Origin of the sequence: Erythrobacter sp. WG (assembly GCF_026586795.1) — a bacterium.
Lineage (GTDB): Bacteria > Pseudomonadota > Alphaproteobacteria > Sphingomonadales > Sphingomonadaceae > Erythrobacter.
In genome coordinates this window covers 1-84,705 of the sequence record NZ_JAPFGY010000015.1, presented here as the reverse complement: position 1 = coordinate 84,705, position 84,705 = coordinate 1, and the positions used below count along the sequence as shown (strand labels likewise).

The following is an 84,705-nucleotide window of genomic DNA, read 5'->3' as shown; positions in this document are numbered from 1 at the left end:
GCTCGCGGCCGAGCTCGACCGGGCGGTACACCGCGCGGCGCTGGCGCGAGGCGAGGTCGGCGAGGGTGAAGGCGAGGTCGGCGCGCACCGGCACCGCCATCTCGGCGGCCGCCGTGGGTGTGGGCGCGCGGCGATCGGCGGCGAAATCGGCGAGTGTCGTGTCGGTCTCGTGCCCGACGGCGCTGATCACTGGGATGGTGCATTCGGCAATCGCGCGGACCACGATCTCCTCGTTGAAGCTCCACAGGTCCTCGATCGAGCCGCCTCCGCGGGCGACGATCACCACGTCGGGGCGCGGCACCGGCCCGCCTGGCGCGAGCGCGGAGAAACCCCGCACCGCCGCTGCCACCTGCTCCGCCGCGCCTTGGCCCTGGACCAGCACCGGCCAGACGAGGACGTGGCTGGGGAAGCGGTCGGCGAGGCGGTGGAGGATATCGCGGATCACCGCGCCGGTGGGCGAGGTGACGACGCCGATCACCTGCGGCAGGAACGGCAGGCGGCGCTTGCGCTCGGGCGCGAAGAGCCCCTCGGCCGCCAGCCGCGCGCGGGTCTTCTCCAGCAGCGCCAGCAGCGCGCCCTCGCCCGCGAGCTCCAGCCCCTCGATCACGATCTGGTACTTGGAGCGCCCCGGATAGGTGGTGAGCTTGCCGGTGGCGATCACCTCCAGTCCGTCCTCCGGGCGGAAGGCGAGGCGCTGCGCCCCGCCCTTCCACATCACCCCGTCGAGCACTGCGCCTTCGTCCTTGAGGCAGCAATAGAGATGCCCCGAGGCGGCACGCTTCACCCCCGACAGCTCGCCGCGCAGGCGGACGAAGCCGAAGCGGTCCTCGACGCTGCGCTTGAGCAGCTGGGAGATCTCGCTGATGGTCAGCGGCTGGGCGTTGTCGCCGGGGCGGGTGTTGGCGATCAGGTCTGACATTTGCGCACGACGCTCAGTTGTGTCCAAAACAGGACGGCCCTTCGACAGGCTCGGGGCGAACGGGTAAGGGCCACCCTCGATACCCGTTCGCGCCGAGCTTGTCGAAGCGCCGTTCGTCCTTTCTTGTGCGAGGTTTCGCCCGTGAACATCCTTCTCCTCGGCTCCGGCGGTCGCGAGCACGCGCTGGCGTGGAAGCTGCGGCAATCGCCGCAATGCGACCGGCTCTACGCCGCGCCGGGCAATCCGGGCATCGCCGAGGAGGCCGAACTGGTCGCGCTGGAGGTGACCGACCATGCGGCGGTGATCGCCTTCTGCCGCGAGCAGGCCATCGGCCTCGTGGTGATCGGCCCCGAGGCGCCGCTGGTCGACGGACTGTCGGATTCGCTGCGGGCGGCGGGGGTGCCGGTGTTCGGCCCCTCGAAGGCCGCCGCGCAGCTCGAAGGCTCCAAGGGCTTCACCAAGGACCTGTGCGCCCGGGCAGGCATCCCCACGGCAGGCTATGTGCGCACCGCCAGCCTCGAGGAAGCCCGCGCCGCCCTCGCCCGCTTCGCCGCGCCCTACGTGCTCAAGGCCGATGGGCTTGCGGCCGGCAAGGGCGTGGTGATCGCCGAGACCCTTGCAGAAGCGGAAGCCGCGCTTGCCGATATGTTTGGCGGGGCCTTCGGCGCGGCAGGGGCGGAAGTGGTGATCGAGGAGTTCATGCAAGGCGAGGAAGCGAGCTTCTTCGCGCTGACCGACGGCACGCACATCGTTCCCTTCGGCTCCGCCCAGGACCACAAGCGGGTGGGTGACGGCGACACGGGGCCGAACACCGGCGGCATGGGCGCCTATTCGCCCGCGCCCGTGCTGACCGAGGCGCTTCAAGCCGAGGTGATGGCGCGGATCATCGCCCCGACGGTCGCCGCCATGGCCGATGCCGGCACGCCCTATCAGGGCGTGCTCTACGCCGGGCTGATGCTCACGCTCGAGGGCCCCAAGCTGATCGAATACAACGCCCGATTCGGCGATCCCGAATGCCAGGTGCTGATGATGCGTTTCGCGGGCGATCTGGTGGCGCTGATGCGCGCCTGCGCGACAGGGACGCTCGCGCCCGGCGTCGCGATGGGCTGGAGCGACGAGGTCGCGCTCACCGTCGTGATGGCGGCGCGGGGCTATCCCGGCACGCCGGAGAAAGGCGGCGCGATCGACCTCGGCGATGCCGAGGCCCACGGAGCGAAGGTCTTCCACGCCGGCACCGCCCGCGACAGCGGCGGCGCGCTGGTGGCAAGCGGGGGCCGCGTGCTCAACGTGACCGCCATGGGCAGCAACGTCGCGCAGGCGCAGGCCCGCGCCTATGCGGCGGTCGATGCCATCGCCTTCCCCACCGGCTTCTGCCGCCGCGACATCGGCTGGCGCGAAGTCGCCCGCGAAGCCGAAGGCGAGCGCCCGCTCGGGGGCTGATGCTGGAGTGGCCACTGCGCCTGCGCGTGCTATCCTGCGCCGATGAATGGCGGCGGTAACTCCGGTCGTCCGGCTCCGCAGCTGCGGGCGATCGGCGGGCATTTCTTCCGATCGGTTCCCGCTGACCGGGTGGGCGAGGTGCTCGCCCCGCCCCTGCCGCACAGCGCGGGCCGATATCATCGGCCGGGGCAGGCGACGCTCTACATGAGCCCGCGCCTCGACTGGGCGATGATCGCGGTCTCGGGCTACATCCGCGAGGACGGTCAGCGCCGGGTGGTCATCCCGCTCCGGGTCGGCGCGGCCCATGTTCTCGATCAGCACGACGCGGAGGCGTGCCGGGCTTTGGGCATCGACCCCGCTTTGTCCAACGCCCCGTGGCGCGCCGCGCTTGAAGCCGGCGAGGAGCCGCCATCGTGGCGCAATGCCGACGCGGCGCGGGCGAGCGGCGCGGACGGGATCATCGACCGCTCGCGGATGATCCCGGGCGGGTGGCACCTCAATCTGTTCCGCTGGAACGATCTCGGCGGGCCGCAAGAGGAGATCTGCGGGGACCCGGTTGCGATCCGGCTTACCGCTGACGGGCCGAAGTGGGGCCTGTAGAGACTCCGGACCCGCTCCAATCGGGCGTCACAGCCGCCAATCGATCGTCCCGCGCCCCGCGTTGTCCAGAAAGGCATTCGCCCGGCTGAACGGGCGCGAGCCGAAGAAGCCGTTGTGCGCCGAGAGCGGACTGGGGTGCGCGGAGGTGAGGGCGAGGTGGTGGCCGAACCCGTCGAGTGCGCGGCCGAGCGCCGGGATACGACTCGCCTTCTTGCGCGCGTGGCTGCCCCACAGGATGAACACCGTGGGCTCCGCACGTGCCGCCACCGCCGCGACGCAGGCATCGGTGATCGCGTCCCAGCCGCGTGCTGCATGACTCCCGGCCTGCCCGGCCTCGACCGTCAGCGTGTTGTTGAGCAGCAGCACCCCCTGCCGCGCCCAGGGGGTGAGATCGCCGTGCGCCGGGCGGGGCAGGCCGCAATCGGCCTCCAGCTCCTTGAAGATGTTGACGAGGCTGGGCGGGGGCCGGACGCCGCCCTGCACCGAGAAGGCGAGCCCGTGCGCCTGCCCCTCCCCGTGGTAGGGGTCCTGCCCGAGGATCACGCAGCGCACCGCCTCGAGCGGCGTCAGTGCCAGCGCCGCAAGCCTTGTCCCGCGCGGTGGGTAGATGCGCTTGCCCGCCGCCTCCTCGGCCTTGAGCCATCCGCCGAGCTTGCGCGCTGCGGGGCTCGCCAAGACCGGCTCGAGCACCGGGCGCCAGCTTTCGGGGATCGTCTCGGACAAGCAGGAACTCCGTTCGCCTCGAGCGAAGTCGAGAGGCCTCGCGAAGGTGTGTCGCCTTCGCTCGACACGAACGGATAGGGGACTGCCGCAAGCCGGACCACCGCCCCCTTCCCCTCTTTCCCCAATGCGCGTAGGGCGATGGCCATGGCAGTGCATTTTCACGAGGAAGACCTCCCCGCAGGCGTGCTCACCGGAACCGGAGCGCTTGCGGTCGATACCGAGACCATGGGTCTCGCCACCCTGCGCGACCGGCTGTGCGTGGTGCAGATCGCGGACGGCAGCGGGGACGAGCACCTGGTGCGCTTCGGCCCCGGCAGCCGCTACGAGGCGCCGAACCTCAAGGCGGTGCTCGCCGATCCCGCGCGCGAGAAGATCTACCACTTCGCCCGCTTCGATCTCGCCGCGATCCACCACTATCTCGGGGTCATGGCGGGGCCGGTGTTCTGCACCAAGATCGCTTCCAAGCTGGTGCGCACCTATACCGACCGGCACGGGCTCAAGAACCTCGTCGAGGAGCTGCTCGGCGAGAGCATTTCCAAGCAGCAGCAGAGCTCGGACTGGGGCGGCCCGGTGATCAGCGACGCGCAGCGCGACTATGCGGCTTCCGATGTGCGCTATCTCCACCGCCTGAAGGACGAGCTGACCGTCCGGCTCGAGCGCGAGGGGCGCACCCACCTCGCCCAGGCCTGCTTCGCCTTCCTGCCGGCGCGCGCGCTGCTCGACGTCGCCGGCTGGGCCGAGCACGACATCTTCAGCCATATGTAAGGCGGCCCCCGGCAAAGCGCGCAGATGATGGCCCACGAGCAAAGCATCGAGACCAGCGAGGCGCAGGCGCTGCGCAGCCGGCGGCAGCACACCGCCGCGCCCGGCGGTTCGCATGACCGGCTGGTGCGCTTCCTCGCCCGCGCCCTGCCGATGGGGGTGGGCGTGGTCGCGGCGCTGATGATCATCACCCCCTTCAGCCAGCGCGGCGAGGTGAGCTTCCTGCTCGATCGCAACAAGGTCGCCCAGATCGACGAGCGGCTCAGCGTCGACAAGGCGATGTATCGCGGGCGCGACAACGAGGGGCGGCCCTTCTCGCTGCTCGCCGGCGCGGCCGTGCAGCGCTCGCAGGCCGAGGGGCTGGTGCGGATGCGCGAGCTGGTGGCGCAGATTCTCCTCACCGACGGCCCGGCGCGCCTTGGTGCCGGCGGCGGGGTTTACGATACCCGCTCCGAGGTCGTCGCGGTCGAGGGACCGGTGCGCTTCACCGCCGCCGATGGCTACGCGATGACCGCGAGCGGCGTGTCGGTCGACCTGAAGGCGCGCACCATGAAGGGCGATGCGGGGGTGACGGGCGAGGTGCCGGCCGGGTCCTTCTCCGCCGACACGCTGCGCGCCGATCTCGACGCGCGCACCATCACGCTCGAGGGCAATGCCCGCTTCACCATGATCCCCGGACAGCTGAGGATGCCGCGATGATCCCTGCCGCCACCCCCCGTGCGCCGTTCAAGCGCCTTGCCCTCGTGTGGAGCGCCGGGGGCTTTGCCCTGACCTGCGCGCTCGCCAGCGGCATGAACCTCGCGGCGCAAGGCATCGCCCGTCACGATTCGCGCGCGCCCGTCACCTACGACGCGGGCAAGTTCGTGCTCGACGACCGCGCCAATCAGGCGATCTTCAGCGGCGGGGTGATCGTCAACCAGGCCGATCTCAGGATCACCTCGGACCGGATGCTGGTCAACTTTACCCAGGCCGGGCAGCTCGAGATCCAGCGCATCACCGCGACCGGCGGCGTCGTCGTCACCCGCGGCGAGGAACGGGCGAGCGGCGACAACGCGGTTTACGATTTCAACCGCCGGATCATCACCATGGCAGGCAATGTCCGCCTGCGCCGCGGGGCCGATACCCTCAATGGCGGGCGGCTGACGATCGACCTCGACAGCGGCGTCTCGACGGTGGATGGCAGCGCGTCGGGCGGCGGCAGCGCGGCACCGGGTGCGCCGGCAGGCCGCGGCCGGGTGACCGGCAGCTTCAACGTGCCCCAGAACCGCGACTGACCGGCAGCAAGGCCGGCGGCGATCCGGGCGGGGCGTCTTCCGCCCTTAGAACGCGTTCTCGTGGACCAGCACCCGCGCCGTGCGCAGGACGATGCCGATGTCGCGGCGCAGCGACCAGCCGTCGATGTATTCGAGATCCGACTGCAACCGGTCGGTGAGGTCCTTCTCCACCTCCGTCGCCCCGCGATGGCCGCGCACCTGGGCGAGCCCGGTGAGGCCGGGCTTCAGGCAATGGCGCTGCCAGTACTGGCGGTCGACCTCCCAGAAGAACTTGTTGTTGGCGCGGCTGCCGAGCGCGTGCGGGCGCGGGCCGACGATCGACATATCCCCCTTGATCACGTTGATGAGCTGCGGCAGCTCGTCGATGCTGGTGCGGCGGATGAAAGCGCCGATGCGGGTGATCCGGTCATCGTCGCGCGCGGCCGAGCGGTTGCCGTCGGGGTCGAGCTTCTCTTCGCGCATCGAGCGGAACTTGAACATATCGAAGAACTGGTTGCCGCGCCCGAGACGCCGCTGGACGAACAGCACCGGGCCGCCGTCCTCGAGCTTGATCAGCACGGCCACCACGATCAGCACGGGCGACAGCGCCGCCAGCGCGGCCCCGGCCACGAACAGATCGAAAAGCCGCTTGAGGATGCGCGCGCGCAGGGCCAGCGGGCCGGTCGACACCACCAGCGTGGTGCGGTCGAGATCGGCATAGTGGTGGACGCCGACGACGCCCAGATCGTGTGCGGTCTCGCTGACGATCTCGCCATAGACCCCGGCGGCCTTGAGCAGGAAGGCCCAGTCCGCGCGCCGCTCCGGCCGGCAGGAGATCACCACCTGGTCCTGGTTGCGCAGCAACTTGCCGAGCCGGTCGAGCATGAAGGGATCGTGGCTGGTCGGGTCGAGGCCGAAATCGGCCGCCGCGATCCGGTCGGCCTGAGCGAAGGGGAAGGCCGTCCCGCCGTCGTCGATCACCAGCCGGTTGGCGACCCGCCCGCCCCAGCGGTGGGCGATCACCATCGCCATGATCCGGCGCATGGCGACCAGCGCGATCGCGGTGAACAGCAGGCCGAGCGTCATGACGACGCGCGAGAAGTCCTCGTTGGACTTGGCGTAGAAGGCGACGAAGTTGAACAGCCCCGCCGAAATCAGCAGCGCCACCAGCGTCTTGCGTGACGCAAACAGCCAGTCGGCAAGAGCGGTGACGCCGTAGGTGCCGTTATAGAGCGCGATGGTGAAGTAGATCGGCAGCATCGCCTGCGCCGCGAACAGCGCGCGGGTGCCGCCCCAGCGGCCTTCCCACAGGAGCCCGGCGAGCGCGAAGCACAGCACGAACAGCGCGCCATCGGTGAGCATCGTCACGATATAGGCGCGCAGCCTGCGCCGCTCGAGCGAGGGCGCAAGGCGGCCTTCGACGCTCTCGCGCCTGACGGCATCGAGCCTATCCAACGTTGCGCGATTCATCCCAGCGGGCCCCTTTGCGGCGCGACCGAGCGCTTTCTAGCAAGTATTATGGTCAACGCTTGTATAAAATGGTGTGACAGGTTCCGACGTTTGTCGCGCGCTAGGCGCGCCTTGCGGCAAATCGCGCGATCTCGGAAAGTTCCTGCGCCAGCAGCAATTCGGCGGCCTGGCTGTTGGCGAGCAGATTGCGGTGCAGGGCGACGAGGCGCGGGATCAGCCGATCGAGACGGGATTCGCGGGCGCCGCGCCCGGCGGGCAGGGTCCAGCGCTTGTACTGGTTGATGATGTCGCGCTTCTCCTTGAAGAAGATGCCGAGCCGCATCTCGGCCCCCTTGTCGATCTGCTCCACCGCACCGCGCGGGCCGAGATGTGCGGCGATCTGGGCCAGCTGCGCCGCGCGCCGCTCGAGCGCGAGCGCCACTCCTACCGGGTTGAGGCCGAGTTCGCGCATCCGCCGGATCTCGCCCGCGAGCCTCGCCGTCTCGCCGCCGAGCACCGCGTTCACCAGCGGGGCAAAACCGTCGTCCTCGGTGGCCGCGCCGATCGCGGCGTGATCCTCGGGGGTGGCGGGGCGCGGCGCCTGGGGATCGGCACCCACATAGAGCGCGAGCTTGTCGACCTCGGACTGGGCGAGCCGCACGTCGAGCCCGGCGGCGCGCGCGATGCGTTCGGCCAAGTCGCCGCCGAGCCTGAGGCCCGCCGCGTCCGCCATGCCGCGCACCGCCTGGGCGACGGCGGCGAGGTCCGGCGGGTGGAACATCGCGACGAGCGCGTCCTTGCGCTTTTCCAAGAGCTTGGCGGTGCGCGACTTGTCGGTGGCGCTGGTGGCGACGACGAACACCGGCGCCGCCTCGCCCGCGCCGGCCTCTGCGGTCTCGATCAGGAACTGGAGGGCGTCATGTGCCTCGTCGCCGCTGGCGCGCACCCAGATGTGGCGCTTGTCCCCGAACAGCGAGGTCGAGCGCGCCTCGTCGCCGAGCAGAGCCGGATCGCGCCGGATGTCCGCGCCCGCCAGCTCGACCCGCTCGCCCGCATCGGGGAGCGCGGCGGCAAGCCGGGCGGCGGCGGCGCTGGCGCCGGCTTCGTCGGGGCCGCAGAAAAAGAAGATCCGGCACTGGAGCGCGCCCGCCGGGAAGCCGCGCAGGAAGTCGCTGTTCTTCGCCTTCACGGCTGGCGCGAGGCCTCGGCCCGCAGGGTCAGCGCGATCTGCGTCGCCATCCGGTCGGCAATGTCGAGCGCGAGGTTTTCCAGGGCCTTCTGCTCGGCGGCGATGGTCGCGTATTCGCTGGAGACCACGTCGATCCCCGCGTCCGAGCCTGCCGTCGCATCGAGCATGATCGATCCGGTGGCGATGTCGACCAGCTGGTAGCGCGCGCGCAGGATGCGGCGCTCGCGGCTGATCGTGTCGTCGTTGAGGACGCCCAAAGCCTCGAGCGAATCGTCGAGCCGCACGTCGAGCCGGTAGCGCGGCGCGGCGTCCCCGGCCACGCCGAGGCGCTGCTGGAGCGCGTTCTTGACCAGCCAGCCGCCGCGGCCCTGGATCGCGGGGATGTCGATCGCGGCCATGTCCTGCGCGACGGGGGCGCCCGCCCCGCCCGCATACATCGGCGAAAGGCCGCAGGCGGCGAGGGCCAGCGAGGCCGCGAGGAGGAGAAGGTGCCGCATCAGGTGACGATATTCACCAATCGGTCGGGCACCACAATCACCTTGCGGATCGGCGCGCCGTTGATCGAGCGCTGGAGGTTGGCGGACGACATGGCGAGCGCCTCGAGATCCTCCTTGGAGGCCCCCTTGGGCGCGGTCAGCGTGTCGCGCAGCTTGCCCATGTGCTGGATGGCGATGGTCACCTCGTCGTCGACCAGCAGGGCAGGGTCGACCTCGGGCCAGGGCGCGTCGGCGATGAGGGTCGTGTTGCCCATCGCCGCCCAGGCTTCCTCGGCGAGGTGCGGCATCATGGGCGCGGCGAGGTGGACGAGCGCGCGGATCGCGGCGGAGCGACTGGCGGAGGGCGCGGCCTTCTCGACCGCGCCGGTCAGCTCGTAGATGCGCGCCACGGCCTTGTTGAAGCCCAATGCCTCGATATCGGCAGCGACGGCGGCGATGGTCTGGTGGGTCTTGCGGTCAAGCGCCCTGTCCTCGCCGGTCGCGTCCGCGTCATAGGCGGAGAACAGCCGCCACAAGCGCTGGACGAAGCGCGCGCAGCCTTCGATCCCGGCATCGGACCAGGGGAGGTCACGCTCGGGCGGGGAGTCGGACAGCATGAACCAGCGCACCGCATCCGCGCCGTGGCGGGCGATGATCGCATCGGGGTCGACGACGTTCTTCTTTGACTTCGACATCTTGATGACGCGGCCGACCTCGACCGGCGCGCCGTCCGCCAGCAGGGTCGCGCCTTCGGAGGTGCGGTTCACATCCTCGGGGCCGAAGAACACCGGCACCCCGCGCGCCTCGTCGATGCGGCTATATGTCTCGTGCGTCACCATTCCTTGCGTGAACAGCGCCGCAAACGGCTCCTTCACGTCGATCTTGCCGATGTGGGCGAGCGCGCGGGTCCAGAAGCGGGCGTAGAGCAGGTGCAGAATCGCGTGCTCGATCCCGCCGATATAGTGCTGCACCGGCATCCACTTGGCGACCTCTTCCGGGTCGAAGGGCTTGTCGGCGGGCTGGCTCGCAAAGCGCAGGAAATACCACGAGCTGTCGACAAAGGTGTCGAGCGTATCGGTCTCGCGCAGCGCGGGCTTGCCGCTGATCGGGCAGGTGGTGTGCTTCCAGGTGGGGTGGCGGTCGAGCGGGTTGCCCGGTTCGCTGAAATCGATGTCCTCAGGCAGCACCACCGGCAGCTGGTCGCGGGGCACGGGGACGGGGCCGTGATCGGGGCTGTGAATGATCGGGATCGGCGTGCCCCAATAGCGCTGCCGCGAAACGCCCCAGTCGCGCAGGCGCCATACGGTCTTGCCAGTGCCCCAGCCTTCGCTTTCGGCGCGGGCGATGACCGCCTGCTTGGCCTCTTCCACGGTCATGCCATTAAGGAAATCGGAGTTGACGATTACCCCGTCCCCCGCCTCGGCCGCGCCCTTGAAGGGCGCGTCGGCCTGTGCCGGATCGGCGGCGACGACGCGCGCGATCGGCAGGCCATATTTGGTGGCGAATTCGAAGTCGCGCTGGTCATGGCCCGGCACGCCCATCACCGCGCCCGTGCCATATTCCATCAGCACGAAGTTTGCGATGAACACCGGCAGGTCCGCGCCCGTGAAGGGGTGCTTCGCGGTGATCGGGGTGCGGAAGCCCAGCTTCTCCGCCGTCTCGAGCGCCGCCGCGGTGGTCGCGCCCTTCTTGCACTGGTCGATGAAGGCTGCGACCGCCGGATCGCCCGCCAGCCCCTGCGCAATCGGGTGATCGGCCGCGATGGCGCAGAAACTCGCGCCGAAGATCGTGTCGGGGCGGGTGGTGTAGACGGCGAGGCGCTGAAGACTCCCCTCCCCTTGGGGAGGGGCCGGGGGTGGGGGTACGGCATCAGCGGGAGTCGAGCCCCCATCCCCAACCCCTTCCCCCAAGGGAAGGGGCTTTGACAGCTCGAACGAGAACTCCAGCCCCTGCGACTTGCCGATCCAGTTCTCCTGCATCAGGCGCACCTTCTCGGGCCAGTCCTCGAGGCTCCCAAGGCCCTCCAGCAGATCATCGGCAAAGTCGGTGATCTTCAGGAACCACTGGTTCAGCTTGCGCTTCTCGACCTCCGCGCCCGAGCGCCAGCCCTTGCCGTCGATCACCTGCTCGTTGGCGAGCACGGTCATGTCGACCGGGTCCCAGTTGACGGTCGATTCCTTGCGATAGACCAGCCCCGCCTCATACAGGTCGAGGAACAGCGCCTGTTCGTGGCTGTAATACTCGGGATCGCAGGTGGCGAATTCGCGCGTCCAGTCGAGCGCGAAGCCGATGCGCTGGAGCTGCGCCTTCATCTGCGCGATGTTCGCCCGCGTCCAGCCGCCGGGGTGCACGCCCTTTTCCATCGCGGCGTTCTCGGCCGGCATCCCGAAGGCGTCCCAGCCCATCGGGTGCAGCACCTCGAACCCGCGCATCTTCTGATAGCGCGCCAGCACGTCGCCCATGGTGTAGTTGCGCACATGGCCCATGTGGATGCGCCCCGAGGGGTAGGGGAACATCTCGAGGATGTAGCTCTTGGGCTTGGGGCTCGCCGAATCGGCGGTGAAGGTGCCCGCCTCGGCCCAGGCACGCTGCCATCGCCCGTCGGCCACGGACGGATCGAATCTCGTGTCGCTCATGCGGAAGGTTCCGGTGTGGCGGGGCTCAGGACTTCAGCGACTGGCGGCGCAGGTCGCGGGCCTTGGTGAGGATGATGTCCTCGAGCTTCTGCACCGTCGCCGCCTGCACCGGGGCCTCGGTCCACGCGCCGTTCGCGCTGACCTGGCGGCTGGCGGTGACGCGCAGCGCATCGGCGCGCAGGTCCTGGTCGAGGATGGTGACGGTCAGCTTGACCCGCTCGGTCGGGTTCGCGGGGTTGGCGTACCAGTCGGTGACGATCACCCCGCCATTGCTGTCCGCCTGCACCAGCGGCGCGAAGCTCACCGTCTCGAGCGCGGCGCGCCACAGGTAGGAGTTCACCCCGATGGTGTTGATCTGCGCCGCCTGGAGATCGGTCTTGGGGCGATCGCCCCCGCCGCAGGCCGGGAGCACCGCCAGCGCCCCGCCGAGCAGGACGATACCGCAGGCGCGGGCGCCGATCGAGCCGATGCGGGCCGGGCGGAAAGGGGCGAAGGTGGCGCGTGTCACAGCCGGATCATCCTCGTTATGTGTTGCGGGCCCGCTCTATAGTGGCAAGGCCCCTCGCGGCAAGCACAACCGCGCCGGGGCCGGGGACGGCGCGTCGGAGCGGAGGCGTGCCGCTTGTGGAGCGGCCCGGGGCTTTACCCAGGCTGAATTCAGGATTGTGCAGCATTTCTGTGTGCATGCTGCCACAGGTTAAGGCGAATCCGCGCAACATGGGCACAGGCCATTGCAACGGCTCACCGCGTGCCTATTGCATGGACTTGCAGAAGCGCGACTCATTCGCGGTTCAGGTTGGATAGGCCAGGGCAACGGCCCTGTATTGGACAAAGGCGACAGGGAAGAAGCATGACAGGCTTGCGCAACAGGATGGCAGGGGGGCGGTATCCGCTTCCGCTCGTCGCCCTGAACGCGGCGGCCTGCGGTGCGCTGGCACTGTCCATGCCGACCGCGGGGCTGGCGCTGGCCGGCGATGCGCCTGCCCGCGCGGCGGCCTCGATGCAGGCGCTGGGCATCGGCCGCTTCACCCCGGCCTCGGTCGACCCCGCGCTCGCCGCGCGCGTCGCCGACAAGGCGCGGGAACGCGGCATCCACTTCACCCCCGCCAGCGCGCCGCCGGTCACCGGCCTGCGCACGGTGACGGTCGCGGTGCGCGTCGATGACGATGCGGCGCGGATCGTCGCGGTGCGCAAGGCGCCCGAAGCGGTGTCGGGCCGCGTCACCAGCCTCGCCGCGCTCGATGGCAGCAAGTTCCAGCTCGGCGCCGCGCGCGGCGTGCAGAGCTTCGCGCGCAGCGTCGATCTCTCGGCGAGCGTGCGCACCATCGACGTGCCGGACCTCGCCCGCCTCGAACCCTCGAAGCCTGTCGCCGCCGACAAGCCCTCGCGCCTCCAGCCCCGCATTGAGCTCGAGGATCGCGAGATCGCCGGACGTTCGCCGAACACGCTCGATTCGGTCGGGCAGGAGAATGTCGGCGTGGGCGGCAGCTACAGCCTGTCGCGCAACCTCAACGTGATGGCCGGCGTGCGCTATTCCAAGGAGCGCGATCGGCTCAACCCGCTGACCAATGCGGTCAAGGACAGCCAGGCGGTCTACGTCGGCACGCAGATCAAGTTCTGATCTGAGCCCAGCCTCCCTGTAGGCATTTCTCTTGTTCTGGCGGGTGGTTTGCGCAGCGGCCCCATTGCGCGCCCTTGCGCCTGCCTTGACCCCTGCTTGCCCCCTCCCAGACCCCGCCTTGCCCTCGCTCGCACCCGCTTTGCGGCATAGCTATTCGCGGCTTCCCCTTCCCCTACGGCACGCTATGGTGCTCCCTTCGGAACGGATTGAAGGAAGGGGAGAAATGCCATGGGCCGAGTAGCCATCGTCACCGGAGGAACGCGCGGGATCGGGGAGGCGATCTGCAAGCGGCTCCAGCGGCAGGGGCATATCGTCATCGCCAATTACGCCGGCAATGAGGAAAAGGCGCGGGCCTTCACGGCGGAAACGGGGATCCGGGCCTACAAATGGGACGTGGGCGACCACGAGGCGACGCTCGAAGGCTGCGCCCGGGTCGAGGCCGAGTTCGGCCCGATCGACATCGTCGTCAACAACGCCGGCGTGACCCGCGACGGGACGCTCCACAAGATGAGCTATGACGACTGGAATGAGGTGCTGCGCATCAACCTCGGCGGGTGCTTCAACATGGCCAAGGCGACCTTCCCCGGGATGCGCGAGAGGGGCTGGGGGCGGATCGTCAACATCGGCTCGATCAACGGCCAGGCGGGGCAATACGGGCAGGTCAACTACGCCGCGGCGAAGAGTGGAATTCACGGCTTTACCAAGGCCTTGGCGCAGGAGGGCGCGAAGTTCGGGGTGACGGTGAACGCGATCGCGCCGGGCTATATCGATACCGACATGGTCGCCGCCGTGCCGCCTGCGGTGCTGGAAAAGATCGTCGCCAAGATCCCCGTCGGCCGGCTCGGCATGGCCGAGGAAATCGCCCGCGGCGTCGCCTTCCTCACGAGCGAGAACGGCGGATTCATGACCGGCTCGACCATGAGCATCAACGGCGGGCAGCATATGTATTGAGGCGGGCAGCCGCGCAGCCCCGCTGCAAGGCGGTGGCGCGCAGCGCCAGCCCGCCTCGCGGCCAGCGGGTCGGCGGCGCTAGCCCGCCGAACCCGTCTGACGTCAGCCTGCGGCTCTGCCGCAGGCCCTGCCCTCAATTGAAGACGATCCCCGACACCTTCCAAGCACCCTCCTCGCGCAGCCGCTCGTTGATGGTGTGCACCGAGAGGGCGAGCTCGAGCGCAGCCGATTTCGCGTCGTGCCCGCGCAGAATCAGCCGCAGGGTCTGCTTTTCCCGCCCGGTGAGGGCGTCGATCCCGGTGGTCATGGCGAGGGTCCAGGCCGCCCGTCTCCGAGCGGGGGTCGTGCGCGCGGCGCGGGTCGCCGATTTGTGACAAGCTTTCGCCGCCGCTTGCCGCTAGCGTGGCGCGCGAAGGAGATTGCCGATGGCCGACCGCATCCTCGTGTTCTACGGGTCCTACCGCCGTGACCGGCAGGGCATCCGCCTTGCCGAGTATTGCGTCCGCAAACTTGCCGCGCGCGGGGCCGATGTGGAGCTGATCGACGCCAGGGCGGTGGACCTCCCGATGCTCGACCGGATGTACAAGGAATACCCGCAGGGCGAGGCTCCGCAAGCGATGGCGACGCTCGCAGGCAAGATCCGCGCGGCGGACGCCTTCCTGTTCGTGGTCGGCGAATACAACTGGAGCGTGCAGCCGGGCCTCAAGAACCTCACCGACCACTTCCTCGAGGAATGGTTCTGGCGCCCCGCCGCCATCGTCAGTTACTCGGCGGGGCGGCTCGGCGGGGTGCGCGCAGGCCTGGCATGGCGCGACATCCTCGGCGAGATGGGCATGGTTGTCGTCTCAAGCACCATCGCGGTGGGGCCGATCGGCGATGCGCTCGGCGAGGGCGGCGAGCCGACAGGTGACGGCGGAAAGGCGCTCGAGAAGCAGTTCCCGCGCTTCGCTGACGATCTCGCGTGGTGGACCGCCGCGGCGAGAGCGCAGCGGGAGAAGGCGAAGCCGCCTTACTGAGGGCAGAGGTCGGTCACGAAGGTTTAAGTGCTTACATCATAGACCCACCAGATGTCCGAGCAGCTTCCCGTTGCTGCGACGGAGGGACACTCCGCCGCGCTCGAACCTTTTGAATGGCTGGGCCGAGTGCTTGCCCAGTTTGCTCAGGGCGAGCGGGCGATAGGACAGTTTTGCATCGCTCTCGACTTGCCGGTCGACAAGGGGCCGCTCTCGAGCCTCCAGCTGATCTGCAACCGGCTTGAGCGGGCCACGGACAAGCGATGCCACACCCTTCTGCGAAGGATCGAGCGGTGGCGTTCCTTTCGTCCGCTACGTCACCTCTTGGCGCATGCAACCATCATGGTTGTTCACGATAGTACCGGGAACCGCTTCTTCCTGACCCGCCACCTCCCGCTGAACCGTCATGACGTCACGCCGGATCGCCTATGGACCGAGGATGAGTGCCGCGAGCTCCTGCGGGTAGCGACGAACGATGGACGGTCGATCACGGATCAGGTCCGCAATCTGATGCAGAACGCAGCAGTCATCGCCGAACTGAAAAAGCCGGACCCCGGATCAAGCCCGGGGTGACAGGATAGGGCTAACCCCTCACCCCCGGTACAGCCCGTCGATCCGCTCCTGATACCGCTCGCGGATCTTGTGGCGGCGGATCTTCATCGAGGGGGTCATCTCCTCGTTCTCGATGGTGAAGGCCTCGTCCGCGAAGGCGAACTGGCGGACCTTTTCGATCACCGAAAGATCGGCGTTGGTGCGGTCGACCGCTGCGCGCACCGCGTTCTTGAAGGCGGGGAGCTCCTGGAGCGCCTTCAGGTCGAACCTCTCGCCGTTGGCGCGCGCCCATTCGACCGCCCATTCGGCATCGGGGACGATCAGGCCGACCACATAGGGACGCTTGTCGCCGCTCACCATCGCCTGCGCGATCTCGGGCTGGAGCGTCAGCATCCCCTCGACCTTCTGCGGGGCGATGTTGTCGCCCTTGTCGTTGACAATCATGTCCTTCTTGCGGTCGGTGATGACGATCCGGCCCTTGGCGTCGAGGTGCCCGATGTCGCCGGTGTGGAGCCACGGCAGGCCCATGGGATCGGCGGGATCGACCTTCAAGGTGCGCGCGGTCTCGGCCTCGTTGCGCCAGTAGCCGTGCATCACAAGTTCGCCGCGCACGAGGATCTCGCCGTCGTCGGCGATCCGCACGTCGACGCCGCGCAGGGGCGGGCCGACGGTGTCCATCTTGAGGCCGACCTTCGGCCGGTTGCAGCTGATCACCGGCCCCGCTTCGGTCTGGCCGTAGCCCTGGAGCATGGTGAGGCCCATCGCGTCGAAGAAGTTGCCGACTTCGGGATTGAGCGGCGCGCCGCCTGAAACCATCGCCTTGATCCGCCCGCCGAACTTCTGGCGGATTTTGGGCCGCAGGGTCTTCTCGACGAGGAAGTCCATCGGCCGGTCACGCAGGCGCTTCTTGCCGTCGCGCGCATTGCCGGCGATCTTGAGGGCGTTGTCCATCATGAAGTTGGCGACCTTGCCCTGCTTTTCGACCTGCTTCATGATCCGGGTGCGCAGCACTTCGAACAGGCGGGGCACGACCACCATCAGCGTGGGGCGCGTTTCCTCAATGTTGCTGGCGAGCTTCTCGAGGCCTTCGGAATAGAAGATCTCCGCACCGACGCCGATGGGCAAGTATTGCCCGCCCGAATGCTCGTAGGCGTGGGAGAGCGGAAGGAAGGACAGGAAGCGTTCGTCGTGAATGCCGAAATCCTCGATCAGCACTTCGGCCGCACCCGCGACGTTGCACAGGATCGCGCCGTGATGCTGCATCACCCCGCGCGGCGCGCCGCCGGTGCCGCTGGTGTAGATGAGGCAGGCGGTCTCGGATCGCTCGATGCGCGCGATGCGCTCGTCCACCGCCGCGCGCGCGGCCGCGACGTCGCCGGTAACGAGGCTTTCCCAGCCGTGATAGGTAAAGCTCCCCGCCTGGCGCGGCTTCAGCGCGTCGATGCCGATGACATGCTCGACAAGCCCGGTCTGGCTGATCGCGCCGACCAGCGGGGCGAGCAGCTTCTCGTTCGAGACGAACACCGCGCGCGCGCCCGAATTGTCGAGGATGTGCGCGTGATCGCGGCGGGTGTTGGTGGTGTAGGTGGGCACCGTGATGCACCCGGCCGCCATGATCGCGAGGTCGGCGATGCACCATTCGGGGCGGTTTTCCGAGACCAGCGCGACGCGGTCGCCGTCCTCGAGGCCGAGGCGGCGCAGGCTCTCGGCGAGCAGGCACACCTTCTCTGCGGCTTCGCGCCACGACTGCGTGACCCACTGTCCGCCGCTCTTGTGGCCGAGGAAGGGCGCGTCACCCTTCTCGTCCGCGCGCTTCAGGAACAGCTGGACGAGGTTCTGCGCGTTGTCGATGTCCTGCAGCATCTGCGGGTCGGCGGGGTTGGCGACGGCGCGCGATGCATGGGGCAGCGTGGGGGAATGCACTGGCAAAGGCTCCTGGTCCCTTCAGGTTATGGTTCGCAAGGCTCGGTGCGGCCCGCGTGCGGGGCCCTGATTATAAGGTCATTGCCGTAGCGGCAAGCACCCGCAGCGGTGCGATGCTCAGGGGGTGACAGCGGCGGCCATGCGCGGCTCGGTCGCCACCTCCCAGGTGCCGTCTGCCCTGAGGCCGAGCGCATTGCCCTTGATCGGCGCAGCGCCGGCGCGAATGCCCTTGTGGCCGAGCCGCTCGAGCTCCGCCCGCATCCCCACCAGCGCCGTGCCGTCCTCGATCAGCAGCGCCTCGCCGAAGGACATCGCGAAGGGCAGGGCGAGCGCCTCCTGCGCGCCGAGCTTGAAGTCGAGCACCCCGATGATGCCGCGCGCGACGGTGACCGGGATGGTCGGGCCGCCCGCCGCGCCGATCACCAGCACCGGCTTGCCCGCCGCGTCGAAGATAATGGTCGGCGCCATCGAGGAGCGCGGGCGCTTGCCGCCCTCCACCCGGTTGGCGACCGGCTTCCCCTGCGCCTCGGGGGTCAGGGTGAAATCGGTCAGCTCGTTGTTGAGGTAGAAGCCCTTGAAATGCAGGCCCGAACCGAAGGCGCCCTCGATCGTCGAGGTGTAGCTGACGGCATGGCCCTGCGCATCGACCACCGCGAAGTGGGTGGTGCCGTGCTCCGGCTCCTCGGGCCCGTCGCCGCGCGCGAGCGGGGCGCCGGGGGGAACCCCGGCCTCGACCTTGGCGAGCGTGCTATCGACCGAGATCAGCGCCGAGCGGCTGGCGATGTAGGCGGGATCGACCAGCCCGGCGACGGGCACCGCGACGAAATCGGAATCCCCGGTGTAGAGCTCGCGGTCGGCATAGGCGAGGCGCTGGCTCTCGATGAACAAGTGCCAGAAGACGGGGCTGTCCGGGCCCATCGCGGCCAGATCGAAGCGTTCGAGCTGCCCGAGCATCTGCGCGACCGCGATGCCGCCCGAGGACGGCGGGCCCATGCCGCAGATCCGGTAGACCCGGTAGCGGGTGCAGACGGGCGGTCGCTCCTTGGCGGTGTAGCCGGTGACGTCGGCGGCGGTCATGCGCCCGTCCTGCGGCGTGGCGGCGGCGACATGGGCGGCAAGCTCGGCGGCGGGCTTGCTGGAATAGAACGCCTGCGGCCCCTCCTTGGCGAGTGCGCGGAAGGTCGCGGCGAGGGCGGGAATCCGGACGGTGGCGCCCACGGCAAGCGGATTGCCGCCCTCTCCGAAGAACACCGCACGGGCAGTCTCCGACTTGTCGGCGCGGCCCTTGTTCTGGGCGAGCGAATCGTGGAGCCGCCGGTTCATCGCAAAGCCGTTCTCGGCGAGTGCGATGGCGGGGGCGAACAGTTTCTCCCAGGGCAGCTTGCCGTGCTCGGCATGGGCCTTGGCGGCGAGCGCGAGGTTCCCCGGCACGCCCACGCTGAGGCCCGAGAACACCCGTGTCTCACGGTTCAGAAGCTTGCCTTGCGCGTCGAGGAAGCGGGTCGGCGTTGCCGCGGCAGGCGCGGTCTCGCGCCCGTCGTAAGTGACGATCCGGCCGGTCTTCGCGTCGCCGCGCACCATGAAGCCGCCGCCGCCGATGCCCGAGCTCTGCGGCTCGACCACGGTCAGCGCCAGCATCACCGCGATCGCCGCATCGACCGCCGAGCCGCCTTGCGCGAGGATCGCCTCGCCGGCCGCCGAGGCGCGCGGATCGGCGCTGCTCACCGCTCCGGCAGAGGCGCTGACCGGCTTTGCGGTGGCAAGGGTCGGGGCGGTGGCGCAGCCCGTCAGAGCGAGGGCCAGCGGGGCGAGGAGGGCGGGAAACAGGCGCATCGCGACGGTGCTATTCGCTTCCCACCGCTTCGGCAATGCTGGCGAACCCGTCGCGGCGCATCAACGTCTCGAGCCCCCGCGCGATTCGCGCCCCGAGGCCGGGGCCTTCGTAGACCATCGCCGAATAGAGCTGCACGAGACTGGCGCCCGCGCGGATCCGCTCCCATGCGTGCTCTGCGGTCGCGATCCCGCCGACGCCGACGAGCGGGATCGCCCCGCCGGTGGCCTTGCGGAAATCGCGCAGGCGCTGCGTGGCTAGCGCGCGCAAGGGCGCGCCCGATAGCCCGCCGGACTCGCCCGCATGGTGCGAGCGCAACGCGGGCCGCGAGATCGTGGTGTTCGAGACCACCAGCGCGCCCAGCTGCTTGTCCAGGGCGATGCGGGCGATGGCGTCGATATCGGCAGGCTCGAGATCGGGCGCGACCTTGAGGAAGATCGGGGGAGTGCTGCCGGTCTCGCCGCGGGCCGCAATCACGGCATCGATAAGGCCGGTGAGCGCGCTCTCGTCCTGAAGCGCGCGCAGGCCCGGGGTGTTGGGGCTGGAGATGTTGACGCAAAGGTAGCTGGCCACCGGGGCCATCATCCGCGCCATTACCGCGTAATCGGCGATGCGATCGGCCGAATCCTTGTTCGCGCCGATGTTGACCCCGACGATTCCGGGCCGCCCGGCGCGCTGCCGGAGCCGCGCCAGCGCCGCCGCGCCCCCGCCATTGTTGAACCCCATACGATTGATGACGCCCTCGTCCTCGACCAGCCGGAAAAGGCGCGGACTGGGATTGCCCGTCTGCGGGAGCGGGGTGATCGAGCCAACCTCGGTGCAGCCGAAGCCGAGGCCCAGCAGCGCGTCGGGCACCTCGGCGTCCTTGTCGAACCCTGCCGCAACGCCGACCGGGTTGGGAAAGGCGAGCCCCGCGACATCGACCGCCAGCGGTCCCGCCCGCGCAGGGGCCTGCGTCGGCAAGGCCGCGAGTGCCCGCAGGGCGAGGCGGTGCCCGGTCTCGGGACCGAGGGCGAACAGCGCGGGGCGGACGAGGCGGAACAGCATGGCCTTGCCGCCTATGCCAGCCCGTGGGCCATGTCGAGCCGCTCTCGGTGCAGCGATGGCCCGCCGTGTCGCTTGCATACAATCCACCCGGCGAATCGAAGCGTATGCCTCTCTTGCGACCCGAAGGGCTCGGAGCAGCAATGCAAAGAGTTCCTTGACTTGCAAAGGCGGCGTCCCTCGTGGGCGCCGCCCTTTTTTCGTAAGTTCGTGGACTCTCGACAAATGCTCCGCGTCTGCGCAGTATGTTGACCGTTAGGTCGCAGAAGCCAGTTGGAGGGCCCGCGAGGGTTCGCTCGAGGTTGGAGTTTCATACGAAGATGATCCCGCCTCCGGCCGATGCTGGCGGTCTGATCAACACCTTTTACATCATCGAAACCGGAAGCGTTCCCATCGAGGAGCCGGTTCCGGCCTATTCGGCGCAGCTGATGGTGATGGTGCGCGGCCAGGTCCGTTTCACCTTCGCCGACGGAAGCGTGGGCGAATCGGGCTCTATCGTGATCAAGGCGCCGCAGATGCGCAGCGCGCGCGGCCTGCTCGAAGGTTCGGCGCTGCAGATCGGCGCCTCCCTGACCCACGTGGCCTGGCAGCGGCTCGCGAATCTTCCGGCCGACGAGGTGCACGACCGGCTGATCCCCCCGGAAGCCGTGTTCGCACCAGACCAGATCGCCGCGCTCGAAGCCGCCGCTGCGGCCTGCCGTGACGGGCTGATCGCGCCGGAGGCGGTCTGCGCGACACTCACCGAGGTCGTCGCTGCGGGCTCCCACCGGCTGCGCGCCGATCACGTGGCGGTCGTGGAGGCGATCTTGCGGTGGCTGGGGAGCGGCTTCGATCCGGACCTCGCCGAGCTCTATGGCAGCGTCACCGTCTCGCCGCGCCAGGTGCAGCGCATCTGCCGCCGCTTCTTCGGAGTCGCTCCCGCGCAGGTGCTCAAGCGGTTCCGCGCGCTGCGGGCGGCGATGCTGCTCTCGCAGACGGGGATCAGCGAGGAAGTGCATGACCAGCTGATGGCGACCTACTTCGATCAGGCGCACCTGATCCGCGACATCCGCCGCTACACCGGCCGCACGCCCTCGCAGTTCCGGCGCCAGTCGCTCGTGGAGAAGCTGCTCGACCCGGCCGCGCACGGCGATGCGGGCACGCCGCTGCGGTCCGCCGCCGAGTAACGCCGCCGGGCATGCCTCGGCGGTTGTAATGCGAACGAATTGATCCTAATTCAATTCGGACTGATTCGGTCCGAATTGAGAATCACTCGCAATGCGCCTGTCGAACCTTGCCGACTATGCCGTCATCACGATGTGCCAGGCCGCGCTCCATTGCGGCAACGGCCGGGTCAGCGCGGCCGAGCTTGCGACCGAGACCGGGCTGCCGGTGCCGACGGTGCAGAAGCTGGTATCGAGACTGACGGCGGCAGGCCTGCTGCGCAGCGTGCGGGGCGCCCACGGCGGCCTCCAGCTCGGGCGTCCGGCGGCGGCGATCACGGTTGCCGACATCGTCGAGGCGATCGAAGGGCGCATCGCGCTCACCGCCTGCATTGATCACACCCCCTGCGACTTCGAGAGCGGGTGCAACATGAAGCCGCACTGGCCGATCATCAACGACGCGCTGCGCAGCGCGCTGGCGGGGATCACCCTCGCCCAGCTGCGCGGCCCCGTCGCGTCCCCCACTCCCGCCGAGGACCATCTGGCATGAGCGAAGACATCGACATTCAGGACCGCGAGGCGCGAGAAGCCGCCGCCAAGGTCGCCGATTACGAGCATGGCTGGTCGGCCGACATCGACACCGAGTTCGCGCCCAAGGGCCTGAACGAGGACACCGTGCGCTTCATCAGCGCCAAGAAGAACGAGCCCGAATGGATGCTCGAATGGCGCCTCAAGGCCTTCCGCCTGTGGCAGACCATGGAGGAGCCCGAGTGGGCCAAGCTCGGCTATCCGCCGATCGACTATCAGGACGCCTATTACTACGCCGCGCCCAAGAAGAAGGCGACCATCGCTTCGCTCGATGAACTCGATCCCGAGATCAAGGCGGTCTACGACAAGCTCGGCATTCCCGTGGCGGAGCAGGAAGTGCTCGCCGGGGTCGAGGGCGCGCGCAAGGTCGCGGTGGACGCGGTGTTCGATTCCGTCAGCGTCGCCACCACCTTCCGCGAGGAGCTGAAGCGCGCGGGCGTGATCTTCCTTTCGATCTCCGAGGCGATCCGCGAATATCCCGAGCTGGTGAAGCAGTGGCTGGGGCGCGTCGTGCCGGTGCGCGACAATTATTTCGCGGCATTGAATTGCGCGGTCTTCTCCGACGGCACCTTCGTCTACGTGCCCGAAGGCGTGCGCTGCCCGATGGAGCTTTCCACCTATTTCCGCATCAACGCCGAGAACACCGGCCAGTTCGAGCGTACTCTGATCATCGCCGACAAGGGCGCCTATGTCAGCTACCTCGAAGGCTGCACCGCCCCGATGAGGGACGAGAACCAGCTCCACGCCGCTGTGGTCGAACTGGTCGCGCTCGACGATGCCGAGATCAAGTATTCGACCGTGCAGAACTGGTACCCCGGCAATGCCGAGGGCAAGGGCGGGATCTACAACTTCGTCACCAAGCGCGCGCTGTGCCAGGGGGACCGTTCGAAGGTCAGCTGGACGCAGGTGGAGACGGGTTCAGCGGTGACGTGGAAGTACCCCTCCTGCGTCCTCAACGGCGAGGATAGCGTGGGCGAGTTCTACTCGGTTGCGGTCACCAACAACTTCCAGCAGGCCGATACCGGCACCAAGATGATCCACAACGGCAAGAACAGCCGCTCGACGATCATCTCCAAGGGGATATCGGCCGGCAAGTCGAACAACACCTATCGCGGGCTGGTGCGCGTCGGCCCGACCGCGAGCGGCGTGCGCAACTTCACCCAGTGCGACAGCCTGCTCTTGGGCGATCAATGCGGCGCACACACCGTGCCCTATATCGAGGTCAAGAACCCCAGCGCGCAGATCGAGCACGAGGCGACCACCAGCAAGATCAGCGACGAACAGCTGTTCTACGCGATGCAGCGCGGGCTTGGGGAAGAGGAAGCCGTCGCGCTGATCGTCAACGGCTTTGCCAAGGACGTTCTGAAAGAGCTGCCGATGGAGTTTGCCGTCGAGGCGCAGAAGCTGCTGGCGATTTCGCTTGAGGGGAGCGTGGGGTGAACATCGCGGAGCGCGTCAAGGAACTTAGCGCCGAAGGGATCGGGCACGCCCGTGAGGAAGCCTTCGTCCGCTTCATCGATTGGTTCCATGACAAGCCTCAGACCTATTGGTTGTTCGCAGCCGCTCATTACAACTGGGGGTATGGGCCGCTGCCGCTCTATTTCATGGTGCGGGAGCCGCAGTGCAGCATTGCTGTGGCAAAGCAGATCTTCTGGCTTGGTGCTCCAGATGACATTTGGCTTTGGGAAGGCTGCTGGGCGGCTGATTACGAGATGGATCTGGAAAAGAAGCTATTGCTCGAAATCAACGAACGGGCCTGTGCTGGCGGGTTTGTGCACGATGGGCTGGAACCGACAAGAAATTGCTTCGATGAACGTATCGCCGCACGGATTGCCAGTCAGCCCTGTGCAAAGGCACCTCAAATTGCCGCCGTTCTGTTGGCTGGCTTCGAGCCGTGCGACCCGCCAATCCCGGAAGTTGATCATCCGGAATGGAATCAGGACGTCGCAGATATCTTTGCCGATCTCGGAACAGGTTTCTGATTTGAAATGACCAACCGCAAAACCCTCGCCCTCAACCCCGAGGCCGCCACTGCCGAAGCCCCCGCGCTCAAGAAGAAGGGGCGCGGGTGGGAGATTTCGGAGAAGCGGCTCGATGCGCTGCACGAACAGGCGCGCGAGCTGCGCCGCCATTCGTCCGAGGCGCACAAGGCGCTCGCCGCCAAATTCGCCGCCGCGGACATGGGCCGCTACACCTTCAAGCGGCACGCGGTGGTCGGCAGCGCGATTGTCGATTTCAACTGCCACAACCTCGGCCTCGCGCTGGCGATCGACGAGGAGGGGCAGAACGACACGCTCGCCAAGCGCCGCGACAAGAGCCTCGAGAGCGTCGGCATTCAGGTGATGCGCATCGCGGCCAAGGACATCCTCGAGGATATCGACGCGGTGCTCCAGCGCCTCACCCTCGCCATCCGCGAGCGGATCGCGGCCAAGAAGGAAGCCGCCCGCGCGCACAAGGCGGCCAACCCCAAGCAGACTTATTCGCGCCCCAAGCCGAAAGGCGATGATCGCAAGCCCAGACCCCTTTCGTCTTCCCGGGCTTGACCCGGGACCCCGCTTTCTTCCCGCCTCAAGACAGCGGGACCCCGGCTCAAGGCCGGGGAGACGATGAAACAGAGAACTGAACCGATGCTCGAAATCACCAATCTCCACGCCTCCGTCGGCGATAAGCCGATCCTCAAGGGCCTCACGCTCGAAGTCCCCGCGGGCGAGGTCCATGCGATCATGGGCCCCAATGGCGCGGGCAAGTCGACGCTGACCAATGTGCTGGGCGGCAAGCCCGGTTACGAAGTGACCGAGGGCAGCGTGACCTTCCGGGGCGAGGACCTGCTGGCGCTGGAACCGCACGAGCGCGCGGCGAAGGGCCTGTTCCTCGGCTTCCAATATCCGGTCGAGATCCCCGGCGTCTCCAACGTCCAGTTCCTGCGCGAGGCGCTCAACGCGCAGCGCAAGGCGCGTGGGGAAGAACCGCTGTCGGGGGGCGAGTTCCTGAAGCTCGCCAAGGACAAGGCCGCGCTGCTCAGGATGGACATGGAAATGCTGAAAAGGCAGGTCAATGTCGGCTTCTCCGGCGGCGAGAAGAAGCGCGCCGAGATGGTGCAGATGGGCATCCTCGACCCCGCCTTCGCGGTGCTGGACGAGACCGATTCCGGCCTCGATATTGATGCGCTCAGGATCGTCGGCGCGGGGATCAACGCGATCATGCGCAGCCCCGACAAGGCGGTGCTGCTGATCACCCACTACCAGCGCCTGCTCGACGTGGTGAAGCCCGACAAGGTCAGCATCCTTGCAGGCGGCCGCATCGTCGAGACCGGCGGTCCGGAACTTGCGCTGCGGCTCGAGGCCGAGGGCTACGACGCGGTGATGGCGTGATGCTGCTCGCCGCCCTTGCGCTCGCTGCCGCGCAGCCGGTCGCCGAAGCACCAGCCGACAACGAAATCACCGTCGTAGCCAACCGCCTGCGCAACTGGCGCGGGACGTGGCGGATGAACAAGGGCGCCGCGACTTGCAAGACCAAGCGCTCGACCGGGGACAAGGCGATCGATGGGATCGGCTGCGACGCGATGATCCAATGCATGGTGCCCTTGGCGCCGCGGTTCTCGACCATCGAGAACGCCAAGCTTCCGAAAGCCGAGAAGGAGCAGCGGATCAACGCGTTGCTCGCAGCCGAGAAGGTCTACGACTGCCTTTTCGCCAAGCGCGAGGCAGGCATCGCCGCACTCGTCGCCGAGCGCAGGAGCAAGCGGTCATGACCACCGCAACCCTCCCCACCCGGCGTGACGAGGCGTGGCGCTATGCCGACATGGACGGCGTGGCGCGGCTCGGCGCGGCGGCGCTCGACCAGTGGCAAGAGATCACCCTCGCCCCCTGTGAGACGCGGCGGCACGCGATGACGGTCGGCTCCGAAGCGCCCGAGCTGCACCGCATCCGCCTGAACCTCGGCGAAGGCGCGCGGGCCGAGCTGTTCGTGGTCAACCGCGGTGCGGACTACACCCGCGTCGAGGTCGAGGTGCGGCTCGCGAAGGGTGCCCATTTCGAATTCGGCGGCGTCACCATCGGCGGGGCAGGCGTGACCCGCGAATTCGTCACGCAGGTCGTCCATGCCGAGCCCGAGGCGACCTCCAACCAGACGGTTCGCGCGGTGCACTGGGCGGGGGCGACAGGCAATTTCCTCGGCGAAATCAAGGTCGCTCGCCACGCGCAGAGGGCCGACGCGGCGCAGGACTTCAAGGGCCTGCTGCTGGAGGCAGGGGCGAGCGCCAATGCCGTCCCGCAGCTCGAAATCTTCGCCGATGACGTCAAATGCGCCCACGGCGCCACCGTCGGCGCGCTCGACGAGGCCGCGCGCTTCTACATGATGGCGCGGGGGCTCGACCCGGCGACGGCGCAGCGCCTGCTGGTGCAGGCCTTCATCGGCGACGCCTTCGTGGCGCTGGAGGACGAGGCCGAGCGCGAGGGGCTGCTCGAAGCGGCGCTGGCGGCGCTGGAGGGGGCGAGGCTGTGAGCACCACTCAACCTCCGTTTGTGTCGAGCCCTTCGGCAGGCTCAGGACAGGCTGCCGACCTTCGGTCGTCAGTCGAGACACCTGCGACCGGCCTCTCGACTGCGCTCGAGGCGAACGGGTTCAGGGCCGACTTCCCCGGCATGGTCACCCATGATGGCAAGCCCTGGCATTACCTCGACACCGCCGCCACTGCGCAGAAGCCGCGCAGCGTTATCGACGCCATGGCGCGCGCGCTGGGGGAGGATTACGCGACCGTCCACCGCGGGGTCTACACCCGCTCGGCCGAGATGACGCTCGCCTACGAGGCCGCGCGGCGCACCGTCGCCAAGTTCATCGGCGGGCTCGAGGACGAGCTGGTCTTCACCCGCGGCGCGACCGAGGCGATCAACCTCGTCGCGCAGACCTGGGGCCGCGCGAACCTCGAGCCGGGCGACCGCATCCTCCTCTCGCAGGCCGAGCACCATTCGAACATCGTGCCGTGGCAGATGGTCGCGGAAGAGGTGGGCGCCCACATCGATGTCTGCCCGCTGACGGACGATCACCGGATCGACCTCGATGCGGCCGAAGCCATGCTGACCGAGCGGCACAAGCTGGTCGCGCTCGGCCATGTCTCAAACGTCACCGGCGCGCTGCTCGATGCCCGGCGCGCCGCCGCACTGGCGCACAAGGTCGGCGCGAAGCTGCTGCTCGACGGGTGCCAGTCGGCGCCGCACATGGGCGTGGACGTGGCGACGCTCGATTGCGATTTCTACGTCTTCTCGGCGCACAAGCTCTACGGCCCGACCGGGATCGGGGCGCTGTGGGCGCGCAAGGAGCTGCTGGCCGAGATGCGCCCCTATCAGGGCGGCGGGGCGATGATCGACCGCGTGACCTTTTCCAAGACCACCTATGCCAGCGGGCCGCAAAGGTTCGAGGCCGGGACGCCCGCGATCACCGAAGCAGTCGCCTTCGCAGCTGCGGTGGACTACATCGCCGCAATCGGCCCGGAGCGCATTCACGCCCACGAACAACAGCTCGTCGCCAAGCTCCGCCGCGAACTCGGGGCGATGAACGACGTGCGCCTGTTCGGCCCCGCCGACAGCGCCGGGATCGTCAGCTTTGCGGTGGGTGACATCCACCCCCACGACCTCGGCACGATCCTCGACGAGAGCAATGTCGCGATCCGCGCCGGGCATCACTGCGCCCAGCCGCTGATGGATTACCTCGGCGTCCCGGCCACCGCGCGCGCCAGCTTCGGCTTGTATTCGACCGAGGCTGACGTCGACGCGCTGCTCGCCGGGATCGCCCGCACCCGCAAGATCTTTGGAAGAGGATGAGAGCGATGGACAGCTCGACCGAAAAGCCCCCACGCGCCCGCGTGTCGGATGCCGTGGACACCGAGACCGAAGCGCCCAAGGACCAGGGCCGCACCCGCGACTATCTCGACGGCTTCCTCGCCGCCAAGCCCGCCGATGCGCCGGTGGGCGGCGCGGGGAGCGACCTGCAAGCCGCCGTGATCGAGGCGTTGCGCGAAATCTACGACCCGGAAATTCCGGTCAATATCTACGATCTCGGCCTGATCTACGGGGTCGAGGTCGACGAGAATGCCGACGCCACCGTCACCATGACGCTCACGACACCGCATTGCCCGGTCGCCGAATCCATGCCCGGCGAGGTCGAGCTGCGCGTCTCGAGCGTCCCCGGTATCCGCGATGCGGAGGTCAATCTTGTCTGGGAGCCCGCCTGGGGCCCGCACAAGATGAGCGATGAGGCGCGGCTCGAGCTGGGGATGCTGTGACCCTCGCACCGGCCCTGACGATCACACTCGCGGACTACCGCGACGCTCGCGATGCCGCTGACGTCGTGGCGCTGCTCGATGCCTATGCCCGCGATCCGATGGGCGGCGGCGAGCGCTTGCGCGACGACGTCAAGGCGCGCCTCGTAGGCGATCTGGCGGCCGATCCGCAGGCCTTCTCGCTGCTGGCTCGGCTCGAGGACAAGGCCGTGGGCCTCGCCAATTGCTTCATGGGCTATTCGACCTTCGCCGCCGCGCCGCTCGTCAATATCCACGATCTCGCGGTGCTGCCCGAGGCGCGCGGGCGCGGGATCGGCAAGGCGCTCCTCCAGGCTGTCGAGGCTGAGGCCTTGAAGCGCGGGGCCTGCAAGATCACATTGGAAGTGCTGAGCGGCAATCCGGCGCGGCATCTCTACGCCCGCGAAGGCTATGGCGACTACCAGCTCGATCCCGCCGCCGGGCACGCGCTGTTCTGGCAGAAGAGGCTGACATGACCGAGACCACCTCCGCACGTCCTGCTCCCAAGGCCGCCGTCACCCTGACGCCAAGCGCCGAGGCGCGCATCGCCGAGCTGATGAGCAAGGCCCCGGAAGGTGCCATCGGCGTCAAGCTCTCGACCCCGCGCCGGGGCTGTTCGGGCCTCGCCTATTCGGTCGACTACGTCACCACCGAGGCCAAGTTCGACGAAAAGATCGCCACCCCCGGCGGCACCTTCTACATCGACGGCGCCTCGGTGCTCTACCTCGTCGGCAGCACCATGGACTGGCGCGAGGACGATTTCACCGCGGGCTTCGTGTTCGAAAACCCCAACGCCAAGGGCGCCTGTGGGTGCGGCGAAAGTTTCATGGTATAAGCAGAGCCATGGCCCATCCCGACTCACCACAAGGCAATATCCTCGCAGGGCTCGGCCGGATTCTGGTCGGGGTCGGGATGCTGGCCATTGCCGCCGGTGAGACCTTTGCGGGGCGCCGCCAGGGCCCGAGGCCGGACGTGGAGCCCGGCGCGAGGTCGTTGGCGGACCTCATGCGCAGCCAGCCGCAGCGGCGTCGCAAGCCGCCCGAGTCCGGGCTGCCCGTCCCCGCCGTCCCGCCGCGCGGACCTGCACCGCACCGGGGCGGAGCCGCTGTCGCGATGGACCCGGCGCGCGATTGAAGGCATTGCGGCGTGACCCGCCATGACGCGTGGCACGGACCTTCCCCCCGATCGCGACGCCCAGCGCATCGACCAGCGCGGGCGTGAGGTGCGGGCCATCATCGCGCGGATAGAAGGCGAGCGCGCCGTTCTGGAAGCGCAGCTGGCCGAGGGGCCCGCGCCCGAAGACCGGGCCCGGATCGAGACCGATATTCTCCACCTGGCGCTCGCGCTCGGCGAGCTGCGCGGCGGCCATTACGTCGCCGGTTAGTCCGCTGCGGCGAGCCGCGCGATCAGCCGGCTTTCGAGCTCGTCGACTTCGCCATCGGCGTCGATCATGCCCTCGAGCCATGCGCTCTCGTAGTCAGTGACTGTCTCGCCCTCGGCGGCCAGTGCTTCATAGTCCGGGCCCGCGGGCTGCTTCTTGCCGAACACCTTGCCGAAGTGGTTGGCGACCTTGGGTGCCTCGCGCAGAACGCGGCCCATGAAGCGGCCGACGTTGGCACGGTTGTCGGCCATAAAGGCTTCGAGCTCGCGCCTGCGCTCGTGGCTGAGCTGGGCGTTCTGGTGCGTGAACCCCTTGAGGAAGTTCGCCACCCCGTCGATGAACAGATCGTCCCACTCGGCCGCGTTCTCCTCGGGAAGCGTCGCGTCCTTCAGCCGGAACAGCATTTCGGCCTCGAAGCGCGAGACCGCCGCCGGGGCGCAGCCGCCGCTGGCGAAGATCACCCGGCGGATGATCCGGCACTCGGCGGCGCTGATGTGGGTCGCCGACAGATGCCCGCCGCAGCGGGTCGGGCCGGTGCCGGTGAGCACCGCGCGCTCGATCTGATCGAGCACGTAGGTCTTCAGCCGTTCGGGCACGTTCTCGGCGCGTTCGATGATCCGCACCATGGTCTCGAGCTCCACCACGCTGTCGACCACGCCGTCATGATCGATCTGGCCGATCAGCCACTCGGCCTCCTCGAGCGAGCATTGCAAGCGCGGCGGCGTGGCGTTGAGCACGAATTCGCCGATCGCCTCGACGAAGAAGTCGCACCATTCGGGGCTGCGCTCGGCGAGCGCATTGTTCAACGCGAACAGCGCCTCGGCCTCGGCGCGGGTGATGATCCCGTCGCCCCAGCCCTCGCGGCGCAGCGCGAGGATGCCCTCGGCGGTGATCTGCCCGTCCGCGGCGGCGGCCTCGGCGATGGCGATGAATTGCGTGGTCATGCTTGCGTCTGGTCCCGTCGGCTTGCTCGGGAGCGGACATGGCACGAACAGGCTTAAGGCTGCGTTACCGCTTCTCGACCTCGCGGATGCAGGCGCCCGGATCGGCGGGCGCGCCGCCCTGCCGCAGCCGCGCCGCGACATGGGTGGCGGTCGGCTGGGAACCGGCGCTGAGCGGATAGAGGAAGATATCGAGCACGCAGGCCTTGCCGGTGAATTGCAGCTTGCGCGCGTCGCCCTCGGCAAGGTCGATGCGCGGACTGCCGAAACGCCGGGTGAGCGCATCGGCCGGCGAGCCGATCACCCCGCCGAGACCCTGGCCCGACATGACCTCCGGCACGACGACGATGGTGCTGTGCGGCCGGGCGCCGCCCCCGATCGAAGGGCGCGGCGCGGCGGCGACGCGCGGCTTGGCGGGACCCTTGCCCGCCCCGCCGCCGGCACACCCCGCCAGCGCGACGCCAAGCAGCGCCAGAACCGCGATGCCCGTATTCCTCATGCCTGCGTGCGTCCCTCCAGCCGGCGCAGGACCAGATGCGTGCCTGCCGCAGCGCCGATAAGCGGTGCGGCAAGGTTCGCCAAGGGGACGAGCATCAACCCGGCGATGGCAGCGCCCAGCAGGGCGCGTTCGCCGCGCGGCACCGGGTTTGCGTCCTCTGCGCCGGCGCAATGCCGCAGCCACGCCATGTCGGTGAGCTCGCGCCCCAGCAGCACCGCGTTGACCGCCAGCAGCACCAGCGCCGGGCCGATGGCGGTGAAGGCGAGCAGGGCCGCGACCGGCAGCGCCAGCAGGTTGTAGCCGATCGCCCGCAGCACGCCCCGCGCCGCGTTGGCAATCTCGCGGCGCAGCGGCAGGGGCCGCGCGCGCGCTGCCGCGCCGGGATAGTGCCGCGCCTCGACCGCCACCACCACCGCATCGGCGAAGAACTGCATCACCGCCACTGCCACTACCCGGAACAGCAGCCAGAAGGCGACGACGGCGGTCACGAGCCAGACCAGCACCGCTGCCGTCTCTGCGTAGTCCTGCGGCAGGATCGCGGCCAGCCATGCGCTGCGGAACAGCCATGCCAGGCCTGCATAGAGCCCCGCGCCCGCGAGCGCGAAGATCATGAGCGTGATCGCGACGCTCTTCACCGCGACCGCCACGAAGGCGCGGTCGCCGAGCTGGCGACAGGCCTTGAGCAGGGCGGCGAGGACGGCGGGCATGGGCGATCCGATGCGGGGCGCGGGCGCGCGAGTCAACGCGTGCCGCCGCGCTCGCACACAGAAGCTTGGCGCGCGGGCCGAAGGCGGCTAGGCGGCGGCGCAACGATCCACAACCGAGGAACCCGCCCGTGCCCGAAACCACCGAGCCCCGCTACGACGTCATCGCCATCGGCAATGCCGTGGTCGACGTGATCGCCTCCTGTTCGGAGGAGCTGATCGAGGAGCTCCAGCTCAATCGCGGCGGCATGACCCTGATCGACGAGGCGCGCGCCGAGGAGCTCTACGCCGCGATGCCCCCGGCGCGCGAGGTGTCGGGCGGGTCGGCGGCGAACACGCTGGCGGGGCTGGCGACGCTCGGCCTGCAATGCGCCTTCATCGGCCAGGTCGCCGAGGACCAGCTCGGCAAGGTGTTCCGCCACGACATGCGCGCGACCGGCATCGACTTCGACACGCCGGGCCGTGAAGGCGAGCCCGCCACCGGGCGCGTGCTGATCTTCGTCACCCCCGATGGCGAGCGCACCATGAACACCTTCCTCGGCGCAGGGCAGTTCCTGCCCGCCGCCGCGCTCGACGAGAGCCTGATCGCGAGCGGGGCGATCCTCTATCTCGAAGGCTACCTGTGGGACCCGGAAGAGCCGCGCCGCGCCATGCGCCGCGCCATCGCGGTGGCGCGCGAGGCGGGGCGCAAGATCGCCTTCACCGCCAGCGAAAGCTTCGTCATCGAACGGCACGGCGACGATTTCCGCGCCATGATCGAGGACGGGGTGATCGACATCCTGTTCGTCAACGAGACCGAGCTGGCGACGCTGACCGGGGAGGACGATTTCGAGGCGGGCCTCGCCGCTCTCGCCGACAAGGTGCCGGTGCTGGTCGCGACGCGATCGGAGAAGGGCGCGGTCGCCATCGCCCACGGCGAGCGGGCCGAGGTCGCCGCCGTGCCGGTCATCAAGGTGGTCGACACCACCGGCGCGGGCGACCAGTTCGCGGCCGGCTTCCTGTCGGGCTACGTCAAGGGTGAGCCGCTGACCCGCTGCCTCAAGCGCGGGGCGATCTGTGCGTCGGAAGTGATCTCACACTACGGCCCGCGACCGGAAGCGGATATGCAGGCGCTGATGGCGGAGCGGCTCTAGGCGCGCGCACGCGGACGGCGAGCGCGCGCGGGCTGAGCTTGCCCGCGCGCCAGCCGAACCACGCCGCCGCCGCGCCCGCCGCCGCGCCGAGCGCGCCGGTGACGGCCGAAGGGACGCTTCCAGGGGCTGCGACGGCCTGGCCGAGTGCGGGCACTTTCGGTGCGGCCCACATCACCGCCGTCTGGAGGCCGATGAACCCCGCTCCGACCAGCCATGGCGCGGCGTATTTGCGGTTTGCGGCGCAAAGCCCGAGCGCGAACAGCATCGCGAGGCCGCCGGTGGCAAGCATCATGTCGAGCGCGTCGCGCGGCCCCTCGCCGCCGATCACGGTCAGCCACGGCGTCACCTGCGCGATGACCTCGCCGCACAGGCTGACGAACAGGATCAGCGGGGCCGCGAGCATATAGCCGGCGTGTAGCATGATGTTCCGGCGGTGCTTGAGCGCGAGATAGAACAGCGTGAGGTGGGCGGGGATCGCCGCCGCCATGCCGAGACCCGCAGCCGGACCGGGCGCGGGCATGGTAGGCTCCACGCCCGCTACGATGTCGATGCCCATCGCGAAGCCGGCGATCAGGACGGGGAACAGCCCGAAGCTCGCCCGGCCCAAGATGCTGTGCAGCACGTGGGCGCGCCGCCCGACCGCGATGTGCTGGCCGATCAGCAGCGCAAGCCAGGCGATGACCGAAATTGCATGAAGGTGAAAGGCGAGCGGCAACGGGCCCGCAGCCCTGAAATAGCTGCTCCCGAAGCCTGCCGCGATGACGAGCAGCAGGGCGCCCACAAACCAAGGCGCATGGCGGTACGGCATCCTGGACCCCTGTTGCCGGATTATGTTCTGGCAAGGGGCCTAGCATGGGCGGGGGCCTCGACAAAGCCCCCGTGCACGGATCGGTTCAATCCCCCGGGACGTAGCCTGCGCGGCGCAGGGTCACCATGTAGCGCGCGATCTGGTCGATCTGCGGGCGGGTGAGGGTGAAGTCCATGTCCTCGGGATAGTTGTGCGCCTCCGCCAGCCAGGCGGCGAGCGATGTTTCGGACAGGCCGGGGCGATTGGCGATCGCCGCGAAGCTGGGCGAGCGCGGGTTGGGCGACAGGAACGGCGGCTCGACCGCGTGGCACCCGCCGCAGGCGCCCTCGACGAAGGCGGGCGCGCGGGTGTCCGCCGAGCGCGCGGTGGCCTTGCCGACCATCGGCGGCGCGTTGTCGGAGGCGGGCGCGGTCACGCAGGCGGCAAGACAGGCGAGCGCGGCGGGCAGGATCAGGCGGTGGATCATGGACGCCTTATCCCTCGTGCCCGGCCCGCTTTCCTTGATCGGGATCAATTTATCGCTGGCGCGGGGGGTCAACCGGCGTGGGCGGCGATCCATTCCTCGACGACCGGCGCGACCTTGGTGCGCCAGCGCGAGCCGTTGAAGATGCCGTAGTGCCCGGCGCCCTCGGCCATGTAGTAGCGCTTCTTCGCTTCCGGCAGGTTGGGCGTCAGCTTCAGCGCCGCGCGGGTCTGGCCGAGGCCGGAGATATCGTCGCGCTCGCCCTCGATGGCGAGTAGCGCGGTGTCGGTGATCGCGGTCAGATCGACGATCTCGCCCTTGTGGCGGAACTCGCCCTTGGGGATCGAGTGCTTCTGGAACACCTCCTCCACGGTCTGGAGGTAGAACTCGGCGGTCATGTCGCACACCGAGCGATATTCGTCGTAGAAATCCTTGGTCGCCTGCGCGCTTTCCTCGTCGCCGATGGTGAGGTGTTTGAACATCTCATAGTGGCTCATCATGTGGCTCGAGAGGTTCATGCTCATGAAGGCGGAGAGCTGCATGAAGCCGGGATAGACCCGCCGACCCGCGCCGGGATACTTGAGCGGAACGGTGGCGATCACCGATTGCCGGAACCACGCGATCGGGCGCTGCATCGCCATGTTGTTGACGACCGTCGGGCATTCGCGCGTGTCGATCGGGCCGCCCATCATGGTGAGGGTGGCGGGCGCGGCAGGCGACTTGTGCAGGTTGAGGAGCGCGGTCGCGGCGAAAGCCGGCACCGAGGGCTGGCACACCGCCATCATGTGGACGCGCTGCCCGCCCGCTTCCGCGTGGACGTGCTCGGCGAAGGCGATCAGGTAATCGATGTAGTCGTCGAGATCGAACTTGCCCGCGCCCTGCGGCACCATCTTGGCGTCGGCCCAGTCGGTGATGAACACCTCCGCGCTCTCGAGCATCCGCTCCACCGTGCCGCGCAGCAGCGTCGCGTAATGGCCGCTCATCGGCGCGACGATCAGCAGGCGGGGGCGATCCGCGGGGGCGCCCTCGACCCGGAAGCGCAGCAGGTCGCCGAAGGGGCGCTTCATCACCGTCGATTGCACCACCGGATGGGCGACGCCGCCGATCTGCACCGTCTCGATCCCGAATTCGGGCTTCCCGTAATGCGCGGTCGCATGGGAGAAGACGTCGAGCGCGCTCGCGGCGAGCGGGCCCATCCCGAAACCGGCGAGCGGATTGGCGGGGTTCGACAGCATCCCCGCGCCGATCGAGGCGAGCGCGCTGGCGCTGTTCATCCAGCTGCGCTGGAGCTCATAGGCATGATAAAGCATCGGTTTCCTTCATGCGGACGAACATATCCGGCGCCTTATCCCGTGGCACCCTGCAACCAAGATGCGCCTTCGCAGGGTGTTGTGCAATGCACAATCGCATCGGCCGCGCCGCCACAGGGCCGGAGCCCTTACGGTTTTTACACGTGATCTTCCCGCGCCGAAGGGCTAGAGGGCTGCGGTCATGCACGGCGATACCCCCACGCGCGATCCCCTCGGCAGCCCCGACGACGACACCCCGGACACCGGCCCCGCCGTGCTGTCGGAGACCGCCAGCGAGCCCGCGCCCAAGTCGCGCAGCCTCGCGCCCTTGCGCATGGTGTTCGGCATGGCGGTGCAATACCCGCGCGAGATCGCGCTGGCGCTCGTCGCGCTGGTCATCACCTCTGCGGCGACGCTGGCGATCCCCTATCGCTTCAAGGTCATCATCGACGAGGCCTTCTCCGGCCGCGCCAATCCCGAACAGATCGGCCACGCCTTCGAATACCTGCTGATGATCGTGCTGATCCTCGGCCTCGGCACGGCGCTGCGCTTCTATTTCGTCAGCTGGCTCGGCGAACGGGTGGTCGCCGACATCCGCCTTGCCGTGCAGCAGAACCTGCTGCGCCTTTCGCCCGGCTTCTACGAGGTGAACTCCCCCAAGGAAATCTCGAGCCGCATGACCAGCGACACCGCGGTGATCGAGAACGTGGTGGGCACCACGGTCTCGGTGGCGCTGCGCAATATGCTGACCGGGATCGGCGGGATCGGCTTCCTTGTCTATCTCGCGCCGCAGCTGACGCTCGGCCTGCTGATCGGCATCCCGCTGGTGATCCTCCCGATCGTCTTCTTCGGGCGAAAGATCCGCGCGGTCTCGCGCACCAGCCAGGACCGCATCGCCGACGTCGGCGCCTATGTCACCGAGGTGCTCTCGGCGATGAAGATCGTGCAGAGCTTCGGGCAGGAGCGCCGCGAGGGCGAGCGCTTTGCGGCGGTGGTCGAGAACACCTTCGCGACCGCCAAGCGTCGCATCCTCCTGCGCGCGGCGATGACGACGCTGGTGATCCTGCTGGTGTTCGGCGGCATCGTGCTCGTCATGTGGCGCGGCGCGCTTGCGGTGGCGGCAGGCGAGATCAGCGGCGGCACCATCGCCGCCTTCGTGCTCACCGGCGGGCTGGTGGCGGGCGCGCTGGGCGCGCTCACCGAAGTCTATGGGGATCTGCTGCGCGGCGCGGGCGCGGCGAGCCGGCTGGCCGAGCTCCTCCAGGCCAAGCCCGAGATCGCGCCGCCTGCCCGGCCCGAGCGGTTGCCGGTCCCGGCGCGCGGCAGCCTCAGCTTCCGCAATGTCTCCTTCCGCTACCCCGCCCGGCCCGAGACCGCCGCATTGAAGGACTTCACCCTCGAGATCGAGCCGGGCGAGACCGTCGCCATCGTCGGCCCCTCGGGCGCAGGCAAGTCGACCATCTTCCAGCTGGTCGAACGCTTCTACGATCCGCAGGCCGGCACCATCCGCCTCGACGGGGTGCCGCTGACCAGCGCCGATCCGGCCGAGATCCGCGCCCGCATCGCCTTCGTGCCGCAGGTCGGGGTGCTGTTCAGCGCCAACGCCCGCGACAACCTGCGCTACGGCAAGTGGGACGCCACCGACGAGGATATCTGGCAGGCCGCCCGCGCCGCCAATGCCGAAAGTTTCCTGCGCGCCCTGCCGCAGGGGCTCGACACGCACCTCGGCGAAGGCGGCACGCAGCTTTCGGGCGGGCAGCAGCAGCGCGTCGCCATCGCCCGCGCGCTGCTGCGCGATGCGCCGATCCTGCTGCTCGACGAGGCGACGAGCGCGCTGGACGCCGAGAGCGAGCAGCTCGTCCAGCAAGCTCTCGAGGGCCTGATGCAGGACCGCACCACGCTGGTCATCGCCCACCGCCTCGCAACGGTGCGCGCCGCTGACCGGATCGTGGTGCTCGATGACGGGCGGATCGTCGAACAGGGCACGCACGAGGCGCTGACCAAGGCGGGCGGGCTCTACGCACGCCTCGCCCGGCTGCAATTCGCCGCCGACGCGGCGTGATGTCTCGGACGCGCTAGCACGCGACGCAAACCACCCGCCCCGCCTCCCCGCCCGGCCACCAATGGTACACCATGCTATGGTGGCCGGGCGGGAAGGCGGGGCGGGCGGTCTGCGCCACCGGAGGTGGCCGGCAATAAAATCGACGAAGCGCAACCACCGCCGGACGAACCGCAACCCGGCGCGGCCCACGGCGTTAGTGTGACACCTTGCCGACATCCTGTCGCAACTCTCAGGGACTCGAGACGCACATGATCCACAAGACCGCCGCCCTTGTCGGGGCGAGCCTGCTCGCGCTGGCGACCCCCGCCTTCGCCCACGACGGCGATGACCACGATCTGCTCGCGCAGGCCGGGACCGAGACCGCCGCCGCGCCCCTGCCGACCATGAGCTTCGGCAAGTGGGGCTTCGATCCGGCCTACCTCGCCGCCGACGTCAAGCCGGGCGATGATTTCAACGCCTATGCCAACAAGAAGTGGATCGACGCCAACCCGCTGCCGGCCGACTTCAGCCGGATCGGCGCCTTCACCCTGCTCGGCGAGAAGAGCACCGCCGACGTCAAGGCGCTGATGGACGAACTCGCCGCGAAGGACCCCGCCAGCCTGTCGGGCGACGAGCGCCGGATCCTCGACACCTACCGCACCTTCCTCGATACCGCCGCGATCGAGAAGGCGGGCCTTGCCCCGGCGCAGCCCTATCTCCAGCGGATCAAGGGCGCCAAGACGCTGAACGATCTCGCCATGCTGTGGGCCGAGCCGGGCTTTTCCAGCCCGCTCGGCGCGGCGGTCACCATCGATGCCAAGCAGCCCGATCGTTACATCGCCAGCGTGGGCTTCGGCGGGCTGGGGCTGCCCGACCGCGACTATTACCTCGACACCAGCGAAAAGGGCGAGGCGATCAAGGCCAAGTACAAGGCCTACCTTACCTTCCTGCTCGGCGAGGCAGGCTACAAGGATGCCGCCGCGATGGCCGAGAAGGTCTATGCCTTCGAGGACGCCAACGCCCGCACCGTGCAGTGGGACCGCGCGGTGCGCCGCAACCGCGACCTCACCTACAACCTGCTGACCGAGGAAGAGCTGGCCGCGATCGGGGGCAAGGTGCCGGTCAAGGCGATGCTGGCGAAGATCGGGATCGAAAAGAGCCCCGGTTTCGTCGTCAGCCTGATGCCGCCCACCCCTGAGGAGATCGCGCAGTACAAGCTCGACGCCGCGACGCTCGGCAAGATCGGCACCGGGATGCCCGGGATGTTCGCGCTGGTCTCGCAAACGCCGGTGGACGTCCTCCAGGCGTGGATGGTCAAGGAGTTCCTGTCGGCCCATGCCCCGGTGCTGCCGCAGCGCTTCGACGACGCGCGCTTTGCTTTCTACGGCCAGACGCTGACCGGCACCCCGCAGCAGCGCCCGCGCTGGAAGCGCGCGATCGGCGAGGCCGAGAGCCTGATCGGCGAGCTGGTCGGCAAGGAATATGTCGCCCGCCACTTCCCGCCCGAGAACAAGGCGGCGATGGACACGCTGGTGGCCAACCTGCGCTTGGCGCTGGACGAATCCATCGGCCAGCTCAAATGGATGAGCGAGGAGACCAAGGTCCAGGCCCGCGCCAAGCTCGCGACCTTCGATCCCAAGATCGGCTACCGCCCCAATCTCGAAACCTATGAAGGCCTCGCGATCACCGCCGGCAACCCGATCGCCAACCGCATGGCGGCGGCAAGCTGGCAGCGGGCGGACAACGTCAAGAAGCTGTTCGCGCCGATCGACCGCACCGAATGGGGGATGCTCCCGCAGACGGTGAACGCCTATTACAACTCGGTGAAGAACGAGATCGTCTTCCCCGCCGGGATCCTCCAGCAGCCGTTCTTCGCGCTGACCAACGACATCGCGGTCAATTACGGCGCCATCGGCGGGGTGATCGGCCACGAGATCGGCCACGGCTTCGACGACCAGGGTTCCAAGTCCGACGCCAGCGGCGCGCTCAGGAACTGGTGGACCGATGCCGACCGCGCCGCCTTCGACACGCTCGGCAACCGGCTGGTGGCGCAGTACAACAGCTATTGCCCGCTCGACGACGGCAAGACCTGCGTCAACGGCCGCCTGACGCTGGGCGAGAACATCGGCGATGTCGGCGGGATCAGCATGGCCTACCGCGCCTACAAGCTCGCCACCAAGGGGCAGGAGGTGCCGGTGATCGACGGCCTGACCGGCGACCAGCGCTTCTTCCTCGCCTGGGCGCAGGTGTGGCGTTCGACCCAACGCGAGGACAACTACAGGAACCGCCTGCGCACCGACAGCCACAGCCCCGAAGAATTCCGGGTCAACGGCGTCGTGCGCAACATCGACGAGTGGTACGAGGCCTTCGGCGTGAAGCCCGGCGACGCGCTCTACCTGCCGCCCGAACAGCGCGTGCGCATCTGGTGAGCGTTTCTGTGTGCGTGCCCGCCTCCGCGGGCACGTCCTCGGCGAGCTTCAGGCCCTGGCGGGCCTGATCGCCTGCGGCTCGCGCGCGTGCGCTCGCGGCCCGTCCTAGGCGGGCCGGGCCGTCCAAGTCAGAGAGGCCCGCCCCGCAATCGGGGCGGGCCTTTTCGGTTTGACTTGGGGCAGCCCCTCGTCGAAGCACCGCGCCCATGAACGATTACCTCGCCGCCATCCTCCTCGGCATTCTCGAGGGGCTGACCGAGTTCCTGCCCGTCTCCTCGACCGGGCACCTGATCCTCGGCACCGAACTGCTCGGCTTCGACCAGGCCGACTGGGAGGTGTTCAACATCGCCATCCAGCCCGCCGCGATCCTTGCCATCGTGGTGCTCTACTGGCGGACCTTCTGGGACGTCGCCAAGGGCCTGCTGGGTTTCGAGCGGGGCGCGATCGCCTTCGTGCGCAACCTGCTCGTCGCCTTCTTCCCGGCGGTGATCCTCGGCCTCGTGTTCGGCGACTATATCGAGACCCTGCTCGGCAACGCGGTGATCGTGTGCTGGGCGCTGATTATCGGCGGCGTCGCGATCCTCGCCATCGAGCGCTGGGCGAACCCGCCCGCGACCGGGCCGGGCGTATCGGGCGTGCCGCTGAAGACCGCGATCCTCGTCGGCATCGTCCAGTGCCTTGCGATGATCCCCGGGGTGAGCCGCTCGGGCGCGACCATCCTCGGCGCGATGGCCTTCGGGGTCGACCGCAAGACCGCCGCCGAATTCAGCTTCTTCCTCGCCGTGCCGACCTTGACGGGCGCGACCGTGTACCAGCTCGCCAAGTACGGCGGCGGCCTCACCCCGCACGATTACACGCTGATCGGGATCGGCTCCCTCGCCGGGTTCTTCACCGCACTGGTGGTCGTGAAGGCCTTCATCGCGATCATCACCCGCGTCGGCTTTGCACCCTTCGCCTGGTACCGCATCGTCGCCGGCGTGATCGGGCTCGTCTGGCTGACCTTGCGCTGATCGCGGCGCGCCCTTGCACAATTGTCGGAACCGCTTGCCCCCACGCTCATTGGGGAGGGGAGCCGGCGCGGTGCCGGCCACAAGCAGGAAGACGAAGGCGAAAATGGCGCTGTTGGTGCTGATCGTGTTGGGGGGAACGCTGGGCTGGCTGGCCTCGATCCTCGCCCGGACCGAGGCGCCGGGCGATATCCTGCGCCAGATCGCGCTCGGCATGGTGGTCTCGGTCACCGCCGGCGAAATCGCCAATGACGGCACGATGATCGGCAGCCTGTCTCTCATGAGCCTCGGAACGGCCCTTGCCGCGACCGGCTTTGCCCTGGTGCTCTATCACGCCATCGCGGGTCGCAAGCTGCGCTCCCACACCTGAATTTTCGCAGGTCCGTGGAACTTCTCCTCCGCCCGGCGATAGTGCCGGGCCAGGCAGGCATCGGCACGCCTCGCCTCATGATGGAGAACACGATGAAGTTTACCGCGAAGCACACCGCCACGCTGATCGCCGCCGCGCTCGGCCTTTCGCTCGCCGCCTGTGAAGGCCCCAACGAAAACGCGATGGAAGACGCCGGCGAGCAGAACGCCGAAGCCGTCGCCGACAAGGCCGAAGCCATGGAAGACGCCGGCCAGATCACCGACGCGCAGGAAGATGCGATGGTCGACCGCGCCGAGGACAAGGCCGACGCCATGGAAAAGCAGGGCGAGGCGATGGACAACGGCACGGCGACCCCGTCGGCCCAATAATCGCAAAGGCGCCGCGGCCGGTTCAGGTCGAAGCGCGAAAGGGCGGCCCGGAACTGCGGTTCCGGGCCGCCTTGCGTCGCGCTAAACCGCTCTAGACCGGCGCCGCCCCGCTGCCCCGCCCGCCGCGCAGGTGGTATTCCTGGCTGCCCCGGTGCAGCACGTTGTCGACATCGATCACCGCGCTGTTGGCGTAGGTGAAGCCGGCCGGCAGGCTGCGATAGAGCCGGTCGAAATCGCGCTCCACCGTCTGGCGGTAGAGATCGGCGAAGCTCTCGATCACGAAATAGGTCGGTTGCAGGTCGCTGATCACGTAATCGGTGCGCATCACCCGGTCGACGTTGAGCATGATGCGGTTGGGGCTCTCCGCCTCAACTGCGAACTTCGCCTCGGTCGGCCCCGACAGGATGCCAGCGCCATAGGCCCGCACCGCGCCCGCCTCCTCGATCAGCCCGAACTCCACCGTATACCAGTAGAGCGCACCCAGCGCCTTCAGCCGGTTGTAGCGCATCGCCTTCCACCCGGCGCGGCCATATTCCTGCATATAGTCGGCATAGGTGGGATCGGTGAGCATCGGCACGTGGCCGAACACGTCGTGGAAGACGTCGGGTTCTTCGATGTAGTCGAAGGTCTCGCGCGTGCGGATGAAGTTCCCCGCCGGAAAGCGCCGGTTGGCAAGGTGCCAGAAGAACACGTGATCGGGGATCAGCATCGGCACCGGCACCACGCTCCACCCGGTGAGCGCGCCCAGTTCCTCGGAAAGCTGGCCGAATTCGGGCACCCCGCCGCGCCCCAGATCGAGCTTCTCCAGCCCCGCCATGAAGGCGCTGCACGCCCTTCCGGGGAGCACCTCCATCTGGCGCGCGAAGAGATCGTCCCACACCGCGTGATCCTCAGCCGTGTAAGCGGTCTGCGCGGGCTCGAGCCAGTCCTCGCTGACGTGCGCGGGCCGCGCGAGGGGCGCGGTGAAGACTTCCGCCGCCATCTCTGGCAGGGTTGCGAAATCGGGCTGGGGGTCTGCGAGAGTTGCCATGGTTTCAGATGATACTACTTTCGCGCCGACGGGACAATGAAAGGGGGGACGCCGATGGGCATGAAGCGCAAGGATTACGAAGCGGCCCTTGCACCGCTGACGCTCGAGCTGGTCAGCATGGCGCGCTGGGTGAAGGCGAGCGGGGCGCGGGTGGTGGTGCTGTTCGAGGGCCGCGACACGGCGGGCAAGGGCGGGGCGATCGGCGCGGTCTCGCGCGATCTCAACCCGCGCCAGTGCCGCACGGTCGCGCTGCCCAAGCCGACCGAGGCCGAACTCGGCCAGTGGTATTTCCAGCGCTATGTCGCCCACCTGCCGACCGCCGGCGAGATCGTGCTCTTCGACCGGTCATGGTACAACCGCGCGGGCGTCGAGACAGTGATGGGCTATGCCTCGCCCGAGCAGGTGAAGGCCTTCCTCAAGGCGGCGCCCGCCTTCGAGAAGCTGCTGGTCGACGACGGCATCCTGCTGTTCAAATACTGGCTCGCCGCCGATCAGGAACGCCAGGAGGAGCGCCTGCGCGAGCGGCTCGACGATCCGCTGAAGCGCTGGAAGCTGTCGCCCATCGATCTCGCCGCCCGCGCGAAATATGATGATTACACCCGCGCGCGCGAGGCGATGCTGAAGGCGACGCATACGAAGCACGCCCCTTGGACTCTCGTCGATTTCAACGACCAGCGCCGCGGGCGGCTGACGCTGATCCGTGACCTGCTGTCGCGGGTGCCCGACACCCACGAGGTTCCCGAGGCGATCGACTTCCCCGAGCTCGGCCGGGCGCCGGTGAAGGAGACCTTCGGCGTGCTGAAGCCGATTGCGGACTGGGAGGGGTAGGCACTCGTCTCCCCTCCCTTCAGGGAAGAGCCGGGGGTGGGGCGAGGCCGAAAGGCCTCGCACGTGGCCGCTGGCGTGGAGCCCCCACCCCCAGCCCCTCCCCAAGGGGAGGGGAGGTCAGAGCGCCGCGCTCGCCGCCGTCACCTGCCGCCCGTCGCCTGCAAACGCCGCCAGCTCGTAACCCTCGGCGCTGGCGCGCATCACAAGATGCAGCGGCTCGCCCGCGATGGCGGGGGAGAGGCCGCGGAATCGGAATGCGCGCAGCCGGTTCTCGCCAAGCTCGCGGGCGGCCAGTTGCAGCAGCAGGCTCGCGATCAGCGGGCCATGCACCACGAGGCCGCGATAGCGCTCGACCTCGCTGGCATAGGGCGCGTCGTAATGGATGCGGTGGGTGTTGAAGGTCAGCGCCGAGTATCGGAACAGCAGGCGCGGATCGGGGGTGAGGACGCGGTGCGCGTCCCAGCCCTCGGGCGAAAAGCTTGCCTCGCCCAGAGGGGGCGGAGCGAGCGCTTGACCCGGGTTAGCCGCCTCTCGGTAGACGATAGACTGGGTCTCGACCACCGCCAGCGTGCCGTTGGCGCGTGTTTCACGTGAAACATCGACAAAGGCGAGCGGCCCGGTGGAGCCCTGCTTTTCGCTGATCGCGGCGATCCGGCTGGTCTGCGCAATGACCGCGCCGATGGCGATCGGGGCGTGGAAGTGGATCGTCGAAGATGCCCACATCCGGCGCGGCATCTGGAAGGACGGGAGAAAGCTGTCCGCGCCGTCCTCCCGTGCCGGATGCCCGTCCTCGCCCAGCTTGGCGGTGGGCGCTTGCGGTGTGCAGAGCGCGAAGTGGATGCCCTGCGGCATGATCGGGGGATGCGGTGTCGCAAGGTCGAAGGTGGCGAGCCAGCGCGCCGCCAGCCCCTCGTCCAGCCGGTCCTTGGCGCGGATCTCGCGCCCGATCCACGCATCGTAGCTCATGCCGCCCGCTCGAACACGGCGGCGATCCCCTGGCCGCCACCAATGCACATGGTTTCAAGGCCATAGCGCACGCCGCGGCGGTGCATCTCGTGCGCCATGTCGGCGAGGATGCGGCCTCCGGTGGCGCCGATGGGATGGCCGAGGCTGATCCCCGAACCGTTGACGTTGAGGATCTCGTGGCGCGAATCATCCTGCGACCAGCCCCAGCCCTTGAGAACGCTGAGCACCTGCGGCGCGAAGGCCTCGTTCAATTCGACCAGCCCGATATCGTCCCAGCTATACCCGCGCCGTTCAAACAGGCGCTCGACCGCAGGCACCGGGCCGATCCCCATGCGCGCCGGATCGCAGCCCGCCGCCGCCCAGCCGCCGAACCACAGCATCGGGGTGAGGCCGAGCTCCCCGAGCTTGTCCTCCGCGACCACGAGGCAGGCTGCCGCCGCGTCGTTCTGCTGGCTGGCATTGCCCGCCGTTACAATGGCTTGCGGATCGCGGCGTAGGTCGATGGGGGCGAGCTTGCCGAGGGTCTCCATCGAGGCGTCGGTGCGATAGCCTTCGTCATGGTCGAAGACCACGGATTCACCCTTGCGGCTCGGGATGGTGACGGGGACGAGCTGTTCGGCAAACTTGCCCTCGGCCCAGGCGCGAGTAGCGTTTTGGTGCGAGCGGACGGCGAAGGCGTCGGCCTCCTCGCGGGTGATGCCGTAGTCCTTGGCGAGGTTTTCGGCGGTCTCGATCATCCCGGTGATGACCCCGAAGCGCTCGATCGGCTGGCTCATCACGCGGCCCCTGCTGAGGCGGTCATGCAGCACCATGTCGCCCATCCTGACGCCCCCGCGCGCGGCGAGGGTGTAGTGCTCGACGTTCGACATGCTCTCGACGCCGCCCGCAACCACCACGTCGGCCATCCCGGTCTCGACCATCATCGCCGCGGTCGCCACCGCCTGCACGCCGGAACCGCAGCGGCGGTCCAGCTGGAAACCGGGGACTTCGATCGGCAGGCCAGCCGCAAGCCAGCTCCAGTGGCCGATCGCGGGGGCCTCGCCATTGCCGTAGCCCTGCGAGAACACGACATCGTCCACCCGCGCCGGATCGATGCCCGAGCGCTCAATCAGCGCCTTGAGGATCACCGCGCCCAGTTGGCCCGCATTCAGCCCCGCAAGCCCGCCGAGGAACTTGCCCACCGGGGTGCGCAGGGGGGTGCAAATGGCGGCGCGTCTGGTCATGCTATCAATTCTCCAACAATTCCGTTCGCCTCGAGCGAAGTCGAGAGGCCTTGCGCAGGTGTCTCGACTGCGCTCGACACGAACGGATGGGGTGTCACTTGTCGCTCAAGGCCACCGTTCCCGCATCGACCAGCTTGCCGATCGCGCCCGAGGACAGGCCGAGCTTCTCCGCCAGCACTTCCTCCGAATGCTCGCCAAGATAGGGGGCGGGCGCGGGGTCGCCTGCCTCGCGTCCCGGAAGGTTCACGAAGCTGCGGGTGGCGGGGTAGGCGAAACCGGAGGGGTTGGCGGGGGCGGGGCCGAACAGCGGGTTGCCTGCCACCAGCACCGGATCGTTCGCCGCCTCATAGGCGGTGCGGTAGCGTTCGAAGGTGCAGGTTTCGGCGGCCATGCGGGCTTCGAGCGTGGCGTAATCCATGCCGTCCGCCGCCTGCTGGAACAGCGCGAACAGCGCGGCGCGGTGCTGGAAGCGCGGGGTGTCCCCGTCGGCGAAGCGGACGCCGTGTTCGGCCTCGAGGGCGGCGATGCCCTCAGCCACGCCGAAGGCCTTGACCAGCCCGCTCCACTGCTTGGGCGTGAGCGCGGCGACCATGAACCTGACGCCGTCCCGGCTGCGGAAATCGCGCCCGAAGGCGCCCCATATGGCATTGCCCAATCGCTCGCGGTCACCCCCGCGATAGAGCACTTCGGCCAGCAATCCGGCGTTGGCCATCGTCCCGATCGCGACGTCGCCGAGAGGCAGGCGCACCTCGCTGCCCTCGCCCGTCCGGTCGCGGTGGCGCAGGGCGGCGAGCATGGCGAAGGCGCCGTAGGCCCCGGTGATGAAGTCCCACGCGGGGAGCACTTGGTTGACCGGCGGGGCGGTCGCCGGGTCCCACTCCTCCGGCCCGCACATGAGGGGATAACCCGCCGCGGCGTTCACCGTAAAATCCATCGCCTGCCGCCCATCGTGCCAGCCCATGATCCTGAGGCTCACCATGTCGGCCCGCTTCGCTTGCATCGCGGCATGGCTGAGGAAGCTCTGCTCGGGCAGGTTGGTGATGCACTGGCCGACCTTGGCCGCAAGCTCCACCAGCAGCTCGCGCCCTTGCGGAGATTGCAGGTCGAGCGCGACCGACTTCTTGGCGCGGTTGAGGTTCTCCCACGAGAGGCTGCGCCCCTCGCGGGTGAGCATGTAGCGGTTGTAATCGAGCCCGCCCGCCTTGTGGTCGACGCGGATCACTTCCGCGCCAAGCTGCGCGCAGTAGAGCCCCGCGGTGGGCGAGGCGACGAAGCTCGAGACTTCGACGATGGAGAGGTCGTTGAGGAGGTTGTACATCTCAGGCGTTGGCCGCCCACTCGCGCAGCATATGCTTGGCGATCTGGAGCTGGAGGATCTGCGTCGTGCCTTCGTAGATGCGGTAGATGCGCGCATCGCGGAAGAAGCGTTCGGCGTCGTATTCGGCCAGATAGCCGGCGCCGCCGTAGATCTGCACCACGCGGTCGACGACGCGGCCGCACATTTCGGAGGCGAAGACTTTGAAGGCGGCGGCCTTCACCAGAATGTTCTCCCCCCGGTCGGCGCGGGCGGTGACGTCCTTCATCATGGCTTCGGCGGCATAGATCTCGATCTCGCTGTCGGCGAGCATCTGCTGGATCAGCTGGAAATTGGCGATCGGTTCGCCAAAGGCCTTGCGCTCGTTGGCGTAGCGCAGCGCGCTGTCGAGCGCGCGGCGGGCATAGCCGGTCGCCGCCGCGCCGACGCTGATGCGGCCGTTGTCGAGGCTCTTCATCGCGAAGACGAAGCCCTTGCCGGTCTCGCCGCCGAGCAGCGCGTCACCCGGCACCCGCACATCGTCGAGCATGATGTCCGAGATGTGGGAGCCCGATTGCCCCATCTTCCTGTCGGGCGAACCGCGCGAGACGCCCGGCGTGTCCATCGGCACCAGAAACGCCGAGACGTGCGCGTTCTTGGGCAGCGCCTCCTTGGCTGTCCGCGCCATGATGAGGGCGACGTCGGCATGGGGGGCGTTGGTGATGTAGCGCTTGGTGCCGTTCAATATCCAGCCGTTGCCGTCAGGATCAGGCGTGGCGGTGGTCGCCATAGCGGCGCTGTCGCTACCTGAGCCGGGTTCGGTCAGGCCGAAGCAGGCGATTTTCCCTTCCGCGATCTTCGGATACCACTCGGCCTTCTGGGCTTCCGTCGCGCCGTTCTTCAAGGCGCTGGCGAACATCCCTACATTGATCGAGAAGATCGAGCGATAGGCGGGCGCGGCATAGGCCATGATGTTCACGACGCGGGCATATTGCGTCGTGTTGAGCCCCGCGCCGCCATATTCCTCCGGCACCGAGAGGCCGAACAGCCCCATCTCGCGCATTTCGTTCACGATTTCGTCGGGAATGCGGTCCTCGGCGATCACCTGCGCCTCGGCGGGGATCAGCCGCTCGCGCACGTAGCGGGCGAGCTGCTCGGCGAACTGCTCGAAGGTCTCTTCGTCCATCCCGGGATTGTGCGGGGCAAGGTTGGCGGGAGCGTTCATGGTCGTGGTCCTTGTCGCAAAAGGAGGGACGCCTAGGGCGCCGCGGCGGAGGCCTCCGGCGTCGGCGCATCGGCGGGCACATCGCTGGGCAGCGCCTCAGGTGGCAGCTTGCGCTCGTCGAGCATCGAGGCCGCGTCCTCGAGCGCCTTGGCCTCGCCCGGGCTCACCCCGCCGGGCGCCTTCGCGCCCTCCTCGCCGCAAGCGGCCAGGACGAGCGCGAGCGCGCAGACGGCGGGCAGGCAGCGTCGCACGGCGCGGCGCCTATTCCGCCGGGGTGGCTTCGGCGGCGGTGATGGCCTTGGCGGCAACATCGGCCGCCGCATCGGCAGCGGCGGTGGTGGTCGCCTCGGGCGCGGCCGGCGCATCCGTCGCCGTGGCGGTCGGATCGGCGACCGGCGCGTCGTTCACCGGGGCGAGCGCGCTGTCGGCGGGCATCTCGACGGTGTCGGCCGTGGCTTCGGTCGAAGCATCGTCGGCGCTGCCGCAGGCGGCGAGCATCAGCATGGGCGCCGCGATCACGGCAAGGGTCCTGAGTGTGCGCATGGGGAATCTCCTCTCGATGAGCGGGGATCGGAGCGCCCGAGGCTCCGTCCGGTCTGGGGCAGGGTTTAGCCACGCGGGGGCCCGCCCGCCAAGTGCCAAATGGGAACACCGCGTCCGGGGCCGGTGGTTGCCGCAAGGGCCGATGGTATCATGTCGCCATGACCTCCACCGCTCCCCGTGCGCCGACCCGGGCGCTGATCACCGCCGCGGCGCTCGCCCTGCCGCTCGCCGCCGCCAGCGCGCAGCCGGTGCCCGATGCCTTCACCATCGTGGAAAGCGGGCAGCGGTTTTCCACGCTTCAGCAGGCGGTGGACGCCGTCGGCAATACCCGCGCCACGATCCGCATCCAGCCCGGTACCTACCGCCAATGCGCCGTCCAGACCGATGGCGTGATCGTCTACGAGGCGGCCGAGCCCGGCAGCGTGACCTTCATGGCGCGCGCCTGCGAAGGCAAGGCGGCGCTCGTCCTGCGCGGCATCGGCGCCGAGGTGCGCGGCATCACCTTCAGCAACATCAAGGTGCCCGACGGCAACGGCGCAGGCATCCGGCTCGAGAAGGGTGCATTGAACGTCGCCCAGGCGCGCTTCCAGGACAGCCAGCAAGGCATCCTCACCGCCGACGACCCTGCGGGCCGCATCTTCATCACCCGTTCGACCTTCACCGGGCTCGGCACCTGCGAGAATTCGGCCGGCTGCGCGCATTCGATCTACATCGGCAATTACGGTTCCCTCACCGTTCGCGAGAGCCGCTTCGAACGCGGCACGGGCGGGCACTACGTCAAGGCCCGCAGCCGCGAGGTGATCCTCGAAAACAACAGCTTCGACGATGCGAACGGCAAGGCGACCAACTATATGATCGACCTGCCGGCGGGCAGCGTTGGCCGGATCGCGGACAACTGGTTCGTGCAGGGGCGCGACAAGGAGAACTATTCCGCCTTCATCGCGCTGGGGGCGGAGGACCTGCTGCACCCGTCAGACGGCTTGCAGGTGGTGGACAACGAGGCGCGCTTCGTCCCCGGCGTCACCCGCAGCAGCGCCTTCCTCGCGGACTGGACGGCCTCTCAAATCGTGATGCAGGGCAACAGGATCGCGGGCGGCATCAAGCAATACGAGCAGCGCTGAGGCTTGCGGCCTGCTCGAAAAGCGCGACGACTGTCCGCTTTCGGAAAGCCGCTGCAGTTGCCTCGGTGACGGCAAATGGGTGGAAAGGCGAATGGCGGCTTTGAGGGCTTAGATCTGCTCGAAATGTTTAAGGCCAAAGCCTTTCAATTCAGCCCCCTCAATCGCATCGCCAAACGCATCAGAGCAGTGCACATAGCTGCGTGCGCGGTAAGGATCGCGCCACAGATGATGATTTCCAATCGCTTTTAGGCTGAACACTGCCTTCTGAGGAGGATCGGCCTCCGCATCAATGTGCCAACGGCCGCGACGTAACCCATCCTCCATGCGCTCGTCGTAAAAACCTCGGAAGGGTATGGTCGTAAGGTGTGGATCGAGACTGTCGATCAAAGTGCAGCATACGAACCAGTAGAAGGTGCCGAACGGATCGGCGTCGTTCCGATTGAAATACATCTGAACTGGCAGAAACTGATGCACGCCAAGCTCAAAACGATCAACGATATCATGAAATCTTCTTGATACCAGCATAATCTCGTTATTGCCGAAGGCGTAATCAGGCGGCAACTTGCTTTTGCTTTTCCAGATCATTGCCTTCGGTGCAGTTTCGGGTGCGATGGGATAGCCATAGCCCAAGCGCCGACTATGATTTTCTTCCCCTTTGGCATGTCGGTCTACCGCATCAGGATGCAGATAATCGACCCTTGTCCATGCTTCATCGCCGCCCACAGTTTCAATGCCGGGCGTCGTCTCATAAACACTGACCTTGCCAAGCGAATAGACCATCGCACTTTCTCCCGCAGCACACGCCAAAGGCGTTCGCTTATTCCGGCCCGTTTACGCTATTCGCAATCGCTGCCAAATGGCTGGATGTCGGACGGAAGTCAGCATGGCCACAATGACCGCCTTGGGGTCGCTAGCCGAACGGCAGCTTTTGGCTCAGACGAGGCTGATGCGGTCACTCCGTTGATCGTCGCCCCCGGCGCCGGACACGGTGTCCGGTCTGTCCGCTTCGGGCCGGTTCCGCTATGTCCACACTGTCCCCGAACAGCGCAAGATTCAGATCAGCAAGTGCCCTGACCGGTCGCGCTTGGTCGCAAGATAGCGGGCGTTGTGGGGATTTTCGGGGAGCTGGTGCGGCACGCGCTCGCTGACCGTGATCCCTGCTGCTTCCAGCGCACGCACCTTGGCCGGGTTGTTGGTGAGCAGCCGGATGATCGTCGCCCCCAGCAGCTCCAGCATCCGCGCCGCCACCGGGAAGTCGCGTGCCTCGTCGGGGAGGCCGAGGCGCTGGTTGGCCTCGACCGTGTCGAAGCCCTGGTCTTGCAACCGGTAGGCGCGCAGCTTGTTGATGAGCCCGATCCCGCGCCCCTCCTGCCGCATATAGAGCAGCACGCCCCACCCGCCGGTCGCCCGCGCTTCGGCGGCCATGGCGTGAAGCGCGGCGTCGAGTTGCGGGCCGCAGTCGCACTTGAGGCTGCCGAGGATGTCGCCGGTGAGGCATTCCGAATGCAGGCGGACGAGCGGCTGCCGGTCGCCGTTCTGCCTGCCGACGATGAGCGCCACGTGCTCTCGCAGGTCGGCGTCGGAGCGGAAGGCGACGATTTCGGCGTCCTCGCAGGCGGAGACCGGCAGGCGCGCGCGGGTGACGATCCTGAGCGCTCCGGCGTCCCGGTAGGCCGCAAGATCGCTCACCGCGACGGGGAGCGCCTCGCCTGCGGCTTCGGCGTCCACGAGAAACGCGGGGAGGATGCCTGCAATGCGTGCGAACTCCAGCGCGGCGGCGGCCACCTCCGGCCAGGCGAAGCTGACCGCCTTGAACGGCCCCTTCAAGGGATTGCCGAGATCGAGCGCCGGATCGGCGATTGGCAGGGCATCGGACAGCGTGAAGTCCTCGCCGCCCGCGATCAGGACCGGCGCGTGGGGCACGCCAGGGCTTTGGGCGGCCTCGCGCTGGTTGGCGAGCTTCAGGGTGGCGGCGCGGGCGGCGGAGATCAGCATCCTGGGCGCGGTGGCCCCGCGCGCGATGGTCGTCTCGACCGGCAGCAGGGTCGGCCCGCCCGCGAAGGCGAGTGGCCAGCCGTGGCGCAAGCCGTCGACCGCCTGTGCGGCGCGGCGTTCGGGTGAGGGCCCTGCCCTCAGAGCTCGAACTCCGTCACCAGCGGCACGTGGTCCGAAGGCTGGTCCCAGGCACGCGCCTCCTCGATCACGCGGTGCGATGTCGCCTGCCTCGCGAGTTCGGGCGAGGCCCACATGTGATCGAGCCGCCGCCCCTTGTCGTTCTCCTGCCAGCCCGGATTGCGATAGCTCCACCAGGAGTAGTAGCGCCCCGGATGGGGCACGTGCTCGCGGCCGATATCGACCCAGCCGTGCGCGTCGCGGAACTTGCCCAGCGTCTCGACCTCGATCGGCGTGTGACTGACGACCTTGAGGAGCTGCTTGTGGCTCCACACGTCGCTTTCCAGCGGAGCGATGTTGAAGTCGCCGACGATCAGCGTCGGGCGGTCGAGCTTGTCGGCCCAGCGCGTCATGCGCCCGAGGAAATCGAGCTTCTGACCGAACTTCGGGTTCACCGCGCGGTCCGGCACATCACCGCCGGCGGGGACGTAGACGTTCTCGAGCAGCAGGTCGCGCCCAAGCACCTCGACCCCGATATGCCGCGCCTCGCCATTGTCCTGCCAGTCGTGGCGCGTGACCTCGCGGATTGGCACGCGGCTCACCGTGGCGACGCCGTGATAGCCCTTCTGCCCGCTCACCGCCTGCCAGGTGTAGCCGAGGTTCGCCAATGCCTCGGCCGGGAACAGGTGGCTCTCGCACTTGATCTCCTGCAGGCACAGGATGTCGGGCGCGGCCTCGGTCAGGAGCTTCTCGATCAGCCCCACGCGCAGGCGCGCGGAGTTGATGTTCCAGGTGGCGACGGAGAGCTTGGGGGACAGCATGGGGCGGGACTTAGGACCACCCACCGCAAGTTTCCAGCTTTCACTTTATCGTCGCGCGGGCGCGCGATAGGAGCGGCCGCGCCCTTGGGAGACCCGCCATGACCCGCACCATTCTCGCCGCCCTGCTGCTCGCGTCCGCCGCCGCCACCCCGGCGCTCGCCAAGGATCGCCGCGCGCCGGCCGAGCCGCGCGCGAAGAACGTCATCCTGTTCATCGGTGACGGCATGGGTATCTCGACCATCACCGCTGCACGCATCTACGAAGCGCAGAAGCGCGGGGAAACCGGCGAGGAAAACCAGCTCAGCTTCGAGAAATTCCCCAATGTCGCGCTGGTCAAGACTTACAACACCAACGCGCAGGTCCCCGACAGCGCGGGCACGGCGAGCGCGATGAACACGGGCGTGAAGACCCGTATCGGCGTGCTCGGCATCGGGCCGGAGGCGACGCGCGGGGTCTGCAAGGAGGCGCTCGCCCATGCGCTGCCGACGATGGGCGAGGAAGCCAAGAAGCGCGGCCTTGGCGTGGGGATCGTCACCACCACCCGCATCACCCACGCCACCCCGGCGGCGGTCTATGCCCATACGGCGGATCGCGACTGGGAAAGCGATACCAATATCCCTGCCGATCAGCAGGGGCAGGGCTGCAAGGACATCGCGCAGCAGCTAGTCGACGCCAGGTTCGATCTTGCCCTCGGCGGGGGCACCGCGATGTTCTATGGCAGCACCGGCGGCGGGCGGCGTGCCGACCCGGCGGCGGACCTGCCCGCCGCGTGGGCCGCAAAGACCGGCGGCGTGGTGGTGAAGGACGCCGCAGGCCTCGCCGCCGCGCCGAAGGACAAGCCGGTGCTCGGCCTGTTCAGCCCCAGCCACCTCACCTACATGGCCGACCGCAAGCCCGACAGCGCCGAGCCGACCCTCACCGACATGACCGCGCAGGCGATCGACCGCCTGAAGGGCGCAAGGAAGGGCTATTACCTGATGGTCGAAGGCGGGCGCATCGATCATGCCCACCACGAAGGCCGCGCCGGCTACGCGCTCGAGGAAGCGGTGGAATTCGCCCGGGCGGTGCAATGGGCGGTCGACCACACAGATCCGCGGGAGACGCTGATTCTCGTCACCGCCGATCACAGCCACGTCTTCACCATCGCCGGCTACCCGGTGCGCGGCAACGACATCCTTGGTCTCGTCATCCCCCCGCCGGGCGGCGGCGACGGGGATCATGCGGGCGCCGACCTGCCGGGCGCGCCGACCCGCGCGCTCGACGGCAAGCCCTACGCCACGCTCGGCTACGCCAACGGTCCCGGCGCTGTGAAGGGCGAGCGTCCCGAGCCGACGACCGGCATCGCGGCGCGCCAGCAGTCGCTCGTCCCCACCGGCGCCGAGACGCACGGGGGCGAGGATGTCGCCCTGTTTGCCACCGGCCCCGGCGCGGCGCGCGCGCGCGGGGTCATCGAGCAGAACGTCATCTTCACGATCATGGCGCAGGCGCTGGGCTGGCAGAAGTAGGAAGCCGAGGACATCGCAGCCCGGATGGGCTGCGGCTCCGGGAAGGCAGCAAAAAACCCTCGACCCGGGGGCGGTGGGTCGAGGGTTCCATGGAGCGTTCGTCACGCTTGTACAAAGCAGGCCCTGATGAAGGGTGGGCAACAGGGGGGAAACCTCCCTTCGGCCCGCTCTGTCCTGTCGGTCTAGCGGTCTGTGCCTTTCAGCCACATGAACGCGAACCTTTTTCTGTCGCTTTCATACAACCGATCGCCGCGCACCCGTTCATCCCGGACGACGAGCCGAGCGGCGAGGATCCTTGAAGGTGAAGGTGCTGTCGTCGACCGCAACACCGTAACGCTGGTTGGCGAGCTGCACCCGGGTGCGATTGTTCTGCGCATCGAGCGCCACCCAGTGGGTGAGCTGCAACCCACCCGGCGCGGCGGCGTTCTTGACGAAGATCAGCGTGATCATCCCGAACTCGGGCTTCTTGGGATCGCGCACCTCGACACTGACGACGTCCGGGTTGCCGGTCGCCACCAGCTTGCCGAAGCGCTTCACGTCCTTGTCGGGATCGAACAGCGCGCCGAGCGGCGAATTGCCGATCGGCCAACGCTCGACCTGCGCGACCTCGTAGTCGACGACGTAGAGCGACTTGCCGTTGGAGATGACGAGGAAGTTCGCCGACTTGCCATAGTCGAAGCGGATCTTGCCGGGCCGCTTCAGCGTCATCGTGCCGCGCAGGGTCTGGCCCTGGCGGTCGGTCTGGGTGAAATCCGCCTTCATCGTCGAGATGCCGCGCAGGGCGCCGACGACGCGGTCGAGATCGCCCGCCTGCGCCGTCTGCGCGGCGGCGGGCTGGGTCAGCGACGGAAGATTGCCGGGAGCAAGGCCGAGCGCGAGCGCGGCAGTGCTGAGGCCCAGCACAAGCGTGCGGGCGGGAGTGATGTGTTTGATCATGCCGACGCGCCTAGGGCGGAGGGCTTGAACTGTCGATGAATTATCGCGCCCGGCCAGCGGCCGCGGCGGGAAGCCGACCTTACTTGATCTTGGCTTCCTTGAACTCGACGTGCTTGCGCGCGACCGGATCGTACTTGCGGAAGCTCATCTTCTCGGTGATGTTGCGCGGGTTCTTCTTGGTCACGTAGAAGAAGCCGGTGCCCTCGCTCGAGACGAGGCGGATCTTGACGGTGGTGGGCTTCGCCATGGCGGTTTCCTGTCGACTGGTCGGCCCACTGGTGCATTGGCGCGGGCGTCAAAAAACAAACGCGGCGCGCCCGGATCGGACCGGCACACCGCACACGAGCGCGCCATTCGCCGATTCACGGGGAAAAGTCAACAACAGTCACCAGTCCGAAGCGCGGGGCTTGCCGCGGTTGGCCTTGACCGCGCCGCGCACCTTCTTGACCTTCAACCGCTCGGTCTTGCCCACCCGGTTGAGCCGGGTTTTCGCGCGCCGCTTGGGCTCCACCTGTCCCTCTTCCAGCAGCGCGGCAAGCTTTGCGCGGGCGTCCTGGCGGTTGGCCTCCTGCGTCCGGTGCGCCTTCGACGTGACGATCAGGTCGCCGTTTCCAGCGAGCTTCGCCCCGGCCAGCGCCCGCAGCCGGGCGAACACCGGGGGGCTGAGGCGCAGGGCATAGATGTTGACCCTGAGTTCGACCTCCGTCGCCACCTTGTTGGCATTCTGCCCGCCCGGGCCGGAGCCCGCAAGGAAGCTCTCGCTGGCAAGCCGCAGCGCGCGGCTCGCGAGCGGTTCGGGCGCCGCGTCATCCATCGCTCGCCCCGAGCGCGAGGAAGTCGGCCGGCAGCGGGGCGCGGGCCTCGATCGCAGTCTTGCCCGGGCGGGTGACGGCCAGGCTCTCGGCATGGAGCATGGTGCGCCGCGCCCCCGCGACCGGCCCGGCACCATAGACCGGATCACCGAGCAGCGGCGCGCCCAATCCCTTCAAGGCATGGACCCGCAACTGGTGGGTGCGGCCGGTTTCCGGGCGGAAGCGGATCAGGCTGTGCGGCCCCAGTTCCCCCACCAGTTCCCAGTGCGAGACGGCAGGCTTGCCCTTCTTCGCCGCGATCATCCGCCAGCCCTTCTCGGCCGAGCTGATCTTGGCGAGCGCGAGTTCGACGGTGCCGGACGTCCCGGGCGGGCGTCCCGCCAGGATCGCCAGATAGGTCTTGCCGACCAGCCGCTCCTCGAAGGCGCGGTTGAAACGGGCGAGCGCCTTGGGGTTGCGCGCCAGCAGCAGGCAGCCGGAGGTGTCCGTATCGAGTCGGTGGACTGCGACGGGCGGGCGCTGGAAACCGAGCTTGAGGCGATCCAGATGGTCATTTAGCGATGCCCCGCCCTTGCGCGGGCGGTCGACCGGCAGGCCGGCGGGCTTGTCGATGACCAGCGCTTCGCCGTCTTCGTAGAGGATGGGGATGTCGGGCATGGCCCCCGTTATCCGCTGATCTCGGGATTGTCGAACGGCTGCGGGCTAGACCAGCACCGCGCGCACCAGTCCGCGCACCGCATTGCCGAGCCAGAACCCGCCCGCCAGATCGTCCAGCGTCAGCTCCGCCTCGCGCGCCTTGCCTTGGGCGATCAGGCTTGCGCGCAGCACGCCGGGGAGCAGTCCCAGCGCCGTCGGCGGAGTCAGCAGCACGCCGTCGGGCCCCTCGGCGAAGAGATTGGTGTAGCTTCCTTCCGTGACCAGCCCGTCGGCCCGCACCAGCAGCGCCTCGTCCGCGCCGAAGCTGCGGGCCGCGCCCGCGGCGTCCTCGTAGAAGCCCCGGTCCGAGGTCTTGTGCGCGAGCCGCCAGTCGGAAGGGTCGAGAGGGTGGGGCAACGCCGCCACGCGCAGCGGCGCCTCGCGGGGCTCTGGCAGCGGCGCCGTCTCCAGCGCGCTCGCCCCGCTGCGCGCGACCAGCAGCCGCACCTTGGCGGGCGCGTCGAGCTCGAAGCACAGCGCCTGGATCTGGTTGCGCACCGCATGGCGATCGAAGGCGAAGCCGAGCACCGCCGCGCTCGCCTTCATGCGCGCGAGGTGCTCTTCGAGCAGCGCGATTCCCGTCTCCGGCTCGAAGCGCATCGTCTCGATGAGATCGCAGGCGGGCGCGGTCAGCCCCGGCGCAGCGCGGCGCAGGAAGCCTGCCTTGACCTCGCATTCGCGCCGTTCGGCCATCGCCTCGCTGTCGGCGACGATCGCCGAACCGATGCCGAGCACCGCCGTGCCCTGCCCGTTCTCGATGGGGGTGAGCCGCAGGGTGCGGATCGCGACGTTGAAGGCGGCGTTGCCATCCGGATCGATCCGGCCGATGGCGCCGCAATAGGGCCCCCGCGCATCACGCTCCACCTCGGTCAGGAGCTCCATCGCCCGGATCTTCGGCGCGCCGGTGATCGATCCGCAGGGGAACAGCGCGCGCACCAGGTCCATCGCCCCCTGCCCCTCGGCAAGTCGCGCGCGCACTGTGGAGACCATCTGATGCACGGTCGGATAGCTTTCGACCGCGAAGGGCGCATCGACCCTGACGCTCCCGGCTTCCGCGACCCGCGAAAGGTCGTTCCTCATCAGGTCGACGATCATCAGGTTCTCGGCCCGGTCCTTCTGCGAGCTTGCAAGGTCCTCGGCCATCGCCGCATCCGCCGCCGCATCGGCCATGCGCGGGCGGGTGCCCTTCATCGGCTTGACCTTGGCCTCGGCGCCATTCAGCGCGCAGAACAGTTCGGGCGAGAAGCTGAGGAGCCAGTGCGCGCCGTCGAAGATCAGCCCGCCATATCCGGCCCGCGCGCCGTCGCGCAGCGCGGCGTAGAGGCCCACGGGATCGCCCCGGAACGATCCGGCGAGCGGATAGGTGAGGTTCGCCTGGTAGATGTCGCCGGCATGAATGGCTTCGTTTAGCGCGGCGAAGGCCGCCGCATAGCCGCCGGGCGAGAGCTGCGGCTCCATCGGACCGAGGGTGCCGGGGCCGTCCGAGCGGTTGCCGAGCCAGGCCGGCACTTCGGCGGCCGGGATGCGGCGGGGGGCACCGAACAGGCCGAGCCAGACCAGCGGGCCGGCCGCACCGCTGCGCGCGGCGGCGCGGGGCCGCAGTTTCGGCTCCAGCGCGAGGCCTGCCTCGTAGGCGATGTAGCCCGCCAGCGCGCCGCCTTCCTCGCGCCGCGCCGCATCGGCCGCGCCGAGCACCGCGTCCACCTCCTCCGGCCGGTGCGCGGCGAACAGCGCGCGCGGGGCTTCGTAGAGCAGCGCATCGGCGGCGCCCTTCCCGTCACGGGCATCATCGAGCAGAACGAACGGCACTCCCATGCGGATCAGCCTTAACCAAAACGGCGCGGCTGTCGAGAACTTGACCGCCGGGCGCGGTGCCTGCACATCCCGGACAACTGATCGGGAAGGGGCAGGCGATGGTTGAGGGTGCGGGGGCGGACAGGGCGGGCGAAATCTTCCTCGGGCTCGGCGCGGAAGGATCGCGGCAGACGCTGCTGCTCAGCCGCGCCAACCGCCACGGGCTGATCGCGGGCGCGACCGGGACCGGGAAAACCGTGACCTTGCAAGGAATTGCCGAGAGCTTTTCGGCCGCCGGCGTGCCGGTCTTCGTCGCCGACGTGAAGGGCGACCTTGCCGGAATCGCAATGCCGGGTTCGCCGACCTTCAAGAACGCCGACAAGCTCGAGGCGCGCGCCCGCGAGCTGGGCATCACCGACTATGCCTATCGCGACAACCCGGTGATCTTCTGGGACCTTTATGGCGAACAGGGCCACCCGATCCGCACCACCGTATCCGAAATGGGCCCGCTGCTGCTGTCCCGGCTGCTCGACCTCAACGAGACGCAGGAAGGCGTGCTCCAGATCGTCTTCCGCCACGCCGACGAGAACGGGCTGCTGCTCCTCGACTTTGCCGATCTTCAGGCGCTGCTCGCCTGGGCGAACGAGAATTCCGCCGAATTGTCAGGCAAGTACGGCAATGTCACCAAGCCCTCGGTAGGCTCGATCCAGCGCCAGCTCCTCAGCTTCGAGGCGCAAGGGGCAGACCACTTCTTCGGCGAGCCGGCGCTCGAGATCGACGATTTCCTGAAGGTTGACGAGCAGGGGCGCGGCATCATCAACGTGCTGGCCGCCGACAAGCTGATGCGGAGCCCCAAGCTCTATGCCACCTTCCTCCTGTGGCTGCTGGCGGAACTCTTTGAATCGCTTCCCGAAGTCGGCGATCCGGAGAAGCCTCGCCTCGTGTTCTTCTTCGACGAGGCGCACCTGCTGTTCGACGATGCCCCCAAGGCGCTGATGGACACCATCGAGCAGGTGGTCCGGCTGATCCGTTCCAAGGGGGTCGGGGTCTACTTCGTGACGCAGAACCCTATTGATATTCCGGAGAAAGTCGCCGGGCAGCTGGGCAACCGGGTGCAGCACGCCCTGCGCGCCTTCACCCCGCGCGACCAGCGCGCCATCAAGGCCGCGGCCGAGACCTTCCGGGTCAACCCGAAGCTCAACGTTTCCAGTGCGATAACCGAGCTCAAGGTGGGTGAGGCGCTGGTCTCGACGCTCGACGGCGACGGGGCGCCGGGGGTGGTCGAGCGGACGCTGATCGCCCCGCCGCGTTCGCGGCTCGGGCCTGTCACCCCCAAGGAACGCGCGATAATCCAGTCGGTTAGCCCGCTCGAGGGCAAGTACGACACGCGCATCGACCGCGAGAGCGCGGCCGAGGTGCTCGCCGCCAAGGCCGCCGATGCCGCCGCGACGGCCGAACAGGTCGCCGAAGAAGGCGAGGAGGCGGTCCGCGGACAGGCGCGCAAGAGCCCGAACCTGTGGGGCAAGGCCTTGAAAACGGGAGCGAAGGTCGCGCTCGGCGGGGCGGCGGGGGTGGCGGCCTCCAAGGCGCTGGGCAAGAAGAGCCGGGCGAACCCGATCGCCTCGGGCGTGACCTCGGCGGCCGGATCGATCGCGACCGACCTTGCCGGACCGATCGTCGGACGCTTCGTGCGCAACCTGATCGGCGGGCTGATGCGCTGAATTGTGGCCGGACCCGATGTTTCACGTGAAACACCGCAGCTGGCGAGGGTCTGGCAGGGGTCTGGCAGGGGTCTAAGGGGGGTCTGGGCCGGGCCGAGCGCGGGTCTCGCGCGGGCTGGGCGGGGGCGAGGCGCGGGTGCCTTTCCGGCAGGTGCCGAGGTCCGGTCACGCGTTTGGAGCTTGCTGAGCCGAAGGCAGCCTTTCGCCGGTGGCGGCGGAACCCCCACCCCCGGCCCCTCCCCTTGGGGGAGGGGGGGAAGAGGGAGCGGCGGCTTGACCGCGCCAAAGCGAGCCGGGGGCGGACGCCGTTACCGCGAAGCAGCGGCGCGGGGAGGCCGCTCACCGCTCCCGGTGCTGCGAGCCCTCTCCGGCGGTGATGAAGATCGCGGTCGCGCTGTCGGCGACGTCGGCGGTGTGCCACACGCCTGCCGGGTTGATCGCATACTCGCCCGCCGCAAGCGCGGTTTGCGCCACGCTCCCGTCGGCCAGCTCCTGCACCAGCACCAGCGATCCCGCCACGCAGATCACCACCTCGTCGCCCGCCGGGTGCATCTCCCACGAGGTCCAGCTTTCGGTGAAGGTGTATTGCGACACCAGCCGCCCTTCCGCGCCGTCATCGCCGTGACGCGCGCCGTAGCCTTCGTACCACGCCATGCCCGAGAAGGGCGGCTGTTCGACCGCCCTTGCCCCGCGCCCGAGATGGATGAACCGTTCCTCCAGCCGGGGCGCGGTCACGATCCATCGCCCGCCGCCGCGCCGGCACCGTCCGAGGGGGCGACCATGCAATAGGCGTTGAGCTTGTTGCCGTCGGGATCGCGGAAATAAGCCGCGTAGAAGCCGTCGTTCCCGCGCGGGCCGGGTTCGCCCTCGCAGGTGCCGCCATGCGCGAGCGCGGCCGCGTGGATGGCGTGGACGAGATCGGGCGTCTTGACCTCGAGCGCGACCATCACCCCATTACCGACCGTGGCGCGCTCGCCGTCGAAGGGCATGGTCGCCGCGATCCCCGGCGCGCCGCCGTATTCGCCCCAGGCGATGAAGCTGTCGAACTCCATCATGCGCCCCACGCCGAAATGCGCGGCGATCGCGTCATAGAAGGTGGCGGCGCGGGCGAGGTCGTTGGTGCCGAGGGTGACGTAGCCGATCATTGATGTTCCTCCCGTGAAGACGAATCGCTGTAGGAGAACATTACAGGAACATTGAGGTTCCAACAAGGAGAGAGCTTCGCCTCCCCGGGCTTGACCCGGGGCCCCGCTCCCTGCCGCAGGAGAACAGCGGGGCCCCGGCTCAGGGCCGGGGAGGCGAGGGCGTCAGAGGGGCTGCGTCTCGCGCTCCAGCCATGCCAGATCGTCCCCGGCCAGCCGCGACGAGAGAAGCTCGCGCACCTTCGCGTGATAGGCGTCAACCCATGCGATCTCCTCCGCCGTCAGCAGCGCGGTGTCGATCAGCCGGCGGTCGAGCGGCACGAAGGTCAGCGTCTCGAAGCCGAGCCAGCGGCCTTCCTGCCCTTCGATCTGCCGCTCCTCGACCAGCACGAGATTCTCGATGCGGATGCCGTATTCGCCCGCCTTGTAGTAGCCCGGTTCGTTGGAGAGGATCATGCCGGCGTGCAGTTCCTGCGCGGTGCCCGCCTGCCCGCCATTGGGCTTGGCGATGCGTTGGGGCCCTTCGTGGACGGCGAGCACGCTGCCCACCCCATGCCCGGTGCCGTGGGCGTAATCGACGCCCGCCTCCCACAGGTATTGCCGCGCCAGCACGTCGAGCTGCCCGCCGGCGGTGCCTTGCGGGAAGACCGCGCGGGCGAGCTGGATGTGGCCCTTGAGGACCCGCGTGTTGCGGTCCTTCATTTCCTGGCTCGGCTCGCCCGGCCCCACCCACACGGTGCGGGTGATGTCGGTGGTGCCGCCGGGATATTGCCCGCCCGAATCAACGAGGTAGATCGAGGAGGGGGGGATGGCGATATTGCTGTCCTCGTCGACCTTGTAGTGCGGCAGCGCGGCATGGCCGGCGGCGGCGGAGATGGTGTCGAAGCTGAGATCGGAGAGGCCGGGGTCCTCTTCGCGGAACGCCTGGAGGCGCGCGGCGGCGCCGAGTTCGTCGACCTCGCCCGAGGGGGCGTGGATCTCCAGCCAGCGCAGGAAGCGGCTCACCGCCGCCCCGTCGCGCGCCTGGGCGTCGCGCTGGCCGGCCTGCTCGGCGTCGTTCTTGATCGCTTTCGCAAGGATCGTCGGGTCCTGCCGGAAGGCGAACGTCGCGCCCCCCGCCTTCAGCGCCAGCGCGACGGCGGCGACCGCGAAATCCGGATCGAGCGCAACGCTCTTCCCCGCGAAGGCGGAGCCGAGCGCCCCCTCGAACTCTGCCCGGTCGCGGATCGTCACCGCATTGCCGAGGTGACGGGTGAGATCGGGCGTCACCTTCCCGGGCGCGATGAACAGCTCGGCGCTGCCGTCCTTGTGGGCGATCACATAGGAGAGCGCGACGGGGGTGTGGGCGACGTCTTGCCCACGGATGTTGAGCAGCCAGGCGATCGAATCGAGCGCGGGGATCACCACCGCGTCGTGGCCGTGCCGCTCGAGCCAGTCGGCGACGGCGGCGCGCTTGTCGGCCGAGGATCGCCCGGCGAGCGCCTCGTCGAAGGGCACGGCGGGTGCGGGCGAGGGGGCCGGGCGGTCGGCCCACACGGCGTCCAGGGGGTTGCCCTCGGCCGGCACCAGCGCGATGCCGCTTGCGGCGAGCGCCCGCTCCAGTCCTTCCGCCCAGGCGAGGGTGTGGAGCCACGGGTCATAGGCGATCCGCGCGCCGGCCTCGCTCACCTCGGCGAGCCAGCCCGCCAGGGTGTCGCCGGGGATGGAGCGGTATTCGAAGAGATTGCCGTCGACCTGCTCGCGCACCTGCACGGTGTAGCGTCCGTCGACGAAGATCGCCGCGTGGGTGAGGGTGACGCAGGCGAAGCCCGCCGAGCCGCCGAAGCCGGTCAGCCACTTCAGCCGCTGGGCATAGTCGCCGACATATTCGCTCATGTGCTCGTCTGAGATCGGGACGACGAAGCCGTGAAGGCCGCGGCGCTTCAGTTCCTCGCGCAGGGCGGCAAGGCGGGCTTCGTGGGTCTGCATCAGCATATCGTCGATCCTCGGGCGCGGCGCGGGCTCTTGCCGCGCAACAATGTCTCATTACAAGCACCAGCATAGGCCCCTCGCCCGCGTCTTTCCACCCGGGAGGCGCGGGCGCGGGCACCACCCCAGGGGAGCACTTTCGATGACGCGTCCGATCAGCCGCCTTGCCCTTGCCGCGGCCCTTGCCACGCCGCTCGCCGCCACCACCTTGGCGGCTCCCGCCATCGCGAACACCCGAGAGGAACAGCCGAGCGTGACCACGACTTCCGCCGCCGCCACCGAGATCAAGCCGCCCGTCGCCGCCAAGCGACCGCACACCTACACGGTCCACGGGATCACCGTGGAGGACCCCTACGACTGGCTCTACGACAAGTCCTATCCCAAGGTGGACGACGCCGAGGTGCTCGACCACCTCAAGGCCGAGAACGCCTATTTCGAGGCGAAGATGGGCGGGCAGGCGGCCTTCACCGAGGCGCTATTCACCGAGATGCGCGCGCGCATCAAGGAGGACGATTCGACCGTGCCCCAGAAGGACGGCGACTGGCTCTACTGGTCCGAGTTCGAGGAAGGCGCGCAGTATCGCAAGCACTACAGGAAGCCTGTCGCCGGGGGTGAGGCGCAGCTGCTGATCGACGAGAACGAGCTTGCCAAGGGCCTCGAATACTTCCGCCTTGGCGCGGCCTCGATCAGCAAGAGCGGGCGCTATCTCGCCTACTCCACCGACACCAACGGGTCGGAACGCTACACCGCGCGGATCAAGGATTTGCAGACCGGCGAGCACCTGCCCGACGTCATCGAGAACCTGCGCAGCGATCTCGTGTGGGTGAAGAACGACACCGCGCTCGTCTATGGCCCCTCGACCGAGGAGTGGCGCACGCTCGAGGCGAAGATGCACGTCATCGGCACGCCGACATCTGAGGACGTGACGCTCTACAAGGAGGAGGACCAGTCTTTCGGCGTCGGCACCGGCCTCACCGCGCAGGAGGACTGGCTGGTGATCGCCACCGGCGACAACGAGACGAGCGAAGTGCGGCTCGTCCCCGCCGACAACCCCACCGCCGCGCCGATCCTCGTGAGGCCGCGCAAGAAGGGCGTCGAATACTCGGTCGACGTGCGCGACGGGGAGCTGTGGGTGCTCACCAACGACGATCACATCAACTTCCGCTTGGCCAAGGCCTCGCTCGCGAAGCCGGGCGAGTGGCAGACGGTGATCGCGGGCTCGGACGAGTTCTACCTGACCGGTTTCGACCTCTTCAAGGACTTCTTCGTCACGGAAGGGAGGCTCAATGGCCTCGACCAGATCCAGCTCCGGCAATACGCCGCGCCGGCGAAGGTCACGCCGATCACCTTCCCCGAGCCGAGCTACACCGCGGGGCTTTCCAACAACCCCGAATACGACATGAAAAAGCTCCGGCTCGCCTACCAGTCGATGGTGACGCCGAGCACGGTCTATGATTACGACGTCAAGACCGGGAAGCTCGAGACCCTCAAGACGCAGGAGATCCCGAGCGGCTATGATCCCAAGCTCTACGTCTCCGAACGCCTGACGATCACCGCGCGAGACGGGACGCAGGTGCCGGTCAGCGTGGTGATGCGCAAGGACCGCGCGGCAATTTTGAAGAAGGCGGGCATCGAAGGGCCGGGGCCGCTCCACCTCTATGCCTACGGCGCCTATGGCTATGCCGTGCCGCCGGGCTTCTCGACGACCCGCCTCAGCCTCGTCGACCGCGGCTTCGCCTATGCCATCGCCCATATCCGCGGCGGGGACGACCTCGGGCGGCGCTGGTATCTCCAGGGCAAGCTGTTCGAGCGGACCAACACCTTCAACGATTTCGTCGATGCGGGCCGAGGCCTGATCGCCAGGGGCTACACGGCGGAGGGGAAAGTCACCGCCAGCGGCGGCTCGGCGGGCGGCGAGCTGATGGGCGCGATCATCAATCAGGACCCTGCGCAATACGGCGCGGTGGTCGCTCACGTGCCCTTCGTCGATGTCGTAAACACCATGCTCAACGAGAAGCTGCCGCTCACACCGGGCGAGTGGCAGGAGTGGGGCAATCCGATCACCGACAAGGCGGCCTTCGCCTATATGCTATCCTATTCGCCCTACGACCAGGTGACCGCCAAGGCGTACCCGCCGATGCTGGTGACCGCCGGGCTCAACGACCCGCGCGTGACCTATTGGGAGCCCGCCAAGTGGGTCGCCCGCTTGCGCGAGCTGAAGACCGACGACAACCTGCTGCTCCTCAAGACCAACATGGGCGCAGGGCACGGCGGGCAGTCGGGCCGCTGGAACAGCCTCAAGGAGACGGCCGAGGAGTTCGCCTTCATCCTGTGGCAGATGGGCATGGCGCCGAAGCAGTAGGCCCCGCCCCCAAACCCCGTTCGTGTCGAGCGAAGTCGAGGCACGTCGCGCGGCCTCTCGACTGCGCTCGAGGCGAACGGGGTTTTGGCTATTTGCCCTGACCGGGTTCCCCCTTGGCCAGTTCCACCAGCTCCGGCGGAAGCGAGACCCCGTAGCGGATCGCTTCTGCCGCCAGCCCGGCGACGACCGCCTCCATCTCGATCCCGAACATCGCAAGCTTGAGGTAGAGTTCGGGCACAGCGCGGATCAGGCCGAAGCCGGCCTCGTTGCCGAAGCGCGGGATCGGGCCCGAAGGGAGCGGCCGCTTGTCGAGATCGGGGGTGAGCTGCCACACCATCCCCACCTTGCGGCTGTTGAAGATCGCCAGCAGTCGCCCGTAATCGCTCGCCAGCAGCATCGCCGGCATCGCCGCGAGGTAGCGGCAGGCGGCGACGGTGGCGGTGCGGTCGCGCAGGCCCAGCGCGCCCTCCAGCCAGCCCAAGGCGCGGCGCAGGTCCTCGCGGCTTGCCTCACCGGCGTGTTCGAGCAACCAGTCGTAGCCCTTCAGGGCGGAATTCCACCGCCGCGGATCGGCCTCGACCGCACTCCAGAAGACATCGACCGCGTCGGCGACGGTTGTCATTTTCCCGCCCTCGTAGGAAAAGGCCCCCTCGGGCGTGACGACGAAGCTCTTCCCCCTGCTGCCCGCGGGCTGCTCGTAGGTGAAGCGCGGGCGAAAGCCGCGGTCGGGATGCTCGGGCTTGTCGGACGGCGTGTCGGTCATGGCGCGCAGGCTAGCGGGCGCGCGCTAACAAGTGCTTGCGATCCTTGCCGTGCCGAGCAGCGCCAGCTACCCCAGCTCCGTTCGTGTCGAGCGAAGTCGAGACACCTGCGCACTGCCTCTCGACTTCGCTCGAGGCGAACGGAGTTTGTCCATGCCCTCGACCTTCACCCGCACTTTCACCGCGCTCCCCGAGCACATCGACGAGCTCGGCCACGTCAACAACACCGTCTGGGTGCAGTGGATCCAGGACATGGCGACCGCGCACTGGGACGCAGTGGCGCGCCCGGAGGACCGCGCGGCGTTCTTCTGGGTCGTGGTGCGGCACGAGATCGACTACCGGGGCAATGTTGCCGAAGGCGCCGAGGTCACCGCGTCCACCTGGATCGAGGGCGGGGCGATGGGCGCCAAGTCGCTGCGGCGGGTGGAGTTCACCGATGCGAGCGGCAAACGCCTCGTCAGCGCCGCGACCACTTGGGCGATGATCGACCGCGCCACCGGGCGGCTGGCCCGCGTGCGGCCCGAGGTGCTGGGGCCTTTCCTCTAAGGATCATCCCTAATCCTTTCGCCTCGAGCCCTTCGGCAGGCTGAGGGCAGGCTGCCGCCCTTCGGACGTTAGTCGAGAGGCCTCGCACCGGTGTCTCGACTACGCTCGACACGAACGGAGCTTCGGTCGCTTAAGCCACCCGTTCCTCGCCCGCCGCGCGGCTTTCGGGGGCGGCGGTGAACATCGTCAGGCGCTCGTAGTTCATGCGGTTGCGGCCCGCGGCCTTGGCCTCGTACATCAGCGCGTCGGCGCGGGCATAGAAGGCGTGGAAGGTCATGCGGTGGCGGGCCGGGTCGGCCAGCATCACCACCCCCATGCTGGCGGTGACTGGCAGTTCGAGCCCCGGCACCTCCTGCGCGATCCGCATCGGGATCGCCTGGCGCAGCGCCTCGGCGCGCTCGAGCGTGCGGGGCCCGCGCAGCAGCACCACGAACTCCTCGCCGCCCAGCCGCACCGCCATCGCGTCGGGATCGCCGTTCGCCCGCAGCGCCGCCGCGCAGGCGACCAGCGCCGCATCGCCGACCTGGTGGCCGTGACGGTCGTTGATCGCCTTGAAGCGGTCGAGGTCGACCAGCGCGAAGGTGTCGAAGCCCTGCGCCAGCAGCGCATCGAAGCGCGCCTCGATCGCCCGCCGGTTCATCAGCCCGGTGAGCGAATCCCGGGTCGAGATCTGCTCGAGCATCTTGGCTTCGGTGAGCGCCGCGTCGCGCTCGCGGCGGATCGCGAGGAAGCGGTCGGCGATCGCGAGGGAGATCACCACCACCTCGATGCCGACCGCGATGTAGAGCAGCTCGTCATAGCTCGCCGGGCCGACATGGAGGCCGAGGCCGCGCAGCAGCCGTTCCACCGAGGCGATGATGATCGGCGCCCAGGCGGCGGCGATGTAGCGCGCCGAGCGGCTGCCGCGCAGCAGCGCCTCGAAAACGGCGGCGCTGATGACGATGATGCAGGGGAGGAAGGTGACGAAATAGGCGGCATCGTCGAAGGCCTGCGTCGCATCGAGCTGGAGCGCGCAGAAGCCTGGCAGCAGCATCGTCGTCCAGCCGGTCGCGATGGTCAGGCGCCGCATCGCCGGCGACTGCGCCCCGCGTTCGAGGAAGGAGACGAGGAACAGCGCCGAAAGCCCCGCGCCCAGCGCGTAGGACAGCGGGCCGATCACTGCCAAGAGCCGCACCGGCAGCGTGACATAGGCCGAGACGAGCCCGCCGGCGGCGAGGATGTAGACCATCATCGCGGCCACCATCCCGGCGTGCATCAGCACGAACCGCTCGCGCAGCACCAGGAAGAAGCTGATGTCGAACAGCAGCGGCAGGACCAGCATTCCCATCACGAAGGCGAGCAGCACGATGTCGATGCGCGGTTCCGCGGCGAGCACCGGGTTGGTGGCGATGCGCGCCTCGGTGAGCAGCGGCACGGAATGCGGGCCGGCGATGCGCACCAGCAGGAGCGCGGTGTCGGGCGTGATTTTGGGGAGCGGCAGGCGGAACACCGGACCGGCGGCGATGGGCCGCGCGTCCGCCTCGGTGTAGGTCGCCGTGCGCGCGGTGCCGCCCGTATCGATGGCGGTGAAGGTGATGCTTTCGAAGCGCGAGATGCGGGTGAAGAAGGCGCGCGGGGGCTCCGCGCCGGCCCAGGCCGAGGCCTCGAAGCGCAGCCACGCGGCGGGCGTGGTCGAGCGCCAGCCGGCATTGTCGCAGACCCACGCCGCGCGGGCGCGCATCTGCGCGGCCGTGCGCGCGGCATCGGTCGCGGCATGGCAGGCGGGCGCGTAACTCGGCACCGCATGATCCTCAGCCGCAACCGGCCGGGAGACCAGCAGCGCGAGGACGAGAATTGCCGAAGCGACCCTGACGAGGAGGCGGCAGAGAGCCATGCCCGCGAGCTACCACGCCGACCCTTACGATGCTGTTAAGCGCGACCCCTCCGGATCGCATTAAATTTGATTTATTTTCATGATCTTGCGAGACCTGCGCGCAGACCCCGTGCGCACCCCGCTTGCCGCGCGCCGGACGCGGTGGCATCGGCGTCACATTCGTGTCACCAAGCGCGCCTAGCCGGACTCTTGCGCTCTTCGCCCACCCCTGTCTCACGGGATCGCCCATGCCCTCATCGCTCCTCCGCCGCGCCGCGACCGGCATCGCCCTCGTGCTCGGCCTCGTCACGCTTGCGGCGTGCGATGCGGGAGGAGGGGGCGCGCAGTCGGTGCACGCGGTCGGCTCCTCGACGGTCTATCCCTTCGCCACCCGCGTCGCCGAGGCCTTTGCCCGGGCCAACCCCGATTTCCGCTCGCCGCTGATCGAATCCACCGGCACCGGCAACGGCATCCAGCTGTTCTGCAAGGGGCTGGGGCCGGACACCCCGGACATGGCCAACGCATCGCGCCGGATGAAGCCGTCAGAGTTCGACAACTGCGTCGCCAACGGGGTGGACAAGGTCATCGAATTGCAGGTCGGGCTCGACGGGATCGCCTTTGCCTCGGTGCGCGGCGGGATCATGCTCAACCTTTCGCCCAGGATCGTCTACGAGGCGCTCGCCGCGCGGCCCTATGGGCGGGCGCAGACCGCCAGGACTTGGGCCGATGTCGACCCGAGCCTGCCCGCGCGCCCGATCGTCGTCTATGGCCCGCCGTCCACCTCGGGCACGCGCGATGCGCTCAAGGAGCTGATCCTCCACGTCGGCTGCGACAGCGATCCGGCGATGAAGGCGCTGAAATCCAGCGACAATGCGCGCTACAACCAGATCTGCACCGAGATCCGCGACGACGGCGCCTATGTCGACCAGGGCGAACAGGACAACCTGATCGTCCAGAAGATCGCCGGCAATCCGGGTGCAGTGGGGATCTTCGGCTTCTCCTACCTCGAGGAGAATCTCGACAAGATCCAGGACCTGCCGATGAACGGGGTGCCTGCCACCTACGACAACATCGCCGATTTCAAGTATCCCGGCGCCCGCCCGCTCTACGTCTATGTCAAGAAATCGCATATGCGCGCGATCCCCGGCCTTCGCGAGTTCATGCAGGAATGGGTGAAGAACTGGGGCAAGGACGGCCCGCTGACCCGCGCCGGGATGGTGGCGATGCCGCCCGAGAGCATGGCCGCCAACGCCGCCAAGGTCGAAGGCCAGACGGTGCTCACCCGCGAGGAACTCGCCGCGCCATAGCCCGCGCGCGATTGCGCGGTGGTCGGGGCGCGTCTAGGCTTGCCCCCATGAGCGCGCGCAAGATCGCCGAGTGGCACAAGGCCGGACTGATCGACGCCGCCACGCGCGATCGCCTGCTCGCGCACGAGAACGCCCACGCAAGGCCGCTGTTGCTGTGGGCGGTGTGGGGGATCGGCGCGCTCGCGATCGGGCTCGGCCTCGTCTCGCTGATCGCCGCCAACTGGGAGGACATCCCGGGCCCGCTGCGCCTCGCGGTCCACTTCGCCCTCATCGCGGGCGCCGTGGCGGCGCTGTTCGCGCGGGAGGAGCGGCTGGCGGCGCGGTCCCCGTGGGCGGTCGAGGCGCTGGCCTTCGTCGCCGCCGCATTGGGCCTCACCTTCTTCGGGCATATCGGACAGGTCTACCAGACTTCCTCGCCACTGTGGCAGCCGCTGGGCGCCTGGCTGGTGCTGTTCGCGCCGCTGCTGCTGCTCACCGGACGCGGCTGGCCGACCGCCGCGCTGGTGGTGATCGGCGCGGTGTGGTGCGTGTGGGACTATGCCACCAGCCGCGACGGCGGGGTGCAGCTCGCCCGCCAGCTGTGGCTCGCCGCGGTGCTCACCGCGCCGGTGTTCTTCGCGACGCTCGGCGCCTGGGCGCGCACGCGCAGCGCGCGCGAGGATTTCTGGTGCGATATCGAGGAACTCGCCTTCGCCTATGCGGTCGGCAGCGCCTCGGGGGCGACCGTGATCGCGGCATGGGACGGCTTCGGCACGCGCCACGTGGCGGGCGAATGGGCGAGCATCCTCCTTGCCGGCGCGCTCGCGGCCCTGGCGGGGATCGGCGTGGTGCTGGCGCGGCCGGGCATCTCCGGGCGGATGACCGGCGCGGTCATCATCGGCGCGGGGGCGAGCCTGCCGATTGCCTATGCGATCAGCGGGGCGACCGTGCCCGCCGCGCTCCTGTTCTTCGCGCTGTGGGGCGGGATCGCCGCCGCCGCGCTTGCCGGCAACTGGCGCGTGGTGTTCCAGATCGCGGTGGGGCTGATCGCGATCCGGCTGATCATTCTCAGTTTCGAGCTCGCCGGAGACCTCTTGATGAGCGGCTTCGGACTGATCCTGTCGGGGGTGATGATCCTTGCCGTGTCGTGGGCGGCGGTGCGCGTCGCGCGGCGCTTCGCCCCGCACAAGGGTGAGCCCGCATGAACCGCGCCGCACGCCTCGCCGCCGCGCTGCTCCCGCTCGGCGGGCTGGCCGTGCTGTGGGGCATGAGCGCCGCGACCTTTGCCCGGGGCACCGAATGGGAGGTTCCGATCGCCGGCTACGACCCGCGCGATTTCCTGCGCGGGCACTATGTCGAGTTCACCTATGACTGGCCGGGCCTCGCGAGCGAGGGCTTTCCCGGGCCACAGGCGCTGTGCCTCGAAGGCGCCGCGCCGCGGCTCGACCGCGTCCGCACGCTGGTGGAGGGCGCGCGGTGCGCCCATCCGCTGCGGGCCGATCCGAACGGCATCTACGGGATCAGCGGCCTTGCGCAAGGCCGGCTCTATGTCGGGCAGGCGCGCGCAGGCCAGCTCGATGCGGAGCTGCGCGACCGCGACCGGCGCGGGGTGGTGACCATCCGCCAGCGCGAGGACGGCAGCTTCGCGGTGGTCGACATCCGCCTGCGTCCACTGACCCCCGCCGAGCGCGCCGCGCGCGACGCGCCGCCGCCCTCGCTGGAGCCCGCGGCGCCGCCGATCATGGAGCAATAGGCCCCGTGCCTAGAGCGGGTTGCCGTCCTTGTCGCGGTAGATTTCGCGGCGGCCGACATGGTTTGCCGGGCCAACGAAGCCGTCGTGCTCCATCCGCTCGATCCACTTGGCGGCGGTGTTGTAGCCCACCCCCATCTGCCGCTGGAGCCAGCTGCCGGACGCCTTCTGGTTCTCGAAGACGATCTGGCAGGCCTGGCGATACTTGCGTTCTTCCGGGTTGTCCGAGGCGGTGAGGTCGTCCTCGAAGCCGAAGCCGAAGCCGTCCTCGGGCTCCTCGGTCACGGCATCGACATAGGCCGGCGCGCCTTGCGCGCGCCAGTGATCGGCAATCGCTTCCACCTCCTCGTCGGAGACGAACGGCCCGTGGACGCGCACCATCGCCCCGGTGTTGGGCTTGTAGAGCATATCGCCCCGGCCCAGCAGCTGCTCGGCCCCCTGTTCGCCGAGGATCGTGCGGCTGTCGATCCGGCTCGTCACCTTGAAGCTGATGCGGGTCGGCAGGTTCGCCTTGATGACCCCGGTGATGACGTCGACCGAGGGGCGCTGGGTCGCCATGATGAGGTGGATGCCCGCCGCGCGACTCTTCTGGCTGAGGCGCTGGATCAGCACCTCGATCTCCTTGCCGACGGTGACCATCAGGTCCGCCAGCTCGTCGACGATCAGCACGATCTGCGGGAGCGGCTGGTAATCGAGCTGTTCCTCCTCGAACAAAGGCTCGCCGGTCTCCGGGTCGAAGCCGGTCTGCACCCGGCGGCCCAGCGGCTTGCCCTTGGCGATCGCGCCCGCGACCTTCTCGTTGAAGGAGCCGATGTTGCGCGAACCGATCGCGCTCATCATCCGGTAGCGCCGCTCCATCTCCTCGACGGCCCATTTGAGGGCCCGCACCGACTTGGCCGGCTCGGTCACGACCGGCGAGAGCAGGTGCGGGATGTTGTCGTAGATCTTGAGCTCGAGCACCTTGGGATCGATCAGGATCAGGCGCAGCTCGGCCGGCGTGAAGCGGTAGAGCAGGCTGAGCAGGATCACGTTAAGCCCCACCGACTTGCCCGACCCGGTGGTCCCGGCAACCAGCAGGTGCGGCATCGCGGCCAGATCGGCGATGATCGGCTCGCCCGCGATGTCCTTGCCGAGGATCACGGGGAGGTTGCCCTTCGCGTCCTGGAAGGCGGCGGCGGCGGCCAGTTCCTTGAGCATCACCGTCTGGCGATCCTGGTTGGGCAGCTCGATGCCCATGACGGTGCGCCCCGGGATCGGCGAGACGCGCGCGGAAATCGCGCTCATGTTGCGGGCGATGTCCTCGGCCAGGCCGATCACCCGGCTCGCCTTGATGCCCGGCGCGGGTTCCAGCTCGTACATGGTGACAACCGGGCCCATGCGCACGGCGGTGATCTCGCCTTTCACGTTGAAATCGCCGAGCACGTTCTCGAGCAGCCGTGCGTTGCGCTCCAGCGCCAGCTTGTCGAGCTTGGGTCCCTTGTCGGTCGGCGGCTCGGCGAGGAGATCGAGGCTCGGCAGGCTGAAGGGGGCGAACATATCGGCCTGCGCGGTGCGGGCGGTGGCGGCGCGCTTGGGCGGGGCGGAGGGATCGGTGATCTCGGGGCTGCGGCGGGGCCGCTCCTCGATCTCCGGCGCGGGCTTGGCGGCGGCGGCGCGGCGCGGGCGGGCGGGGGCGTCCTCGTCCGCGTCCGTATCGTCGGCATCGCCGCCGGCGAAGGCCAGCGCGGGCATCCGCTCATGCCCCGGCAGCGGCAGGCGGCGGGCGAGCCCGGCGAGGCTCCCGCCGCCGAGGAATTCGGGCAGGCTCATCAGCACCCGCCAGTCGATCGCGAACACCCGGGTGAGCAGCGCCACCCCGCCGGCAAGGCAGGCAAGCGCCAAGGCGAGGATCACCCAGCCTTGCGCCCCTTCGCCGAAGCGCGCGGCGATCGCCTGCACCGCGCTCGCGCCGAGCAGGCCGGTGAGGCCCCCGGCCTGGGCGGGCAGCGTCCCGCCAGGCGCGGTGAAGACGAGGCTGAGGACGGTGGCGATCAGGCTCGCCGCGATCAGCAGCAGCGCGGCGGGCATCCACCAGCCGGTGGTCTCGGGCTCGTCCCCGTTCTCGACGTCGCGCCACAGCTTGCGCGCGCTGACATAGAGCAGCGGCAGCAGCAGCGCGCCCGGCAGGCCGAAGATCAGCAGCACCCGGTCCGCCGCCCAGGCCCCGGCGGCGCCCATCCAGTTCTTGACCTCGGCGGGGTCCGCGGCGGTCGAGGGGGAGGGATCGGTCTGGGTGTAGCTGGCGAGCGCGAGCGCGAGGAACACCGCCATGCCGAGCAGCAGCCCGGCGCCGGTCATCTGAACCAGGCGGCGCAAGGTCCGGCGCAGCCCCGTGCGCCATTCGGCATCGGTCTGGCGACCGGGTTTGGTAAGGGGCGCCGCGCGGCTGGCCATGGGGGAGTCTCCTGTGCGGAACACATCATGAATCCTGCGGGGACAAGGGTCAAACCCTTTTGCGCCCGGGGCAATCAGTGAAGGCGGTCGCGCGGCATCGGGATCACACCATTGGCGCGCATCCGCTCGACCCAGCGCGACGCCTGGTTGAAGCCCACCCGGAACCGGCGCTGGAGCACCGAGATCCGGGTCTCGCCGTGCTGCACCACGTATTCGCAGGCTCGGATGTAAAGCGCGTCGTCGTACTCGCACCCCCGGCGGTACAGGGCGTCCTCGTCGTCGCCGGTCATCGGCTGAGACCGTCGATCGCGGCCCAGCGCGGCCAGCCGAGCGCGCGTGCCCGGCGATGGGTCATGCCCCCGAGTGCGATCACCGGGATCGGCGATTGCCGCGCCAGCAGCCCGAAGCGCACCGGCCCCAGCACCTTGCCGCCCGGGTGCGAGCGGGTCGCGAACACCGGGGAGAGCAGCGCCGCATCCGCGCCGAGCCTTGCGGCAAGGGCCAGCTCGGCAAGGTCGTGCGCGGTCGCGAGGTGGAGCAGCCCCGCCCGGCGCGGCCACAGGGCGCGGGGGCTCCCGTAGATCCCGTCTGCGCCCCATTCCCGGGCGGTCAGGGCCGAGTCCGCCAGCACGATCCGGTGCCCCCGCGCGCGCGCGATCCGGCGCAGCGCCCGGAACCGCGCGAGCCGTTCAGGCCCCGCCAGATGATAATGCCGGTAGATCAACCCCGAGCCGCGCGGCAGCGCGGCGAGGGCCCCCTCCAGCCGCGCATCGTTGCGGGCGTCGGAGATCAGCCACAGGCCGGGGAGGGTCTTTGCGCGCGCCACCGGGGCGCTATACAGCGCCGCCATGGAAAGCGCATCCTCCCGCCTCGCCGACGTGAACGCCAATATCGCCCGCGCGTGCAAGCCTGCCCGCCGCGCGCCCGCCGAGGTGACGCTGATCGCGGTCAGCAAGACCCACGACGCCCCCGCGATCCGGCCATTGATCGACGCGGGCCAGCGGGTCTTCGGCGAGAACCGGGTGCAGGAGGCCGGGGCCAAGTGGCCCGCGCTGCGCGAGGCGCACCCGGATATTGTCCTGCACCTCATCGGCCAGCTGCAATCGAACAAGGCGGACGAGGCGGTGGCGCTGTTCGACGCGATCCATTCGCTCGACCGGCCGAGCCTGCTGACCGCGCTCGCCAGGGCGATGGACAAGGCGGGGCGGCAGGTGCCCTGCTTCGTGCAGGTCAATATCGGCGACGAGCCGCAGAAGGGTGGCTGCCCGCTCGCCAATCTCCCCGCGTTTCTGGCTGAGGTGCGCGCCACCGCGATCCCGCTCGCAGGCCTGATGTGCATCCCCCCGGCGGGCACCGAGGCCGCGCCGTTCTTTGCCCTTCTTGCCAAGCTGGCCGCCGATCACGGCGTTACTGGCCTCAGCATGGGCATGAGCGGCGATTACGAAACCGCCGTGATACTCGGCGCGAGCCACGTCAGGGTCGGCACCGCGCTGTTCGGCGCGCGCTGAGGCCCCGCCACCGGGCCTCGGGCCCCGCAGCGCAAGACCACGCAAAAGGGGCGCCCCGTTGCCGGAGCGCCCCTTTTTTCACGCGCCCGCGATCGATCAGAAGTCGAAGCGCGCGGTGATGCCGTAGGTGCGCGGTTCGCCGAGGAACTGCGAGAAAATCTGCCGGCCGCCCGGGAACTGCGGGTCGACGAAGGGCGCCGAGCCCGTGCCGGCCTGGAAGGGCGAGTTGAACGCGACCTGCGCGAAGTCCTTGTTGAAGATATTCTGTCCCCAGACTTCCAGCGCCCAGCGCTGGTCAGGCCCGCGGATGCCGAGGCGGGCGTTGAACACCGCGAAGCTGTCCTGGAGCTTCTGCGGGAACAGGTCCGACCCGGTGTTGAAGTCCGAGTTCAGGCGGCTGTCGATATAGACGAGGCCGGTGAGGCCGCGGCCGAGCTCCGGAGTCCAGGTGACGCTGCCGGTGGCGACGAGTTCCGGCGCATTCGACAGTTGCTGACCGGGCAGCACCCGCAGCGCGGGATCGAGCGGAGCGCCGGCCGCGTTGCCGACGAGGTTGCCGCGGTAGCGGGTGCGGGCATAGGTGAGACCCGCGCCGACCTGGAAGTTGCGCGCCGGAATCAGCAGCGCCTCGAGCTCGACGCCCTGAGTGCGCACGCCGTAGCTGAGGTTGCTGGCCGCGCACGCGCCGGTGACCGGGCTGAGATCGCGGTCCCCGCCGTTCAGGCTGGCCGAGCAGCCGTTGACGTTCTGCACCAGGAAGACCGTGCCGTTGAAGGTGTTCAGCTGGAAGTTGCTGAAATCCGAACGGAACGCGGCAACGCTGATGTTGAGGCTGCGGCTCGCGTACTTGGCGCCGATTTCGTAGCTGTCGACCAGCTCGGGATCGAACTGGAGGGCGCCGACCAGTTCGGGCGCCCCACCGACCGAAGCGAAGCTCGAGATCGGCGACTTCAGCGCCGAGCGGTCGAGGTTGAAGCCGCCCGCCTTGTAGCCGCGCGCGTAGCTGGCGTAGGTCAGCAGGTCGTCGGTCAGCTTGTACGAGAGGATTGCGGTGCCGGTCCACTCGCTTTCACGGCGCTCGTCGGCGATCGAGACGCCGTTCAGTTCCGCGGTCGAGTTGCCCTGGCAGGTCAGGCCGATCAGGCCCGCAGCGGTCGCGCCCAGGGTCGCCAGGAACGGCTGCAGGGCGGCCTGCTGCGCCGGGCAGGCGACGTTGTCGTTGCCGAAGGTCGCCGAGAAGTCCTTGGCGTCACGGGTGTAACGCAGGCCGAGGGTCAGATCGAGCCGATCGGTGATGTGCACGATGTTGTGCGTGAACAGCGCCCAGTTGGTGCCGTCCTGGAAGTAGCGGTCGTCGGTCGAGCCGCGGTTGTTGACGGAGTCGAGCCGGTCGATGGCCGCCAGCAGCGCGCCGCCGACCACCGCAGAGCCGCCGGTCGCCGCGCCGGCGGCGATCGCGCCCCGGCCCACCGGCGAAAGACAGCCCGCCCCGCCCGGCGAATAGAAGCCCGCAAGCCCGCCGCCCGAGACCAGACGGCAGGTGGCGAAGCGGCCATACTGGTTGCCGAACCGCAGGTTGTCGCGCACGGTCAGCTTCTCGTTGGCGAAGAAGCCGCCGACGAGCCAGTCGAGCGTGCCGCCGAAAGCCTCGCCCTGCAGGCGCAGTTCCTGGGTGAAGGTGTGGAACTGGCGGTAGGCGTTGTCGCTCGGCGTGCGGAACAGGATGTCGACCGTGCCGTAGTCGGTGTCGGACCCCTGGCCCGAACGGTATTCGCGATAGGCGGTGATCGAGGTCAGCTTGGCGCCGCCGAAGTCGTAATCGATCTGGCCCGAGAAGCCGTAATCCTTGGTAATGCCCTGGAAGCTGCGGCCCGGGGTCGAGGAGATGTTGCGCGAATAGCCCTGATTCAAGGCACCCAGGTTCTGGCCGAGGTCGCGCAGCACGTTGATGATGTTGTTGCCGTTGGGCGAAAGCGGGGTGAGCGGCGTCGAGGGGTTGTTGAGCGCGCCGATGAAGGGGTTCACGCTGCCGTCGACATAGGTGGCGCCGCAGCACTTTTCGTCGCGGTAGGTGTAGTCCGCGATCAGGCGGATCGACAGCGCGTCGTTGGGTTCGAACAGCACCTGCCCGCGCACGAAGAAGCGGTTGCGGTCGTTGACGTCGGTGTTGTTGGCCGGGTCGAAATAGAAGCCGTCACGCTTCACGAACACGCCGTCGAAGCGGGTCGAGACGGTTTCGCTGAGCGGGGCGGTGATCCCGGCGGCAAGGCGCCAGAAGTTGAAGTTGCCGTAAGTCACTTCGCCGTTGGCGGCGAATTCGAAATCGGGCGCACGCGAATAGATGCTGATGAGACCCGCCGAGGAGTTGCGCCCGCCGAGCGTGCCCTGCGGACCGCGCTGCACTTCGATGCGGTCGATCTCGCCCAACTCGTTGAGGCCGATGCCCGAACGCGAACGATATACGCCGTCGATGAACACCGGGACCGAGCTTTCAAGGCCGGGGTTGTCGCCGACCGTGCCGATCCCGCGGATACGCGCCGAACCGTTCGCTTCCGAGCCCGTCGAGGAGACGAGCAGCGAGGGCGCGAGCTGGTTCAGCTGGCGGATGTCGTTGGCGCCGGAGTTGCGCAGGGCGGTGGCGTCGACCGCCGAGATCGCGACCGGCACGTCGGCGAGCGCCTGGCGGCGGCCCTGGGTGGTGACGATGATGACGTTATCGGGCTGCAGGTCGGACGCGGCCTCCTCCTGCGCATCCTGCGCGTCTTGCGCGAAGGCGGTGGTGGGCATGAAGGCCATCCCGGCGCCAAGAAGCGCCAACGCACGCAGCGAAGTCAACTGTCCCATGATATCTCTCTCCCCAGCAAGGCGCTTGTTTTGTCGCTTGCCTACCGCTTCCCCTGCCCAGCGCAACCGGCTTTCGCGCGGTGGTCACAATTTTTGGACCTGTGTGGCATTCATGCCTTTTCGAGCTGCTCCTGCCGCTCGTCGCTGGCCGCAGCGAGCAGCGCCGCCTCGATCTCGGCAAGCCGTTCGGGCGCCTTGATCTTGGCGCCGGTGAGATCGGTCACGTAGAAGGTATCCGCCGCCGCCTCGCCATAGGCGGTGATGTGCGCCGAATGGACAATCAGGCTCGCCTTGTAGAGCGCATGGGCGAGCCGGTTGAGCAGCGCCGGACGGTCGCGGGCGGTCACCTCGATCACTGTGAAGTGGTTCGAGGCGTTGTTGTCGAAACCGACCTGCGGGGCGACGTCGAAGGCGTTGGCGCGCGAATGGGCGAGCGGCCGCGCGGCGAGCTTGGGCACCAGTTCGACCTTGGCGAGCAGCGCGTCGCGGATGCCCTTGTCGATCCGGGCCATCTGCGCCTCTTCCCTGAACGGCTGGCCGTTGTGGTCCTGCACCAGGAAGTTGTCGACCGCATAGCCGCTCCTCGCGGTGTGGATGCGCGCATCGATGATGTTGGCGCCCGCAAGATGGATGCCGCCCGCCATGCGGTAGAACAGGCCCGGGTGGTCCGCCGCGATCACGCTGACCCGCGTCGCGCCGCGCGTCTCGTCGACCTCGCACTGGATCGAGAGCGCCTCGCCGGCGGCCTGGGCGGCGTCGTATTGCGCGATGTTGCTAGCGATGATGTCCTCGGGCTCGGCGATCCAGTAGGCATCGCCGAGCTGCGCGCCGATGGAATCGACGAGATGCCCGTCCTCGCCCAGCAGCCGCGCGGCGGCGTCCTTCTTGGCCGCCACGCGCTGCTTGCGCCCGCTGCCCTTGTGGCCGAGCCTGAGGCGCTCCTTGGCGGCATCGTAGAGCTCGCCCAGAAGCTGCGCCTTCCACGAGTTCCAGGTCCCCGGCCCCACCGCACGGATATCGACCGCAGTGAGGATCGCGAGGTTGCGCAGGCGCTCCAGGCTCTGCACCTCTGCGACGAAATCCTCGATGGTCTTGGGATCGGTGAGGTCGCGCTTCTGCGCGGTGCGGCTCATCAGCAGGTGGTGGAGCACCAGCCAGGCGACCAGCGCGGTCTCCTTCTCGTCGAGGCCGAAGCGCGGACCCAGCCGGTGCGCGACCTCGGCGCCGAGCACCGAATGGTCCCCCCCGCGCCCCTTGGCGATGTCGTGGAGCAGCACCGCCACGAACAGCGCGCGGCGCGAGGCGAGCTTGGGGAACTCGGCGGTGGCGCGCGGATGGTCGGCGGCGAGCAGCCCGCGCTCGATCTGGCTGAGCAGCCCGATGGCGCGGATGGTGTGCTCGTCGACCGTGTAGTGGTGATACATGTCGAACTGCATCTGCGCGTTGACGCGGCCGAAATCGGGCACGAAGCGGCCGAACACGCCCGCCTCGTTCATCCAGCGCAGCGCCGTTTCGGGGTCCTTGCGGCCCGCCAGCAGCTCGAGGAACAGCGCGTTGGCGCGCTTGTCGCGGCGCAGCCTGCCGTCGATCAGCTTCGCATCGCGCCCCGCCTGGCGCATCGTTTCGGGATGCACCTCGAGCCCCTCGGCCTCGGCCAGCTGGAAGACCTCGATGAGCCGCACCGGATCGTTCCGGAACCAGTCGTCGCCCGGGGCGCGGATGCGCCCCGCATCGATGCTGTAGCCCTTGAACATCCGCGGCCGCTGGACCCACCCGGCGAAAAAGCCGGTGCGCGGGCGCTTGCGCGCGAACTCCTCGTCCAAGTGCGCGAGGAACACGCCGGTGAGGCTGCCGACCCGTTTCACCTGAAGGAAGTAATACTGCATGAACCGTTCGACCGCGCTCTTGCCCGGGCGCTCGGCGAACAGCATCCGCTCGGCCACGGCGCGTTGGAGGTCGAAGGTCAGGCGGTCCTCGGCGCGGTCGGTGAGGATGTGCATATGGCAGCGCACCGCGAGCAGGAAGCCTTCGGCGCGGCGGAAGCTGCGGTATTCGCTGGGCGTCAGCAGCCCGACGTCGACCAGCTCCGAGGCGCTGCCGACGCGGTGGACGAACTTGCCGATCCAGTAGAGCGTCTGGAGATCGCGCAGCGCGCCCTTGCCCTCCTTGATGTTGGGTTCGACCACGTAGCGGCTGTCGCCCATGCGCTTGTGCCGGGCATCGCGCTCGGCAAGCTTCTGGGTCAGGAACTGGCGTTCGTTGCCGCGCGCGACCTCGTTCCAGAAGCGGCTGCGCAGCTCCTCGTAGAGCGCCTGTTCGCCCCACACCAGCCGCCCTTCGAGGAGGGCAGTGCGGATCGTCAGGTCCTCCTTTGCCATGCGGATCGTGTCGCCGACGGTGCGGCTGGAATGGCCGACCTTGAGGCCCAGATCCCACAGCAGGTAGAGCATCGCCTCGATTACCTGCTCGCACCACGGCGCGCGCTTCATCGGCGTGATGAAGGCGACATCGACGTCCGAATGCGGCGCCATCTCCGCCCGGCCGTAGCCGCCCACCGCGAGGATCGCGAGGCGTTCGGCCTGGGTGCGATTGGGGACGGGGTAGAGATGCGCGGTGACGTGATCGTGGATCACCCGCAGCAGCTGGTCGATGAGGAAGCTGTAGCCAGCGGTGACCTCGTGCCCGGCGGACGGCGTCGCCTCCAGCCGCCGCGCGAGTTCGTGCCGCCCCTCGTCCAATGCCATCCGCAGTGCGGTGACGATCGCGGGGCGCGCAGCGCTTCCCTGCGCCGCGTGCAGCGACGCGATCTCCTCGGCCAGCATCCGCCGGTCGATGATCGCGCGCTGCCCGGGGACGCGCCTAGGGCTCACGGGACAGGCTCACCGCGCGATCACGCGGCGACCACCCCTTGCGCCGCGACGTCAAGGAAGCGGGCCTTGACCGCGCGCTTGTCGATCTTCTGCGTGCCGAGGCGCGGCAGGGCTTCCTCGACCAGCCAGATCTGGTGTTCGAGCGGCACCTTGAAGGGCGCGATCCGTTCCAGCAGGAAGGCGCGCAGCTCGCCCGGCGAGAGCGCCGGCCGGCCCTCCTTCATCGCATAGACCGCCGCCGGAACCTCGCCGAACCGCTCGTCGGGCAGGCCGAAGACCGAGCATTCGCCCACGTCGTCATGCGCGTAGATCGCGTCCTCCACCTCGATGCACGAGATGTTTTCGCCGCCGCGGATGATGATGTCCTTCTTGCGGTCGACGATGAACAGGTAGTCGTCCTCGTCGAGGTAGCCCAGGTCGCCGGTGCGGAAGAAGCCGGTGTCGGTGAAGGCGGCCTTGGTGGCTTCGGGGTTCTTCCAGTAGCCGCGGAAGTTCGCGACCGAGCGGATGCACACCTCGCCGACCTGGCCCTGCGGAAGCTCCTTGCCCATGTCGTCGAGGATGCGCAGCTCGACCAGCGGCTTCGAAGCGCGGCCCGTCGAGCCGGGCTTGGCGAGATAGTTCTCGTTGAAGTTGCCGCAGCCCACCGCGTTGGTCTCGGTGAGGCCGTAGCCGAGCAGCGGGAAGCCTTCGGGGAAGGCCTCCTTGATGCGGTTGACGTGTTCCACCGGGCGCGGCGCGCCGCCCGCGGCGAAGCTCTTGCACGCCGACAGGTCGTACTTGTCGCGGTCGGGGTGGTTGGCGATCTCGTAGCTCATCAGCGGCACGCCGACGAAGTAGGAAACCTTTTCCTCGGCCATCAGCCGGATCGCGAGCCCCGCGTCCCACTTGGGCATCAGCACGAGCTTCCTCGCGATGGCGAAGCTTTGCAGGAACAGCGGGATCTCGCCGGTGACGTGGAACAGCGGCACCGCGACGAGCGCGCAGGGCTGGTCGCTCAGGACCTCGCCCTGGCTTTCGACCAGCACCTTGGCCATCGCCGACTGCGCGACATAGCTCATGATCCCGTGGACGACGCCGCGATGATCGGACCAGGCGCCCTTCGACTTGCCGGTCGAGCCCGAGGTGTAGAGGATCGTCGCGAGGTCATCAGGGCCGAGCTCGCCGAGTAGCGCGATCGCGGCGGGGGTGCCTTCCGGCTCGGCCCAGGCGGCGGCGAGACCTTCGGCTGGCGGGTTGCCGTGGCTGAAGACCACAACCTTGGCGCCGTGGGCGTGCCCCTCGAGCCGGGCGGCGCGGCCTTCGTCGGCGAGCACCAGCTTCGCCTCGGCAAGGTCGATCGCGTAGGCGAGTTCATCGCCGCTCGAAAAGCCGTTGAGCAGGGTCGCGCAGCCGCCCGCCATGATGACGCCCATGTAGGCGATCATCCAATTGGCGGAATTGCGCGCGGCGATGGCGATGCGGTCGCCCTTGGCGACGCCGTGATTGCGGATCAGCCCTTCGGCGACGCGGGTGGCGGCGGCATAGGTCTCGCCGAAGGTCAGGCGCACCTCGCCGTCGACGAGGAAGGGCAGCGCGGCGTTCTGCTGGCTGAAGTGGGCGAAGTAATGCGCGAGCGTCGGCGGCGCGCCGATGAAGGCAGGCATGGCGATCCCGTCGCGTTCGAAGGGCACGGTGGCGAAGGGCTGACCCTCGGCGGTCAGCGCGGCCATGATGCCTTCGAGCGCATTGTCCAGCTGCGTGGGCATGCGTGGTTTCCTCTCTCTCGTGTTGCGGCCTGCCGGTGTCCGGATGGCCTGTCCCATTCCGCCCGGCGTCCCCGTGCCCCTTCCCCTGCCCCGGATGCTGTGCCAGAAGCGCCAGCGCGACCGGGGCCCGCAGATGGCCCGCCGATACGGCATATCATTGCAATAAGAGGTTCGCCCCGTGCTGTCACTACTTGCCGCAAGCGCCGGCGCCGCCGATCCGATCTACTGGACCGATCTGGGCCTGCAGCCGGGGATCGACCTCGGGTTCTTCACGCTGAGGTTCTATTCGCTCGCCTACCTGCTGGGCGTGATCTTCGCCTATTGGCACACCTCGGTCGCCCTGAAGCAGCCCGGCGCGCCGATGGCGCAGCGCCATGCCGACGACCTGTTCTTCTACTGCACGCTCGGGGTGATTCTCGGCGGGCGGCTGGGCTATGCGGCGTTCTACACCGGGGGCGAGACCGGCATCCCTTCCGCCTTCACCGATTTCTCGGGCGATGGCCTGGTGTCCTGGCGGTTGCTGCGCCTGTGGGACGGGGGCATGAGCTTCCACGGCGGCCTCATCGGCGTGACCGCGGCGATGGCCTTCGTGGCGTGGCGCGACAAGCTGAACTTCATCCGCGTGGTCGACTATGTCAGCGTCGGCGTGCCGATGGGGATGCTGCTCGGGCGGCTCGCCAACTTCGTCAACGGCGAGCTGTGGGGCCGCGGCCCGACCGACGTGCCCTGGGCGATGGTCTTCCCCGGCGCGGGCGATGTCGCGCGCCATCCCAGCCAGCTCTACCAGGCCGGGCTCGAGGGGCTGGCGATGCTCGTCATCATGCTGCTGCTGTTCTGGAAGACCCGCGCGCGCTACCGCCCCGGGCTGCTGGCGGGGGTGTTCACCACCGGCATGGGGTGTGCGCGCTTCGTCAATGAGTTTTTCCGCCAGCCGGACCAACAACTGGCTGACTTTGCCGCCCGCACCGGGCTATCGATGGGCCAATGGCTGACCATACCGCTGATCCTGACTGGGTTGATTGTCGTGCTCTTCGCGCTGCGCCGGAAGCCGCTGGCGGCGGGGACGACCGCACCGGCCTGAGCGCCGCCGACGCGCCCGGGGTGTGGCGCAGCGCGCTGCGGCTGATCGAGCCCGCGACGGACCCGCGCGGTGCGCCCGCGCCTGCCG

The 84,705-nt window shown here is 68.7% G+C and carries 81 protein-coding genes and 1 pseudogene; 39 read left to right on the top strand and 43 right to left on the bottom strand.

Annotated elements, in window-relative coordinates; all coding sequences use genetic code 11:
• Positions 1 to 919, bottom strand: a 919-nt coding sequence (gene xseA / locus OPU67_RS09565; protein ID WP_267619306.1) for an exodeoxyribonuclease VII large subunit, incomplete at its 3' end; no start/stop codon positions are given.
• Positions 920 to 1,060: 141 nt separating this feature from the next.
• Here xseA and purD point away from each other — a divergent pair.
• Together purD and OPU67_RS09555 are read left to right on the top strand one after the other, a co-directional pair.
• Positions 1,061 to 2,359, top strand: coding sequence for a phosphoribosylamine--glycine ligase (purD, locus tag OPU67_RS09560; RefSeq protein WP_267619305.1), 1,299 nt, complete (start codon positions 1,061 to 1,063; stop codon positions 2,357 to 2,359).
• Positions 2,360 to 2,401: 42 nt separating this feature from the next.
• Complete coding sequence (locus OPU67_RS09555; protein ID WP_267619304.1) at positions 2,402 to 2,959, top strand: RES family NAD+ phosphorylase; 558 nt, start codon at positions 2,402 to 2,404, stop codon at positions 2,957 to 2,959.
• Positions 2,960 to 2,986: 27 nt separating this feature from the next.
• Here the strand turns inward: OPU67_RS09555 and ung are convergent, their stop codons facing one another.
• On the bottom strand, positions 2,987 to 3,682 hold the full coding sequence (gene ung / locus OPU67_RS09550; protein WP_267619303.1) for a uracil-DNA glycosylase: 696 nt from the start codon (positions 3,680 to 3,682) through the stop codon (positions 2,987 to 2,989).
• Between the two features lie 144 nt (positions 3,683 to 3,826).
• On the opposite strand from ung, the gene OPU67_RS09545 reads away from it, so the two are divergent.
• Genes OPU67_RS09545 through OPU67_RS09535 form a run of 3 tightly spaced genes read left to right on the top strand, consistent with a single transcriptional unit; the run spans position 3,827 to position 5,718 of the window.
• On the top strand, positions 3,827 to 4,447 hold the full coding sequence (locus OPU67_RS09545; RefSeq protein WP_267619302.1) for a ribonuclease D: 621 nt from the start codon (positions 3,827 to 3,829) through the stop codon (positions 4,445 to 4,447).
• 27 nt (positions 4,448 to 4,474) lie between these two features.
• Positions 4,475 to 5,143, top strand: a complete 669-nt coding sequence (lptC, locus tag OPU67_RS09540; protein WP_267619301.1) for an LPS export ABC transporter periplasmic protein LptC — start codon at positions 4,475 to 4,477, stop codon at positions 5,141 to 5,143.
• Complete coding sequence (locus OPU67_RS09535; RefSeq protein ID WP_267619300.1) at positions 5,140 to 5,718, top strand: LptA/OstA family protein; 579 nt, start codon at positions 5,140 to 5,142, stop codon at positions 5,716 to 5,718. The genes lptC and OPU67_RS09535 overlap by 4 nt, the downstream gene beginning before the upstream one ends.
• A gap of 45 nt (positions 5,719 to 5,763) precedes the next feature.
• Here the strand turns inward: OPU67_RS09535 and OPU67_RS09530 are convergent, their stop codons facing one another.
• From OPU67_RS09530 to OPU67_RS09510, 5 genes are all read right to left on the bottom strand, one after another.
• Positions 5,764 to 7,167: a sugar transferase gene (locus OPU67_RS09530; RefSeq protein WP_267619299.1), complete on the bottom strand. Its 1,404-nt coding sequence runs from the start codon at positions 7,165 to 7,167 to the stop codon at positions 5,764 to 5,766.
• Positions 7,168 to 7,267: 100 nt separating this feature from the next.
• A complete protein-coding gene (gene holA, locus OPU67_RS09525; RefSeq protein ID WP_267619298.1) occupies positions 7,268 to 8,335 on the bottom strand; it encodes a DNA polymerase III subunit delta in 1,068 nt (355 codons plus the stop codon).
• Entirely contained in the window at positions 8,332 to 8,832 is a 501-nt protein-coding gene (gene lptE / locus OPU67_RS09520; RefSeq protein WP_267619297.1) for an LPS assembly lipoprotein LptE, read from the bottom strand. The genes holA and lptE overlap by 4 nt, the downstream gene beginning before the upstream one ends.
• Positions 8,832 to 11,447 carry a leucine--tRNA ligase gene (gene leuS / locus OPU67_RS09515; protein WP_267619296.1) on the bottom strand — a complete coding sequence of 872 codons (2,616 nt, stop codon included), beginning with the start codon at positions 11,445 to 11,447 and terminating at the stop codon, positions 8,832 to 8,834. The genes lptE and leuS overlap by 1 nt, the downstream gene beginning before the upstream one ends.
• A 25-nt stretch (positions 11,448 to 11,472) precedes the next feature.
• Entirely contained in the window at positions 11,473 to 11,916 is a 444-nt protein-coding gene (locus OPU67_RS09510; RefSeq protein WP_420708990.1) for a DUF3576 domain-containing protein, read from the bottom strand.
• A 474-nt stretch (positions 11,917 to 12,390) separates the two neighbouring features.
• Here OPU67_RS09510 and OPU67_RS09505 point away from each other — a divergent pair, with 474 nt between their 5' ends.
• Positions 12,391 to 13,068, top strand: coding sequence for a hypothetical protein (locus OPU67_RS09505; protein WP_267619295.1), 678 nt, complete (start codon positions 12,391 to 12,393; stop codon positions 13,066 to 13,068).
• 228 nt (positions 13,069 to 13,296) lie between these two features.
• The gene (phbB, locus tag OPU67_RS09500; protein ID WP_267619294.1) at positions 13,297 to 14,019 is read left to right on the top strand and encodes an acetoacetyl-CoA reductase; all 723 of its coding nucleotides are present in this window, start codon (positions 13,297 to 13,299) and stop codon (positions 14,017 to 14,019) included.
• 172 nt (positions 14,020 to 14,191) lie between these two features.
• On the opposite strand, the pseudogene OPU67_RS09495 reads toward phbB, so the two are convergent.
• Positions 14,192 to 14,326, bottom strand: a pseudogene (locus OPU67_RS09495) (LuxR family transcriptional regulator); the annotation flags it as partial.
• Positions 14,327 to 14,444: 118 nt separating this feature from the next.
• Here OPU67_RS09495 and OPU67_RS09490 point away from each other — a divergent pair.
• Positions 14,445 to 15,035 carry an NADPH-dependent FMN reductase gene (locus OPU67_RS09490; RefSeq protein WP_267619293.1) on the top strand — a complete coding sequence of 197 codons (591 nt, stop codon included), beginning with the start codon at positions 14,445 to 14,447 and terminating at the stop codon, positions 15,033 to 15,035.
• A 51-nt stretch (positions 15,036 to 15,086) separates the two neighbouring features.
• Positions 15,087 to 15,605 carry a hypothetical protein gene (locus OPU67_RS09485; RefSeq protein ID WP_267619292.1) on the top strand — a complete coding sequence of 173 codons (519 nt, stop codon included), beginning with the start codon at positions 15,087 to 15,089 and terminating at the stop codon, positions 15,603 to 15,605.
• An 18-nt stretch (positions 15,606 to 15,623) separates the two neighbouring features.
• On the opposite strand, the gene OPU67_RS09480 is transcribed toward OPU67_RS09485, so the two are convergent.
• From OPU67_RS09480 to OPU67_RS09470, 3 genes are all read right to left on the bottom strand, one after another.
• Positions 15,624 to 17,447: an AMP-dependent synthetase/ligase gene (locus OPU67_RS09480; RefSeq protein ID WP_267619308.1), complete on the bottom strand. Its 1,824-nt coding sequence runs from the start codon at positions 17,445 to 17,447 to the stop codon at positions 15,624 to 15,626.
• A 177-nt stretch (positions 17,448 to 17,624) separates the two neighbouring features.
• Positions 17,625 to 19,340: a gamma-glutamyltransferase gene (gene ggt, locus OPU67_RS09475; protein WP_267619291.1), complete on the bottom strand. Its 1,716-nt coding sequence runs from the start codon at positions 19,338 to 19,340 to the stop codon at positions 17,625 to 17,627.
• Between the two features lie 10 nt (positions 19,341 to 19,350).
• The gene (locus OPU67_RS09470; RefSeq protein ID WP_267619290.1) at positions 19,351 to 20,385 is read right to left on the bottom strand and encodes a quinone-dependent dihydroorotate dehydrogenase; all 1,035 of its coding nucleotides are present in this window, start codon (positions 20,383 to 20,385) and stop codon (positions 19,351 to 19,353) included.
• 317 nt (positions 20,386 to 20,702) lie between these two features.
• Between OPU67_RS09470 and OPU67_RS09465 the strand changes: the two genes are divergently transcribed.
• From OPU67_RS09465 to OPU67_RS09405, 13 genes are all read left to right on the top strand, one after another.
• Positions 20,703 to 21,548 (top strand): helix-turn-helix domain-containing protein, encoded by an 846-nt coding sequence (locus tag OPU67_RS09465; RefSeq protein WP_267619289.1) that lies wholly within the window; start codon positions 20,703 to 20,705, stop codon positions 21,546 to 21,548.
• 91 nt (positions 21,549 to 21,639) lie between these two features.
• The gene (locus OPU67_RS09460; protein ID WP_267619288.1) at positions 21,640 to 22,074 is read left to right on the top strand and encodes an SUF system Fe-S cluster assembly regulator; all 435 of its coding nucleotides are present in this window, start codon (positions 21,640 to 21,642) and stop codon (positions 22,072 to 22,074) included.
• The gene (gene sufB / locus OPU67_RS09455) at positions 22,071 to 23,552 is read left to right on the top strand and encodes a Fe-S cluster assembly protein SufB (protein ID WP_267619287.1); all 1,482 of its coding nucleotides are present in this window, start codon (positions 22,071 to 22,073) and stop codon (positions 23,550 to 23,552) included. Before OPU67_RS09460 ends, sufB begins: the two co-directional genes overlap by 4 nt.
• Positions 23,549 to 24,094 carry a hypothetical protein gene (locus OPU67_RS09450; RefSeq protein ID WP_267619286.1) on the top strand — a complete coding sequence of 182 codons (546 nt, stop codon included), beginning with the start codon at positions 23,549 to 23,551 and terminating at the stop codon, positions 24,092 to 24,094. Before sufB ends, OPU67_RS09450 begins: the two co-directional genes overlap by 4 nt.
• Positions 24,095 to 24,100: 6 nt before the next feature.
• On the top strand, positions 24,101 to 24,655 hold the full coding sequence (locus OPU67_RS09445) for a DUF559 domain-containing protein (protein ID WP_267619285.1): 555 nt from the start codon (positions 24,101 to 24,103) through the stop codon (positions 24,653 to 24,655).
• Positions 24,656 to 24,739: 84 nt separating this feature from the next.
• Complete coding sequence (gene sufC / locus OPU67_RS09440; protein WP_267619307.1) at positions 24,740 to 25,483, top strand: Fe-S cluster assembly ATPase SufC; 744 nt, start codon at positions 24,740 to 24,742, stop codon at positions 25,481 to 25,483.
• Positions 25,483 to 25,863 carry a hypothetical protein gene (locus OPU67_RS09435; protein ID WP_267619284.1) on the top strand — a complete coding sequence of 127 codons (381 nt, stop codon included), beginning with the start codon at positions 25,483 to 25,485 and terminating at the stop codon, positions 25,861 to 25,863. The genes sufC and OPU67_RS09435 overlap by 1 nt, the downstream gene beginning before the upstream one ends.
• Positions 25,860 to 26,615: a SufD family Fe-S cluster assembly protein gene (locus OPU67_RS09430; RefSeq protein ID WP_267619283.1), complete on the top strand. Its 756-nt coding sequence runs from the start codon at positions 25,860 to 25,862 to the stop codon at positions 26,613 to 26,615. The genes OPU67_RS09435 and OPU67_RS09430 overlap by 4 nt, the downstream gene beginning before the upstream one ends.
• Positions 26,616 to 26,755: 140 nt before the next feature.
• Complete coding sequence (locus tag OPU67_RS09425) at positions 26,756 to 27,931, top strand: aminotransferase class V-fold PLP-dependent enzyme (RefSeq protein WP_420708989.1); 1,176 nt, start codon at positions 26,756 to 26,758, stop codon at positions 27,929 to 27,931.
• Between the two features lie 5 nt (positions 27,932 to 27,936).
• Positions 27,937 to 28,392 carry an SUF system Fe-S cluster assembly protein gene (locus tag OPU67_RS09420; RefSeq protein WP_267619281.1) on the top strand — a complete coding sequence of 152 codons (456 nt, stop codon included), beginning with the start codon at positions 27,937 to 27,939 and terminating at the stop codon, positions 28,390 to 28,392.
• The gene (locus tag OPU67_RS09415; protein WP_267619280.1) at positions 28,389 to 28,883 is read left to right on the top strand and encodes a GNAT family N-acetyltransferase; all 495 of its coding nucleotides are present in this window, start codon (positions 28,389 to 28,391) and stop codon (positions 28,881 to 28,883) included. The genes OPU67_RS09420 and OPU67_RS09415 overlap by 4 nt, the downstream gene beginning before the upstream one ends.
• A complete protein-coding gene (locus tag OPU67_RS09410) occupies positions 28,880 to 29,242 on the top strand; it encodes a HesB/IscA family protein (RefSeq protein ID WP_267619279.1) in 363 nt (120 codons plus the stop codon). The genes OPU67_RS09415 and OPU67_RS09410 overlap by 4 nt, the downstream gene beginning before the upstream one ends.
• 321 nt (positions 29,243 to 29,563) lie before the next feature.
• Complete coding sequence (locus OPU67_RS09405; protein ID WP_267619278.1) at positions 29,564 to 29,791, top strand: hypothetical protein; 228 nt, start codon at positions 29,564 to 29,566, stop codon at positions 29,789 to 29,791.
• Here OPU67_RS09405 and OPU67_RS09400 read toward each other — a convergent pair.
• From OPU67_RS09400 to OPU67_RS09390, 3 genes are all read right to left on the bottom strand, one after another.
• Positions 29,788 to 30,732 (bottom strand): hypothetical protein, encoded by a 945-nt coding sequence (locus tag OPU67_RS09400; protein ID WP_267619277.1) that lies wholly within the window; start codon positions 30,730 to 30,732, stop codon positions 29,788 to 29,790. The genes OPU67_RS09405 and OPU67_RS09400 overlap by 4 nt on opposite strands.
• A 64-nt stretch (positions 30,733 to 30,796) precedes the next feature.
• The gene (locus tag OPU67_RS09395) at positions 30,797 to 31,228 is read right to left on the bottom strand and encodes a hypothetical protein (protein WP_267619276.1); all 432 of its coding nucleotides are present in this window, start codon (positions 31,226 to 31,228) and stop codon (positions 30,797 to 30,799) included.
• The gene (locus tag OPU67_RS09390; RefSeq protein ID WP_267619275.1) at positions 31,225 to 31,935 is read right to left on the bottom strand and encodes an EI24 domain-containing protein; all 711 of its coding nucleotides are present in this window, start codon (positions 31,933 to 31,935) and stop codon (positions 31,225 to 31,227) included. Before OPU67_RS09390 ends, OPU67_RS09395 begins: the two co-directional genes overlap by 4 nt.
• 128 nt (positions 31,936 to 32,063) lie before the next feature.
• On the opposite strand from OPU67_RS09390, the gene OPU67_RS09385 reads away from it, so the two are divergent.
• Positions 32,064 to 33,065: an adenosine kinase gene (locus tag OPU67_RS09385; protein ID WP_267619274.1), complete on the top strand. Its 1,002-nt coding sequence runs from the start codon at positions 32,064 to 32,066 to the stop codon at positions 33,063 to 33,065.
• On the opposite strand, the gene OPU67_RS09380 is transcribed toward OPU67_RS09385, so the two are convergent.
• The 3 genes from OPU67_RS09380 to OPU67_RS09370 form a co-directional block, all read right to left on the bottom strand.
• On the bottom strand, positions 32,971 to 33,873 hold the full coding sequence (locus OPU67_RS09380; protein WP_267619273.1) for a hypothetical protein: 903 nt from the start codon (positions 33,871 to 33,873) through the stop codon (positions 32,971 to 32,973). The two genes, OPU67_RS09385 and OPU67_RS09380, sit on opposite strands and share 95 nt — an antisense overlap.
• 85 nt (positions 33,874 to 33,958) lie before the next feature.
• A complete protein-coding gene (locus OPU67_RS09375; RefSeq protein WP_267619272.1) occupies positions 33,959 to 34,339 on the bottom strand; it encodes a hypothetical protein in 381 nt (126 codons plus the stop codon).
• A 68-nt stretch (positions 34,340 to 34,407) separates the two neighbouring features.
• Positions 34,408 to 35,646: a polyhydroxyalkanoate depolymerase gene (locus OPU67_RS09370; protein WP_267619271.1), complete on the bottom strand. Its 1,239-nt coding sequence runs from the start codon at positions 35,644 to 35,646 to the stop codon at positions 34,408 to 34,410.
• A 181-nt stretch (positions 35,647 to 35,827) separates the two neighbouring features.
• On the opposite strand from OPU67_RS09370, the gene OPU67_RS09365 reads away from it, so the two are divergent.
• The 5 genes from OPU67_RS09365 (at position 35,828) to OPU67_RS09345 (ending at position 41,840) form a co-directional block, all read left to right on the top strand.
• Positions 35,828 to 37,687 carry an ABC transporter transmembrane domain-containing protein gene (locus tag OPU67_RS09365; protein ID WP_267619270.1) on the top strand — a complete coding sequence of 620 codons (1,860 nt, stop codon included), beginning with the start codon at positions 35,828 to 35,830 and terminating at the stop codon, positions 37,685 to 37,687.
• 248 nt (positions 37,688 to 37,935) lie between these two features.
• Positions 37,936 to 40,095: a M13 family metallopeptidase gene (locus tag OPU67_RS09360; protein WP_267619269.1), complete on the top strand. Its 2,160-nt coding sequence runs from the start codon at positions 37,936 to 37,938 to the stop codon at positions 40,093 to 40,095.
• A gap of 206 nt (positions 40,096 to 40,301) precedes the next feature.
• Positions 40,302 to 41,105 (top strand): undecaprenyl-diphosphate phosphatase, encoded by an 804-nt coding sequence (locus OPU67_RS09355; protein WP_267619268.1) that lies wholly within the window; start codon positions 40,302 to 40,304, stop codon positions 41,103 to 41,105.
• A 70-nt stretch (positions 41,106 to 41,175) separates the two neighbouring features.
• The gene (locus OPU67_RS09350; protein ID WP_267619267.1) at positions 41,176 to 41,472 is read left to right on the top strand and encodes a hypothetical protein; all 297 of its coding nucleotides are present in this window, start codon (positions 41,176 to 41,178) and stop codon (positions 41,470 to 41,472) included.
• 14 nt (positions 41,473 to 41,486) lie between these two features.
• The gene (locus OPU67_RS09345) at positions 41,487 to 41,840 is read left to right on the top strand and encodes a hypothetical protein (RefSeq protein ID WP_267619266.1); all 354 of its coding nucleotides are present in this window, start codon (positions 41,487 to 41,489) and stop codon (positions 41,838 to 41,840) included.
• A gap of 91 nt (positions 41,841 to 41,931) precedes the next feature.
• Here OPU67_RS09345 and phhA read toward each other — a convergent pair whose 3' ends face one another.
• Positions 41,932 to 42,870 (bottom strand): phenylalanine 4-monooxygenase, encoded by a 939-nt coding sequence (gene phhA, locus OPU67_RS09340; RefSeq protein ID WP_267619265.1) that lies wholly within the window; start codon positions 42,868 to 42,870, stop codon positions 41,932 to 41,934.
• Between the two features lie 54 nt (positions 42,871 to 42,924).
• Here phhA and ppk2 point away from each other — a divergent pair, with 54 nt between their 5' ends.
• Entirely contained in the window at positions 42,925 to 43,698 is a 774-nt protein-coding gene (gene ppk2 / locus OPU67_RS09335) for a polyphosphate kinase 2 (RefSeq protein ID WP_267619264.1), read from the top strand.
• Between the two features lie 117 nt (positions 43,699 to 43,815).
• Here ppk2 and OPU67_RS09330 read toward each other — a convergent pair whose 3' ends face one another.
• The 6 genes from OPU67_RS09330 to OPU67_RS09305 form a co-directional block, all read right to left on the bottom strand.
• A complete protein-coding gene (locus OPU67_RS09330; RefSeq protein WP_267619263.1) occupies positions 43,816 to 44,664 on the bottom strand; it encodes an FAS1-like dehydratase domain-containing protein in 849 nt (282 codons plus the stop codon).
• Positions 44,661 to 45,887: an acetyl-CoA C-acetyltransferase gene (locus OPU67_RS09325; protein ID WP_267619262.1), complete on the bottom strand. Its 1,227-nt coding sequence runs from the start codon at positions 45,885 to 45,887 to the stop codon at positions 44,661 to 44,663. The genes OPU67_RS09330 and OPU67_RS09325 overlap by 4 nt, the downstream gene beginning before the upstream one ends.
• Before the next feature lie 94 nt (positions 45,888 to 45,981).
• Complete coding sequence (locus tag OPU67_RS09320) at positions 45,982 to 47,205, bottom strand: CoA transferase (RefSeq protein ID WP_267619261.1); 1,224 nt, start codon at positions 47,203 to 47,205, stop codon at positions 45,982 to 45,984.
• Between the two features lies 1 nt (position 47,206).
• A complete protein-coding gene (locus tag OPU67_RS09315; protein ID WP_267619260.1) occupies positions 47,207 to 48,406 on the bottom strand; it encodes an acyl-CoA dehydrogenase family protein in 1,200 nt (399 codons plus the stop codon).
• Positions 48,407 to 48,438: 32 nt separating this feature from the next.
• A complete protein-coding gene (locus tag OPU67_RS09310) occupies positions 48,439 to 48,657 on the bottom strand; it encodes a hypothetical protein (RefSeq protein ID WP_267619259.1) in 219 nt (72 codons plus the stop codon).
• 10 nt (positions 48,658 to 48,667) lie between these two features.
• On the bottom strand, positions 48,668 to 48,949 hold the full coding sequence (locus tag OPU67_RS09305) for a hypothetical protein (RefSeq protein ID WP_267619258.1): 282 nt from the start codon (positions 48,947 to 48,949) through the stop codon (positions 48,668 to 48,670).
• A gap of 158 nt (positions 48,950 to 49,107) precedes the next feature.
• Between OPU67_RS09305 and OPU67_RS09300 the strand changes: the two genes are divergently transcribed.
• Positions 49,108 to 50,070 (top strand): right-handed parallel beta-helix repeat-containing protein, encoded by a 963-nt coding sequence (locus OPU67_RS09300; RefSeq protein WP_267619257.1) that lies wholly within the window; start codon positions 49,108 to 49,110, stop codon positions 50,068 to 50,070.
• Positions 50,071 to 50,178: 108 nt separating this feature from the next.
• Here OPU67_RS09300 and OPU67_RS09295 read toward each other — a convergent pair whose 3' ends face one another.
• The 3 genes from OPU67_RS09295 to OPU67_RS09285 all read right to left on the bottom strand — a co-directional run bounded on the left by OPU67_RS09295 (position 50,179) and on the right by OPU67_RS09285 (position 53,003).
• Positions 50,179 to 50,850 carry an imm11 family protein gene (locus OPU67_RS09295; protein WP_267619256.1) on the bottom strand — a complete coding sequence of 224 codons (672 nt, stop codon included), beginning with the start codon at positions 50,848 to 50,850 and terminating at the stop codon, positions 50,179 to 50,181.
• A 273-nt stretch (positions 50,851 to 51,123) separates the two neighbouring features.
• The gene (gene ribA, locus OPU67_RS09290) at positions 51,124 to 52,155 is read right to left on the bottom strand and encodes a GTP cyclohydrolase II (protein ID WP_267619255.1); all 1,032 of its coding nucleotides are present in this window, start codon (positions 52,153 to 52,155) and stop codon (positions 51,124 to 51,126) included.
• A gap of 47 nt (positions 52,156 to 52,202) precedes the next feature.
• Positions 52,203 to 53,003: an exodeoxyribonuclease III gene (locus OPU67_RS09285; RefSeq protein WP_267619254.1), complete on the bottom strand. Its 801-nt coding sequence runs from the start codon at positions 53,001 to 53,003 to the stop codon at positions 52,203 to 52,205.
• A 98-nt stretch (positions 53,004 to 53,101) separates the two neighbouring features.
• On the opposite strand from OPU67_RS09285, the gene OPU67_RS09280 reads away from it, so the two are divergent.
• The gene (locus tag OPU67_RS09280) at positions 53,102 to 54,508 is read left to right on the top strand and encodes an alkaline phosphatase (RefSeq protein WP_267619253.1); all 1,407 of its coding nucleotides are present in this window, start codon (positions 53,102 to 53,104) and stop codon (positions 54,506 to 54,508) included.
• A 261-nt stretch (positions 54,509 to 54,769) separates the two neighbouring features.
• Here the strand turns inward: OPU67_RS09280 and OPU67_RS09275 are convergent, their stop codons facing one another.
• From OPU67_RS09275 to pabB, 5 genes are all read right to left on the bottom strand, one after another.
• Positions 54,770 to 55,444, bottom strand: coding sequence for a LolA family protein (locus OPU67_RS09275; RefSeq protein WP_267619252.1), 675 nt, complete (start codon positions 55,442 to 55,444; stop codon positions 54,770 to 54,772).
• Between the two features lie 79 nt (positions 55,445 to 55,523).
• Positions 55,524 to 55,691 carry a 50S ribosomal protein L33 gene (rpmG, locus tag OPU67_RS09270; RefSeq protein ID WP_017664380.1) on the bottom strand — a complete coding sequence of 56 codons (168 nt, stop codon included), beginning with the start codon at positions 55,689 to 55,691 and terminating at the stop codon, positions 55,524 to 55,526.
• A gap of 138 nt (positions 55,692 to 55,829) precedes the next feature.
• Positions 55,830 to 56,258, bottom strand: coding sequence for an alternative ribosome rescue aminoacyl-tRNA hydrolase ArfB (gene arfB, locus OPU67_RS09265; protein WP_267619251.1), 429 nt, complete (start codon positions 56,256 to 56,258; stop codon positions 55,830 to 55,832).
• Entirely contained in the window at positions 56,251 to 56,913 is a 663-nt protein-coding gene (locus tag OPU67_RS09260) for an RluA family pseudouridine synthase (RefSeq protein ID WP_267619250.1), read from the bottom strand. Before OPU67_RS09260 ends, arfB begins: the two co-directional genes overlap by 8 nt.
• Positions 56,914 to 56,958: 45 nt before the next feature.
• Positions 56,959 to 58,767, bottom strand: coding sequence for an aminodeoxychorismate synthase component I (gene pabB, locus OPU67_RS09255; RefSeq protein WP_267619249.1), 1,809 nt, complete (start codon positions 58,765 to 58,767; stop codon positions 56,959 to 56,961).
• Positions 58,768 to 58,865: 98 nt separating this feature from the next.
• Here pabB and OPU67_RS09250 point away from each other — a divergent pair, with 98 nt between their 5' ends.
• Complete coding sequence (locus OPU67_RS09250) at positions 58,866 to 60,467, top strand: helicase HerA-like domain-containing protein (RefSeq protein ID WP_267619248.1); 1,602 nt, start codon at positions 58,866 to 58,868, stop codon at positions 60,465 to 60,467.
• A 339-nt stretch (positions 60,468 to 60,806) separates the two neighbouring features.
• On the opposite strand, the gene OPU67_RS09245 is transcribed toward OPU67_RS09250, so the two are convergent.
• The 3 genes from OPU67_RS09245 to OPU67_RS09235 all read right to left on the bottom strand — a co-directional run bounded on the left by OPU67_RS09245 (position 60,807) and on the right by OPU67_RS09235 (position 63,583).
• Complete coding sequence (locus OPU67_RS09245) at positions 60,807 to 61,202, bottom strand: cupin (RefSeq protein ID WP_267619247.1); 396 nt, start codon at positions 61,200 to 61,202, stop codon at positions 60,807 to 60,809.
• A complete protein-coding gene (locus tag OPU67_RS09240) occupies positions 61,199 to 61,612 on the bottom strand; it encodes a VOC family protein (protein ID WP_267619246.1) in 414 nt (137 codons plus the stop codon). The genes OPU67_RS09245 and OPU67_RS09240 overlap by 4 nt, the downstream gene beginning before the upstream one ends.
• Positions 61,613 to 61,774: 162 nt before the next feature.
• A complete protein-coding gene (locus OPU67_RS09235; RefSeq protein ID WP_267619245.1) occupies positions 61,775 to 63,583 on the bottom strand; it encodes an aminopeptidase P family protein in 1,809 nt (602 codons plus the stop codon).
• A gap of 136 nt (positions 63,584 to 63,719) precedes the next feature.
• On the opposite strand from OPU67_RS09235, the gene OPU67_RS09230 reads away from it, so the two are divergent.
• Complete coding sequence (locus tag OPU67_RS09230) at positions 63,720 to 65,939, top strand: S9 family peptidase (RefSeq protein WP_267619244.1); 2,220 nt, start codon at positions 63,720 to 63,722, stop codon at positions 65,937 to 65,939.
• An 88-nt stretch (positions 65,940 to 66,027) separates the two neighbouring features.
• On the opposite strand, the gene OPU67_RS09225 is transcribed toward OPU67_RS09230, so the two are convergent.
• Positions 66,028 to 66,702: a hypothetical protein gene (locus tag OPU67_RS09225; RefSeq protein WP_267619243.1), complete on the bottom strand. Its 675-nt coding sequence runs from the start codon at positions 66,700 to 66,702 to the stop codon at positions 66,028 to 66,030.
• A 151-nt stretch (positions 66,703 to 66,853) separates the two neighbouring features.
• On the opposite strand from OPU67_RS09225, the gene OPU67_RS09220 reads away from it, so the two are divergent.
• On the top strand, positions 66,854 to 67,246 hold the full coding sequence (locus tag OPU67_RS09220) for an acyl-CoA thioesterase (protein WP_267619242.1): 393 nt from the start codon (positions 66,854 to 66,856) through the stop codon (positions 67,244 to 67,246).
• 130 nt (positions 67,247 to 67,376) lie between these two features.
• Here OPU67_RS09220 and OPU67_RS09215 read toward each other — a convergent pair whose 3' ends face one another.
• Positions 67,377 to 69,119, bottom strand: a complete 1,743-nt coding sequence (locus OPU67_RS09215; RefSeq protein ID WP_267619241.1) for a diguanylate cyclase — start codon at positions 69,117 to 69,119, stop codon at positions 67,377 to 67,379.
• 227 nt (positions 69,120 to 69,346) lie between these two features.
• On the opposite strand from OPU67_RS09215, the gene OPU67_RS09210 reads away from it, so the two are divergent.
• From OPU67_RS09210 to OPU67_RS09200, 3 genes are read left to right on the top strand one after another with little or no spacing between them, the layout of a single operon-like run.
• Complete coding sequence (locus OPU67_RS09210; RefSeq protein ID WP_267619240.1) at positions 69,347 to 70,405, top strand: substrate-binding domain-containing protein; 1,059 nt, start codon at positions 69,347 to 69,349, stop codon at positions 70,403 to 70,405.
• 47 nt (positions 70,406 to 70,452) lie between these two features.
• Positions 70,453 to 71,589: a DUF2157 domain-containing protein gene (locus OPU67_RS09205; RefSeq protein WP_267619239.1), complete on the top strand. Its 1,137-nt coding sequence runs from the start codon at positions 70,453 to 70,455 to the stop codon at positions 71,587 to 71,589.
• Positions 71,586 to 72,137 carry a GDYXXLXY domain-containing protein gene (locus OPU67_RS09200; protein ID WP_267619238.1) on the top strand — a complete coding sequence of 184 codons (552 nt, stop codon included), beginning with the start codon at positions 71,586 to 71,588 and terminating at the stop codon, positions 72,135 to 72,137. The genes OPU67_RS09205 and OPU67_RS09200 overlap by 4 nt, the downstream gene beginning before the upstream one ends.
• Before the next feature lie 9 nt (positions 72,138 to 72,146).
• Here OPU67_RS09200 and OPU67_RS09195 read toward each other — a convergent pair whose 3' ends face one another.
• The 3 genes from OPU67_RS09195 to OPU67_RS09185 form a co-directional block, all read right to left on the bottom strand.
• Positions 72,147 to 74,567: a DNA translocase FtsK gene (locus OPU67_RS09195; protein WP_267619237.1), complete on the bottom strand. Its 2,421-nt coding sequence runs from the start codon at positions 74,565 to 74,567 to the stop codon at positions 72,147 to 72,149.
• Positions 74,568 to 74,641: 74 nt separating this feature from the next.
• Positions 74,642 to 74,857, bottom strand: coding sequence for a DNA translocase FtsK (locus OPU67_RS09190; RefSeq protein ID WP_267619236.1), 216 nt, complete (start codon positions 74,855 to 74,857; stop codon positions 74,642 to 74,644).
• A complete protein-coding gene (locus tag OPU67_RS09185; protein WP_267619235.1) occupies positions 74,854 to 75,417 on the bottom strand; it encodes a thiamine phosphate synthase in 564 nt (187 codons plus the stop codon). Before OPU67_RS09185 ends, OPU67_RS09190 begins: the two co-directional genes overlap by 4 nt.
• On the opposite strand from OPU67_RS09185, the gene OPU67_RS09180 reads away from it, so the two are divergent.
• Complete coding sequence (locus OPU67_RS09180) at positions 75,416 to 76,075, top strand: YggS family pyridoxal phosphate-dependent enzyme (protein WP_267619234.1); 660 nt, start codon at positions 75,416 to 75,418, stop codon at positions 76,073 to 76,075. The two genes, OPU67_RS09185 and OPU67_RS09180, sit on opposite strands and share 2 nt — an antisense overlap.
• Before the next feature lie 96 nt (positions 76,076 to 76,171).
• Here OPU67_RS09180 and OPU67_RS09175 read toward each other — a convergent pair whose 3' ends face one another.
• From OPU67_RS09175 to OPU67_RS09165, 3 genes are all read right to left on the bottom strand, one after another.
• Complete coding sequence (locus OPU67_RS09175; protein WP_267619233.1) at positions 76,172 to 78,919, bottom strand: TonB-dependent receptor; 2,748 nt, start codon at positions 78,917 to 78,919, stop codon at positions 76,172 to 76,174.
• A 110-nt stretch (positions 78,920 to 79,029) separates the two neighbouring features.
• The gene (locus OPU67_RS09170) at positions 79,030 to 81,789 is read right to left on the bottom strand and encodes a [protein-PII] uridylyltransferase (RefSeq protein ID WP_267619232.1); all 2,760 of its coding nucleotides are present in this window, start codon (positions 81,787 to 81,789) and stop codon (positions 79,030 to 79,032) included.
• Positions 81,790 to 81,809: 20 nt separating this feature from the next.
• The gene (locus OPU67_RS09165; protein ID WP_267619231.1) at positions 81,810 to 83,537 is read right to left on the bottom strand and encodes a class I adenylate-forming enzyme family protein; all 1,728 of its coding nucleotides are present in this window, start codon (positions 83,535 to 83,537) and stop codon (positions 81,810 to 81,812) included.
• A 178-nt stretch (positions 83,538 to 83,715) separates the two neighbouring features.
• On the opposite strand from OPU67_RS09165, the gene lgt reads away from it, so the two are divergent.
• Positions 83,716 to 84,618: a prolipoprotein diacylglyceryl transferase gene (gene lgt, locus OPU67_RS09160; RefSeq protein ID WP_267619230.1), complete on the top strand. Its 903-nt coding sequence runs from the start codon at positions 83,716 to 83,718 to the stop codon at positions 84,616 to 84,618.
• Positions 84,619 to 84,705 lie beyond the last annotated feature (87 nt).

Coding starts and splice junctions, on each gene's coding strand:
- phbB (WP_267619294.1), top strand. CDS start 13,297: ATGGGCCGAGTAGCCATCGTCACCGGAGGAACGCGCGGGATCGGGGAG.
- sufB (WP_267619287.1), top strand. CDS start 22,071: ATGAGCGAAGACATCGACATTCAGGACCGCGAGGCGCGAGAAGCCGCC.
- OPU67_RS09240 (WP_267619246.1), bottom strand. CDS start 61,612: ATGATCGGCTACGTCACCCTCGGCACCAACGACCTCGCCCGCGCCGCC.
- OPU67_RS09490 (WP_267619293.1), top strand. CDS start 14,445: ATGGCCGACCGCATCCTCGTGTTCTACGGGTCCTACCGCCGTGACCGG.
- OPU67_RS09260 (WP_267619250.1), bottom strand. CDS start 56,913: ATGCCCGACATCCCCATCCTCTACGAAGACGGCGAAGCGCTGGTCATC.
- OPU67_RS09165 (WP_267619231.1), bottom strand. CDS start 83,537: ATGCCCACGCAGCTGGACAATGCGCTCGAAGGCATCATGGCCGCGCTG.
- OPU67_RS09370 (WP_267619271.1), bottom strand. CDS start 35,646: ATGCTTTATCATGCCTATGAGCTCCAGCGCAGCTGGATGAACAGCGCC.
- OPU67_RS09400 (WP_267619277.1), bottom strand. CDS start 30,732: ATGACCACGCAATTCATCGCCATCGCCGAGGCCGCCGCCGCGGACGGG.
- OPU67_RS09305 (WP_267619258.1), bottom strand. CDS start 48,949: ATGCGCACACTCAGGACCCTTGCCGTGATCGCGGCGCCCATGCTGATG.
- lptE (WP_267619297.1), bottom strand. CDS start 8,832: ATGCGGCACCTTCTCCTCCTCGCGGCCTCGCTGGCCCTCGCCGCCTGC.
- OPU67_RS09360 (WP_267619269.1), top strand. CDS start 37,936: ATGATCCACAAGACCGCCGCCCTTGTCGGGGCGAGCCTGCTCGCGCTG.
- OPU67_RS09235 (WP_267619245.1), bottom strand. CDS start 63,583: ATGCTGATGCAGACCCACGAAGCCCGCCTTGCCGCCCTGCGCGAGGAA.
- OPU67_RS09190 (WP_267619236.1), bottom strand. CDS start 74,857: ATGACCGGCGACGACGAGGACGCCCTGTACCGCCGGGGGTGCGAGTAC.
- sufC (WP_267619307.1), top strand. CDS start 24,740: ATGCTCGAAATCACCAATCTCCACGCCTCCGTCGGCGATAAGCCGATC.
- leuS (WP_267619296.1), bottom strand. CDS start 11,447: ATGAGCGACACGAGATTCGATCCGTCCGTGGCCGACGGGCGATGGCAG.
- OPU67_RS09275 (WP_267619252.1), bottom strand. CDS start 55,444: ATGATCAAACACATCACTCCCGCCCGCACGCTTGTGCTGGGCCTCAGC.
- lptC (WP_267619301.1), top strand. CDS start 4,475: ATGGCCCACGAGCAAAGCATCGAGACCAGCGAGGCGCAGGCGCTGCGC.
- OPU67_RS09380 (WP_267619273.1), bottom strand. CDS start 33,873: ATGCCGTACCGCCATGCGCCTTGGTTTGTGGGCGCCCTGCTGCTCGTC.
- OPU67_RS09405 (WP_267619278.1), top strand. CDS start 29,564: ATGACGCGTGGCACGGACCTTCCCCCCGATCGCGACGCCCAGCGCATC.
- OPU67_RS09425 (WP_420708989.1), top strand. CDS start 26,756: ATGGTCACCCATGATGGCAAGCCCTGGCATTACCTCGACACCGCCGCC.
- OPU67_RS09315 (WP_267619260.1), bottom strand. CDS start 48,406: ATGAACGCTCCCGCCAACCTTGCCCCGCACAATCCCGGGATGGACGAA.
- OPU67_RS09175 (WP_267619233.1), bottom strand. CDS start 78,919: ATGGGACAGTTGACTTCGCTGCGTGCGTTGGCGCTTCTTGGCGCCGGG.
- OPU67_RS09285 (WP_267619254.1), bottom strand. CDS start 53,003: ATGCTGTCCCCCAAGCTCTCCGTCGCCACCTGGAACATCAACTCCGCG.
- OPU67_RS09210 (WP_267619240.1), top strand. CDS start 69,347: ATGCCCTCATCGCTCCTCCGCCGCGCCGCGACCGGCATCGCCCTCGTG.
- OPU67_RS09180 (WP_267619234.1), top strand. CDS start 75,416: ATGGAAAGCGCATCCTCCCGCCTCGCCGACGTGAACGCCAATATCGCC.
- OPU67_RS09535 (WP_267619300.1), top strand. CDS start 5,140: ATGATCCCTGCCGCCACCCCCCGTGCGCCGTTCAAGCGCCTTGCCCTC.
- OPU67_RS09195 (WP_267619237.1), bottom strand. CDS start 74,567: ATGGCCAGCCGCGCGGCGCCCCTTACCAAACCCGGTCGCCAGACCGAT.
- OPU67_RS09355 (WP_267619268.1), top strand. CDS start 40,302: ATGAACGATTACCTCGCCGCCATCCTCCTCGGCATTCTCGAGGGGCTG.
- OPU67_RS09215 (WP_267619241.1), bottom strand. CDS start 69,119: ATGGCTCTCTGCCGCCTCCTCGTCAGGGTCGCTTCGGCAATTCTCGTC.
- ggt (WP_267619291.1), bottom strand. CDS start 19,340: ATGCGCCTGTTTCCCGCCCTCCTCGCCCCGCTGGCCCTCGCTCTGACG.
- OPU67_RS09205 (WP_267619239.1), top strand. CDS start 70,453: ATGAGCGCGCGCAAGATCGCCGAGTGGCACAAGGCCGGACTGATCGAC.
- OPU67_RS09300 (WP_267619257.1), top strand. CDS start 49,108: ATGACCTCCACCGCTCCCCGTGCGCCGACCCGGGCGCTGATCACCGCC.
- pabB (WP_267619249.1), bottom strand. CDS start 58,767: ATGGGAGTGCCGTTCGTTCTGCTCGATGATGCCCGTGACGGGAAGGGC.
- arfB (WP_267619251.1), bottom strand. CDS start 56,258: ATGGATGACGCGGCGCCCGAACCGCTCGCGAGCCGCGCGCTGCGGCTT.
- OPU67_RS09250 (WP_267619248.1), top strand. CDS start 58,866: ATGGTTGAGGGTGCGGGGGCGGACAGGGCGGGCGAAATCTTCCTCGGG.
- OPU67_RS09460 (WP_267619288.1), top strand. CDS start 21,640: ATGCGCCTGTCGAACCTTGCCGACTATGCCGTCATCACGATGTGCCAG.
- OPU67_RS09470 (WP_267619290.1), bottom strand. CDS start 20,385: ATGCTGTTCCGCCTCGTCCGCCCCGCGCTGTTCGCCCTCGGTCCCGAG.
- OPU67_RS09225 (WP_267619243.1), bottom strand. CDS start 66,702: ATGACCGACACGCCGTCCGACAAGCCCGAGCATCCCGACCGCGGCTTT.
- OPU67_RS09230 (WP_267619244.1), top strand. CDS start 63,720: ATGACGCGTCCGATCAGCCGCCTTGCCCTTGCCGCGGCCCTTGCCACG.
- OPU67_RS09445 (WP_267619285.1), top strand. CDS start 24,101: ATGACCAACCGCAAAACCCTCGCCCTCAACCCCGAGGCCGCCACTGCC.
- OPU67_RS09375 (WP_267619272.1), bottom strand. CDS start 34,339: ATGATCCACCGCCTGATCCTGCCCGCCGCGCTCGCCTGTCTTGCCGCC.
- OPU67_RS09410 (WP_267619279.1), top strand. CDS start 28,880: ATGACCGAGACCACCTCCGCACGTCCTGCTCCCAAGGCCGCCGTCACC.
- OPU67_RS09430 (WP_267619283.1), top strand. CDS start 25,860: ATGACCACCGCAACCCTCCCCACCCGGCGTGACGAGGCGTGGCGCTAT.
- OPU67_RS09390 (WP_267619275.1), bottom strand. CDS start 31,935: ATGCCCGCCGTCCTCGCCGCCCTGCTCAAGGCCTGTCGCCAGCTCGGC.
- OPU67_RS09220 (WP_267619242.1), top strand. CDS start 66,854: ATGCCCTCGACCTTCACCCGCACTTTCACCGCGCTCCCCGAGCACATC.
- OPU67_RS09185 (WP_267619235.1), bottom strand. CDS start 75,417: ATGGCGGCGCTGTATAGCGCCCCGGTGGCGCGCGCAAAGACCCTCCCC.
- OPU67_RS09325 (WP_267619262.1), bottom strand. CDS start 45,887: ATGACCAGACGCGCCGCCATTTGCACCCCCCTGCGCACCCCGGTGGGC.
- rpmG (WP_017664380.1), bottom strand. CDS start 55,691: ATGGCGAAGCCCACCACCGTCAAGATCCGCCTCGTCTCGAGCGAGGGC.
- OPU67_RS09505 (WP_267619295.1), top strand. CDS start 12,391: ATGCCGACCGCGGGGCTGGCGCTGGCCGGCGATGCGCCTGCCCGCGCG.
- OPU67_RS09530 (WP_267619299.1), bottom strand. CDS start 7,167: ATGAATCGCGCAACGTTGGATAGGCTCGATGCCGTCAGGCGCGAGAGC.
- OPU67_RS09200 (WP_267619238.1), top strand. CDS start 71,586: ATGAACCGCGCCGCACGCCTCGCCGCCGCGCTGCTCCCGCTCGGCGGG.
- phhA (WP_267619265.1), bottom strand. CDS start 42,870: ATGGCAACTCTCGCAGACCCCCAGCCCGATTTCGCAACCCTGCCAGAG.
- OPU67_RS09435 (WP_267619284.1), top strand. CDS start 25,483: ATGCTGCTCGCCGCCCTTGCGCTCGCTGCCGCGCAGCCGGTCGCCGAA.
- OPU67_RS09480 (WP_267619308.1), bottom strand. CDS start 17,447: ATGCTGCAGGACATCGACAACGCGCAGAACCTCGTCCAGCTGTTCCTG.
- OPU67_RS09365 (WP_267619270.1), top strand. CDS start 35,828: ATGCACGGCGATACCCCCACGCGCGATCCCCTCGGCAGCCCCGACGAC.
- OPU67_RS09395 (WP_267619276.1), bottom strand. CDS start 31,228: ATGAGGAATACGGGCATCGCGGTTCTGGCGCTGCTTGGCGTCGCGCTG.
- OPU67_RS09320 (WP_267619261.1), bottom strand. CDS start 47,205: ATGTACAACCTCCTCAACGACCTCTCCATCGTCGAAGTCTCGAGCTTC.
- OPU67_RS09330 (WP_267619263.1), bottom strand. CDS start 44,664: ATGAGCTACGATGCGTGGATCGGGCGCGAGATCCGCGCCAAGGACCGG.
- OPU67_RS09465 (WP_267619289.1), top strand. CDS start 20,703: ATGATCCCGCCTCCGGCCGATGCTGGCGGTCTGATCAACACCTTTTAC.
- OPU67_RS09420 (WP_267619281.1), top strand. CDS start 27,937: ATGGACAGCTCGACCGAAAAGCCCCCACGCGCCCGCGTGTCGGATGCC.
- OPU67_RS09485 (WP_267619292.1), top strand. CDS start 15,087: ATGTCCGAGCAGCTTCCCGTTGCTGCGACGGAGGGACACTCCGCCGCG.
- OPU67_RS09555 (WP_267619304.1), top strand. CDS start 2,402: ATGAATGGCGGCGGTAACTCCGGTCGTCCGGCTCCGCAGCTGCGGGCG.
- OPU67_RS09280 (WP_267619253.1), top strand. CDS start 53,102: ATGACCCGCACCATTCTCGCCGCCCTGCTGCTCGCGTCCGCCGCCGCC.
- OPU67_RS09545 (WP_267619302.1), top strand. CDS start 3,827: ATGGCAGTGCATTTTCACGAGGAAGACCTCCCCGCAGGCGTGCTCACC.
- ppk2 (WP_267619264.1), top strand. CDS start 42,925: ATGGGCATGAAGCGCAAGGATTACGAAGCGGCCCTTGCACCGCTGACG.
- OPU67_RS09295 (WP_267619256.1), bottom strand. CDS start 50,850: ATGGTCTATTCGCTTGGCAAGGTCAGTGTTTATGAGACGACGCCCGGC.